Source organism: Paraclostridium bifermentans (assembly GCF_964259345.1).
GTDB lineage: Bacteria > Bacillota > Clostridia > Peptostreptococcales > Peptostreptococcaceae > Paraclostridium > Paraclostridium bifermentans_B.
On sequence record NZ_CAXVJR010000004.1, the window covers coordinates 173,015 to 288,357 of the forward strand.

Genomic DNA, 115,343 nt, shown 5'->3' on the forward strand with positions numbered 1-115,343 from the left:
TACTAGAATACTTGCCATAGTAGTTATAGTAATAGTAGGTTATGTTGCAGTTATAAATAAACCTCCAGTAGGAGATGCAATATATAGAACTTTTGTACCAGAAAATCCAACATCTTTATTTTTCCCAATAATAACTCTTTTAGGAGGTTCTGTTGGAGGATATATAACTTTTGCAGGTGGTCATAGATTAATAGATGCAAACATAGTTGGAGAAGAAAATTTAAAAGATATAACAAAATCATCACTTTTAGGTATATCAGTAGCTACTGCTGTAAGAATACTTTTATTCCTAGCAATACTTGCGGTAGTTTATCAAGGAGTAGAACTAGACCCTTCTAATCCTGCTGCATCAGCTTTTAAATATGGAGCAGGAGAACTTGGATATAAATTCTTTGGACTTGTATTATGGTCTGCTGCAATAACTTCTGTTGTTGGAGCTGCTTACACATCAGTATCTTTCTTAAAAACTCTACATCCGTTTATTCAAAAACATGAAAAAAGTTTCATAATAGGATTCATTGCTACTTCAACTTTGATAATGGCTTTAATAGGAAAACCTGCAACTCTTTTAGTTTTAGCTGGGTCTTTAAATGGACTTATATTACCTATAACATTAGGCGTTATACTAATTGCATCTAAGAAAAAAGAAATAGTTGGAGAATATAAACATCCGAAGTGGTTATTTATATTTGGAATAATTGTAGTGGCTATAACGGCTATAGGTGGAATTATATCTTTACAAGATATAGCTAAACTATTTGGATAAGGGGGAGTATTTATGAATACTAGATATTTACTAGCAGGGGATAAGTCTATTGTTGTTGAGTTTGGAAACTTAATATCTGAAGAGATTAATAAAAAAGTGGTTTCACTTATGGAAGCTATTGAAAATTCAGATATAAATGATTTTATAGATGAGATGACACCAACTTATAGATCACTTATGATAAATTATAATCCTTTAAAAATTGATTTTGATAGTCTTTTGAAAGAAGTTAAGTTATTAGAAAAGAATATTAAATCAAGTGGGACTATTAAGAAAAACATAATAGAAATACCTGTTTTATATGGTGGAGAATATGGACCAGATATAGAAAATGTTGCAAAGCACAACAATTTAAGTATTGAAGAAGTTATAAAAATTCATAGTGAAAAAGAGTACTTAATATATATGTTAGGATTTACTCCTGGATTTCCATATTTGGGAGGAATGGATGAAAGAATAGAAACTCCTAGGCTTAAAGTTCCAAGAACTAAGATACCAGGAGGTTCTGTTGGTATCGCATCGAAACAAACTGGTGTATATCCAATAGATAGTCCTGGGGGATGGCAACTTATAGGAAGAACACCTCTTAAACTTTATAACCCAGATAAAGAAAGTCCTATTTTATTAAAAGTGGGTAATTATATAAAGTTTATTCCTATAACAAAAGGTGAGTTTGATAAGTTATCAGCTGAAAATGGAGGTGATAATTAATGGGTTTTAAGGTTGAGAATAAAGGTCTTTTAACTTTGATACAAGGCGGTAAGAGAGTTGGATATCAACAATATGGAGTTCCTGTGTCTGGTGCTATGGATGAGTTTTCACATAGGTTAGGTAATATTTTAGTTGGAAATAAGGAAGATGAAGCTAGTCTTGAGATACTTATGATTGGTCCTGTTTTAGTATTTGATAAAGATACTAAGATTGCTGTTACTGGAGCGAATTTAAACCCTAAGATTAATAATACAGATATAAGGATGTATAAAAGCTATATTGTTAACAAGGGTGATGTTTTGTCTTTTGGAAGCTGCGAAAGTGGATGTAGGGCTTATGTAGCTTTTGAAGGAGGTATTGATGTTAAGCCTGTTATGGGAAGTAAGTCTACTTATACTAAGGCTAGTATGGGTGGATATGAAGGTAGAGGTTTGAAGGAAAATGATTATGTTAAGTTATTTGATTTAAAAGATAAGAGTATAAGTACTATTGATGATAAATATATTAAGTGTTTTGATAGTGAGGTTGTTTTAAGAGTTATAAAAGGGCCTCAAGATGATATGTTTTTAGAGGGTGAGTTTGATAAGTTTTTAAGTAGTGAGTATGTTGTTAGTAATGAGTGCGATAGAATGGGGTATAGGCTAGAAGGTGAGTGTATAAAACATAATAATGGTGCTGATATTGTTTCTGATGGAATTGCTTTTGGAGCAGTTCAGATTCCTGGGCATGGGAAACCTATTGTTATGATGAGTGATAGACAGACTGTTGGTGGGTATACAAAGCTTTGTAATGTTATTAGTGTTGATTTGTGCAAGCTTTCTCAGTTAAAGCCTGGTGATAAGATTAGGTTTGAGGAAGTTGATATTTATAAGGCTCATGAGATTTTAAGGGAGTTTGAAGATTATATAGTTAAGATTAAAGAAAGTATTAAGGTACAGGAAGTATTGAGAAATAGGAGTATTGTTTTGAGTATTGATGGGGTTATTTTTAATACTTTTGTTGAGGAGGTTAAGTGATTTTGGAATTCTAGTTTTAGAGTTCTTTTTTTGCTTTCCAATAGGGGCTTCGGCGGTAGTTTGGGGATATATATCATATTCCTTCACTGTAAAGCTAAAGAGCAGGATTTAACGTTACGTCATATTGGTATATATCCCCAAAACTACCTCCTTAGACTTTAAAAAATTTAGGTAGTACTAAATTAAAAAGTTACATAATTATATTATTTATTAGCGGAATTTAATTAAATTTTGTAGTAGTTGATTAATATATATGATACTTACATTATTTTTAAATTTTACTAAAATACTAGAACTTTAAAAGTATATAATGTATGAATTGGAAGTGATGATTTGAATAGAGAAAAATTTTCAATCTTATAAATAACTTATTTTTATGAAATTTTATTATCTATATATAAACAGATAAATAATATATTTACTTAATAAGCTTTATTAACTATAATAGTAACTATGGAAATATAACGAAAGGTGTCAAACTAATGAGCAAAAGTAGAGAAAGAAAGTTAAATGAACTTACATTTGAAATAATTCAACAATGTCCTAATAATTGTATATATTGTTCATCTAATGCAAACATGGAGTGTGTTGGGAATAAAGTTGATTATAATACATTTAAAAATGTAATAGATGACGCTAAAGAATTAGGTTTAAAACAATTATGCATATCTGGAGGAGAACCATTTTTACATGAAGATTTAATAGAAATGGTTACATATACTAAAAGTAAAGATATAAATGTATCAGTTTATACAAGTGGGATACAGATTAAAGAGAAACAATATAAAAGCTTAAATAAAGATATGCTGACTAGATTAAAGCAGATAGGTGTAGACAAATTAATATTTAATCTACAATCTTTAGAAGAGAATATATACGATCAAATAATGAGTACAAGAGGCAACTTGAGCATATTAAAAGAAAGTATAAAAAATTGTGTAGATAGTAAAATATACACAGAAATACATTATGTTCCAATGAAAATAAATATTGATCAAATTGATGATATAATACTGTATTGCAATGATATTGGAGTAAATAAAATAAGTTTATTAAAACTTGTTTTGCAAGGAAGAGCATTGGAAAATAAAGAAATTTTACATGTTACAGATGAGTATTTAGATGCCTTTAGAAAAAAAATAATAGAGTATAAAAAAAATGACAAGATAAATGTGGATATTAGATTAGGAACTCCTTTGAGCGGAATAAAGAGAACAAAAAGTTGCAGTGCAGGATGGGAAAAATTAGTGATAAGATATAATGGGGATGTATTGCCTTGTGAGACATTTAAGTATGTGAATTATATATTAGAAAATAATAAGAATATAATTCCAGATAATATATATGAAAAGTCTATACTATTTATATATAATAATTCAGAGCTATTAAATTATTTAAGAAAGAAAATTCATGAAATAAGTGAGGAAGGCAGTTGTGGGTCATGTCCAGTTATAGGGAAATTTATTAATGTAAGGGGAGTATAATTAGTGTCAAATATAACAATAAAATTAACTGATGAGCAAGAAAAAAAGATATTAGAAGATATAAAAAAAGAAGATAATAAACAAATTAGCAAAATAAATTTTAAAGATAGATTTATTTATTTCACAATAGCAATGCTATTTTTAGTACCAGGGGTATCATTTTTTATATTTAAAAAGTGGGAATATACTACTCAGTATGTAGTAATGACCATAGCTATAAGTATAATAATTATAGTTTTTATATTGATAAGAGAGTTACATTCAATATATGAATGCTTATCTGATGGAGATAACAATATAAAATATGATATAACAATAATTAATATGTATGTTAAAGTTATAAAAAACTTAGTAATAATATTAGGTATTATATCGGTATTATTAAGTATTACATTATACATACCAATGATAAAAGATATTTTTAGGAGTTAATATATGGGAATAAAAAGATGTTTCAATGATACAAAAGAGTATTTTAAAGGAATAGAACAAGACGAATTAGAAAAAAAATTTCAAGGGTGGTCATATGATCTTACACTAGGTCCAGATTCATATATAACATCAGATGAATACCCTAAAAGGTTATCTGATACCGACCCATATCTTATAATTAAGCCTGGGGATTTTGCATTACTAATAACCGATGAATCATTGAATTTAGACAATGATACAATGGCATTTATATCAGTTAAGTTTACATATAAAAAACAAGGATTAATAAATATATCTGGATTTCATGTAGATCCTGGATATAAAAATAAAATTATATTTTCTGTTTATAATGCAGGACCATCAGATATTATATTAAAATATAAGGAACCTGTATTTATGATATTCTTTCAAGAATTAGAAAGTGAATGCAAAGCTTGTAATGATAATAGCAGAATATATAATATTGACAAATGTGAAGAATCAGAAAAAATAAAAAAACAGTGTAAAAAAGGGACTAGAAATGGAATAGAAGGATATAAAGATGTACCAGTTAGTCTTATATCGGAGATTAAAGGACAAAGTGTTACATTGGCAGATAATCATAGAAAAATAGAAGATTTAGAAAGACAATTAAAAGTTTACAGTAATGTATTTATAGGGATAATGATTCCAATAATAATTCTATTAATTACGCTTATAGCTGGTGAATAAAAAATAAAAGCAAAGTGCAAGATTAAATTAATTGCAACTTTGCTTTTATTATTTGTTGATAATTCATAGTTTGATTGACCATTAAGCATGATACAACTGTAGAATACTCAGGTGATTTTTTATTCTTATACCATAACAATTCATGATTAAGTATTTTCATACTTATTTTACTTACATCTAACCCTAGTGCTTCCATGCTATATCTTTTTAATTCAGGCCTCTTGCAAGGGAGATTTTTTTTGCAATTACATGGTTTGCACAACCTACAACTACCATTAGAAAGCATTAATCCATTAAATTCATTTTCTAATTCCCTCATAAGATTATCCATTCTTGATTTTAATATAGAATTACTAGCTTTAACTTTCATATACTCTGTTTTAGTATAGTTAAATTGATCTAAATTACAGTACATAAGAACTATTAATACATGATTATAATCTTTAGAATAAGAGCTAAAAGTAGGACTATATGGAGGGCAAGCCCATTTTTTCTTATAATTAGGGCAACCTTCTTTACACATACTATTAAATAAAATTTTATTTTCAAACTTAAGTAGATCAGATACCTCACAAGTTACTGCACGTAAGTTTATTATTATATCACTAGATGGAGTTTTATGAGTAAAGTCAAAATTAATAATAATATTCACCTCTAAACTTATAGTATTAATTATATAATTTTATATTAACATTATAGATATAAATATATCAATACAAAGTTATATAATTATAAATAATAAAATATTATATATAATTAAAAATAAAAATAAGAAGGAGATTATAATGAACAATAGATTTAATTTAAAACAAGGGGACATAGTGATGAACGATGATCTAATGAAAATATTTAAATGTAGTGGGCAAGGTGGTATGAGAAAATCAAATAAAACAAACACATTAATATTAATATCAGATGAAACAAAAGGACTATACGAAGATAAATGGTATGGAAGCGAGTTTCACTACACAGGTATGGGGAAAAGTGGAGATCAAAGTCTAGATTTTATGCAAAATAAAACTCTAGTACAAAGTAATACTAATGGAGTAGAAGTCTATCTATTTGAAGTGTTTGAAAAGAAAAAATATACATATGTAGGCCAAGTAAAACTAAGTGGAGAACCATATCAAGCTATACAAAAAGGTGAAGATGGATTAGATAGAAAAGTATGGATATTTAAACTAAAGTTATTAGATGGATACAATACACCTAAAGTTAATAAAGATATAATAAAACAAAATATAGAACAAAAGGAAAAGAAAGTAAAGAAGCTTTCAAATGATGAGATAAAAAATAAAGCTAAAGAAGTAAAAGGAAAACCAGGAACTAGAAATATAGTATCAGAAACATTTAATAGGAATCCATATATAGTAGAATACACAAGAAGAAGAGCTAATGGAATATGTGAACTTTGTAAAGAAAAGGCTCCTTTTACAAACCCAAAAGGAGAACCATATCTAGAAGTACATCATATACAATGGTTATCTAAAGATGGAGAAGATACTATAGAAAATACCGTAGCATTATGTCCAAACTGTCATAGGAAAATGCATGTACTTAATTTACAAGAAGATGTAGCATACTTAAAAAATATAACAAAATAAATTACAAACAAACAGCTCAGGGAAACATATGCATTTCCCTGAGAAAACAGTATTGGTACTACTCAATTAACACATTTCATGAATTAAATTCTCAACAGCAGGATCCACTTAATATAATATAAATCACACCTTTTACCTGATACATAAGTATACTAAAGGTTTATTACTTAATAAATATGGAATATAATAGTAATGAATATTAAAAGAAAATGATTTATAAAGGGAGAAAAATGAACGGATTAATATATAAATTAAGCGAATTAAAAGATAAAAATAAACAAGACATAATAAGTGAATTAACAGAATATACAGAAACTAAAGGATTTGTAGTAGAAGAAGGGCAAATAGCAGCTTGGAATGCTTGTATTGATTTTCTAAACTATCAATATAGCTTAAATGAAACTTATGACATAACATGTATATTTGAATACTTGTTACCACTAGAAGGTGGAAGAAGGCCAGATGTTATAATGTTATTTGAAGAAAAGGTAATAATACTAGAATTTAAAAACAAAGAAACTTACAAAGAAGATGATATATCTCAAGCGATAGGATATAGAGAAGATATATATAACTACCACAACTACACAAGAGAAAATAACTTAGAAGTGGAAAGTTATTTAGTGTTAACTAAAGGAAATATAAGTAGTAATATAAATAACCTGCAAATCTTAAATAAACAAAATTTCATAGAAACAATAGACTTTGAAAATCTAACAACTTCAACCAAATTAAAAGCAAATAAGTTTTTAAATTCAGGCTATGAACCACTACCAGATATACTAACTGCAACATATGATTTATTTAAAAGTGGGAAGTTACCACATATTCAAAATATATCAGATGGAGATATAGAAAAAGCTTATATAAATCTTAAGAAGATTGTATTTAACAATATGAGAAATAATTATGGTAAAAATATAGTATTTATAAGTGGAGTGCCAGGAGCAGGAAAGACCCTTGTAGCACTTAAGTTTTTATATAACTATAACAATTACATAAAGAAACAAAAATATACTAAAGATGGAGCTATATATTTATCAGGAAATGGACCTCTTATAAATGTTATAGAAGCTCAGATAGATGAGGCTCTTGGCGAAAATGGTTTAGGTAAAGCTTACATAAAAGGAGCAATTAAATTTAAAAGAGAATACATGAATAATAACAAGGTTCCTAATTATAATGTCTTACTATTTGATGAAGCTCAAAGAGCTTGGGACGAGGATAAGATGGACTCAGGTGGAATAAGCGAGCCTCAAGCTTTAATTAATATATGTGATAAAATTTATAGTGATAAAAAGAATGTTACCTTAGTTTGTTTTGTAGGCAATGGACAATCTATACATGAAGGTGAAGAAAAAGGTATAAGACTTTGGGTAGACGCGTTAAAGTCTAGAAAAGATTATACTATATATCTACCTAATAAATTTGAAGATGATTTTAAAGAGGTTGGAAATCTAAATATAGTAAATGACTTACATCTAGATGTATCTATAAGAAATAATTTTATAGACATATCTAAGTTTGTTGAAGCTATTTTAAGTTGCGATACATATGAAGCTATTAAAGAGCTAGAGTATATAAAATCTAAAGGATTTGTTATTAAAGTAAGTCGTGATTTTAATAAGTGTAAAGATTATATAGAAAATATTGAAAATAAAAACTTAAAATATGGATTCCTGATATCTTCAAAGGTCAAAGGCAATGATATTAAAATTGTTAAAAATGCTTTAAGTAAAGAAAATTTTACAAGCTATATAGATTCAAAAGATGCAGGTACTTGGTTTTTAAAAGAGTGTAACTATATGAATAGTGCAGCTTCTGAGTTTGCGTGTCAGGGTTTAGAAATAGATTTTCCTATAGTTATATTTGGTGGAGACTATGTAATAAAAGATAATGAATTTTACTTTGATAAAAATAAGCTTTCATACCAGTTAAAGAAATACAAAGAACCTAAATCAATCATGGAAAATATTTATAGAGTTCTTTTAACTAGAAGTAGAAAAGGTATGATTTTATTTATACCAAAAGACAATAACTTAGATGAAACTTATGAGTTCTTCAAAAACATAGGTATTTGTGCATTGTAAAAAATCATATAACAAAATTATACCTAAAAAATAAAGATGAAATTAGATAAAAACAAATCAAATAGTAGAAGAAGAAGGACTTAATAAAACTATAGCACAATATTTCTTGCATATGTGCATAGATTTTAAAATATTTATTAGTGTGTCTGATGGCGCTATACGCGTATATATATGGTGTAAAATATATATTTTACTATATACTTTTTTAATTTTTTTATTATATAGAAAAATAAGGTAACAAGGACACAAAAATCTTATATAACTTGCAAATGCTAAAGTTGAGGCGTGTCTGATAGTGTGTCTTATGGTGTGTCCTTGAAGGTTAAGGATACACTAAATAGTTGAACAGCATTTTAATATAAAATAGTTAGGTGTATCCTTGTATCCTTAAACAAAGGCATAAGACACGCTATGGGACACACCTAAATTTAAAAAAATTCAGATCTTTTTACACTGATTAGGGAATTTGAAAACATAAAACATACAATATAATTGTAGTTGTAATTAACGCATATATCAACAACAGTTTTTGTATTTTATAACTTTTAAATAAGATCATCTGCATTAAGATGTATAACGTTAGAATAATACTTCAAAGTTATTTCATTTCTATCTATGCAGATATCTTTTTTAAAATAAAACCAACCATCATAAATTGCAAAAGACTTGTTAATAAAAGTAACATTACTAACATAAGCAAATACAACAAAAAAGCAAAGTAAATTGAAAATATTAAATAAAACACTTCCAAAGCTCAATCTAAAATAGACAAAATCATCTACAAATTCAGCATAAGAATAAAAAGCAAAAAATAATATTACAATAGAACATAGCCTTCTGAAGAATCCCTTAGGATAACAAACTAGACTAAATAACCTTATTATAAAATAAGCAACTAAAGGAATAAAAAGTAAAATAACTTTTAAAAGAATTAACTCCATATTAACAACTCCCAACATAAAATAAAATATAATCCCCTTAATAAAATATTAACACAAAAAATTAGAAAACTAACTAAAACTGGACTAAGATAAGCCTATATCGGAGTGAAATCTAATATCTTACTCCAAAAATCGAGCATCTTAGTCCAACTTTATATATTTAAATTATATATTTGTTATAATCTTGTGTATAAATTAACGAATGGGGAGGAAGAAATGAAATGGTTATTAGTTACTTAATTCCAATGTTAATTGGTGGGTGGTTTATAAGTCGAGGGGTAAAGATTATTAAAACTAAAGATATATCAAAATATGGAATGGATGAAGAAGACAAAGTGATAGATAAAAATAAATATATAAAGATAACATCACATCATTACTTTCTTCAGGGAATAAACTTAGTAGTATTAGCCTTATCTTTTACTGTAGATGAGTACTATTTAAACTTATCAATGTTAAACTTAATGCTATTTACTTTAATATTTCCTGCATTTATGATAATAGAAATAATATGGTTTAGCAAAAGAAAAAAAGAGCTAATTAGAACTATATAGTATAAAGAGGAGAACACATGAAAAGTATTGAATCATTAGAAAATTATATGAAAGTCAATCTTCCTAATTTAACAATATCAATGCCTTTATTTTATAATTCAGAAATAGGAATTAGATTTGAAATAGGAGATTCTAACATAGACTATTTTGAAGAAAAAACAAAATATATGAATGGTGTATATATGAAATCAATTGTCTTATTTGAAGAAGTATTCAATCCTAATACCGATATATATATTGTAGTCAATGCTAGTAGGTGGATTGATGATGAAATAGATGAAAATAAAGAAAAAGAAAAATTACATAAATACATAAAAAATAAAGAATTGTATAATACGATTGAAGGTATTAAATTATCATATATCTATAAGGATAATGACGATGAAGATGAGAGTATAACATTTAGATATTGCTTAGATTGTAAGCTAAAAGATATAAAATATAGAGAACTATTAAAATCAATAGGAAATCAAGATATGGGTATAAAACCAAGTTTTTATGATGAAGTTTACTTTATAAACAAAAATGAAAATATTATTTATCACTTATATGATGACAGAGGGCTAGATATTGTATCTAGTAAAGCAGCTAGTATTAAACATATTTACGATAAGTACAATAAATGGATACTTGATTATGATAGAAAAAGAATTAATAAAACTTTCTTAAAATAAAAAAATTTATTATAATAAATATAAAAAAGGAAGTGGATAAAATGATAAATCGATTAGTACGAGTTACCGTATTAAGCTCCGAGCAAAGACTGTAATAAAACACTATTTGTGAGGGGCATGATTTAAATAAATTACAATTTGTGTGCAGTCTTTGCTTAACTATTTGCCTAAAAATATATAGGAGCAAAGTTAATGAAGTATAAAAAAGCACAAAATGTATTACCAAAAGATATTTTAGAAATAGTTCAAGAATATATCGATGGAGAGTACTTATATATACCACGAAAGTCTGATAATAAAAAATCTTGGGGAGAGTCAAGTGGAACTAAACTTGAGATGAAAAAAAGAAATATAGAAATTTTAAATAAATATAAAGAAGGAATATCAATAAAAGAACTATCAAAAAGATACTACTTATCTGAAAGTAGTATAAGAAGGATAATAAGATATAGTAGTACCTAAGCAAGAATAGTACCTAGTTTTACTTAGGTACTATTTTGTTTGTTCAAAAACATTTCTGAAATGAATTTGAAATTGATATTATTATTATATACATGATAATATTTTAGAGAGGAAATTATATATTATTTTTATAAGGAGGGGAATTAATTGAAGCAAAATAAGTATGATAACAAAAACTTTTTTGAAAAATACAGTGAAATGCCTAGGTCAAAGGATGGATTAAAGTCTGCTGGAGAATGGCCGATATTAAAAAAAATGCTACCTTCATTTGAAGGTAAGAGTGTACTAGATATAGGGTGTGGGTTTGGATGGCATTGCAGATATGCAAGTGAACAAGGGGCTAAATTTGTATTAGGAATAGATATATCTAAAAATATGATAAATGAAGCTAAGATGAAGACAAATTATGAAAATATTGAATACAAGTGTGTTGCGATGGAGGATTTAGAGTTAAAGGATAAAAAATTTGATATAGTTATCAGTTCATTAGCATTTCATTATGTAAAAGATTTTAATGAAATATGCAAAAAAGTATATAACAGTATGTCTGATAATGGAAACTTTATATTTTCAGTTGAACATCCTATATTTACAAGTAATGAAAAGCAAGACTGGCAATATGACAAGAATAATAATATAAATCATTGGCCGACAGATAATTACCTAGTAGAGAATAGCAGGAATACAAATTTTCTAGAGGAAGAAGTTATCAAATATCATAGAACAATAGAAACATATATAAATACACTTATAAAAAATGGATTTATAATAAAAGAAATTTCAGAGCTATTAGGATTAAATGAAATGTTAGATGAAAACCCATATTTAAAAAATGAGATAAGACGACCTATGTTTTTAATAATATCAGCTAGTAAGTAAATGTAAGAGCTATCAAATTTTGATAGCTCTTTTTTTTGCACCAAATTTGCCACAAACTTGCTTCTAATTTACGGAGATTTATATTTTGTAAAACTATAAAATTTAACTATAGAAAAATTAAAAAAATAGGAGGCAAAACACTTTTATGAAAATAAAGAATTCTAGAAAATTAGTTCAAATATCAGTTTTAATAACTGTAATAATATCGGCATTAGCCCAAAGTATACACTCATTGGGTAAGGTAATACCTTGGTTACAAGAATCATACTTTCACTACATATGTCCAACTTGTGGAGTAGTTAGTATATATCAGTTTTTCGTATCTCAAACAATATGGGCAGATAAAGTAAAAAGTATACTCGGATTGATAATAGCGGCTGTAATAATAATTACAATAATATTTGGTCCTATAATATGTGGATTTATATGTCCCTTTGGAACAATACAAGATTTAACTGCAAATATAGGTAAAAAGATGTTTAGAAATAAATATAATAAATTCATTCCCAAAAAACTAGATGAAAAGTTTAAATACCTAAGATATGTAACTCTAATAGGTACAGTTATTTTAACTATAACTGCGAATGTAATGATAATAGAAGCCATAAACCCATACCATGCTTTTTTAGGAATATTTAATGCAAAATCAATAAGTTTAATAGGCTTTGGAGTATTAGTTTTTATAATAATTGCTTCACTATTTGTACAAAGACCTTGGTGTAGGTATTTATGTCCTTATGGAGCGTTATTAGGTATTTTTAACAAATTTAAAGTATTTAGAGTAATTAGAAAAGATAAAACTTGTGTAGGTTGCAAAAAATGTGATAATAGATGCCCAATGGGGATAGATGTACATAATAAAGATTTTATAAGAGATTTAAGCTGTATATCATGTTTAGAATGTGTAGATAAATCTGTTTGTCCTAACTCAAAAACTATAGTATACACATCAGATGAAATAGAACCAGACGAAGAAACAAATAAAGAAGAAAAAGAAATGGAAATAAATTAAGAAAGAAATAAATTGGAGGGAAATATAATGAAAAATAGTAAAAATAAAGTTGTCGCAGGTATAGTAGTAGGTATGATAATGGGATCGGTTGGAACTAGCTTACTAACAACATATCAAGTAAATGGTCACAATAATAATTTTGAACATGATAATTATCAAAGCAATTTTGAACAAGGTGAAGGGCAAGAGGATGGCATGCATGAGGGAATGCAAGGACAAGGTAAAGGGCGTAGAGGTGGTGGACGCCATCAGGGAGAAGGCTCTTTAGAAGCTAGTGAAAGTATAGATGTTGAAAGTGGTCAATATAAAGATGGAACTTATAAAGGCCAAGCTAATGGATATGCAGCTAATATGCAAGTAGAAGTAAAAATATCAAGTGGAAAAATAACTAACGTAGAGGTGGTTAGCCACAATGAAACTCCAGGATTTTATGAAAAAGCATTCGAGGAAGTTCCTGCATCAATAGTAGAAAAACAAAGTACAGATGTAGATACTATATCAGGAGCAACTTATAGTAGTGTGGGAATAATAAATGCAGTAAATGATGCTTTATCAGATGCGAAAACTACAACAGATACAACTGCTGATACATCAAACTTAGAAACAGTACAGCAATAAAAGGAGATAAATATGAATGAATTTATAGAAGTTGAAGCATTTATATTTGGAACTAAAGTATATCAAAAAATATGTACTGATAATTTTAATAAAGAACAAGTACATACAATTTTTAATAAGGCAAATGAAATAATGCTAGATTTTGAAAATAGATTAAGTTTTTATAAAAATGATAGTGAAATAGGTAAAATAAATGAAAAAGCTGGAAAGTCATATGTGAAAGTAAGTGAGGATACTTTTGAAATAATAGAAAAAGCTAAGTATTACTCAGAAAAAACACATGGATTGTTTGATATAACAATAGCTCCATTAGTAAAAGAGTGGGGGATAAATACTTATAACCCTAAAATAATACAAGAAGATAAAGTCTTAGAAATTTTAAAGTTAGTAAATTATAAAGATATATTACTAAAAACAGAAACTAGAGAAGTTATGTTATCTAAAGAAAATCAAAAAATAGATTTAGGAGGAATAGCAAAAGGTTATATAGCTGATAAAATAATAGACTTTTATAAATCTAAGAAAGTTAAATCAGCAATAATTAATATTGGTGGAAATATAAAAGTTTTGGGTAGTAAAGATAATAGTGAACCGTGGGGAGTAGGAATATATAAACCTCAAAAGCATAGCCAAGATATAATAGCTAAGATAAAAATACAAGATGAATCAGTAGTAACATCTGGAGACTATGAAAGAGCTTTTAAATACGAAGGCAAATTGTATCACCATATATTAAATCCATTAACAGGATATCCTGCAAATACCGATTTAAAAAGTATAACTATAGTTTCTAAAGACTCAATAAAGGGAGATGCTTTAGCAACACCACTTTTTATAATGGGAAAATATAAAGCTTATGAATTTATGAAAAAATATAATATCAGTGGGATTTTGGTTACTAATGAAGATGAAATAATCATAAGCAAGGACTTAATAAGTAAGTTTAGTTTATTTGAAAACTATAAAGTATTATCATTTTAATAAGGGATTGTCTAAATTAGACATCCCTTTTTAGCTATTATATACAATAAACAACTAGATTTTAGATACAAGAAGAAGTATTATAAAATAAAAAGAACTTAATGAAAAGGAGAACTGTTTTGTCAAAATTAATATATATTGCTGATGATGAAGATAATATAAGAAAATTAGTAAAGACATTTTTATTAAATGAAGGTTATATAGTAAAAGATTTTGAAAATGGAGATTTATTATTAAAAGAGTTTAATAATAAAGAATGCGACTTAGCTATACTAGATATTATGATGCCTGGATCTGATGGATTTGAAATATGTACAAAATTAAGAGAACAAAGCACTGTACCAATTATAATGTTAACAGCAAGAGATAGCGACATAGATTATATAACAGGTTTGACGCTAGGAAGTGATGATTATTTTACAAAACCATTTAGTCCCATGGCGTTGGTTATGAGGGTAAAAGCAATATTTAGAAGAATAGAGTTTGAAAAGAATAATAATCAACAGGAAAAAGAAATAACACTTAAGTTTGGAAATATTATAATAAATACAAAAAACAAAATAGTAAGTTTTAAAGAAAATAATATAGATTTAACTCCTAATGAATACAACCTATTAACTTATTTGTTTGAAAATAAAGATAAAGCTGTATCAAGAGATGAGCTATTAAATAAAATATGGGGATATGATAGTGAAGTAGAAACAAGAGCTGCGGATGACACAGTTAAAAGACTTCGTAAAAAAATATCTAAAACAAATGTGTTGATAGAAACAGTATGGGGGTTTGGATTTAGACTAAAGGTAAAGAATGAGAATGAAAATGATTAAAAAATTAAAAAACAAAATAAGTATAAAAACCAGAATACTAGTAAGTATATTAATTTTAATAATTACTATTTTTAGTGGAATCGTGATATCATTTAATTTATTAGTTCATGAATATATAGAAAAAAGCTCTAGAGAACAATTACAAAAAGCAACTTTTATAGTTGAGAATTTCGATGAAAATTACAAACCTAGAAGAGGGCAACACAATAAATATGGAGAGCCACAAGATATTTTTTCGAATTTCTTACAGGGTATTCAAGATAAAATAAAGATGGCTGAAATGGAATCCGATGCACAAGCTATGGTAATTGATGAAAATTATAATATGATATTCCCAAGCTCAAGAGATGCAATATTTTTAGATTTAGATAAGTATAAATCAATTTTAAAATACATACAAAAACATGAAATAAATTTAGATAGTGATAAAGAAATTAAAATATCAACAGGGTCTAAAGATTATTATATATCAACAGTCAAGTTAAATAGCTTAGAAAGCAATGATAGTTTATATATGGTACTGTTCATAGATGTATCAAGCACAATAGATTTAGCTCAAAAAGTTAACTATGTATTGATTGTAATTATGATTATTGCTGGTATACTAGCTATAATTATATCAATTATTTTAGCAAAAAATATTGCAAATCCAATACAGGAGTTATGTAAATTTGCTAAAAGTATAGGAGATGGAAGTTTTGAAAAATGTAGTTCTGATTTTAAGGATAAAGAACTAGATGAACTTTGTAAGGTAATGAATAAAAGCGTAGAGAAGTTGGATAAATACGATAAAGAACAAAAAACATTTTTTCAAAATGCATCACATGAACTTAGAACACCACTTATGTCTATAAAAGGGTATGCAGAAGCTATAAAATACAATGTAATAGATAAAGATAGAGCAAGTGATGTTATTTTAGAAGAAAGTGATAGACTAACAGATATGGTTGAAGATTTATTATATCTTTCTAAGATGGACAATATAACAAAAGATTATAGTTTAGTTGAATCTGATATGAGAGAAATATTATCTAATTGCACTTTAAAGCAAAAGCCTACAGCAATAAAAAACTCTATAAGTTTTAAATATGAATTTGATGATAATCCAGTAATTCTAAAATGTGATGAAAAGAGTATATATAGAGCTTTTTTAAATATTATAGATAATGCTTTAAGATATGCAAAAAGTGAGATAATACTTGGATGTAAAAAAGAAGACAATAAAATTGTAATATTTATAGAAAATGATGGAGATAAAATACCTGAAAAAGATTTAAATCATATATTTGATAGATTTTACAAAGGAAGTAAAGGAAAACATGGAATAGGACTTTCAATAGTAAAATCTATTATAAATAAACATAAAGGAAAGATATATGTAGAAAATAATGATATAGGAGTTAGATTTACAATAGTTTTTGAATTACAACAATAGAAGATAGAAAAACAGGGTGGCTTATTATATGCACCCTGTTTTAGTTTTTCAAACAAATATTTTCAATAAACTTGATAGCATTTATGTTACCATTTTCAGTATCTAGTTTAGATTTAATTGATATAGCTCTATTTATATTTACAGAGCTATCCATATCAATAAAAGCTTGTGATAAATCATTTATAGAAATATTTGTTTCATACATTGGTTTTAGAGCATAGCCCATTTTGTAGAGTCTATTTGCCCAAAATGGTTGATCTACTGAAAAAGGCATGATTAATTGTGGCTTACCAGATTTTAAAGCTGTTGCCATTGTACCAACACCTCCATGATGCACAATACCCTTAGAAAGAGGGAATAATAGACTATGAGGTGCAGATTTTACTGATAATATATTATCTGCATTATCAAAATTCATACCACTTGTACCAGTTAAAACTATAGCTCTATTATTAGTTTCTTTCAAAGCTTTTATCAAAACTTCCTTAAACTTTAAAGGATTTTTAAGTGGCATACTACTAAAAGAAATTATAATTGGAGCATTTCCATTAGATATAAATTTTTTAATTTCATCACTTAGTTGCTCATTAGCGCTATCAATAAAAAGAAAACCTGATAAGTATACTTTTTTACTCCAACTATTAACATCTTCAAAAATAAACTTGCTTACAGGGTATAGTAGTGGTATAGGTTTACTTTCAACATTATAAGTATAAATGCCACATTTACGTTTTGGAAGTTTTAATATTTTTTGTCTAAAGTCATTTATCTCTTTTATATATGAAGCTTCTGCATACTTTATTGGTAAATAAGTTAGTTTATTTATTATTGACCCGAAATTACCTTTATAAGAAATAGCTAAGTTCGGAAACTCTTCAACCGGATATACAATAGGCACAGGAGGCATATGTATACATGGTATATTAAGAGAAATAGCTATATCAGGAGCACCTAAAGCCTTTGGATGATAAACAATTACATCAGCACTTTTAGCACAATTATAAAATTGCTCTAAAGTTTTTCTATAAGCTGGATTTATATATTCTTTGGAATATTTTATAGCTTTTATAATATGCTTAGAAGCATTATTAAAAATATCTTGCCCATCCTTGCTTTCCAATAATTCCATCAAGTCTAAATCTGCTTTGGAAAACTCTATATTATAACTTTTTATTAAATCTTTAAAACTTTCCCCGGTGCAAATTACTGCACTATGACCACGCTTTATAGCTTCAACTGCTAGTGCTATATATGGTTGAACATCTCCACGAGTACCTAAAGTAAAAATAGCAATTCTCATAATACCTCCATTATTTATAGACAGCTTGCTTTAGTATAAGCGTCCATTTTTTGTATTTATTCATAACTTCATCTATATCAATGTTTTCGTGAGATTTTAGCTTAGATTGCAAATAACCATCTAACATTAAAGAAATCATTTCTAAAATATCACCTATGTCTAGATCATCTTTGAACTTACTTTTATCTACATTTATAAAGTATTCATATACATTGACTTGACTATCTAATGTGTTACTTATCATATCTAAAATTTTTTCATCATTAGAACAATATGCCATAACAACAAAGTTTAATATGTGAGGATTTCTTTTAAGAAGCTTACATTTTTCTTCTGTTATATACTCAAGTATCTCGAAAAGATCAGTACTACTTTTACATAGTTCTATATTAATACTTTTAGATATTAAATCTTTAGCATACTTAGCCTTTCTTCTTCTAATTTATTAAATACCTCGTTCAAAAATAAACCTCCTAAATATTTGACTAACTTGGTTAATAACTAAAATTATAATTTATTGACTATTTTTTTCAAGACCCTTAAAATCAATAAACAATAAAATAAAGCAAGAATTAAACTATATGAAAATATAGAATAATACTTGCTTTTTATTAAACATTATTTTGTTGCTTAGAATTTGTTTCTTTAATTATCATAGCTATTATTAAACAAACAACTATCATAATACCACCACTTACATAAAATGGTGTAGTCATAGATACGCTATCGTAAACAAATCCACCAATTAAAGGACCTATAACAAGACCAAAATCACAAACTATACTATATATACTATACATAACACCCATTTGAGAATCATTAGTTACATCTGTATATATACTTTTTATACATACTCCATATAAAATTCCGCCCATTGTAGATATAACCCATAAAATACATAATAATATAAATGAATTAGCACTAGGTGTAGCAATAGATGTAATAGCTATTATCAATAGACCTAATATCATGGACTTTTTCTTAGAAGATTTATCTGCATAATTTCCAATTTTAGCTGCAAACATACTTTGTGCGATAAGACTTGGTAAATATGCAATAGCTATTAACATCATGTCATTTGAAAATTTGTCTATAAGATATATCATGATTATAGAACTAACAATTGATGACCCTATAGCGACTATAAATATTATAAATAATACTTTTATTGTGTCTTTAGATAGATTTTTTAATTTATTCTTTTTAGATAGTATAGACTTTTGAGCAGAGAAATTTTGAGTCTCGGGAACTTTTTTTATAGAGTTGAATAAAGCATACAAAGAAGCTATAGAAAATATTGCAAATAATATCTTCCAACTTTCCATAAAACTAGCACAAGAAAATACGAAAAAAGTTAACATACATCCATAAAAATATCCACTAGAATGATATCCATCAATTTTTCCAAATGCTTCTGAAGAATTGGTTTTATCTGTTGTATCTGAAATGATTGCATAAGTAGAAATAGTCATAGAAGCAGTTGCTACACCTTGAAGAATCCTTGCAACGTATATTAACGTCATTGTGCTTGCTACTGCGTATATACAGTGGGAAATAGCAAATACAAGACAAGAAAATAAAAAGATAGGTTTTCTACCACAAGTATCTGCTATTTTACCCAATATAGGTCGCATTATTATAAGTATAAATGATAGTACTGAATAGAGACCTGCTATTTCTAACGCACTCATATCTAAGTTTTTACTATAGATAGTTAACAAAAATCCCATTACTCCAAAGGGGAGTGATGTTAAGATAATGGGTTTGCTTAAGTATGTGATATTACTATTCATATTTCACCTCCAAGATAATATAATTATATTTATTCTAAAGGTTATATATAAATTCCTTTATAGTTTACATAAAGATAGATTGTTCAAGCATAAAAAATAAGCACTTTAAATATAGTGCTTACATAGATTATTTATCTAATAGTCTTTTTCATTAGGTTTTATTATATCATATTTTTGAAATCTATGAGGAACAAGGTGATATAAAAGAAGAACTGGACATACAATTAGCATGAATAGAATAAACTCTAAAAACTTATTATTCATATTAAATTCGAATTGAAGATTTATTGCAGTAAAGAACACTAAGAAGTTATATAAAAATACATAAATAGTAAACTTGGGATTATAAGAAGTACTACAGTTTGAACACTTTAAATATTTAACTGTACCCTTAAATCTATCTTTAAATATAAATCTATAATTGCAAACAATACAACTTTTCAAAAATTTCCTCCTTTTTATAGCTAATATTTAGATCGGCATAATCTTTTATTAGACAAATATAAGTCCCACCTTAAATTAATGAAAAAGACCTAAAAATTAGGTCTTCATTAGCTATTTAAATATTTTTTCAAAGCCTTAATACCTAAAACTAATACATAAATAGTTAAAATAGATATAACAAAAGATAAAGCCATATTAAAAATACCTATAAATCCAACAAATCCAAACCCCATATCAACCATAAAGTTAGCCCCCATAATAACACCTTTCTAAAATTTTTTATATAGTTAAATAATACAAATAAACTTTAGTAAAATCAATAAAATATAGAACTTTATACAAATAAACATATTTATATAAAAATAAGACTATATTCAAATATTTGAATGTAGTCTTATTTTTATTAAGAATACACTTAACTAGGTAGCGAAGGGGGGATATATAGGTTGCAGCGACATTTACAAGCATCTTTTCAGCTTGTATGGAGCAAAACCTATATATCCCCCCTGAGCAACCAAAAGACATATTCTAAATAATAATCATAGCAACAAAAGTTGTAACCACCAATCCACACAAAACAGGAATTAAATTTCTCTTAGCAAGCTCAATTGGACTAACACCACATATAGCAGCAGCAGGAACCAAAGCCCAAGGTACTAAACACCCACCACCAGTCCATATAGCACCAATTTGACCTAATGCAGCAAGAGCTCCCACGTTACAATCAACAGCAGCTCCAAACACTGCAGCAGTAGAACCAGCTAAAGCCATACCAGAAAATCCAGAACCATCAAGACCAGTAATACAGCCAACAACAGTCTGTATAGATGCAACAAAATACTTATTTAAAGGAACTGCCTCAGATAAAGCTATACCTAAATCTGACAATAAACCTTGAGAAGAAGGTGATAAAACATCTCCTAAAAGCTCTGTCAAAGGCAAAACCTCACCCATATAGAAAAATGCTCCTATAGGAATAATTACTGCAAAAATTTTCATTCCAAATAAAAATCCATCCGTAACATTTTCACATATATTATCCAAACTACCTTTTCCATGATTAATAACATTTATTATAATCAATAAAAATATAGCTGTTCCTCCTAGTAGTGCAGTAGCATCTCCACCTTTTAAATCAAACATAAACATAGCTAAAATATCTAAAGAAAATAATATTAAAACTAAAAATGTAGCTATCTTAGCCTTAACATTAAACACTTTAACATCAACTTTTTTATTTTCAGTTATTTCATCTTTAAATAACCCCTTCTTTATATCTCTTTTTAACATATAAAAAGCGACACCTATAGTAACAATAGCCATAACCCAAAATAAAATCATACCATCATTAATAACGCTAGAAACATCAATACCAGCAGCACCAGCAGTAATACTTGGGGCACCTTGAATTATAAAATCGGTTGAAAGTGCAAGACCATGACCAAATAAATTAAGGGCAACAGCAACTCCAATAGCAGGAAGACCGGAACGAATAGCTATAGGTAAAAATATTGCACCAACTAAAGCGACTGCTGGACTAGGCCAGAAAAACCAAGAAAGAATAGTCATAGAGATACCAACCGTGAAAAAAGCAGTAGTTTCATTTTTTATAATTTTTGAAAATGGTTTTATCATATATTCAATAGCATAATTATCTTCAAGTGACTTCGATAATGCAACCATTATGGAAATGATCATTATTACAGGGCTAAGTTCTTTTAAAGATATAATAAGCCCATTAAAAACAGCTCCAATAGATGTAGATATATTGCTTGTATAAAATAAAGCTAAGAAAAATACACCTAAAATACAAGGAACTATAGTATCCTTTTTCATAATCATAGTAAATAATATTATCAATATGAATATTGCATAAATATAGTGAGCGCCAGTTAAAGTCATATAATGTCCCCCTTAAAATTAAGATATTATAATATATGAACAAGTTATACTATTAGTTACCACTGCTAAAATAGTATATATCTAAAAAAATTTAGTTTTAAAAAATTATAATATGTTACTACAATATAAAAATTTTCATAATATATAACATCTAATTATTAAAATATAATTGAGTAATAGTAAGGAGGTGATAGAATTGAATGTTAATTTACAAAGAATGGTTCCTACTTATTGCTATCCAGAAGAACTAGGTGAATTAGAATATTTTATTCAGTTTAACGTATATGAAACTATAGATTATAAAAATGATATATTAAAAGATATAAAGGAAACATATGACCTTGTATGTTTTTGTGAGAGAGATTTAGACATTTGTAAAATAGGTCATACATCCCCAAGACTAAATATAATATCTACAAAAATAATAAATACAATAGAAGGAACATCTATAGAAGGTCAACACTTAACAGGTAAAAAAATAGTAATAATAGGAGAATTAGAATTAAGTTTAATTATATATTATTGTACTGACTATGATGGATATAATCAGTTTGTAAAGGATATTAGTATTCCATTTAGCACATTTATCATGATTCCAAAAGATATATGTAACTTAGGCGATATAAATTTAAGATACTTTATAGAAGATGTAAGTTTAGCATATTTATGTACTACAAGAGTTTTAGTAAGTACTACTTTATTAATTCAATATGTAGATGAATATTAATTATACTAAAATAAAAAGGTGAACCTATGAAAGTTGTAAACGAATGCAGGGTAGATTATAAGTATAGGTTATCATTAAAAAGTCCAATAATAAATAAAACTATTTTTAGCAATATAGCATCAACTCAAATTATAAAAGAATCATTAAAACTAAGTAAAAGTGTAAATAAAAAATCCACATATACCTTTGATATACTAATCTATACAATAACTATCAAGAATATAAGTGACTCTATTATAAAAAATATATTCTTTAAAGATGATATTCCTAAAAGTACACGGTTTATTGAAAATTCAGTTAAAATAAATAATATAAAGTTAAGATGCTTAAATCCTAATGAAGGATTTTATATAGAAAAACTAGATGCTAAAGATAGTATAGAATTATCCTTTAAAGTATTAGTAGTTCCTATAAATTATTACAATATAATAGAAAACTTTTCAATTATTGAATATGATTATATATATAATGTAGAAGAAGCACCATATTTAGTAAAAAAGGAAAGTAACATAGTAAAAACTAAGTATGCGAAAAAAATATTTAAACAAATGACATTTGGTGATTATTTTAAAACTTCTTATAGCATAGACAAAATAATAGACTATAAATATAACATAGACATAATGGATACAAAGATTATAAGAAATCCAAAACCTAATTTATATACGCTTTTAATAGTTGGAAAGATAGAGTTTAAAGTGTGGTATAAATATAATTGTTGCAAGAAATGTAATTCAGAGGTATTTGGATTTTCAACATGTATGTCAGTTCCAGTAGGTATAATCTTAGGAAATAAAGATGATATAAAATACGATATGCAATACTTATCTATTGATTTAGTAAATTCCAATACTATATTTTTAAATATGAGTTTATTATTATATTATTGAAAAACATCGACAATACAAAGTATAATCGATGTTTTTTGATTTAGAATGGGTTAGGATCTATATTTAAAACTGTTTTCTCAGGATATGGACTAGATTTAGATTTAGCTGTAACTAAGAAATCATATCTTATTCCTAATGGTTGGTCTACAGGGATAGTAGCTGTAATTTTTATAACTTTAGAAGTATTAGGTGCTAAATTTGACATTTCAGGTAAATCCATTTCATAAAGTGTATTAGCAGGTACATCAGCGATTTTAACATTATCTATATATAAGGTATAATCAACATTAACTTCTTGAATAATCAAATTAAAACTATCATGGCCTCCACCGGTATTTCTAAAATAATCAAGTATAACGGCAGTATTACCAGGGGAAGTAACTATAAAGGAAGTAGTATCATTAATTTTGTATATAGGGTCTGGAGTTAAAGTAAGATTAGGTTGTAAAACACAACTTATTAAGTTACTTTGTTCACCACCATATACTTTAGTAGTTGAAATGTCATTATAGTAAGAAATAGTAGTTGCTTGTGTATCAATAGTAGTACTTGATAATAAGTTTGGAACTAAAAATACTGTAAAGAACATATAACCAGTAGTATCACCATTTAAATTAGGTACATTTATTATAATTTTTCTATCAGAAGAATTATAATTTGCACTACATAATCCTGTGTTACCAATACTTGAGAATATAAAGTTATCATCTATAGGGATTTCAATTATTGCATTTTTTAAACTTATAGGACTATTATTTTTAAATAGCAGCTTAAACTGAAGAATAGAACTATTATTTATATTAGCTATTTGTGTATATACACCATAGGTAGTTTTATCTGTAACACTTAAATCTATAGATATACTAGGGTGATTAACTACAACATTTAATCTGCTAGTACGAGTACGGAAGCTACCTTCAGGAGACACTTGATAGTAGCAATTAGCGGTGTTTCCTTGTATTGATGTTGACACCCCAATTGTATTAGCTGAGTCATCTATTTTAGCCTTTAGAGTATAAACTATTGACCTATTTACATCTATAGCATCTATAATTTCTTCTGTAGGGAATGTTACTTTATTACCTACAATCTCAGGAGTTACTAATACTCCATTTTTGTAAGCAGGTCCAATATATCTTTGATCATTATTTGGTAATATATCTTCTACATATAATCCATAAGCGATAGTGCCTTTAGGAACAGTTATAATAATTGAATAGTTTATAGAACTCCCCACTTTAAAAGTATTAGATAGATTAGTTTTTTGAATAGTTATATTCTTTGAAGATATAGTTACAGAAGCACTTTTATTTAAGTTAGTGTATCTAAAGTTATCTGACTCACTATCATATACTTGTGAGTATGGATTAGTATTTGTTGCTGTAGTAGTTATAGAAACTCCAGGTGCAATTGTAGATATAATACCTACATCATAGGTTAAGGTTATAGATTGACCAGGAGATAATTTATTTATATAAACATCTATATTATTATTAATAGTAGTTTGGTTATAGTCACCTGTTCCAGAAACAATTATACTATCTGGATTAAGTACAAACAAATTTTCTGACAAAGTATCACTAAGAGTAAAATCAAAGGCATCTGTTTCACTACCTAGGTTATTAGTATTATTAATAGTAACTGTATAAGTGTATACTTCATTTGCTTTTATACCGTTCTTATTTGGACCAGATACAGTTTTACTTAAGGTTATATTTGGTTTACCTATATTAACAACTACTTGATCTCTATCACTATAAGCATATCCATAGGTGTTAACACCTTTTAATTTCATTAAATTTATATTTTGAGAGGGACTCCCTAAAGAATCAATGGCTACTTTAAAGTTAATAGTGAAATATGAGCCACCTTCTACATCTCCATAATAAAAATCTACTCCATGTGGACTTATTAACTCAGGTAGGTTAATTGGATTTTTATCAGTATATATATAATTTAAATTATCTATAGGTCCTGCAGATAATGGAAAGAAATCATCTATATATACTTGCTTTTGAATAGCTTCTAAGTTAGATGCATTATAATACAAAGTATATTCAGCTAAATCTAGAGGAGCTAAGGTACTTATTGACTTAGGTGTTCCATCTTTATAGTAGGCTTGTATAAACTCTTTATTAATACTTCCAATATTTATACTAGAGCCAACACTAGAACTATCAGTTACCTGTGTTAGTGGTCCTATAAGAATTCCTGAAATATCAGTAGTAACTAAGAAATTATCAAAAGCTATAGCAGGTAGAGGATTGTTATTTCCATCTAGTTTATATCTATAATAATCATCCATAATAGCATTTATATTTACTGTAAAGATTGAGTTTTGAGTAGATAAAGCAAAATTATAGGTCATATAATAAACTTTTAGAGTTGCATCATCCACTACAGAGGTTGGGTCAACAGAACTAGAAACATAGGTGATTCCATCTGGTAGAAAATAATGGACTGTTATATTTTGTATATTATAATACTGGCCTACTTTATAAATATAAGAATAGATTATACTTTCTCTAATATCTACAATAGATTTACTTATAGAGGTTAATATTATTAAATCCATTGCTAAAAAGCTAAAACTATAATATGAACTTGCCATATATTCAGAATCAGCAGATACCATACTTAAAGACATATTTAATGAAGTACCATGAGCTATAAAAGCACCTTGGTTATTATTATATTGATTCCAAATAGCATAGCTAAAAGTTAATTTAATATAACTACTTTCAATAAGGTATATATTGCTATAATAAAGTTGAGTATAAGCCTTACCATCAATAGTAACAGTATTTATAATAGGATTTAAAAACATAGATGCATATGCACCAGTAACTTGGATGTTACCAATATATCTTATACCATCTTCTAATAATATAGTTATATTTACCAAAGAAGTTGAAATAGAATTATTAGTAAATATACAAGTTGAAGTGTAAACTTGTGTATAATCAGATAATTCTATAGATGTACCAGCACCTTTTAATACTTTTTTAGATGTATTAATAGTCCCATCAAACCTAGAACTTACATAAGTCATTTCTATTAGCTCAGTTAATATTTCATTAAACTCATCATAACTTCCACGAGGCATAGTATCTACACTACAACTGACACTTAATATAGGAAAATTATATCCAAATTCAATTAAATCGCCATTGATAAAGGTGTTATTACATTTCAATGTAACATTAATACTAAAATCAACTTCCATAGGCGCCAGATCTTTTAAGTTTACCCATGAATATACAGTGTTATTATCTATATCAGTGGTACTACTAGTATAAGGTATAGATGAATCTGAAAGAGATAGTCCATCAGGAAGGGTTATGGAAAGACCTAAGTTATATAATCTTTGATTTTCACTTAAATTTTTTATATTCATATTAAAGTTTGAAGTAGTTCCTATTACAATTGATACATTCTGAGTGTTATCAATACTAATACTGAGTATATTATCTGGCATAAGATCACTCCTTAAAATTTACTTTAATATAGTATATTAAAAAGTCAGAAAATGTTGAATTATATACCGAAAGATTAGTGAAATATGGAACGTAAAAGTATTAAATTCATATTATATAAATAAGGTGTTACTGACTAGTAAATCAGAAAAACCTATAAATAATATAATACTTAAAGTATAAAGGAGAGTGTGAAATGGCGTTAGAACAGCGATTTGCAACTATAGATAAAGCTATTTTAGTGGCAACTGGAAATAGTTTAGTAGTATGTGGAAGTACAACTGAGCCATCTGTAAATACATCTGACCTTATTATGATAAATGGTAACACAACCAGAGACTGGAATGAATGTGGTAGTACAGCTACTTTAAATATATTAGATAATAGTACAATACTTTACGCAGAAATTGTATGGTATTCTACAGTATATAGTAATGTAGTTGGTGCACCAGATCTTAGAAGTATACAAGATAGTTCGATAACTTTAACTACATCAAAAGGTGATTATGAAATAACTCCTGAATATACACAAAGCTATAATGCAGAATCAGGAACTATAGATAGATATAGAGCTGCTGAAGTAACAGATTATGTAAAAGATTCATTATCGGGAAGCTATTCTGTATCAGAAGTTCCTATAAGTATACCTAGCACAGGACTTAGTAATTCAAGAGGTGGGTGGACATTAACAGTAATATATAGAAATGATACCTTCAAACCTCAAAAAATTATCTATAACTCGGGCATATCTGTAGCAACTCCAAATACATCACTGCAAACAACTATTTCAGGGTTTACAACATCTTCAGATATTTTAGATTTTAATGGAAGCGTATGTATGTCTTGTGCAAATGGAGGACCATTAAATGGAGAAGAAATTGTACTAGTGGGACCATCTTTTGCAAAGTTAACTAATATAGGAAATACTGTCAATAGTCCAAATCCAAATCCAGGTAATGCACCTAATAACCCAGGAAATAGCTTCTTCTCAGGTATAATAAATACAGCTAATCCGCTAAGTGATAATAATGGACTTTTAAATATAAATGGAACTAACGGAACTAATAATAATGATGGTTTTGTGCCAACTCAACTAGTAGGAGCAAGAAATAAATGGGATATAACAAATGTAGATATAACAAACACATTAGTACCAAATCAAACTTTACTAGCAGGACAAATAACAGAAGGTGAGTTTGGTGATGGAGTTCAATTAGTAGCACTAGGAGTGCAAGTGTCATCAAAGGCACCAAATATAACAGCGAAATTAGATGCATTTGATATAGATGGAGATTCAGAATATAACATTGAAGTAGGTGAAGCATTAATTTACTCATTACAAATAAAAAATGAGGGAGCGTTAGAAGCGAATAATGTTATAGTATCAGCAAACCTAGATTCATCAACTTCATTTATAAAAGGATCATTAAAGATAAATGGAGTAGAATATCAAGGCTTAGATATAACACAAGGTATAAACCTAGGAACTATAGGTGTAAGAGGAATAAAAAATATACTATTTGCAGTTAAGGCAAATTCAGTACCTGAAGCTGGAGTTGTAAATCAAGATGTAAACTATAGTTATCAATTTGCTTCAGGAATAGATAATATAACAAACTCTGCAAAAACTAATAAAATAGCTGTAATAGTTCAAGATGGAAAGTTAGCTATTACAAAAACTGCTTCAAAATCAAATATAAGCTTAAATGAAAATGTAACTTATACAATAGATATAGAAAATATAGGTACAGAAACTGCGAAGAAATTATTCTTACAAGATAAAATAACTGAAAGTTGTTCATTTGTAAATGGAAGTGTATTTATAGATGGTGAGCCTTATAGTGACTATAATCCTAAATTTGGATTTAGCTTACCTGATTTAAATGTAGGAGACAGTATACAAGTAGTATTTGAATGTAGAGTAGACTCTTTACCACAATCAAGAAAAGTAAATAATATATGCTATATAACATTTGAGTATATACTTGACCAATATGGATATTCAAGAGAGAAAACAGCAATTAGTAATTCAACTTCAATTCAAGTTCAATATGTAGATATAGTTGGGGAAAGATGTAATAATAATAACTATCCAAATATTGGAGAGATAGTAACTTACACATTAGAATTAACTAATATAGGAAATGTAGATGCTAAAAATATTCAAGTACAAGAGCCAACTATACCAGGGACTACTGTTGTAGAAGATAGCGTTAGAATTAATGGTGTACTACAAGATGGATTAAATCCATTCACAGGATTTACACTACCACAACCTATAGAATCTATGCAAACTACAAGTGTAGAATATCAAGTTTTAGTAGATAGTATTAATCCTGATAATTTAATTGAAAACACTGCGCAAGTTCCATTTAAATATGAAATAGTTGCAGGTGGAAATGTTACAGAAGATGAAAAAATATCTAATACAGTAGATACTATAGCAAACTTTGTATGTATGAACATTATTAAAACTGTAGATAAATCTCATGCTGAAATAGGAGATACATTATATTACAAAATAGACGTAAGTAACAGTGGTAATATAAATGCTACAAACACTTTATTTACAGATATTATACAACAAGAAGCATCATTTGTAGCAGGTACAGTAGCTATTAATGGTATATCATATCCAAACTACAATCCAAATCTTGGATTTACACTAGATATAATATGCCCAAGTGACACTGTAGAAGTTACTTTCCAAGCTAAAGTACAATCTGTTCCAAATCCTAATATAATAACTAACCAAGGTAGTTTATTATATGGGTATAAGCCAGATCCTAATGGATCTACATTAACAAACACTATATATACTAATGAAGTTGAAACTATTATAAATAAAGCAGAGTATTCAATAGTTAAAAGTGTAGATAAAAACTATGCTCAAATAGGAGACCCACTAGTTTATACTACAACTATTCAAAATATAGGTACTGTAATGCTTGAAAATATAAAATTTGCAGACTTTGTAGGTAAATACCTAGCATATTATCCTCAAACTGTATATATAGATGGAGTTCATAATCTTGAACTTAATCCAAATAATAAATTTTCAATAACAAATATGAATCCAGGAGACACTGTAAATATAGTATTTGCAGTTACAGTAACAGATAATCCTGAGATTGGATATATTACTAATACATCAGAAGTTACACTAAGTTATAAGATAACCCCAAATAGTCCGATTATGACTGAAACCGTATACTCAAATGAAGTTGTAACGTATGTGCCATATGCTCAAATAGATTTAGTAAAGAGTGTAGATAAGGCATATGCAACAATAGGAGATACTTTAACTTATTCATTTATAGCTACTAATATAGGCAACTCAGCAGCAATAGATACTTTATTCTCAGATATAATACAATCAGAAGCAGAGTTTGTTCCAGGATCTGTAAAAGTAAACGGAGTTACAAGAGCAGACTTTAACCCAGAAACAGGATTTACACTAGGAAAAATGGAACAAGGTCAAGGTGTTACTGTAGAATTTAAAGCTAAAGTTAATAGCTTGCCAAATCCTAATACTATATTAAACAATGCAACAACGTCTTATAGTTACCACATTGACCCAGATCAACAAAAGGTAACTAAAACAGTTACAAGTAATACGGTAAGCACTATAATAAATGATTATTCAGCGACAGTAACAAAATCTGTAGATAAATTATATGCCCTTGTAGGAGACACTCTAAATTATACAGTAGTAGTAAATAACACAGGTACTGTAACTTTAAAAGAAGTTAATCTTTTAGATATAATTCAAAGTGAAGCTAGCTTTATAGTAGGGTCTGTATTTATAGACGGAGAAAATTATGAAGATTACGACCCTAATACAGGATTTATAATAAATGATGTATTACCAAGTGGAAATGTAGTTGTAATGTTCAAAGTGAAAATTGATAGCTTACCAAATCCATCACAAATAAACAATAGTGCTGATGTTAATTTAAAATATCAACTAAGTCCAACAGGACCAACATTAGAAGATAGCTTAAAAAGTAACACAGTTACTACAAATGTTAGTGAGACAGTAGTTACAAATACAAAAAGTGTTGATAAAGTTTATGCAACTATAGGAGATGTATTAACTTATACTTCTGTTATATACAATGATGGGAATACTGACTTAGAAAATACAAACTTTATTGATAATACTCCGAATCATACAACATTTGTAGCTGGAACAGTAAAAATAAATGGAACATCTTATGAAAATTATAATCCAAATAATGGATTTGAACTTGGAATAATTTCACCACAAACATCTAGAACTGTTACTTTTGATGTAACTGTAGATAGTCTTCCTAATGATGGTTATGTACAAAATACATCTATACTAAACCACCAATTCAAAATAGAAGAAAATGGAGATTATATATCAGGTAGTGTAACAAGTAATAATGTTGTAACTTATATAAACTTTGGTGATTTGAATATAACTAAAACTGCAAATAGAACAATAGCTAAGTTAAACGATATTATAAATTATAGCTTTGTGATATCTAATATAGGAAATACACAACTACAAAATGTATTATTCACTGATGTAATTCAAGTAGAATCAACTTTTAGTGAAGGTAGTGTATTTATAAATGGAGAAAATAGACCAACATATGATCCAAATACAGGATTTAGTATAGGAACTATACCTATAGGTCAACAAGCTACAGTTAGTTTTGACGTATTGGTAGATGCTATACCTGCTGATAATAATTTACTAAACAAAGCAGACGTAACATATTCATATTATGTTGATCCAGAACAAACTCCTATAACATATAAAAAAGAATCAAATACAACAACTGTAGAAGTTTTCGATACTATAATATCTACTAATAAATCTGTAGATAAAGCTATAGCTCAAATAGGAGATACACTAAGCTTTACAATTGATATAACTAATAATGGAAATGTAGCAGCACAAAATATATCATTTACAGATTTACTAGATGAAAATATAGAATTTATTGCTAATTCTGTATATGTAAATAATATACAACAGCCAGAATTTAATCCAAATATAGGATTTGACTTAGAAGATATAGATGCAGATAGTACAACAACAGTTACTTTTGCAGCAACAATAAACACTAGACCTGCAGATAATATAATATACAATTTTGCAACTATCGATTATAGCTATGTAGTAGATACAGAAACTATAGAAGCAACTATAAACACAAACACTACTCAAACTTATGTTGCAATTGGAGAATTAACAGTTACAAAATCAGTAGATAAAGATTATGCTAGAGTTTCAGAGACTATAGCTTATACAATAGTAGTTAGAAATACTGGTTCTGTAGATGCAATAAATCTAAACGTACAAGATTTAATACAACAAGAAGCATCATTCAATAGTGGTACAGTTGTAGTAAATGGTGAAACAAAACCACTTTATGATCCAAATATAGGGTTTGAATTAGATGATTTAACTCCAAATCAATTCCACACAGTAACTTTTAACGTTAGTGTTGACTCACTACCTGAAAGTGAAGAGATTGTTAATAGTGCTGAAGTACTATTTGAATATAAATTAACTCCATCAGATGAGCCAATACCTGAAACAGCTACATCAAATGAAGTTAATACACTTATTAAAATAGGCGATTTAGAAGCTACAAAAGTAGTCGATAAAGCTTATGCAACTATTGGAGATACTTTAAAATATACTATTACTGTTAATAATTTAGGAAATGCCGATTGTATAGATGTATTCTTTAAAGATACAATACAATCTCATGCTAGCTTTATAACAGGAACTGTAAAGTTAAATGGTCAAAGTAAACCAACGTATAATCCAAATGTAGGATTTAATATAGACAATATAGGTGGATACACAAGTAGTACAGTAACTTTTGATGTAAGAGTTGAGCAACAACCTATAGATTATATTATATACAACTCTGCTATAGTAGATTATAAATACTATATAGACCCAGATAATCAACCTATAGTTGAAAAAAGCTTTACAAACACAGTACAAACAACAATAAATATAGGTTCATTAGCAGTTAATAAATCTGTTAGTAAGGACTATGCTACTATAGACGATGCAATAACTTATACAGTTAATATACTTAACAATGGAAATGTAACTGCTAAGAATGTTAACTTTAGAGATGTTATACCTACAGGAGTAACTTTTAAAACAGGATCAGTAAGAATAAACGGAAAAAGTTATCCATCGTATAATCCTTATTCAAGCTTTACTCTAGGCAATATTCTATCAGGAGATAGTGTAGAAGTAACTTTTGATGTTAAAGTAACGTCTTTACCAAATCCATCATTAATAAACAATACTGCTAATGTTACTTTTGCATATCGTATAGATCCAAACTCTTCAGATATAATAGAACAAATAGATTCAAACACTGTAACTACTCAAATAAATGTAGGCTCAATAGAGCTAAATAAAAATGTAGATAAAGCATACGCTACACTAAATGATACATTAATTTATGCAGTTAAAATAACTAATACAGGTAATGTATCTGCAGGCAATATCATATTTACAGATAGCTTACAAGAAGATATTGCATTTGTAGAGGGTAGCGTTAAGATTGGTGAGGATGAGTACCTAGATTACGATCCAGAAGATGGATTTAATATAGGTGACTTACAACCATTAGATAGCATAGAAGTATCCTTTGAAGTAACTGTACTAGAGTCAAGTTTAAGTCCTTCTGTATTAAACTATGGTGTAGGAACATTTGATTATAAAATAGATCCTGAGGGACAGTACTACAGTAAGTCAAATCAATCAAATACAGTATCAACAATTATAAGAAGAGCAGTGTTAACTACAACAAAAACCGTTAATAAAGCTTATGCAACATTACAAGATAATCTAAATTACAGTGTATTAGTAAAGAATGATGGTAATGCAGCTCTATTTAATTTATCATTTGTTGACTTCTTATCTGATGGAGCTGTATTTAAAGCAGGAACTGTAGTAATTGATGGAGAAGAGTATGGAGATTATAATCCAATAGATGGATTTAATTTACCAAATAACCTATTACCAGGATTAACATCTTTAATACAATTCCAAGCTACAGTAACTACAATACCTTCACCGCCACAAGTAACAAACTATGCTATAGTAGCTGGAACTTATCAAATAGATCCAGAAGGTCCAACTTATGATATATCTTCAACATCAAATACTGTAACAACAAATATTAATATAGGAAGTTTATCAAACACAAAATCAGTAGATAAGGATTATGCAAAAGTTAACGGTACAGTAATATATACTTGTGAAGTAACTAATACAGGTAATGTAAATGCAACTAACTTAGTATTTACAGATATACTACAAACGGAGTTGAATTATGTATCTGGAACTGTAAGTATAAATGATGTGGGATATCCATCACTAGATCCAACAATTGGATTTGCGTTGACAGACTTATCACCAGGTCAAACTGTTACAGTTAGATTTAGTGCTAAGATAAACTCATTACCAACGCCACCATATGTAACAAATACTTCTAATGTACAGTTCACTTATAAGATAAATCCTACAGGAGCTTCAATAAGCAAAGATCAAGTAAGTAATAATGTAACTACTAATGTAGTTCTAGGAAAATTAACTTCAGTTAAAACTGTTGATAAAGCAATTGCAACTATAGGAGATGAGTTAACTTATACTATAAAGTTAACTAATAATGGAAATGTTATTGATAATAATGTATTCTTCCAAGATATACCTTCTAAAGGCGTAGAGTTTAAGTCAGGAAGTGTCATAGTTAATAATGTAAGTCAACCAGGATTTGACCCAACAGAAGGATTTAGTTTAGGAGATATAGGCATAGGTAATGTTGTAACTGTTATATTTACAGTTGTAGTTGTATTTGTTCCAGAAACTAATAAAGTAACTAATCAATCTGTTACAACTTTTGAATTCTTAGTAGATCCAAAACAAGCACCACATGCAGCTACAAGTTATTCAAATATAGTTACAACTAATATTTCATATAGTAGCTTAAATGTAGAAAAAGCAGTAAATAAGCAATATGCTACTATAGGGGAAGAGTTAACTTATACAATAATCATTACTAATACAGGAAATATAGATGCAACTGATGTTGTATTCTTGGATCCAACACCTCAAAACTCAGTGTTTGTATTAGAATCTGTAACTATAAATGGTGTAGCATATCCTGATTACAACCCATCTATTGGATTTAATTTAAATACGATGATACCAGGACAAATCATAACAGTAGTTTATAAAGTTAAAGTTATAGACTTATGCTAAAATTATAAAACAAATGGTGAACTCAAAAGAGTTCACCATTTTATTATATAAAAATTGGTATTTAATTTTTAACTTTAGACATATCATAACCTCTATCAGTTACATATCCATCGACAGACCAAATATTTAACTTTTCATTTTTTGCTTCATCTTGAGTAGCTAACAGTTCATCTAAATGTTTAGTCTGATCATACACATAACCAACTCGAGCTAATCCTTCTTGAACAACTCTCTCATTGTACATCTCTAAATTACCATCTTCAGGGCATGTATACCATAAATAACCTAAATATCTTCCATATTTATCTGTTTTATCGCCTTTATCTAACTCAAAATAAACTGTATCACCAGGTTTTAATACAGACTTAGCAAAATCAGAAGCTTCAGGACCAAATTTTTGAACACCTAGCTTTGGATGTTTAGTTTCAGGTGTATCTATAAGTAATAACCTAGTATCTACTTCTTTGCCACTAGGGAGTATTATCTCAACAGTATCACCATCTACAACTCTATCAACAGTAGCTTTTATAATTTTCCCACTAGATGAGTTTTTATTATTACTAGACATTGATACATTACTATCATCAGATTTACTTATATCTATTTTATTTTGTATATTACTTTCATGAGTAGTATCAGTAGAAGCACATCCTGTTAAAAGTACTGACAATGATAATGCGGTAGCTAATATTATATTTCTTAGTTTTACACTTTTCTTTAAATGCATTATGACCCTCCTATATAGTTGATAAAGTATATTTTAGCATAATTTATTTCTTTATTACTATAATATATATCTAAAAACTAGGGGGTACTAATAAGTTTTAATATGTAGGAATTTTATTATTAGAAAAAAGTTTTGGAAAAAGTGTTGACAAAGTGAAAATATAAATATATTATATTAACAACGGGTTGTTAGCACTCGTTAACAAAGAGTGATAACAGAAATAAAAAGATTTACTATTAATAAATAGATATATATAGATAAAACTGAATATGGAGGGATTTTATTATGAATATAGAGAAAATGACAGTTAGAGTACAAAAAGGCTTAAATGAAGCTTATGATATAGCAGTGAAAAATCACAATCAACAAGTGGACGTAATACATTTATTAAGTGCACTTGTAAATCAAGAAGATGGACTTATTCCAAATATACTAGAAAAGATGAATATATCTGTTGTAGCATTAAATAACAGTATAAATACAGAATTAAATAAATTACCACAAATACATGGTGAAGGTATAAACTCACAAGGAGTAACAGCTACAAGAAAAATAAATGAAGTATTAATAAAAGCTGAAGAAATATCTAAAGAATTTAACGATGCATATATAAGTGTAGAACACGTTATACTTGCAATGATGGAAACTGAATCAAAGACTAATGTAGGGAAAATATTTAAACAATATAACATAAATAAAAATGACTTTTTAAATGTATTATCACAAGTTAGAGGAAGTCAAAGAGTAGAAACTAATGACCCAGAAGGAACTTACGAAGCTTTAGAAAGATATGCTACTAACTTAGTAGAATTAGCTAAAAAGAATAAGTTAGACCCTGTAATAGGAAGAGATGAAGAAATAAGAAGAGTTATAAGAATTTTATCAAGAAGAACTAAAAATAATCCAGTATTAATAGGTGAGCCTGGTGTTGGTAAAACAGCAATAGTTGAAGGTTTAGCAGAAAGAATAGTTAGAGGAGATGTACCTGAAGGATTAAAAGATAAGGTAATTTTCTCATTAGATATGGGTTCTTTAATAGCAGGAGCTAAATACAGAGGAGAATTTGAAGAAAGATTAAAAGCTGTATTAAAAGAAGTTCAAGCTGCAGAAGGTAAAATAATATTATTTATAGATGAGATACACACAATAGTTGGAGCAGGTAAAACTGATGGAGCTATGGATGCTGGTAACTTAATAAAACCAATGCTAGCAAGAGGAGAGTTAAACTGTATAGGTGCTACTACATTTGATGAGTACAGACAATATATAGAAAAAGATAAAGCACTAGAAAGACGTTTCCAACCCGTTATGGCAGAAGAACCAAGTGTAAGTGATACTGTTTCAATACTTCGTGGACTTAAAGAAAGATTTGAAATACATCACGGTATAAGAATACATGATAATGCAATAGTTGCAGCAGCAAAACTTTCAGATAGATATATTCAAGATAGATTTTTACCAGATAAAGCAATAGACTTAATAGATGAAGCTGGAGCTATGATAAGAAGTGAGATAGATTCTCTTCCAACAGAATTAGATACTGTTAGAAGAAAATTATTAACTTTAGAAACTGAAAGAGAAGCATTACTTAAAGAAAATGATGAAAAGAGTAAAGTAAGACTTGAAAACTTAGGAAAAGAGTTAGCGGAATTAAAATCTAAAAATGATGAAATGACTGCTAAGTACGAAAAAGAAAAGAGTCAAATACTAGAAATAAGAAACTTAAAAGCAAGACTTGATGAAGCTAAAGGTGAAGTTGAAAAATACGAAAGAGAATATGACTTTAACAAAGCAGCAGAATTAAAATACGGCACTATACCAACGTTAGAAGAAGAGATAAAAGCACATGAACAAAAAATGCAAGAAAGTTATGAAAATGCTTTATTAAAAGAAGAAGTTACTGAAAATGAAATATCTCAAATTGTTTCTAAATGGACAGGAATACCAGTTACTAAGCTTGTAGAAGGAGAAAGAGAAAAATTATTGAAATTAGAAGATGAACTTCACAAAAGAGTAATTGGGCAAGATGAAGCTGTAACAGCTGTAAGTAATGCTGTTCTTCGTCATAGAGCAGGACTTAAAGATGAGAATAAACCAATAGGTTCATTTATATTCTTAGGACCTACAGGAGTTGGTAAAACAGAACTTGCAAAAACTTTAGCAAATAATTTATTTGATAGTGAAGAAAATATAATAAGAATAGATATGTCTGAATACATGGAAAAACATGCAGTTTCTAGACTTATAGGACCTCCTCCAGGATATGTAGGATATGAAGAGGGAGGACAATTAACAGAAGCTGTTAGAAGAAATCCATACTCTGTAATACTATTTGACGAGATAGAAAAAGCTCATGAAGATGTGTTTAACTTATTCCTTCAAATATTAGATGATGGAAGACTTACAGATAATAAAGGTAAGACGGTAGATTTTAAAAATACTATAATAATTATGACTTCAAATATAGGTAGTTCATATTTATTAGAAGCTGGTGAAAATATAAATGATGAAGCTAAAGAGTTAGTAATGAATGAAATGAAGAGAAGATTTAAGCCAGAGTTTTTAAATAGAGTTGATGATATAATAATGTTTAAGCCATTAGATAAAGAAGGAATTAAGCAAATAATAGATATATTCATGAAGTCTTTAAGAAATAGATTACAAGATAAGGATATAGAGATAGAAGTTACAGACAATGCAAAAGAGATAATGGTTAAGGAAGGTTATGATCCTATTTACGGAGCTAGACCACTTAAGAGATATATAAGTAATGTACTTGAAACTATGATAGCTAAGAAGTTAATAGCTGGTGAGATATACAATGGATGTACTATTGTAGTTGACGGTGATAATGAAAATATAAATATATCTGTGAAGTAAATATAAAAACTTGAATTTTGTAAGATAAGAAAAAGCTATGAAACACAAAGATAAACTTTGTATTTCATAGCTTTTTTATTTTTAAAATTTAATTACTTTTACTTTAGCATGTCTAATAATAGCCGATAAATAGTATAAAGTGTAAAAATATAGAAAATTTTAAAAAATAAAACAATTTAATTGGAGGTGTTATACAAACAAAAAACACAACTATTTTAGAATTAAAAATTATTTACTATTTTAAATAAAGGATGAAGATGAAAATGACATTTAAATTAAAAAATAAAAATAAAGATAAAAGTATAAAAACTAAACTTACATTAATAATTGTATGTTTTGTAGTGACATGCACTTTACTATTAGGGACAATTACGAGTTTTTTAAATTATAAAACTGCTAATACAATTTTAGGAGATAGTATTATAGAAACGACTAAACAAGCATCTGAAATAGTTTCTCAAAAAATTATAAATTTAGAGAATGCAGCAATACAAACGGGTATTATAAAAGAACTTTCAGATCCTAATGTAAGTGTAGAAGAAAAAAAGAGTATTATGACTAGACAAGAAAAGTTATATGGATTAACAGTAGGTCATATTTTAGATTTAAATGGAGTAGATCTTTTTAATAAAAAAGATTACTCAGAAAGAGAATGCTTTAAAATTTCTAAACAAGGACAAGCGTATGTAAGTAGCCCTGTACTTAGTAAAACAACAGGAGATATTACGATGTTGGTTTCAGCTCCTCTTTGGGAAAACGGAGTCCAAGGGAGTAATATAGTAGGCGTTATAACTTTTAATGTAGATAAAGCTTTTTTAAGTGACATTGTAAGCAATATAAAGATAGGGGAAAGTAGCTATCCTTACCTTTTAGACAAAGAAGGAATGACAATAGGAGCTCAAGATATTAGTGTTATTGGAGTTCAAAATACTATAAAAAAATCAGCAAGTGATAAAAGCTTAATACCATTTGCAGAAGCAGACAAAAAAGTTATTTCAGGAGAAACAGGATATTTTGATTTAGAGTATAATGGTCAAAGTAAAATTTTAGGATATGCACCAATACAGCATAGTGATGGTTGGGGGATAGGTATAACTATAAATAGAAGTGATTTCCTTGGACCTATGTATACATCAATTATAACTACTATAATATTAGCTGTAGCATTTACAATTATAGCATTTATTGTAGCAATAAAAGTTTCTAATAAAATAGGTAATCCATTAAAAAAATGTAGTGAAAGATTAAAAACTCTAGCTGAAGGTGATTTAAAATCAGAGACTCAAGTTATAGATGAAAATAATGAGATAGGATTAGTATCAAATGCTACCAATAAAATAGTTAATGATTTTACAAAAATGATAAATGCTTTAACAAATATATTAACTGAAATTAGTAATGGTAATATAGATATTGATGTACATAGTAATGAATTAAATAATTTATTTGTAAATGATTTTGAACCTATATTAGTAGCTATAAATAAAATTGTAGATGGATTAAATGATACTTTAGAACAAATAAATGTTTCGGGGGATCATGTTGCAATTGGATCAGAACAATTAGCAGAAAGTGCACAAGTTCTTTCTCAGGGGGCTACAGAGCAAGCAAGTTCAATAGAGGAACTTTCAGCGACTATAAATGAAGTTTCAGACCAAATAAATAAAACTGTACAAAATGCAGTAAAAGCAAAAGAAATATCTGAAAAATCAAGTATTGCTACAGATAGAGGAAGAGAACAAATGAAGCAGATGATTGATGCGATGGATGAAATAAGCAATACATCAAATGAAATAGGCAATATAATAAAAAGTATAGATGATATAGCATTCCAGACAAATATTTTAGCATTAAATGCAGCGGTAGAAGCAGCACGTGCAGGAGAGGCAGGGAAAGGATTTGCAGTCGTTGCTGATGAAGTTAGAAATCTTGCTGCAAAGTCTGCACAAAGTGCAAAAGATACAGAAAATTTAATTGAAAAATCGCTTAAAGCAATAGGAAATGGAGCTACAATTGTTTCAGACACTGCACAATCTCTTGAAGAAGTTATTGATGGAGCTAAAAGAACATCAGAGGTTATACAAGAAATTGCAAATGCAAGTAATGAACAAGCTCATTATTTAAATCAAGTAAATACTGGAGTAGAACAAATATCTATAGTTGTACAAACAAATTCAGCAACGGCACAAGAAAGTGCAGCTGCAAGTGAAGAGTTATCAAGTCAAGCTCAAATGTTAAAAGAAATGATTTCGAAATTTAACTTGAAATAACACTAAACAAGCTATTGAAAAACTAAATTAGTTTTCAATAGCTTGTTTTTATTTTTATTGAATTTATGATAATATAAAATTGGTTAATTAGGTAAAATAAAAGGCTTATTATAAAGGAAGTTGAAAAGGGGATAGATATGAAATTTGTATCGGTAAGAAAATGTGATGATTATACTTATGAAAATATAAAATCATCATTAGAGAAAAATTTAGACGATATTGGGGGAATAGATAAGTATATTAAACCAAATAGTAAGGTTTTGATAAAGCCGAATCTACTTATGAAGAAAAACCCGCAAGAAGCTGCAACTACTCATCCAGGATTGGTTAAGGTAGTTTGTGAAATATTGCTTGACCTAAATTGTGAGGTAATAATAGGGGATAGTCCAGGTGGACCTTATACTGTATCTGCTCTTAAGGGGATATATAAATCAACTGGTATGATGGATATAGCAGATGAATTAGGTGTGAAATTAAATTATGATATAAGTGAAGTTAAAGTTGTAAATGAAGAGGCAAAGGCTTTAAAGTATATGGATATAATTTCTCCGATAACTAAAGTAGATTATATAATAAATATATGTAAATTAAAAACACATGGGATGGCGACATTTACAGGTGGTGTCAAGAATTTATATGGTGCAATAGCAGGATTAAAAAAAGCAGAGATACATTATAGATTTCCAAATGAAGAAATATTTTGTGAAGATGTTTTATTAGATATATGTTCTTATGTAAATCCTACTTTAACTATTATGGATGGTATTATTGGAATGGAAGGTGAAGGACCTTCCGCAGGAATCCCAAGACATATTGGCGTAACTTTAGCATCATCTAGTCCATATGCAATAGATACTGTAGCCTGCAAAATTATAAATTTAGATATGAATAGAGTTCCAACTATAAGAGGTAGTATAAAAAGAGGGTATATTAAAAAAGATTTAAGGGATGTAAGTATTGTTGGCGATGATATAAATAAACTTATAATAAAAGACTTCAAAATACCAAAAACAAGTAAAGATTTTAGATTATTGGCATCTAGTTTACCCAAATTTATACACGAACCACTTACAAATATTCTAACTCCAAAACCTGTTGTTTCACATAAGGATTGTGTTAAATGTAAAAAGTGTATAGAAGTATGCCCAGCAAAGGTTATAACTTTAAATGACAAGATAGAAATAGATTTAGATAAATGTATAAGATGTTTTTGCTGTCATGAACTATGTCCTAAAAAAGCTGTAAATATAAAAAGAAGTATTATATTTAAACTTATAAAATAAATTATAAAAAAGATTAATAATCGAGATATTTAAAAAGAAACTACCTAATATTTAGGTAGTTTCTTTTTAAATATCTTGATTTAATAAATAAAAAATTAATATATATATGAATTTATAGAAAATTTAAATAAGTTGAAGTCAAGTATTTTCAATGTTTTAACCAGATAAATTTATGGTAAATAATAAATTATAATGATATAATTTAATAGGATAATAATGTAGAATAAGGGGTTAAAATATGGAAAATGTAAATTTTTTAAAAAATATTAAGAAACAAAGAAGGATTGATATAGTAGCTATATGTATAGTATCAGTTTTTATGTTTTTCTTATATATTTGTACACTTATAGGAATTATGGATTCAGATACTATTCTTAACGTATCAAAAGATGAGATTATAAGAATAGGAGGGACGGTATTATCTATATTAGGTGTAGTCAGTTGTTTATTATCATATGATAGTAACAAAAAAAAGGAACTATTTATAATGTCACTTATGTACACAGTTTTTTTTATAGATATGTTTATAGCAGATATTGTGAGTTACCTAAATATAGATATTAATAATTACTTTGCTATACTAACATCTTTTATAAGAGTTTGTATTATATATATAGCATTTAGTGATTTTAATAAATTAAAAAATATTATAGTCAATAATAGAAAGGCATCATTTATTGTGATTACTATTCTTACTATAATAGCTACATATATAGAATATAATTACATATTTCCATATGAAATAGGGGTAGTTGAATTTTACGAAGACTACAATGCTTTTTTATTTATAGCTTATATATTAATAGCTATAAAATTCTTTGTAAAAAGTTTTAGCAATAAAGAATATATATATAGTGTAATTGGAGCAAGTGCACTTATGTTTTCTCTAAAATCTATATATGATTTTTATTATTTAGTAAATCCAAGTATAAATGTTGCTTTAATTGGAACAACTACTGTATATTTGGGATTTATAATTTTTATCTTAGGACTGTTTATTGAACTTAGTCAAAATATACAAATGAATAGAGTCTTGGATGAACAAAGAAATTTATTTATTAAGATAATTGATGAAAATAAACATAGTTGTATATTAATTTGTGATGAAAATTATAAGATAAAATATAAAAATGAAAAGTGCTTATATGTTGAGAGAAAATATAAAGAAAATGAACATTTTAAAATGGAAATTGGTCATAAATTTAATATAGAAAAAATATGCAAAGAAAGATTAAAATTTGATGAAATTGAAGAACAAATACTAAAATCAGGTGGATTTAGTAAAGATACATATATTGAAGAAATTGATAAAATAATAGATATATCAATACAAATATTTAAAATAAATAATAAAAAATACAAGGTAATAACTATAAAAGATGTATCGGAAAAGTATGAACTAGAAAAAGCTTTATTGCAATATGAAAAAATTAAACAAGAAGATGAAATAAAAAGTGAGTTTTTTTCAAATATTAGTCATGAATTAAAAACTCCTTTAAATATAATATACTCTGCGAATCAATTACTCGGATTTAGTGTACAAAAAGATAACTTTAAAGAGATATACATAAAGTATAAAGATTGCTTAGATATAAATTGCAAAAGAATGCTTAGATTAATAGATAATATAGTCGACATTACAAAGTTAGACTCAGGATTTAAATACCCACAATTTGACAACTATAATATAGTTAAGATAGTTGAGGAAATGACCTTATCTGTTGTAAGTTATGCAAAAGTAAAAGGTATTGAAATATTATTTGATACAGACGTAGAAGAACTTGATATAAAGTGTGATCCAGACTTCTTAGAAAGAATTGTTTTAAATTTAATATCTAATGCCATAAAGTTTAGTGAAGAAGGAAGTAATATTTTAGTAGAGATATTTAGTAGTGAAATTTGGGTTGGTATAAAAGTAAAAGATGATGGGATTGGAATTCCTATTGAAATTCAGAATAAAATATTTGATAGATTTGTACAAGGTGATAAATCTATGAGAAGAAAAAAAGAAGGTAGTGGAATTGGTCTTAGTCTTGTAAAATCACTTGTGGAACTAATGGATGGGAAAGTCTATTTAGAAAGTGATGGAAAAAGTGGCACAACATTTACAATATTGCTACCAAATAAATTAGTAAGTGAAGAAACGGGAAAAGGAAAAGTACATAAAGATTATCATGTTGATTTACAAAGAATACAATTGGAACTTTCAGATATATATGAACTTCATGAATCAGAATATGATACATAAACTAATAAAAAATAAGATACTTAATAAGTATCTTATTTTTTGTGCTTAAGGGATTTATGTTTAACTTTGAGCAACTCAAAATTTTTATAACAAATGTATATATAAATACATACAATAAATAATGCAGATATATATTAAGGGGGAATTCTCATGAGAGAAGACTGTAAACTATATGAATTAAGAGGAGTATGGATAACTACAGTATATGAGATCGATTGGCCAAAGACTAAAAACAACCCACAGGCTCAAAAAGAAGAATTTATAAAAATTTTAGAGCAACTAAAAGATTTAAATATAAATTCAGTATTCGTCCAAGTTAGACCTACATCAGATGCATTTTATAATTCAAAAATAAATCCATGGTCAGACTATCTTACAGGGACACAAGGAAAAAATCCAGGGTATGACCCACTTGAGTTTATGATAGAAGAAGCACATAAAAGAAATATGGAAATTCATGCCTGGTTAAACCCGTATAGAATAACTACAAAAGGAACAGATTTAAATCAACTTGCAGATAATAATCCTGCTAAATTACATCCTGAGTGGGTACTGGAACATAATGATACACTTTTTTACAATCCGCAAAACATAGATGTAATAAATTATATAGCTACAACTGTATTTGAAATAGTAGCTAAATACAATATAGATGGAATTCATTTTGATGAATATTTCTATCCATATAATTATCCACCGCCAGATTGCAAATGTAAATATATATGTACATGTGATGGAAATTATGAATGTATAGTAGACACTGCAAGATGTAGAATGGAAGCTATAAACTATATGATAAGAATGGTTTATAATGCTATAAAATCAATAAAACCAAATGTTCAATTTGGAATAAGTCCTTTTGGTATTTGGAAAAATAAATCAAGTGATATAAATGGATCTAATACGAATGGATTGGAAGGGTATTATGATTTATACTCAGATGCGCTAGTATGGATAGACGAGGGAATAATAGATTATATAGCACCTCAAATTTATTGGGAAACTGAAAATAAAGATAATCCTTATGAAACATTGGTTAGATGGTGGTCCAATGTTGTAGATGGAACGAATGTTAAATTGTATGTAGGTCAAAATATAAATAAGGAAGAAACTGCAAAAGAATTAACTAAAGAGATAGATATAAATAGAGAGTACAAAGAAGTTGAAGGAAATATATTGTTTAGTTATAGAGATATAAAAAATAATAATCAAGGAGTAATTGAGCAATTAAAAAAAGCATATTCTCAAAAAGCTTGCATAAAAAGATAATTAATTTTAATAAAATATAATATAAATGTATTAGCCAACATTTGGATAATACATTTTTTTTATGTTAAAATATAACAAGAAACGATAAAATTTTCTAAAAATCAATTCAAACAGACATAAAGATAACTAAAAAATGAGGTGATAGTTACAATGGACACTTTTAATATAGGAATTGATATTGGATCGACTACAGTAAAAGTAGTGGTACTAGATAGTAATAAAAATATAGTCTTTAGTAAATATAAAAGACATTTATCAGACATCAAGAATGCTGTTACAGATGTATTAAAAGATACCTATGAAATTATTGGTAATAAAAGTGTATCTATAGTTATAACTGGATCAGGGGGTATGAATTTAGCAAATAATTTAGGAATTGATTTTGTTCAAGAAGTAATTGCTAGTACAAAGGCTGTTGAAAATCTAAATCCAGAAACAGATGTAGTTATAGAATTAGGTGGAGAAGATGCTAAAATCATTTATTTAACAAATGGAATAGAACAAAGAATGAATGGTATATGTGCAGGTGGAACAGGATCATTTATTGATCAAATGGCAACACTTTTAAAAACAGATGCAAGTGGATTAAATGAACTAGCAAAGGATTATAACAATATATATAGCATAGCTGCAAGATGTGGAGTCTTTGCAAAAACAGATATACAACCACTAATAAATGAAGGTGCTAGAAAAGAAGATATCGCAATGAGTATATTCCATGCTGTGGTAGTTCAGACTATCAGCGTTTTAGCTTGTGGAAGAAAAATACAAGGTAAAGTAGCATTTTTAGGAGGACCTTTATACTTTTTATCAGAGCTAAGAAAAGCTTTTATAGAGGTACTGAAGCTAAAAGATGAAGATATAATTTTTCCACGTAATGCACAACTATATATAGCAATAGGAGCTGCATTATCATGTAAAGATAAAACTATTACATTAAGTGATTTAATACATAATATTGAAAATATTGGAAATAAAGAAGTTATACATAGCAGTAACCTTAGACCTTTATTTAAAAATGAAAATGAATATATAGAATTTAAAGAAAGACATGAGAAAAATATAGTAAAAACTAAGGATCTAATGAATTACGAAGGAAAATGTTTTTTAGGTATTGATGCAGGTTCAACAACTACAAAAGTAGCCTTGGTTGATGAACAAGGAAACTTATTATATTCTAAGTATCAAAGTAATGAAGGAAAACCGCTAGATTCTACAATAAGTATTTTAAATGATATATATAATATTTTGCCAAATACAGCATATATAGCAAACTCAGTTGTTACAGGATATGGAGAAGCTCTACTTCAAAAGGCTTTAAAAGTAGATATAGGAGAAATAGAAACAATAGCACATTACAAAGGTGCAAAGTTTTTCTCGCCTAATGTAGATTTTATACTAGATATAGGTGGGCAAGATATGAAATGTTTAAAAATAAAAAATGGAGTAATAGAAACCATAATATTAAATGAAGCTTGTTCCTCTGGTTGTGGATCTTTCTTAGAGACTTTTGCAAAATCATTACAACTAGATATAAAGGATTTTGCAAAAAAAGCTTTAGAATCTAAAAATCCTGTAGATTTAGGGTCAAGATGTACTGTATTTATGAATTCTAGAGTAAAACAAGCTCAAAAGGAAGGAAATTCAGTGAGTGATATAAGTGCGGGACTTTCTTATTCGGTTATAAAAAATGCACTATATAAAGTTATAAAAGCAAAGTCTAAAGAAGATATAGGAAAATACCCAGTGGTACAAGGCGGAACTTTTTATAATGATGCTGTATTAAGAGTTTTTGAAATATTAACGGATAAGGAAGTTATAAGACCAAATATTGCTGGAATAATGGGTGCATTTGGAGCAAGTATTATAGCCAAAGAAAAATACAAAGAAGGTTATAATACAACACTTTTAAATAAAAAATCAATAAATTCTATAAACTTAAAAGTAACTACAACAAGATGTGGAAAATGTTCTAATAATTGTTTATTAACTATAAATAACTTTGGAAATGGAGATAAATTTATATCAGGAAATAGATGTGAAAGAGCATTATCTTTAAAGAATGAAGAACATGAAAATATAAATTTATTTGACTATAAATATAAAAGAGTATTTGACTATAAAAGCTTAGATAAAGATAAATCATATAGACCTGAAATTGGAATTCCTAGGGTATTAAATATATATGAAGATTATCCGCTATGGCATACTATATTTACAAATTTAGGATTTAGAGTAGTTTTATCTAGTAAATCATCTAAAAATTTATATGAAAAAGGTATGGATTCAATAGCATCAGAGTCTGTTTGTTATCCAGCAAAAATAGTGCATGGACATATAAATAGTTTAATTGAAGATGGAATAAAAAATATATTTTATCCTTGTATAAGACATGAACACAAAGAATTTAACAAAGTAGATAATCATTTTAATTGTCCTGTAGTTATGTCTTATTCAGAAGTAATTAAAAATAATGTAAGTGAAATAAAAGATAAAAATATCAACTTTATAAACCCATTTTTGCCTATGAATAATAAAAAAGCTTTAAAGAAAAAACTTTATGAAGAATTAAATAAAATAAAAGATTATGATGGAAAATTTATTTATATAAGTAAAGAAGAAATAAATAAAAGTGTTGATTTAGGTTTTGAAGAATATGGCAAGTTTAAAGAAGATATACGCAAAATGGGAGAAGAAACTTTAAAATATCTTGAAGAAACTAATAAAAAGGGTATAGTACTAGCTGGAAGACCATATCATATAGATCCAGAGATAAATCATGGAATACCAAAGGTTATAAATTCTTTAGATATGGCTGTACTTACAGAAGATAGTATATGTCATTTAGGAGATACCTATAAGCAGTTAAGAGTTGTAGATCAGTGGGCTTACCATTCAAGATTATATAGGGCAGCAGAATTTGTTAGTAAAAGAAATTATTTATCATTAGTTCAATTAAACTCATTTGGATGTGGTCTGGATTCGGTAACAACAGATCAAGTACAAGAAATTTTAAGTAGAGAAGGCAAGATATACACTTGTATAAAAATTGATGAAGGAAATAATTTAGGAGCAGCAAAAATAAGACTAAGGTCACTAAAAGCAGCTATAAAAGAAAGAGAAGCTAACAAGGTAGAAAATGTAAAAGTTGAAAGTGAATATACTAAAAGAAGTTTAATAGAGTGCGTAAAAGAAAATTATAATATTTTAGTGCCTCAAATGTCACCTATACACTTTGATTTAGTAGAACACAGTGTAAAGTCATGTGGATATAATATGACGTTACTTAAAAACTATGAAGGAGCTATAGAAGAAGGTTTAAAATATGTAAATAATGATGCATGCTATCCTGCTATAATTGTTATTGGGCAAATTATAAAAGCTCTTAAAAGTGGAAAATATGATTTAAATAAAACTGCTGTAGCAATTACTCAAACTGGAGGAGTTTGTAGGGCTACTAACTATATAGGCTTTTTAAGAAAAGGATTAAGTGATGCAGGATTCAAAGATATACCTGTGGTATCACTATCTGTAAATGGAGAAGAAAGCAGTAAGCTATATAAAGTATTTTCTTTAGGCCTTATAAATAAAATTGTAATGGCAGCTATTTATGGAGATTTACTTATGAAAGTTTTATATAGGGTTAGACCTTATGAAATAGAACAAGGCAGTGCTAATAGACTTTATGAAAGATACTTAAATATTTGTAAAAATAGCTTGGAAGATGGAAGTATATCTCAGTTTAAGAAAAATATATATAACATAGTTAAAGATTTTGATGAACTGCCTATAAATGATGAGAAAAAACCAAAAGTAGGTTTAGTAGGAGAAATATTAGTAAAATTTCATCCCTTAGCAAACAATGATATTATACACATATTAGAAGAAGAAGGAGCGGAAGTTGTTGTTCCGGAATTTACAAATTTCTTTTTGAGTTGTGCTTATAATACTTACTTTAGGGCTGATAATTATTTAGATAAAAAATATAAAAAACTTGGTGGAAAAGCAATAATAAACACTATAGCAGTGTATCAAAAACATTATATGAAAGCATTAGAAAATAGTAAAAGATTTAGTAAACCAAAGAGAATTGAAGAACTAGGAAAAACTGCATCAAAAGTCATATCTCTTGGAAATCAAGCTGGAGAAGGATGGCTTTTAACAGCTGAGATGATGGAACTTATTGAAAGTGATGTAAAAAATATTATATGTATGCAGCCTTTTGCATGCTTACCAAATCATATTACAGGAAAAGGTGTTATAAAAGAATTAAAATCAATATATTCAAACACTAACATTGTTCCTATAGATTATGATCCAGGAGCAAGTGAAGTTAATCAATTAAATAGAATTAAACTTATGTTGTCAACTTCATTTAAAAACTTAGGATAAAACTTATAAAGGGATGTCTTAAAGTTATTAGCAAATAGCTAATGGTTTTAATACACCCCTTAATTTTGTTTTTATTAAATTTATCCTATAGATAAAGAGTCATCTTCATCGTAGCTTCTTAAGAATGAATTATTTTCTTTATTAAATAAAATGAAGTATTCTAAAATTAATACTATATTAAATATAGATATAACTACTAAGGCATAAACCATATGATTTAATGTAAGTCCTATTTTTATAGGAGGAGTAAGCATATATCCGTAATTAGCTTTAATCATAGTATCTAAAATAAACATTAATACATGATAAAAATTTGTGAATATTAATATATTCTTAATATCTTTTTTAGATACATTTATTTTCTTAGCAAACAATATATACACAGATCCCCATAATAGTAATATATGACCTATAAAATAGGAAAACTGAGTTACATGCGGAAATGAAAATGGATCAAGACCAGGAAATAATAAAGCTGCAGGAGCCGTAAATATTCCCCAACAAGCCCCCAATTTCATAGGGAATTTCTTATTTAAAATCATACCGATACTTATAGTTATAATTGCAATTCTACAGTGAAATAAAGGTAGTCCTTCTTGAAGGATATTAAAATCAGATAAAGTATACCAACAATACAAAGTTATCTGTTGAACTAATAAAACAATTCCTATAAATAATTCTAACTTTCTACTTCTTGATTTCATTTTATATATATAAGCACTAATAAATAATGCAAATGCTAATAAAGACAAGTGGATTATTCCAAAATTAATAAAGTTATGATTCGATGTATTACTTCTAAAAAAGTAAAAAATATTATGCATATTAAATTCCTTTCTAATTATTATTTGACAGCAAGTATTATAATACGACATATAATAAATGAATACAATAATTACTACAAAATTGTAAGATTTATTATATTAATAAAAATATTAAAATTTATCAAAAAATATAGGTTTTAAATTTAGCATAAAGATTTAAAAAATTTAGAAAATTATTACAAAAACTATGGTACTATAAAGTTATGGATAATAAATTAAATATAGTAGATATACGTATAAAAGAGGGTGAAGATATGGATATATTGAAAGTAGAAAATATCTATAAAGAGTATGACAAAACACAAGTAGTAAAAGGTATAAGTTTAAATATAAAAAAAGGTGAAATATTTGGATTATTAGGACCAAATGGAGCTGGTAAATCAACTACGATAAGCATGATTACAGGGTTAGTAAAAAAAACTAGTGGAAAAATTATATATGAAGAAAACACAAATTCTATAGCAAAATGGAAAGAGAACATAGGCTTAGTTCCCCAAGATTTTGCACTATATTTTGATTTAACAGCATACGAGAATGTAGCATTTTTTTGTTCTTTATATGGATACAAAAGAAAAGAACTAAAAAAAAGGGTAGAAAAAGCTTTAGAATTTGTTGGGCTCTTAGAAGTTAAAAATAAAAAAGCATCAACTTTTTCTGGTGGTATGAAAAGAAGATTAAATATTGCATGTGCAATAGCGCATTCTCCAAAACTTATCATAATGGATGAACCTACAGTAGGTATAGATCCACAGTCTAGAAATCATATACTAGAATCAGTAAAGAAGCTAAGAAAAGAAGGTGCAACAATTATATATACTTCCCATTATATGGAGGAAGTAGAAGAATTGTGCGATACAATAGCGATAATTGACCATGGAAAAGTTATGGCAGTAGGAAATAGTAGTGAATTAAAAGAAGTTGTAAAGGATGAAAATATATACCGTATAGAAGTAGACAAAGAAATTGATGATATAGACGAAAAACTAAAACAAATAAATGGAGTTTATAGAGTGAAAGTAGATAAAAAAGATATAGAATGTTACTATAATGAAAATAAAAAAATTATTGAAGATATAGTAAATGTTATATCTAAGGAAGATACTAATATAAGAAATATGAAAAGTGAAATTCCTAGTTTAGAAACTGTATTTTTAAATTTAACAGGAAAATCTCTTAGAGATTAGAGGTGAATATATGTTTATTTCAATGTTAAAAAAAGAAATCATACAATTTCTAAGAAATAAAGGCAATGTAATAATGATGTTTATATTTCCTATAGCATTAATAACGATATTAGGATTTGCACTAGAGAGTATTATGGGCTCCTCTATTGATATATTTAATGATGCAAAAGTTTACTATAATGTTAAAGAACAATCTAAATATGAAGAAGGATTTGAAGAATTTAACAAAAATATAAGAAAAGAGTTTAAAGATATAGAAATTGAAGAAACAAATGATATTAAAAAAGCTAAAGATGAAGTAAATAACAATAAAGCATATGCTTTGATAACAATAGATAAAGATGGGTTTGAATACTTTAGAAATGAAAATGGAGAAAGTACAGGAGCTCAAATTTTTAGGAGCATATTTGAAGGAGTAGTACAAAACTACTCTATGGTAGATTTAGTAATAAATAACAACCCTCAAATGTTTAATAATATATTTGATGAACAAGTAAATAAATATACTAAAAATATCCAAGTAGGAACACATACTATAACATCAGTTGATTATTACACATTTGCAGAACTAGCACTTATAATACTTTATGTATCTATAATAGTAGGAGAAAGTGTAATAAAAGAGAAAGAGCTAAGAACTATAGATAGGATAGCTATATCAAAAGCAACTAACTTAAAATTAATATTATCTAAAATGTCTTTAGGAATTATAATAGGAACTATTCAAATATTAATTGTATATATATACTCATCAGTAGTACTTAATGCTAATTGGGGAAATAACATACTACCAATGATGATAAATTTATTAGCTTTAACTTTATTTGCATCTGTAGTAGGTGCTGTATGTGGAATAATCGTAAAAGAAGGAAAGTCTTTAAATGGGATTCTAAATACTTTTATAATAATAACATGTTTATTAGGGGGATGTTATACACCAATTGCCATGATAAAAAGTATACCTATAATAGGGAATTTAACGGTAATAAGTCCTATATATTGGGTAAATTCAGCTCTTATAAGTTTAAGTACAGGAGTGGCTGATATTTATACAAAAGTATCATTAACTTTATGTTTTTCAATATCAACTATATTAATCTTAATAGTATTGATAAGTAAAAAGCTTAAAGGTGGTGATATAAGTGCTTAGTCTTATAAAAAACATAACTAAAGTTTTATTTAGAAAAAAGACAATAATATTAACGCTTATAATAATACCAACTATACTTACAGTAGGAGCAAGTTTCTTACTTGGATCAGAGATGAAATATGGAGTTGGATTAGTAAATGAAGATAAAGGAATAGTATCTAAAGAAATAATACAGAATATAGAATCTATGGATTCGGTAAAAGTAATAAATTTAGATAAAGATAAAGTAGATACAGCAGTTGTATCTAAAGAAGTAGAGCTATGTATATTAATAGATAAAGATTTTAGTGAAAATATAATAAAAGGTAAAGAGGATACTATAGATATAAAATCAATAGGAGATAGTGAAATAAAAGCAAGTGTAGTAAATGTTATAGATTCAACTACTGATAATATGATAAAGATAGGAAAATTAGCAAATAAAGATGAAGAAAAATTTAATAGATACTTAAATGAATATAAAAATAGCGATGTTAAGTATGAGGTTAATAAAGAAATTCCAAGAAAAATAAGTGTATCAGCATCTATAGGTATGGTTATTATGATGATGTTTATATCTTCATTTTTTATAACTAGATTTATAATAGATGATGAAAAAGGAGGTACAAAGGATAGGATACTACTGGCTAATGTATCAAAACTTAAATATTACACAAGTGTATTCATAGTATTTTTTATGTGCAGTGCAGTAACATCTATTTTATATTATTTTATATGCAAATTAGCGAATTTTGATTTCCAAACACAAAATACCGTATATTACTTATATGTATTACTAGCAGTAAATTTTGTAGCAATTGGATTTAATTTAGTTATAGTTACTGTAAGCAGTACTCCTTCGGTAGCATCAAATTTATCATCACTTATAGTAACTTGTTGTAGTATGATAAGTGGATTATTTTGGCCTTTTTATGTGATGCCTGAGCCACTTCAAAAAATCGGTAATTTATTACCAACAAGATGGGCTATGATAGCAATTGAAAATATACAAAAAGGATACGATTTAGGAGAAATAATGCCACAAATTATAAGTATTATACTATGTGGATTGCTGTTTTTGGCTATAACAATACTATTTTCTAGAAAGTCAAAATCAGCAAGTTAAAGTTATGATAGATAAGGGGTGTCTCAAAATGATTAATTTCATTAATAGGGGCACTCTTTTTATATAAACATTTATAGAATTATATAGATTCTAGCTAAGAAAAAGGAGCTAATCTCTATTGATACAGCCCCATTTTCATTAATTATATATAAAAATTTAATAATGATTTTCAAACTTACACAAAAACTCGTTTGAGTATAATGTACCTGAATTAGTGTTATTTAATTTAGAAATTTCATTATTTGCATAGAATTGAGTTTCTTCACTAGTAAAATTGTATATAGGTTTTTTAGTAAAATAAAGTTGTATACCAATAAATAATAAGAATAATAACAATAAAGCAACTATTATTTTTTTTCTATACCTAAGTACATGTACTACTAAACTAGTATCAATTGATTTTTTCATATTTTTAACTCTCAAATCGGTTAAAGATTCATTAAAGTCTTTATACATATAGTTCCTCCAATAAAAAAAATTATATATAATATATGAAATTATATTACCCTAAGAATTAATTAAAAAATCAAATATAATTAAAATTTCTATAAAAATTCACATATTTTTCAAATTACAATTTTTATAAAAAACACGTAAATTTAATTTACAATTGATTTTTCAGAAAAATTAGATTATTATTACTTGTAAAGTAGGTCAAAGGGGGATAAATATGCAATTTAAGTTATATTTAAGTGGTATAAATTATAGTTATATACAGTTTGAAAAAGATAAAGTAACACACTCTAAATTGAATATAAATACAAATAAATTTGAATCAATAAGAGAGTTAACAGAAGAAGAGAATAAATACTATAAAGAATTGAGTAAGATAGATTTATTAGAATTGTCATCAAAACTAAAATCTTATCAAAATAGTTTTAAAGAAGAAAAAGATATAATTATTACAGATTATAACGAAATTTATTCAAAATATGAAGATAATTTATATGTACAAAGAGAAAAAGTAATGCCAATAGATATAGTAGTTTATAATAAAGATATAATAGGTTTTGTAACTACAAACTCATCAAATACAGCAGTTTTAGTAAAAGAAGGTTTTGAAGATAAGACACCTCTAAAATTATGGAAAGATTATGATAAAAACATATATAAAGTAAGTCAACCTATAGAAAAAATGATAAAAATGAGAGATAACACAAATCTATCCACGTTAATATACCTACCAAAAGATATAAATCAAAAAGTTGCAACAATATTAGTAAGAACACCTTATGGAAAAGAAGATTTAATAAATAGATACTTAACATATGTGCAAAGAGGATATGCACTAGTTTTACAAGATGTAAGAGGAAGGAATAAATCAGAAGGAGAGTTTGAACCGCACTATTATGAAGCTGAAGATGGAGATGATACTATAAATTTTATAGCAAAGCAACCATGGTCAAATGAAAAAGTAGGTATGATAGGAGGTTCATATCTTGGATTTGTTCAATGGGCAGCAGCGACTACTCAAAATAAATACCTAAAAGCTTTAGTAAGTATAGTAACTTCAGGAAGCCCTTTTGTAGATTTACCAAGAAAAGGAGGAGCATTAGCGTCAGGAGTATTGGCTTGGGCATTTTCTGTATCTAAAAAGGAAATGGATAGAGAAAAAATGAATAGAACGGACTGGGATGAGGTCCTTAATATAAGGCCACTTGAAAATATAGCAAATAGAGCCTTAGGATATGATATAGGATTTTTTAATAGATGGTTAGAACACAAGGATAATGATTATTATTGGAAAAAGCAGAGTTGGTATAATAAAAAAGAAAATATAAAAGTTCCTGCTATGATAGTTTCAGGATGGTTTGATGATAATGGTATGGCAACTACAGAAGCTTTAGAAATAGTAAAAGATTATGATTCTAAGGATAAAAAGATAATACTAGGGCCATGGATGCATAAAGCAAATACAGCTAGAGATATACATAATGTAGCCTTTGGAAATAATGCTATAAGGTTTGATTTAGATTACTATTACTTACAATGGTTTGATAATAAATTAAAAGAAATAGACAATAAAATAAATGAAGGTCCTGCAGTTGAATACTATACAATAGGAGAAAATAAGTGGAAAACTAATAATACATGGCCAATAGATAATATAGAGTACACTGATTTTTACCTAACTAGTGAAAAAAGTGCTAACACTTCTAGTGGAGATGGTAAGTTAGTTTCAAGAAAATCTAAAAATAATAAAGACACATATAATTACGATCCATTAAATCCATCTATTCATATTATAGATATGAGTGAAAATGAAATATCTGTTCCAGAGAACTATATAGAAATAGAAAAAAGAGAAGACATGTTGTGTTTTAGTACAGAACCTTTAGAAAAAGATTTGACTATAACGGGAGAAGTTTTAGTTAAGTTCTATGGAAGTAGTGATAAAAAAGATACTGATTGGGTAGTTAGAGTATTAGATGTAGATGAAAAAGGAAATTCTATAAAATTAGTAGATGGAATACTTAGTGCAAGGTATAGAAATGGATTTGAAGAAGCTAAATTTATGGAAGAAGGAGAAATATATGAATTTGCAATAAGAACATCTAAGGTTTCTAACACTTTTAAAAAAGGTCACAAAATAAGACTTACTATAACTTCTAGTGCAAAAAATTATATATTTCCAAATAGTAATACAATAGATGGTCATAATAGTAATGTATTCGAAATTGCAAGAAACAATGTTCATCATGGAATAGATTATCCCTCTAAAATTATATTACCTATAGAGAAATAGGCATAAAAACAAGGCGAATTGTTAAGTACAATATCGCCTTGTTTTTGTGATATAATCAGAATATAAATGAAATAAGGAGGAATATTTATGAAGATTATTCACACTAGTGATTGGCATATAGGAAAAATTGTAAATGAATTTTCAATGATAGAAGACCAAAAATACATTTTAAATAAATTAATAAATCTTATAGAAGAAGAAAAACCACAAGTACTTATAATAGCAGGGGATGTATATGATAGATCTATCCCACCGGTAGAAGCGGTGGAATTATTAAATGAAACGCTAAGCAAATTGATAATAGATAAAAATATAAAAGTTTTAGCTATATCAGGTAATCACGATGGAGGAGAAAGATTAAGTTTTGGTAGCAAAATACTAGAAAAACAAGGTTTATATATAGCAGGAAGAGATGATGAAATATATAGACATGTAGTTATAAATGAAAATGGTAAAAATATAAACTTTTACTTAGTTCCATACAAAGATCCAGCACTTACAAAAAAACTTTTAGAAAATAAAGATATAAAAAGCCACAATGATGCTATGATAGCAGTTATAGAAAAAATAAAAGAAAATATAAATAAAGATGAAGTGAATGTGCTAGTAGGACATGGATATGTAACTATGAAAAGAGAAGATGCAATTAAATGTATAGAGGATAAATATGAAGTTGCAGATCTTCAAACATCTGAGTCAGAAAGACCGCTATCAATAGGTGGAACAGATTTAATAGATGGAAATATATTTGATGATTTTGACTATGTAGCTTTAGGACACTTACACGGAAGACAAAGAATAGGAAGAGAAGAAATGAGATATTCAGGATCGCTTTTAAAGTATTCTTTCTCTGAAGTAAATCAAAAAAAGGGTGTTTACATATTAGATGTAGATGAAAATAAAAATATTGATATAGATTTTAAACAGCTACAACCAATAAGGGATTTAAGAGTTATAAAAGGAAACATAGAAGATATAGTAAATGAAGGAAGAGAGCTTAAAGAGGGAAAAAATGATTACATACAAGCAATATTAACAGATGATGGAGAACTTATAAATCCTATGGAAAAGCTAAGATCAGTTTATCCAAACACTATGTTAATAACAAGAGAAAGAAAAAGAACTTATAGTGAAGATAAAACTTCAGCTAAAGGTGAATATAAAAGTAAAAGTAAGTTAGATTTATTTAAAGAATTCTACGAAGATTTAGGTAGTGGAGAATACACAAAAGATAAAGAAGAAGTATTAATTCAGACTATAAATCATGTATTAAAAAGTGAGGTGAAATAATGAGACCTATAAAATTAACAATAAGTGCATTTGGCCCATATGCAACTAAACAAGTTATAGATTTTGAAGAATTAAAAGGAAGAAATATATTTGTTATATCTGGAAAAACAGGAGCGGGAAAAACAACTATATTTGATGCTATAAGTTATGCATTATATGGAGAAGCAAGTGGAGAAGCAAGAGAAAATGATTCGCTTAGAAGTCATTTTGCAGATGATGATGTAGAAACTTTTGTAGAGTTAGAATTTGAATTAAAAGGTGAAAAATATATTGTAAATAGAGTTCCTAAACAAAAAAAGAAAAAGTCTAGGGGAGAAGGATATACAGAAAAAAGTGCAGATGCAACACTTACTTTACCTGATGGAAAAGTAATAACAAAAGTTACTAATGTTACTAATAAGTTAACTGAAATACTTGGCATAACTAGAGACCAATTTAAGCAAATAGTGATGCTTCCTCAAGGTGAGTTTAAAAAGTTATTACTTGCAGATTCATTAGAGAGAGAAGGTATTTTTAGAAAAATATTTAATACTTATGACTTTGAAAAAATACAAATAGAGCTTAAAGAAAAAGCTATAGCTTTAAGTAAAAATAGAAATAAAAGCAAAGATGAAATACAAACAAACTTAAAAAATATAAAAGGTGAACATGATATAGTTATTGGAGAGTATGTAGATTTTCCATTTGTTATAGAAAAGTTAAAAGAACTGATACAAAAAGACACTAAAAACTATGAAGATTTAAGTGAAAAAGATAAAAAGATATATACTAATTTAGAAGAGATAACTAAAAAAAGAATAAATATAGAACACAATAACAACTTAGTTAAGGAAAAGAATAATATAATAAAAGAGTTAGAAGAACTTTTAATTAAAGAAGAAGAATTTAAAACTAAAAAAAGTAATATAGAAAGTGCAAAGAAAGCAAAAGAAGTTAAATATATAGAAGATAAACTTATAGAAAATGAAGATACATTAAAAAATAGAGAAGAAAACTACAAAGTAAGTTTAAGTAAAATAGAAAAGCTAAAAGAAGATTATAAGTTGGCTAAAGAAAATTTAACTAAAGAAGAAGCTAAAGAATCTGAAAGAGATAATCTTAAATTAGAAATTGAAAAGTTAAAAAGTATAGAGCCTAAGATATTAGAATTTGATGAACTAAAAAATAAGGTATTAGATTCTAATAAAAGGGCTGAAGAAGTTAAGATCAAAATAGAAGAAAATAAAAAACTTAATGAAAAGTTAAAAGTTGAAAAACTAGAAAATGAAAATACTTTAAAAGAAATAGCTACTTTAGAAACTAAGAAAGTAGAAATAGAAAATAATATAGAAAATAAAAATAATACAATAAAAGAAATAAGAGATTTATTTAAATCTATAGCTAACTATGAAAATACTGGACTTAAGCATTTAAATTTAAGCAAGGAATATGAAGAGTTTGAAAAAACTTATAAAAGCATTAAAAATGATTATGAAAAAATGGATGATTTATATAAAAAAGAACAAGCAGGGATACTTGCAAGTAAGTTAGAAGAAAACATGCCTTGTCCTGTTTGTGGATCAACTAATCACCCAAGCCCTGCAAGTATAAAAAATGATGTAAAAGTACCTACTAAAGAAGAATTAAAGTTAGCTAAAGAAAGGTTAGATGAAGTAGAAAAAGAAAATAACCAAAAGATGAATGACTTAACTAGATTAAACTCAGAAGTTAAAAGCCATTTGGAATTTGTTAACAGCAGTTTAGCTAAATTCTCACAGGTTTTAAATATAGAGAAGACTTATTCTAAAAATACAGCAAGTGAAGTTAAAGCTAAAGGTATAGAATTAAAAGCTGTAATAGAGAAACTATCACAAGATTTATTAAAACTTAAAGAAAAAATAGCTTTAAAAGAAAATATAATTAATAGAAATAAAGCTATAGAAAACAACATTGAAAGTAATGAAAAAGAATTAAAAATCTTAGAAGAAAATGAAAAGAATTATTTAAAAGAAGTTACTCAAATGACTACTAAAATAGAAGAGTATAAAAAGTATATACCTGAAAATATAGTAGATATAAAAATATTAAAAGAATTAATAAATAATAAAACTAAAGCTTTAAATGATAGTATGGCTAAATTAAACAAGTTAAGAGAAGAAAGTGAAAATCTATCTAAAAAGTTAGAAGGAGAGATTTCAACTTCTAAGGAAATAAATAAATCAATGGAAGAATTAAATAAGATAATTAAAGAAACTAAAGAAAAATTTGAACTAAGCATAGAAAGCTCAAAGTTTAAAAATTTAGAAGAGTATAATCTAGCTAAAGAAAATATAGCATTTATACAAGACTTAGAAAAACAATTAGAAGTATACTATTCTAAACTTAATATACTTAAATCTAAAAAAGAAGAACTAATAAATAAAACTCAAAATTTAGAAATCTTTGACTTATCTAATATAGATGAAGAAATCAAAAAGCTTCAAAATGATAAGAAAGAAAAAGAATCTATATTAAGAGAAGTATATTCTATATTAGAAAATAATAAATCTGTACTTAAAAATGTAGAGGCTCTAAATGTTAAATTTAAAGCTATGGAAGAAGAATATAAGGTTGTTGGAGAGTTAGCTGACTTAGCAAATGGTAAAAAATCTCCATATATATCATTTGAAAGATATATACTAGCTTCATACTTTGAAGACATAATAGAAGCTGCAAATATAAGACTTGAAAAAATGACAGGAGATAGATTCTCTTTAATAAGAAAGAAAAGCAAAAGTAAAGGTGCTGGACAAAAAGGTCTAGAACTAGAAATATATGATAATTACACAGACAGCTCAAGAGATGTAAGTTCATTATCGGGGGGAGAAAGCTTTAAAGCTTCTTTATCATTAGCACTAGGACTTTCGGATGTTGTTCAATCAAATGCAGGAGGAGTATCATTAGATACTATGTTTGTAGATGAAGGATTTGGAACTCTAGATCCGCAATCACTAGATAATGCTATTGATAGTTTATTAGAACTTCAAAGAGGTGGTAGACTAGTAGGGATAATATCACATGTTGAAGAACTTAAAGAAAGAATAGACGCAAAACTTGAAGTAGTTGCAACATCAAAAGGAAGTAAAGCAGAATTTAATATATTATAAATTTATATAGAAAAAAGACTACGATTTATAATCTGAAGTAGTCTTTTTTCTTTTGTCTAAAACAATTAAAAGAGGTTTTGTATGAAAAAACAATGAATAATTAATGAAAAAATAATGAATAAATTGAAAATGAAATTTCAAAAATAATAAATTTAAAATATATGATTATATTTTCAAAAATGATAAAAATACATAATAATATTGAAATTTTAATGTTATTATTAATTGATATATATGTGATTAATATGAAGCTTAGATGATAAATGAATAAGAATTGTTTTAAACTTGCAAATAAGGGTAAAAATAAAGTATAATAACAAAGGATTGTTAAGCAATAAGAAAACTAAAGGAGGAAACGAGTACATTTGACTTTACATAAGTTTTTAAATTGAATAACTATTTAAAAAGGTTGTTATATTATTAAAAAAAGGGAAGAATAAAAGTATTTATCTGAATATTTTATAAAAAATAGGAGGAAAGAGTTATGAAAAAATTAATTGCAGAGTTTATTGGAACTTTTGTGTTAGTATTATTTGGAACAGGAACAGCAGTTTTAGGTGGAGGTATGGATGGCATTGGTACTTTAGGAATAGCAATGGCATTTGGTTTATCGATAGTAGCAATGGCATACAGTATAGGAACGATATCAGGCTGTCATGTAAATCCAGCTGTATCAATAGCAATGTATATGAATAAGCGTATAGATTCAAAAGAACTTATAAATTATTTAATAGGACAAGTTTTAGGAGCGATAGTAGGGACACTTACTTTAATGGCATTTTTAAAGAGTTCTAACTTACCATTAGACAATTTAGGACAAAATACATTTGGAAGTTTAACAATGGGTGGAGCATTTTTAGTAGAAGCAGTTTTAACGTTTGTATTTATATTAGTTATAATGATTGTTACAGGTAAAAATGGAAATTCAAACTTAGCTGGATTAGCTATAGGATTTACACTAGTATTAGTTCACTTAATAGGAATACCTCTAACTGGAACATCAGTAAACCCAGCTCGTAGTTTATCACCAGCAATATTTGTAGGAGGAGAAGCTTTATCGCAATTATGGTTATTTATAGTAGCTCCTATAGTGGGGGGAATTATAGCAGCTATAGTATCTAAAAATTTATTAGATAGCGAAGAAGTTTAATAAGGGTAAAACTATAAAAAGTTTAAAAAAAATTAGGGAATTTTATATACGAAAGCACTTATTATTTTTAATAAGTGCTTTTTAAAATTATAGATAAAGTAGGATAATTGTGGTAGAATATACTGTGGCAATAAATTGCAAATTGAAAGGGATAATATGGATTAAGATTTTAAATATAATTATATTATAAATTGAATTTTAAATATGGAGGTGCAGGACATATTGAAAAAAAAACGGTTTAAAATATTTATATATGTAATTATATTTAGCATGTGTTTGATAAGCTTAATTTCCATATATAATAATAAATTATTATATCAAAGTGTAAAATTAACAAAGCAAGAACGACAATGGATAGAAGAAAATAAATCAAGAGAAATAGTAGCTGACGTTGCATCTAATAATAGTATATATTATTATCAAAGCAAAGATGGTGATTTTGGGGTTTTTAAAGATTTAGAAAGCTATATAAATCAATTGTACGGAATAAATATAGTAACTAAATATAACTCAATGGATGAAGCTGATTTAATATGGGCAGCTGAAACCAATTCATTTAAAAAAGAAGGATTTATAAAAACTGCTCCTTATGATTTTTCAGAATTAAATATTTACACAAAAGAAAAGATAGAATCATTAGTAGAATTAAAAGGTAAGAAAATAGCAGTATATAAAAATTTTAAAAGTTTAATCAAAGATTATGGTAAATATGCAGATTTTATAATAGTTGACAATTTAAAAGATGTTAAGGAATTATATGAAAGTGAACAAGTATATGGATTTGTGTCAGATACAACGACATTAAAATCTCTTAAAATATCGCCAGAAAAACAGGTATACTCAAATAATATATCTAACAAATACAATCTTCAATTAAGTATAGCCGTTAAAGAAGACAAAATCTTAAGAGATTTAATGGACAAGGCATTAAGAAGCATATCTAAAAAGCAAATGAATAAGATTAAGATTGAAAATGAATTAATGTATATAAAATATAACCTAGGACTTACTAAAGAAGAAAAGAAATGGCTAAAAGAAAATAACCAAATATCAATGAAAATTGATTATAAATTACATCCTTATTATTATGAATACTCATATAATAGGGGGATACTAAATGAATATATAAATAAATTAGAATATCTTTTAAACGTGTCATTTGTAGATTTTGATGAAAATAAAGATATAAGTAAAGAGCCACAAATATATTTTGGGGTATATAAAGATGATGAAGAAAGTAGACATCTAGAATTAATGAAGCCTTATAATAGTTATAATTTATATATATATTCAAGTTCGGAAAAAGTTATAGATGACATGAGCGAACTAGAGGGTCACACTATAGGTGTTGTAAAAGATGGAGATAGGAATTTTTTAAAAGAAAACTTAATTGATTTTCAGTATATACAATACAAAAATTATGAGGATATGATAGAAGACTTACATGATGGAACTATAGATTATTTCTTAGGAGATAATTACATAATGGGCCATTTTACAGAAGAACATAATATGTATAAAAACATATTTCATGTAGGTGTAGTTGAAAAAGTATTTTATGAATCTATAGGAGTTAATAAAGATTATGAAATGCTAGCTAGTATAATGAAAAAAGTAGATAGCAACATAAACACAGATGTTGCCCCTAAGTTTAATGAAGTTAGTATAGAAGATGCAGATAATGTTGATTATAAATCAATAGCTAAAATAGTAGTTATATTTATAGGAATTATGACTGTAAGTTCTATATATATATTTAAATTAAGGAAAGAAGTTAAACTTAAAAATGAATTTCATAATAACTTAGAAACTGCTTTATCTAAAAATGAAAAATTAGTATTATCATTAGTCGAGACACTTGAAGACGTTAATGCATTAAATGATTCTGATACTGGATTACATATAAAGAGGGTGTCAGGATATTGTAAAGTAATAGCAAGTTATATGGGATGTGATGAACAATTTATAAATGAAATTGTATATTTTTCATCACTACATGATATAGGGAAAGTAGGAATTCCTGACAATATATTAAAAAAGCCAGGTAAATTAACTAAAGAAGAAATGGAAATAATGAAAAAACACGTAGCTATAGGTTATGATATAGTTAAAAAGAATAACCTTGGAGCAGTTGCTAATAATATAATACTATACCACCATGAACGATATGATGGAGAAGGATATATAAACGGATTAAAAGGAAAAGATATACCTCTAGAGGCTAGAATTTTAGCGATAGCGGATGTATATGATGCACTAAGAATGGAAAGATGTTATAAAAAAGGATTTTCTCATGAAACTGCAATGGATATTATAATATCTGAAAAAGGAAAGCATCTAGATCCGGAAATAGTAGAGATATTAATCGATGCTAATGAAGAAATAAATGAAATATTTAACTCAAATAAATAATAAAGAAGCACTTATCTAAGAATATAGATAGGTGCTTTTTATTATTATAAAACTATATTGAACTTAGAATTGTTTAAATGTTCATATACAGTTCATAATTTAAAAATATACTATTTTTATCGATAAAAAATGAAAGGATTGATTATATGAAAAAACCTACTAAAATCATAGTAGCAGTTGTAGTTGTTGTAGGGACAATAGGAACTATGGGAGGACTTTTTGTAAAATCTAAAATAGATGATGCAAAAGCAATTGTAAATGAGGCTAAAAATCAAAGTGCAAAAGTAAAAAGAGGAGATATAAAAGTAACTGTAGCAGGAAGTGGGGTTGTTGCCTTAAAGGATAAAACTAACCCAGATTATGATGAACTAGAATTAGAAGTTGAAATTGATGAATTAGACATAGATAAGGTAGCAGTCAATCAAAGTGTAGAAATAAAATTAGATGCATTTCCAGATGAAGTATTTTATGGAATTGTAACAGATGTATCTCCACAGGGAACAGTGGTAAATGGAGTATCTAATTTTATGATTAAAGTTTCATTACCTACAGATGTAAAAGAGATAGCTAAAGTAAATAAAGATACACAAATAAGACAAGGAAAATCAAATGATTACATAAGTGTAGCAAACTTAGAAAAAGATGATGAAGTAGAGCTTATAAAAGAAGATGGAGATTATTATAAAGTAGCTACAAAAGATAGTGTACAAGGTTATATAGAAAAAGATGATCTAACAGATATTAAAATAAAGCCAAATCAAAGCGGTATAATAAATAAAGATGTAGTTAATTTAAAAGAAGATTCATCAAGTAATTCAGATACAGTAATCAAATTAATAGATGGAGATAGTGTAGAAATTCTTGATAAAGAAGATGACTGGTACAAGGTAAAAACATCTAATAACCAAGAAGGATATATAGAAACTAGCGATTTAAACACAGTTAAAATAAAACCAGGTATGAATGCAAGTGCAAGTATATTAGTAGAACAAAAAGATGATGTATTATATGTTCCAATAGAAGCAGTTAATAAAGAAAATATAGATGATTATTATGTTGTAGTACCTAAAAATTCTAAAGAACAAGATGTAAATGTTGGAATACATAATGAAGACTATATAGAAGTTACAAAAGGCTTAAATGAAGGCGAGGAGGTTAAGCTACCTGAAAAAGAAATAAGTTTACCTCAGTCTCCATTTGATATGATGCCTCATAATAATTCTAAATAACTTGGAGGTAGGTATGAACAATTATGTAATAAATGTAGAAAATGTATACAAGAGTTATCAATTAGGAGAAGAAAAATTAACTATATTAAATGATATATCTCTCAAAATTAAAACAGGTGAATTTGTAGCCATAGTTGGACCTTCAGGTTCAGGAAAATCAACTTTTATGAATGTATTAGGATGTCTTGATTTAGCTGATGAAGGAAAATACTTATTAGACAATGAAGATATAGAAAATTTAAGCGATGATGATTTAAGTGAAATAAGAAATAAAAAGATTGGATTTATATTTCAACAATTTAATTTACTTAATAAATTAAGTGCATTAGAAAATGTTGAATTACCATTAATGTATCAAGGTATATCACCGAGTAAAAGAAAAAAACTAGCAACAGATGCACTTAAAAAAGTAGGGCTTGAAAGTAGAAAAGGACATATGCCAAATCAGTTATCAGGAGGACAACAGCAAAGGGTTGCAATAGCAAGAGCCATAGCAACTAATCCTCAAATATTATTAGCAGACGAACCAACAGGAGCATTAGATAGTAAAACTAGTGAAGAAATATTAAACATAATAAAAGATTTAAATAAAGAAGGTAGAACGATAATAATGATAACTCATGATAATGAAATAGCAAATCAAGCGCATAGAAAAATTCGTATAAAAGACGGTAGACTTTACGAATAAAGGAGGTAAGACATGGGTTTTTATGAAAATTTCAAAATGGCATTTAGACAGTTAGTATCTAATAAAATGAGAACACTTCTTACAATGCTTGGTATAATAATAGGTGTGGCTAGTATAACTTTATTAGTATCAGTTGCTAAAGGAATGCAATCAAGTGTGAATGAACAAATGAGCGGATTAGGTTCAAATCTTGTAACTGTAAATATTTTACCAAACCAACAAAATAAAATATTAAGTTATAAAGATAGTAAGAAATTTGAAGATATAGATAACATAGACTATATAGCACAAGCAACTAGTGGTAAGGTAACTGTAAGTGCTAACAACCAAAGTAAAGATATAAGTGCTGTTGCAACTACAGATACTTACAAGGAGGCTAAGGATTTAAATCTTAAAGAAGGTAGATTTTTACTTCCAATAGATTTAGATTACAATAGTAAGGTAGTAGTTCTTGGAAATGATGTAGCAAAAGATTTATTTAATGACAGAAGTCCAATAGGAGAGTATGTAAATATAAATTCTATACCTTATAAAGTAGTAGGAGTTATGGACAAAGATGAAAATGCTATGATGAATACTAGTGATAATAGAGTTTTTGTTCCTATAACAAGTGGACAAAGACTTCTTAAAAATACAGGTGTTGAAGAAATGTATATAAGTGCTAAAAGTGCTGAGGATACACCATATATAGAAGATGAAACAAAGGATATGCTATATGATGAATTTTCAGATGAAGATTTATATGTAGTGTTTAATCAACAAGCTATACTAGATACTATGGAATCTATACAAGGAACTATGACTATAGTTTTAGGAAGTATAGCAGGGATATCATTAGTAGTTGCAGGAATTGGTATTATGAATATAATGTTAGTATCTGTAACTGAAAGAACTAAAGAAATCGGAATAAGAAAAGCGCTAGGAGCTAAAAGAAAAACTATACTAATTCAATTTTTAATAGAATCTACAATAGTTAGTTTACTAGGTGGTATAGTAGGTGCGATAATAGGTATAGTAGGAGCTAAAATAATATATTATATTATGGGGATTAGTGGAGCTATATCTTGGAGTGTAGTAGGAGTAGCTTTAGGATTTTCTATATTTGTAGGTGTTGTATTTGGGATAATGCCAGCTAATAAAGCTTCTAAATTACAACCAATACAAGCATTAAAGAGTGAGTAATAGAATATGAAAGGATGAAGTTATGGTTAACATACTTGTGGTAGATGATGATAAAAATATAAGGCAGTTAATATCAGTTATACTTAAAAAAGAAAACTTTAACGTATATGAAGCAAGTGATGGGCAGGAAGCTTTAGATATTATAGAAAATAAAAAAATAGATTTAAGTATTATAGATATAATGATGCCTATAAAAGATGGGTATTCATTAACAGAAGATATAAGAAAAAGCTATGATATGCCAATTCTTATGGTTACTGCAAAATGTGAATCACAAGATAAGTTAAAAGGATTTGAATTGGGGATTGATGATTATATCGTCAAGCCCTTTGATTTATTGGAGCTAGTAGCTAGAGTAAAAGCAATGTTAAGAAGGTACAAGATTTTTTCAAAAAATATAATAAAAATAGGAAATATTGAATTAGATTACAATAAGTGTTCACTTAAAATAAATGATGAAGAAGTACCTATAGCACTAAAGGAATTTCAGGTATTGTTTAAATTGAGTAGTTTTGAAGGTAAAATATTCACTAGAAATGAACTTATAAAAGATATCTGGGGTATAGATTATGAAGGTGATGATAGAACTGTAGATGTACATATAAAAAGGCTAAGAGAAAAATTGGAAAAGTCTAGAGTAAATATAAATACAGTTAGAGGATTAGGATATAAGTTAGAGGTAATAAAGTGAGAAAGAGCATATATTTTAAACTTGTAATAGCTTTTATTTTTACTATAATTATAGGGATTTTCTTGAGTTTTGAGTTGAATTATAATCTATATTTTGACAAAATATATGATAATTTAAGCAATAAACTTTTAACTACGGCTAAAGATGTAGAAGTACTTTACAAAGATCAAAGTGAAGAAAATTTTGATGATATACTAAATACTAGTGTTTTTTCACCATATAATATTAATATATATAAGAATGGAAAACTAATAAAAGTTTATGGAGAAAATTTAAAAGTTACAAAAGAATCTATAAAAACCTTAGACGAAGGTAAGATATATATAAACCAAATTAAGCCAAGTAAATTTCCTATAAAAAATATGCCTACAGTAGGATATCCATTTGAATTTAAAAATGATAGTTATTATGTATATATAACTATAAATTTAGTAGAACATTTTTTTGATGTGAGTATACCTATAAAGATAAACTTTATAATCATAATATTTACAGGAGTTGTTATGTTTAGCGTATTAGCTAAGACTATTGTAAGTAGAATTAAAATCTTGACTATTGCTTCTAAAGAAGTTGAAAGTGGAAACTTTGAAATGAAAATAGAAGCTAAGGGAAAGGATGAAATATCAAAACTTACTAAAAATTTTAACTCAATGGTAAAAAAAATAAGAAAAACAGAACAAATGAGGCAAGAATTTGTAGCTAATGTATCTCATGAAATTCAATCACCTATAACTTCTATAATGGGATTTTCAACACTTTTACAAAGCGATTACTTAGATGATGAAGATAAAAAAAGTTATGCTAAGATAATAGAAGAGGAAAGTAGAAGATTATCAAAGTTAAGTGAGAATTTGTTAAAGTTAACAACTTTGGATAATGAGCAAAATATAATAAAAAAATCAAATTTTTATCTAGATGAACAGATAAGAAAAGTAATTCTTATGATGGAAAATCAGTGGGCTAAGAAAAATATTAACTTTAATATAAACTTACCTAAAACAAAGATATATGCAGATAAAGACCTGTTAGAGCAAGTATGGATAAACTTAATTAACAATGCTATAAAATTTAGCTATGAAAATAAGTCTATTGATATAAACATAGAAAATGTAGAAAATAAAATCAATGTAAGTATTAGAGATTATGGCAGTGGTATTAGTTATGACAAAATAGAAAAGATATTTGATAGATTTTATCAAGCTGATGAGTCTAGAAAAATAGAAGGTAGTGGACTTGGTTTATCAATTGTTAAGAAAATTGTAGATATACATAATGGAAGTATTTTAGTAAATAGCAGAATAGATGAAGGTACTCAATTTATTGTAGTAATATAAAAAACTGTCTTAAAAATAATTAAGACAGTTTTTTATATTTAAGAAAACATTTTAAACAAGCATTTTTCTTGTTACCTAAAGAGTTCATGAACCCATCTATACTTATATAACCTAAGCTATTAACACCTACAGATTTACATATTTCATTTAAATTCATACTGGAACCTAGAAGCTCTGTGTTTGAAGTGTTAATTCCTAAACAGCAAGAAGATTTTACTACAGGAGAAGCTAATCTATAATGTATTTCTTTAGCACCAGCATCTTTTAAAAGAGATACTATTTTCTTACAGGTAGTTCCCCTTAACATAGAATCATCAACAACAACAACTCTTTTACCTTCTATATTTTCTTTAATAATATTTAATTTTAATGAAACTGTTTCATTTCTTTTTACTTGAGATGGCTTTATAAAACTTCTACCTACAAAACTATTTCTTACAAATCCTGTAGTATAAGGTATAGAAGATGCTTTAGAATATCCTAGTGCTGCAGTTATTCCTGAATCGGGAACACCTATAACAATATCTGCATCTACAGGATGTTCATTATATAAAGTTTCACCAGCTTTAAATCTAGAATTATAAACACTAACTCCGTCTATAATGCTATCAATTCTAGAAAAATATATATACTCAAAAGCACAAGTATTACATTTAGCATATTTAGATAGCTTAAAGCTTTTTACACCATTAGAATCAATTTTTAAAATTTCACCAGGTAATATATCTCTTATGAATTCTCCTCCTAAAATATCTAAAACACAGCTTTCAGAACATACTACAAAAGCATTATTAACTTTTCCTATACAAAGTGGGCGTATACCCTGTAAATCTCTAAAAGCATATAACTCATTATTTGTAAGAAGTACACATGAAAATCCACCTTCTAATTTATTTACAATAGAAGCTAATGTTTTTTCCATAGATGTATCATAATATTTTTGTATAAGTTTTAAAATAACCTCCGAATCTGAAGTCGTATTAAATTTAAAATTTTTTAGCTCTTTCTTTAAGATAGAGGCATTAGTGATATTTCCATTATGAGCTATAGCAATACTACCTAAAGAAAACTTATCTAAAATAGGTTGAGCATTTACTACATTACTTTCTCCAAAGGTAGAATATCGAACATGGCCTATGCCTAAGTAACCTTCTAATTTGTTGAATTTATTATTAGAAAAAACTTCATTAACAAGTCCCATATTTTTATAACAAGTGATATTATCTGTATTAGAGTAAGCTATTCCACAACTTTCTTGTCCTCTATGTTGCATAGTTATGAGTGAATTATAAAGAGTAGGGAAGAGGTCTACTTTATCAGTAGAAAATAGACCTACAACACCGCACTCTTCTATATATTTATCCATATTATCAATGTACATATCTAATTATCCGCTCTTAATATATTTAAATCTTTTCCTTGCATTATTTTATTCATATTTCTCATAGAACACATTTTTCCGCACATAGTACAACTATCACTATGTTCTGGAGTAGACTCTTTTCTGTATCTTCTAGCTTTTTCGGGGTCTATAGAAAGATCAAACATTGTTTCCCAGTCAAGGGCTTGTCTAGCTTTACTCATTTTATTGTCCCAGTCTCTAGATCCAGGTATTTTTTTAGCTATATCTGCAGCATGAGCAGCTATTTTAGTAGCAACAATACCTTCCTGTACATCATCTAAGTTAGGAAGTCTTAAATGTTCGGCAGGTGTTACATAACATAAAAAGTCAGCACCACAACTAGCAGCTAAAGCACCACCAATAGCACTTGTTATATGATCGTATCCTGGAGCTATATCTGTAACTATAGGGCCTAGAACATAGAATGGAGCATTGTGACAAAGTTTCTTTTCAAGTAACATATTTGCTTGAATTTCATCTAAAGACATATGACCAGGGCCTTCTATAATAACTTGAACATTTCTATCCCAAGCTCTTAGCGTAAGTTCTCCTAAAATCATTAATTCTTTTATCTGACATGCATCAGAAGAATCATTTATAGAACCGGGTCTTAACGCATCTCCAAGGCTTAAAGTTAAATCATATTCTTCACATATATCTAGAAGTTCATCGAAATACTCAAAGAAAGGGTTTTCTTTGTTGTTTAACTCCATCCAAGCATACATTAAAGAACCACCTCTTGAAACTATATTCGTAAGTCTAGTATTTCTTTTAAATACATTAGCAGTTTCTCTATTTATACCAGCGTGTATAGTTACAAAGTCAACTCCATCTTTGGCATGTTTTTTAACTACATCTAAAAACTCTTGAGCTGTAATATCTTTTAGCTCTTTATCATAAAATCCAACTGCATCATAAATAGGTACTGTACCTATCATAGCACTAGAATCAGATATTAATCTTTGTCTAAATTCTTCAGTTTTTCCAAAAGAACTTAAATCCATTATAGCTTCAGCTTTCATATCTAAAGCTAGTTTTACTTTTTTCATTTCCTCATCTATATCGTAACAATCTTTTGATATACCTAGATTTACATTAATTTTTGTTCTTAAATTTTGACCAACACCTTCAGGATTTAAGGATGTATGATTTTTATTAGAAGGTATAGCAATTTGACCACTTGCAACTAAACTTTTTAAAATTTCTACATCAATATTTTCTTTTCTAGCTACAATTTCCATTTCTTTAGTAGTAATTCCTTTTCTAGCAGCATCCATTTGAGTTGTGTAATTCATTTTAAAATCCCCTTTTTTATGTATTTTTAAAAATATTATTTAAGCATAATATTCTTAAACGTAAAGAAAGCTTTGCCGTAGGGCAAAGCTTTTTAGCTATGTATTATAGAAATGTACTATAAAAAATATAGTCATTATCATAATCTCAAGAAAATAACTTTCCTACGGTAGTTCTAACTACTTCAGGTTCGGAGGGTTAATGAATAAAATTCATCTCTCAGCCAAGATGGCACCCCTAGTTAATCTATTTATTTTTAGTTGAATTACTTAAGTAACTTCAAAATCATTATAGTCTTAAAAAAATATTATGTAAAGGTTTTTTTGATAAGTAATTTATTGATAATTAATATCATAATTAAAAATATACAAAAAATTTATAATGAAAAAGTAAGCGTTATTGTAATTCAAATACTAAAATTAAAATATATAAAGGAGTATGAAAATGAAACTGAATTTAATAGGGATTGATGAAAAAACAATAAATGATTTATTGCAATTAAAAAGAGTTATAGATTTTGAAATAGATGTAAAAGGTGAAAAAGTAAATATACATAAGTTAGATGAAGATGAAAAAATAGACATTGAAATAAGTAAAGGGATAATAAAATATAAATGTAAAAATCATTTGTTTAGAGCACTAAGTATATACATTCAAAATAGTACAAATACAGAATTTAATATAAAAGAAATTCAACAAATTAAATATATAGGGCCTATGATAGATGTATCTAGGAATGCAGTTTATAAAATAGATAAGTTAAAAGATATTATGGTTAATATGGCAATACTTGGATTTAATGAAATGATGCTATATACAGAAGATACGTATGAAATATCAGAATATCCATACTTTGGATATTTAAGGGGTAAATATTCAAAAGAGGAGTTAAAAGAAATAACTAATTACGGAGAAATTTTAGGAATAGAGGTTATACCATGTATACAAACACTAGCACATTTAAAACAAACTCTTAAATGGGATTATGCAAAAGACATAAAAGACACCGATGATGTATTAATTGTAGGGGAAGATAAAACTTATGAATTTATAGAATGTATGATTAGAAATTTAAGAGATTGTTTTAAAAGTAATAAGATACATATAGGAATGGATGAAGCTTTTGGTTTAGGTAGAGGAAAATATCTAGATAAAAATGGGTATAAAAACCATTACAGTATTATGACAAAACATTTGGACAAAGTGTGTGAAATATGTAAAAAGTATAATTTCAAACCTATGATGTGGGATGATATGTTTTTTAGAATTGGTTCACCAAATGGGACTTATTATAATTTAGATACAGTTATAGAAAAAGAAATTATAAATTCAATACCTAAGGACTTATCATTGGTATATTGGGACTACTATCATAATGATAAAGAAAGTTATGAAAAATTAATAGATATAAGAAGTGAACTGAATAATGAGATAATATTTGCGGGAGGCATATGGAAATGGACAGGATTAGTTCCATGTTATGATAAAACTTTTAAAACTACAAATGAAGCTATTTCAGTTTGTAAAGAAAAAAATATAAAAAGAGTAATAGCTACTATTTGGGGCGATGACTCAGATGAAACACCTATAGATACTATAATTCCAGGATTAATACTATTTTCAGAACATGCATACTCAAATAATGTAAATATGAAAGATATAAGTGACAAATGCAAATTCTTAACAAAATTAAATTTAGAAGATTTTTTTATTATACAGGACTTAGACAAAATAGAAGAAGGGGATAGCGAAAATCTTAGAACTGTAAATCCATCAAAATATTTACTATATCAAGATATATTATTAGGAGCTTTTGATGCTCATATAGAAGATTTAATAGAGTTAAAAGGAATTGAGTTTATAGAAAATTACTATATGGATTTATCCGAAAAGTTAATTAACAAAGCTAGAGATAATGATAAATTTTACAAATTGTATAAATTATATGCAAATTTAGCTAGAGTACTTTCTATAAAATCAATAATAGGAGTAAAAATAAGAAAGGCATATTTAGAAAGAAATATATTAAAATTAAAAGAAATATGTGATGTAGATTTAAAAGAATTGATAAATAGAATAGATAACTTACAAGAATCTTATAGAAAGATATTGTATAAAGAACGAAAAGGTCAGGGGTTTGAAGTTATAGATATAAGATTAGGAGGAGTAAGATCAAGAGTTATTTCTACTATATATAGGTTAGAAAGTTATATAAATAATGATATACAAGTAATAGAAGAATTAGAAGAGGACAGATTGATATACAATAAATTATTTAATGAAAATTCAAAGCAAGTAAGTTTTAATAGATATAAAGACATAGTGACACAAAATATACTTAGTTGGTAATATAAATTAAAAACAAAATGTCCTAAGAAAATATATTTTATAATCTATAGGGCATTTTGTTTTGAGTTGGGATAATAGGTACACAAATTCCTAGTAGGAATATCATATTTAATATTTTAAAAATAAACTATTAAAAAGATAACAATATTGAAAAAATAAAAGCATACATATAAAATCTTAGTAAAGATTAAAAAATAAATTAATTATAATTAATAAATGAAAAGTATATATGAATAGAATAACTAAAAAAACAATTATATGAATAGAGTGTTAATAGTACTAAAAGTTAAATATTTTAAATAAAAGGAGAGTTAATATGAATATTGTAGATTTAACACATTATATAAATGAAGATATGACAGTTTACCCAGGTACAGAAAAACCTAAAATAAAGAAAGCTAACACGTTAGAAAAAGATGGATTTAGAGAATCAAAATTGACTATGTACTCTCACGTAGGTACTCATATTGATGCTCCGGCACACATGCTAGAAAAGTCGTCTTATCTCGATGAATTACATATAAGTAACTTTATAGGAAGAGCAACTATATTAGATTTTACAAGTAAATCAAAAATAGAATTAAAAGATATCAAATTATATGAAGAAGAAATTAAAAATAGTGAATTTATAATAATTAAAACAGGATGGGAAAAATATTGGGGAGAAGATAAATACTTTAAGGGCTTTACAACTATGGATGAAGAATGCGTAAACTGGATTTCTAAATTCAATTTAAAAGGAATAGGTATTGATGCTATATCTATTGATAGTGTAGATAGCGAAGAGTTTATAGTACATAAGACTATATTGTCTAAAAACATAATAAGTATAGAAAATCTATGCAATTTAGATAGTGTGAAAAGTAAGTATTTCACATTAAGTGTATTACCTTTAAAGTTAAGTGAAGCAGATGGATCACCAGTAAGAGCTATAGCTATAGAATAATTAAAAAATTATAAAACAAAAGACAGGTTAAAAAATAATAACCTGTCTTTTATTATGCAAATATTTTAAATTGAAATAAATTACAATAATTGTTAATTTATTGATGAAAAAGTGTTATAATATTGTATACGTTGATGCTTAGATTTCTAACAAAAATCTCAAATAAAATATGGAGGTAATTATGAAAAAGGGAATTCTGGTTTTCAAAAGAGATATGAAAAATCTAGCTAAAAACCCTGTAGCACTAATTATAATCATAGGTGTATGCTTATTACCATCTCTTTATGCATGGGTAAACATAAAAGCATGTTGGAATCCTTATGAAAATACTAGTACAGTACCAATTGCAATAGTAAACAATGATAAGGGAGCAACTTTAGATGGTAAAAAACTAAATGTAGGAAATGATGTTATAAGTGAACTTAGAAAAAATAAGAAAATAGGATGGAAGTTTGTAAGTTCCGAAAAAGGTAATATGGGAGTCATGGATGGAACTTATTATGCAATGATAGAGATACCTAGCAATTTTACAAAAGACTTAACAAGTGTAACAACTGGAAAACCTAAAAAACCTACTATAATATACAAAGTAAATACAAAATCTAATCCAGTTGCAGGTAAAATAACTGAAGTAGCAGAGGAAACTCTTGTGAATCAAATAAATGCTAATTTTATAGCTACAGTAAATAAAACTGTTTTTTCAGAGTTAAATACTTATGGAAAAGATGTTGAAGATAGCAAAGATAAAATAATTGAGCTTAAAAAGGCTATAATAGCGCTTGATGAACATATGGATGTTGTAAACTTTGCACTTGAAAGTGTAAATAGTAATTCTAAGAATTTAACAGAATATTTAAAAAGCATACAATCTACATTACCACAAGTAACAAGTGGAATAAATGCAGTGGCAGACTCAAATATGAGTACAAGTGAAAATATAGCTAATATAAAAGATAATTTAAATAATTCATTTGATGGTATTAAATCAACTTTAAATCAAATTAACAATGAAAATAATCAAATAAAAGATATAGTTAGTAGCTTAAATAATAGTGACTCAATATCTAAAAACACTATAGAAAATGCTATATCTCAAATTGATAAACAAATAAATAATAGTAAATCACAAATAGACTCTATTATTAAATATTTAGATCAATTTAATAATATTAAACCTAATGAAAAAATTACTAAGTTAATAAATGATTTAAACAAGATAAAAGATCAACTAAGCAATGAACAAGATCAATTAGCTACACTAAAAAGTAAATTAGATGGATCATTAGAATCTATGAAATCTACATTAGATTCTATAAATTCTACAACAAGTAATTTATCAAGTAATGTTAATAATGCAATAAACTCATATGACTCAGAAGTTAGACCAGCATTAAACAATACAGCTGATAGTTTAGTTACAGCAACTAAAGATGCAGCAACATTAGTTGGAAGTTCTAAAGGTTTAGTTCAAGCTGTTAATGATATGTTAGGATACGCATCAAAAGGAAGTAATTTAACAGCAGAAATGACTAAAGATTTAGACTCTAAATTAAATCAATTTAAAGATGTAATACATATATTAAGTACAGAACTAAAAAAGGTTAATGATGATGATTTAGATAGTATAATAGCTATACTTCAAAGTAAACCGCAGCTTATGGGAAATTATATATCTAATCCATTTAATTTAAAGTCAGAGCCAATTTATCCTATAGCAAATTATGGTTCTGGTATGGCACCTATATACACAACTCTTGCATTATGGGTTGGAGGAATAGTACTCGTATCATTATTAAAAACAGAAGCAAAAGGATGTAATGATTTAACTATAAAAGAAAGATATATTGGTAAAATGATAACTTTTGTATTTTTAGCTATGATACAAGGTTTCATAGTAGCATTAGGTGATAAGTTTGTATTAGGAGTACAAACTGAAAACTTATTCTTATTTATATTTACAGCAGTATTATCTTCTGCAGTATTTACAATTATTTTATACACATTAGTATCACTATTTGGAAATATAGGTAAAGCTATAGGTATAGTAATGATGGTTATGCAAATTGCAGGTTCTGGGGGAACATATCCTATACAGGTAGACCCTTTAATATTTAGAATACTTCAACCATTTTTCCCATTTACCTATACGTTAAGCAACTTAAGAGAAGCTATAGCAGGACCTCTTTTAAGCACAGTTATGTTTAATGTTGTTATACTAATAGGGTTTGCTGTTTTAAGTATATTAATAGGATACTTCTTAAAAGAAAAACTTAATAATACTGTTACTAAGTTTGAAAAAGAATTTAAAGAATCTGGATTAGCAGAGTAATTATAGAGGTGAGAATATGAAAAAGATTTTTAAAATTTATTTAAGAGATTTAAAAAATATAGTAACTATTCCAGCTGCCTTTATAATTGTATGTGTGCTTTGCTTAATACCATCGTTATATGCATGGGTAAACATAAAGGCATGTTGGAATCCATATGTAAATACAGGAAATTTACCAGTTGCAGTAGTAAATCAAGATGAAGGAGCTTCAGTTAATGGTAAATTTGTAAATGTAGGAAATGAAATAGTAGCTGAACTAAAAAAAGATCATAATATAGGTTGGCAATTTGTAGATGAATGGCAAGGTAACTATCAATTAAATGAAGGAAAGTTTTACGCATTAATTGAGATACCTAGCGATTTCTCTAAAGATTTAGCAACGCTTACTACATCAGATCCTCAAAAGCCAAATATAATATATAAGGCTAATGAAAAGGCAAATGCAATAGCAACTAAAATAACGGATGTTGCTAAGGATAAATTAGTAGAAGAGATAAAAGCTAATTTTGTTGATACAGTAAATGAAGAAGCTTTTGCATTTTTATCGTCATTAGGAACTAAGCTAGAGGACAATAAACCTCAAATAATAGAATTGAAAGATGCATTAAATAGTACTTACAATAACTTAGAAAAGATTGATAGTTATGTAAAGGAAGCTAATTCTCATGCTGATACATTAAAAAAATATTTAAATGATACAAAAGGAAATCTTCCTCAAATAACCAAAGAGGTAAATGACCTACAAAATGTAGTAAGTAACAGCAAAGATTTAGTTACAGCAACACAAAGTAATGTAAATAATGCTTCTCAAAATTTAAATAATAACATGGCAGCTATAAATGATATACATACAAAGCTACAAAGTGAAATTAATAATTTAAAAAGCATTAATGATAGTACATCAACTGAAAATATACAAAGTTCTATAGATTCTACAATGAAATTGATTTCGTCTATGCAAAGTGCAATAGACAAGCTTATAAGTGGGCTTGAGAACTTAAATACTACACATGGTAGTAATAAGATTCAAAATACAATAAATTCACTTAATGAATTGAAAGACATACTTTCTTCAGAAAGTGAGAAATTAAATAATATAAAATCACTGCTTGAAAGTGGTGAAAATAAGGAGAAAATAAACGAACAACTTAATTCTTTATATGATTTATCAAATTCATTTAATAATAAGTTGAATTTGATAAGTTCTACTTTTACAACAGATATATCTGGTACACTAGATAGTGTAGGAGATGCTATGATTTCTAGCTCGGATAATATAAATAATGTATTACAAAGTATAAATGTTATAGTACCTCAGTTAAATGCACTTTCAAGTTATGGTATATCAAGTAGCGATGTTGCAGTGAAGCAAGCAGAAAATATTTCTAAAGAGCTAGACAAATTTGAAAAAGATTTAGATAAATTAATAGATAAAACAAAAGTATTAACAGATAAAAATTTAGATAAATTAATTTCAACATTAAATAAAAATTCAAAAGATATAGCATCCTTTATATCATCTCCTGTTAATGTTAAAACAGAAGAGTTATATAAGGCAGGAATATTTGGAGTTGCACTAATGCCATTTTATTCAGTTCTTGCTATATGGGTTGGAGCTTTATTATCAACATCATTACTTACTACAGAGTGTGAGGAACTAGAGGGAGAACATACAAATTTAGTTCAAAAACACTTTGGTAAAATGCTTACATTTATGACAGTATCTTTAATACAGTCATTAATAATTGCAACAGGAAATATATTTATATTCCAAGCACCTGTAAGTATTCCATTATTATACTTATTTACAATTGTATCATCGGTGCTATTTACAACGATAATATTTACACTAGTTTCTTTATTTGGAAATGTTGGTAAAGCTCTTGCTGTATTTATTATGGTATTTCAAATTGCTGGGTCTGGAGGTATATATCCAATACAAACAAATCCTAAGATATTTGAAGTATTACAACCGTTCTGGCCATTTACTTATGCAATAGATGGATTTAGAGAGGCTATAGCAGGTCCTAGTATGCCAGCTGTATATCATGATTTAAAGATGTTAGCAATATTTTTTATAATATTCCTATCGTTAGTTATATTTAAAAAGGTATTCCATAATATAACAGAATTTATGAATGAAAAATTTGAAGAAACTGGATTATAAAATTATAAACTGGTATGAGATAAACTATCTTATACCAGTTTTTTGTTGTGTATAGAATTAGTATTATTTAAGCAAATTAAGGAAATAATTTGTATATAACTATAAATTAAAATGAGAGGTAAAAACATGAAAAATATGAACTTAATTTTATTAACAATATTAATTTCTAGTATAAGTATAGGATGTAGCCCTACAAAAGATAATAGTAAAGCAAATCCTTCTTTAGAAGAAGCTATATTAAAAGAAACTAAAGCAACTCAAAGTGATGAAAACAGATATGTGTATTTTTATGAAGATTTAGATAATGATAAAGACTATGAAACAATTGCATACCTTTGGGGAAAAGATTTTAGTGGTAGTGGAGGCGCAACTATGTTAGTGTTTGATGAAAAAGACGATAAGTACGAATTTATATCCAAAACAACACTAGTTAATATGCCAATGGTAATAAGTGAAAACTCTACAAATGGATATAATGATATTATAGTAACTGTTAGTGGTGGAGGAATAAAAGAAGATTACAACACAGTGCTTAAATACGAAAAAGATGGATATCCTTTAAATGCAAGTATACAACCTAAAATAGATATAAATGATATAAAAGAAAAAAGTAAAATAGATATTAAAATAACTTCAGAAAGTGGATTTGGACTAAAGAAAGTAAACTAGCAAATAGCCTATAAAGATTAAAAATGAATCTTTATAGGCTATTTATTATTTTATATGAAAAGTTATTAATATATAATTGATAATATAGTTACTAAAAAGTAACCTATTATCAATTAGTATGAAAATTGGTACAATTAATAAAAATCTAAAAAAATCAAAGGAGGATGATTATGGAAAATTTGAACTTGATTGTAGTATTTATAGAAGGTATACTATCGTTTTTTTCACCGTGTATACTGCCAATACTTCCAATTTATTTAAGTATGTTATCAAATAGTAGTATAGATAATTTAAAGAGTGAAAAAAGTAATTTTATATATAGTTCATTATTTAAAAATACCATATTTTTTACGCTTGGAATATCTGTAACATTTTTTATTCTAGGTTCATCAGTAAATGTATTAAAATCATTTTTTGATACTAATAAGGATTTAATAATGCTTATTGGTGGATTAATAATAATTTTTATGGGATTATTTTATATGGGAGTTATAAAATCTACTTTATTAAATAGAGAGAAAAGATTTAAAATGGAATCTAAAGAGATGAATCCTATAACAGCACTTTTACTTGGATTTACATTTAGCTTTGGATGGACTCCTTGTATAGGACCTATACTTGCATCAGTTCTTATAATGTCATCAAGTTCTGAGAGTATAGCAGCTTCAAATTTACTTATATTAGTATATACAATAGGATTTATATTACCGTTTATAGTAGTTTCAATATTTTATAACAAACTATTTAAAACTATGGATAAAATTAAGAATCATATGGAATTGATTAAAAAAATAGGCGGTATAATACTTATATTATCAGGTTTGATTATGTCTATGAAGGGGGGAATTAACCTTTATAATCATGTAAATAAACAAGAAATGCAGATACAAGAAAATCAAAATTTAGAAAGTAAAGAAGACGAGTCAAAAGTAATGTCTGTAGATTTTACATTATATGATCAATATGGAAAAGAGCATAAACTAAGCGATTATAAGGGTAAAACTGTATTTTTAAACTTTTGGGCAACATGGTGCCCTCCTTGTAAAGAAGAAATGCCATATATAGAAGAACTTTATAATGAATATGATAAAAATAGTGAGGATGTAGTTATATTAGGAGTAGCATCGCCTAATATGGGGCGTGAAGGGTCAAAAGAACATATAACTGAATTTTTAAAGCAACAAGGATACACATTCCCTGTAGTTATGGATGAAGATGGAAGCTTACTTTATCAATATGGAATAAGTGCATTTCCATCAACATTTATAATAGACAAAGAGGGATATGTAACTCAATACATACCAGGAGCTATGGATAAGAATACTATGAAATATCTTATAGAAAGCAGTAAATAGTATAAAAGACTATCAACGTACTTTAAAATGATGTACATTGATAGTCTTTTATTATATTATAAAATAAACAATTAACTATATAATCTGGGGAGAATTATACATGAAAACAATTACGGTAATAAGTTTAGGAGATGAAACAGGTAATTCACTTAAGATTCAACTTGAAAGTATATTAAAAGAAAATATTAAAATAGAATATTATTCTATCCATGACAAGACAATAAACATTAAAAAATCAGATTTAATTGTATTTTCAAGTGAAGATGTAGCCAATTTATTTTTAAATAAGGTAAATTATATAAAAAGTTATGTCATAGTTAGGAGAGTAATTCAGTATGAGCTATTAGATAAATTATTCACTTTAAAAAAGGGAACAAATGTATTATTAGTAAATGATACTAAGGAAACTTGTGAAATAGCTATAAGACAACTTATAGGACATGGTGCAGAACATTTAATATATCATCCATATTATCCAGGAATAGAAAGCTATAAATTACAAAATATAGCAATAACTCCTGGGGAGGAAAAATTTGTACCTAAAGGAGTAAAAAAAGTAATAAATATAGGTACAAGAGAGATAGATATAGTAAGTATAATGGAAATTATTATAAATTTAGGGGATTTAGATATTTATCAAGATTTGATATCATCATATTTTTATAGAAAGATAGTAAACCAATATAAAAAGTATGTAAATATATCGAATAAAAGTACCAAGTTAACTAGAATCTTAAAAGATATATTGGATAATTCAACTGAGGGAATTATATATACTAACGCAAAAGATGAAGTATTAGTATGTAACAAAGTAGCTATGAACATATTAGGATATAAAGCCGATATAATAGGTAAAAATATTTACAAAGTGTTTCCTAATTTAAATAAAGACATAACAACTATAAATGAAAATGAAATATTTATCTCAACAAAAACTATATATTCTAAAAATGAATTAATGGGTTATATGATAATACTGGAGACTTCTTCAGTAATAGAAAAGTTAGATGAAGAGCGTAGAAGAAAGAAAAAATATAATAAAAATTATGTTAAATATACTTTTAAAGATATGATAGGCAATAATGATAAACATAATAAAATGATAAAATTATCTAAAAAAATATCAAAAACGAATTCTACTATATTAATACAAGGAGAAAGTGGGACGGGAAAAGAAATTTTAGCTCAATCGATACATAATGAATCAGATAGAAAAGATAACCCATTTGTAGCTATAAACTTCTCTGCTTTATCAGAAAATTTGCTAGAAAGCGAATTGTTTGGGTACGAAGAAGGGGCTTTTACTGGTGCTCAAAAAGGTGGGAAAGTAGGCTTATTTAAAAAGGCTCATAAAGGAACAATATTTTTAGATGAGATAGGTGATGCGCCATATCATTTTCAAACTAGACTTTTAAGAGTATTGCAAGAGAGAGAGATAACACCAGTTGGAAGTTGTGAAGTTATTCCAATAGATGTAAGGGTGATAGCTGCAACTAATAAGGATTTAGTAACAGAAGTTAAAAATAATAGGTTTAGAGAGGACTTATTTTATAGAATCAATGTTATGCCTTTATATACTATTAGTCTTAGAGATAGAAAATGTGATATAAAATTGCTTATGAAGTATTATTTAAAAAAGCATAAGATATTTATACCTTTAAAAAATTTTGTGGAAGAAGATGTCATGAACTTTTTAAATAATTATAATTGGCCAGGGAATATAAGAGAACTAGTAAACATTGTAGAGTTTTTAGTTAACATAAAAGAGAATAATATAAAAATAAAACTAGAAGATTTACCTCAGTATATGTTTAGAAATTTAAGTGAAGGTAAATTTCTAAACAATGATACTATAGATAATGCTAAACATGATGATAAAGATTCTAAGGAAATTGTAAGAAATTTAGAATTAAATGAAAATGAACAATGGGTATTGTATCAAATATATAAACAAACTGGAATAGGTAGAAGAGGAATCTGTAAGATTGCTAAGGATAATAGCTTGAATTTAGGAGAAGGTAGAATTAGAGGGATATTAAATAAGTTGAAAGAAAATGAATATATAGAAATAAATAGAGGAATAAAAGGGACAAAAATTCTAAATAAAGGGATAAAATTAATAGAAAATGGGATATAAAAAGGGTTAATACTAATTAGTATTAACCCTTTTTATATTTGCAAACAACATATAATTATCGGAAAATAATTAAAATTTAGAAAATAATAATAATATTTTAGATAAAACAATGAAAAAACTTGGAAATTTATAGCTGTATAAAAAAATGGCATATATATTGCTAATATAAACAAATAAATATTAAGTAAATATGAACAATGGGGGTATGATAAATGATTAAAGTTGAAAATGGAAGAAGGAAGCCATCTATATTACAAGCGATAACACCGATAATATTCATGATAGTGGCGTTAGCTGTAGGATATGGATATTTTAAAATGAAGATAGAACCTATTATGGTAATATCGGCATTCTTTGCAGCTGTTATAGCTCTAAAGTTAGGGTATACATGGGATGAAATGCAAAAGGCTATTATTGACAAAATAGCAAGTGCACTTCCAGCAACTCTAATTTTATGGAGTGTTGGTTTTTTAATAGGATCACTTATGTTTGCAGGTACAGTACCTATGATAATTTACTATGGAGTTCAACTTATAAATCCTAAGTTTATCTTGGTAACAGCATTTATATCTTCAGCTATATTATCTTTAGTTACAGGAACTTCATGGGGAGCTGCAGGAACTATTGGAGTTGCAATGATGGGTATTGCAGGAGGTCTTGGAGTATCATTACCAGCAACAGCAGGGGCTGTAGTAGCTGGAGCATTTTTTGGAGATAAATTATCTCCTTTATCAGATACTACAAATTTAGCGCCAATGGCTGCAGGAAGTGAACTATACGATCATATAAAGCATATGTTATACACAACAGTACCAGCAGCTATAGTTTCAATAATTGTATATCTATTTGTTGGTCTTAAAACAAATGTAAGTGAAATAGCGACACCAGAATTGGTTACAAATATGACCGCTCAATTAGACTCAATGTTTAATTTTAACATAATATTATTACTTCCTATAGCACTTGTAATATTAGGATCAGTAAAAAAATGGCCTACAATACCAACTATGTTAGGAACAAGTATACTTACTATAATATTAGGAGTATTAGTACAAGGATTTAGTTTAGTAGATGGATTTTCTGCTTTAGTAGGTGGATTTGATGTAACAATGACGGGATACACAGGAGAAATATCAGAAGAAGTTTTAAAACTTATAAATAGGGGTGGAGTAGCGTCAGTAACAAGTACAACGGTATTAATATTCTGTGCTATGGGATTTGCAGGAATAGTAAGTGTGGCAGGTATGTTAGATGTAGTATTAGAACTTTTAATGTCAAAAGTAAAATCTACTTTTGGAATAATATTATCTACAATAATATCTTGCTTTACAGTTGCATTTGTTACAGGAAGCTCTTACTTATCAATACTTATACCAGGAGAGTTATTCAAGGATGTCTATCCGAAAAAAGGGTTACATCCTAAAAACTTATCTAGAACATTAGAAGATTCTGGAACAGTAATTGTACCATTAGTACCTTGGTCAGCAGCAGGTGCTTACATGGCATCAACGCTTGGAGTTTCAACAATGGAGTATTTACCTTGGGCTGTACTTAACTATACAGGGATAATATTCGCTATAATACTTGCAGTAACAGGATTTGGTATAGCTAAAATAGATAAAGAAGATAAAAAAATAGTAAACAAGTAAAAAGGGGGATTAAATTATGATATTAATTAAAAATGTAGATATATATTCACCAAAACATTTAGGAAAAAAAGATGTATTAATATGTGGAGAAAAAATAATTTTGATAGAAAAAAATATAGAATTTAAAAATGACAAGATAAATATTATAGATGGAAGTAATAAAATATTAGTACCAGGGTTTATAGATCAACATGTTCATATAACAGGTGGAGGTGGAGAAGGTAGCTTTAAGACTCGAGTACCAGAAATAATGCTTAGCAAATTAACTTCATCAGGTATAACAACAGTAGTTGGACTTTTAGGTACTGATGCAACTACAAGAAGTGTTGAAAACTTAGTATCAAAAGCTAAAGGATTAAAAGAAGAGGGAATAAGTGTATATACACATACAGGATCATATGAATATCCAACAGTTACACTAACTGAATCTATAAGAAAAGATATAGTATTTATAGATGAGATAATAGGTTGTAAAATAGCTATATCAGATCATAGATCGTCAACTTTAACAAATGAAGAATTGCAAAGAGTCGCATCTGATGTTAGAGTCGCAGGTATGATAAGTGGAAAAGCTGGAATATTAGTATGCCATATGGGAGATGGAAAAAGAGGGTTAAATCCTATAAATGAAGCTTTAGAAAATAGTGATATACCAATTAAAACTTTTAGACCAACTCATGTCAATAGAAATAAAGAACTACTTGAACAAAGCTTTGAATTTGCTAGACAAGGTGGAATAATAGACTTGACTTGTGGTATATATAAAGATTTAAGTCCTAGAAAGGTTATAAAATCAGCAACAGAAAAAGAAATACCTAAAGAAAATATTACTATAAGTTCAGATGGATACGGAAGCTGGTCTAACTATGATGAATATGGGAATTTATTTAAAATAGGAGTATCTAGTGTTAAAGCATTACACAATGAATTTAGACTTATGGTTTTAGAAGAAAATATTGAGATAGAAGAGGCACTTACTTATATAACTTCAAATGTTGCAAAAGCATTAGAAATATATCCTAAGAAAGGAATTATAAAAGAGGGTTCAGACTCAGATATACTTTTACTAGATAATAACTTAGATATAGATACTGTTATAGCAAGAGGAAAAATTATGGTTGAAAATAAAGAAATAAAAGTATTTGGGACTTACGAGTAAGTTTTATATTGAGGTGGATATATGAAAACTGTTGGAATAATAGGTGGTATGGGAACTGTAGCTACTATTGATTTATTTAATAAAATAGTGCTTGAAACTAATGCAAAAAGTGATAAAGAACATCTTCATATATTGATAGATAATAATGCACAAATTCCAGATAGAACTAGTTTTATATTGGGAGATGGAGAAGACCCTACTTATGAACTTGTGAAATCTGCCAAAAACCTAGAGAAAATAGGAGCAGATTTTCTGGCTATACCATGTAACACAGCACATTACTTTTATGATGTTATAAAAGAAAATGTAAATATAGAAATAATAAACATGATAGAAGAAACTTCTAAATTTATAAAAAGCAAAAATATAAATAAAGTGGGACTACTAGCAACATCGGGAACTATAAAAGCTAAAGTATATGATAATGTATTTGAAAATTATGACATAGAAATTGTAAAACCTAACTGCTATGAACAAAGTATCATAATGGATTTTATATATGGTATAAAACAAAGCGAGAAAAGTTTTAATAAAGAAGGAGTAATAGAGGTTATTAATAATTTAAAAGAAAAAAATGCAACTAATGTAATATTAGGTTGCACAGAACTTCCAGTAGGAATGAGTATGTTAGGTATTGAAGGAAACTTTATAGATCCAACAAATATATTAGCAAAAGCATGCGTAAAAAAAGCTAAGCAAGAATCATAATGAATATAGAGAACATAAAATAAGTGCTTTAAATAGATAAGAAATGGTTAAGGCTAAATATCTATTTAAGGCACATTTTACTTTATAAATAAACACCTATACTCTAGAGGAGTCATATTTAAATTTTTCTTAAATATTTTTGAAAAATATGACTGTGATGAAAAACCACATAAATTACTAATATCATTTACCGAATAACTGCTTTTTCTAAGTAAATCACAGGATTTTTTTAACTTATACTCAATAATATATTGCTGAGGTGTTATCATCATATGAAGTTTAAATATTTTATAAAAATAACTTCTATCTATATTAAGGTAAGAAGATATATCAGATACTGAAATATTATCACCATAATTTTTTTCTATAAAACTTATTGATTTTGAAATATAACTCTCAGATTGTGATGTAGTTTTATTAAAAGAAGTAGAGTGATCATTTATAAGTATAGATAAAATTTGATACAAATATCCAAGTCCTTCTAATAAATTATTATTTGAACAACTTAAATACACATTTTCAAATAAATTATTAAGCTTGTCATCTTTAGAATAATTAAATATAAAATTTTCATCTAAAAAACCACAAGAAGACAAAAGTTCTTTGGCTTTAGAACCATTTATACCTATCCATCTATAGCTCCATGGATTCTCACTAGATGGATAATAGTTATTATCGGTTCTAGGAGGTATAATAAATCCATCACCAGCTTTTAAATTATAAACCTCATCTTTTATAAAAAAGCTACCTTCACCTTCAATTATGTAATGTATTAAATAATAATCTATTTGTTCATACTGATAAGGATCTCTAGGAGTACAATGTTCAAATCCACATTCAAATATATATAATTCATTACTAGGCTTTAAATCTGTTGAAAATATTCCTATTTTATTCATAATAAATCCCCTTTAAAATTTAATATAATAATAATTTAATTTAAAAATATTCACATGTCAAATTAATATGCAACAATAGTACAAATTAATGAAACATTAATATATTGATGATTACTTATAAAAACGTGTACTATTAAGTCAAAAGATAAATATTTAATTTGTTAATACAACAAAAGTACAATTTTATTATAAATATATGTAGGGGGACTTTTTTATTATGAAGCTTTGGGAAAATATAAATATTGATGGTATAAATAGATTAGATGCAAGGGCTCATTTTTTAAGCTTTCCATCTAAGAAATTAGCTTTAACAAGTGAAAAAAAATATACACATAATTATAAAAATTTAAATGGAAATTGGAAGTTTTTATTTTTAAATGCTCCAGAATACTCTCCAGAAGGATTTTTCAAGGAAGATTTTAATATAGATAGCTGGGATGAAATAACAGTACCAGGCAACTGGCAATTACAAGGTTATGGGAAAATGCACTACTCAGACTTGTGGTACAACTTTCCTATAAATCCTCCATATGTTCCAACGGAAAATCCAACAGGAATATATAAGAGAAACTTTAATATAGATGAATCTTGGTTAAAAGAAAAAGTAATAATTAAGTTTAATGGGGTAGATTCATCGTATAATTTATGGATAAATGGAAAAGAAGTTGGATATAGCAAAGGAGCTAGGATACAAGCTGAATTTGATATAACAGAGTATGTAAGAGTAGGCAAAAATGAAATAACAGTAAGAGTTTACCAATGGAGTGACGGAACATATTTAGAAGACCAAGATATGTGGTGGTTAAGTGGAATATTTAGAGATGTAGAATTATACACTGAGCCATTAAATGGAGTAAATGACATAACACTAATTACAGACGTAGATGAAAATTATATAAATGCAACTTTAAAAGTAAATTTAAAATTAAGAGAATTTAATAATCAAAAAATTAATTTAGAATTACTAGATATTAATAAAAATGTAGTATTTGAAGAAATGGTAGAAGCTGATAATAAAGAAGTAAATTTATCAAAAGAAATTAACAATCCACTTAAATGGACAGCAGAAGAACCAAACTTATATACGTTAATTATAAGTGTTTATAAAGATGAAGATTTAGTTCAAGTAATACCACAAAGAGTTGGATTTAGAAAAATAGAAATACAAGGAGAAGTATTTACAGTAAATGGTGTTGCAATAAAATTTAAAGGGGTAAATAGACATGATTACAATCCTAAAAATGGGAGAGTTGTTGCAAAAGAAGAAATAGAAAAAGATATTATACTAATGAAGCAACACAATATAAATGCAGTAAGAACAGCTCACTATCCAAATTCACACTATTTATATGAATTATGCGATGAATATGGATTATATGTAATAGATGAAACGGACTTAGAGTGTCATGGATTTGAATTAACAGGAAACTACTCTTGGATAAGTGATGACCCAGCCTGGGAACTAGCACATGTAAGTAGGATAGAAAGAATGATACAAAGAGATAAAAATCATCCATCTATACTTATGTGGTCTTTGGGTAATGAATCTTCTTTTGGTTGTAACTTCAAAGCTATGGCAAAAAGATGCAAAGAACTAGATGATACAAGAATAGTTCACTATGAAGGAGATTTTAGGGTTTCAGAAGAAGATGGCCCAGTTTCAGAAGTTTACAGTACTATGTACACTTGGCTAGAGAAAAAAGATGCTAAGTTTACTATGGATACAATAATTAATGATGTAAAGAAACCTCATATATTATGTGAATATTGTCATGCTATGGGAAATGGACCAGGAAACTTAAAAGAATACCAAGAACTATTTTATAAGTACGATAAATTACAAGGTGGATTTATATGGGAATGGTTTGACCATGGGATACACACTATAGATGAAAATGGTCAAGAGTATTATAGATATGGAGGAGACTTTGGAGATGACCCAAGTAATATAAACTTCTGTATAGATGGTCTTAAAATGCCAGATAGAAGTATTTCACCAGGATTATTAGAATATAAGAAGGTTATAGAGCCAGTTCAAACAAGGTCTATTGATTTAGAAAAAGGTTTATTAAGTGTTATAAATAGATATGATTTTAAAAATTTAAATACATTAGAGTTAACTTATAACATAAAAGAGGACGATAAAATTATTTTAAGTGGAAGATTAGAAATGCCATCAATTAAAGGAAGAGAAACTTGCGAAATAAAATTACCGTATAATTTAGATTTTGAAAAAACAGATGGAGCAACATATTATTTAAATATATCATATGTATTGAAAGAAGATACAGAATGGGCGAAAGCAGGGTATGAATTAGCAAATGCACAATTTGAATTGCCTATAAAAACTGAAAAAATAAAAGTTATACCAAAGGGAAGTTTAAATGTAGTTAAGAACCATTGTATATTGAGAGTAGAAGGGGAAAATTTTGAAGTTAACTTTGACTTAGTAAAAGGTAATATAACAAAAGTTACAAAAGATGGATATACATTAATTGAAGACGGTCCAAAATTAAACTTCTGGAGAGCACCAATAGATAATGATATGTATATTGTTGAAGATTACAAGACAAAACACTTTATGCATTTAATGCATGAAGTAGTAAGAAATATAGAATATTCTTTAGATAATAATATACTTACATTTAAAGTTGAAACTATAAATGGAAGTACAAATTCTGCATGGCACTACAAATCAAGCTATGAATATAAAGTACTTCCAAGTGGAGATATATTGATAAATGTAAATGGAGTTCCTTCAGGGATGATAGAAAATGCTCCAGAGATGTTACCTAGAATAGGGCTAAAAATGAAAGTTAATAAGGAATTAGAAACTGTTAAGTATAAAGGCAGAGGGCCAGGAGAGTCATATTCTGATACAAAAGAAGCTAATTTATTTGGAGTATATGAAAATACTGTAGATGGTTTATTTACTAATTATGTAAAACCTCAAGAAAATGGAAATAGAAGTGAGTGTTCATGGGTTAGCTTAAGAAATGACAGAGGAATGAGTATAATGGCAATAGCTGATAAAAAACTGGATTTTAGCGCTTCATATTATGAAGATACTGACTTAGAATATGCAAAACATACAATAGATTTAAATAAGAGAGATTATATAGTGTTTAATATAGATTACAAGCAAAATGGAGTAGGAACAAATTCTTGTGGACAATGGCAATTAGATAAACATAGATGTAAATTTGAAGAATTTAATTTAGGATTTAGATTAGCAATATTTAATAATAAAGAAGTAAGTGAAGTTAATCTAGGAAGAGAAGAAATAGTGATTGATTAATAAAAGGTAAATAGCTTTTAATGTAGAAAATATAGTTAATATGTATTATTAACTATATTTTCTTATATTATCTATGAAAGTATATATATTAACGATATAAATTATTAAATATAAAAAGGGGAAAATTTATGATAGATTTATTTAAAAAAATATACAATAAAGAAAACGATGTGAGAACTTTTTTCTCACCAGGGAGAGTAAATTTAATAGGCGAGCATACTGATTATAATGGTGGAAATGTGTTTCCATGTGCTCTTAGTTTTGGAACATATGGAGCAATAGCTTTAAGAGATGATAAAACTGTAAATATGTACTCTAAAAACTTTGATGAATTTGGAGTTATAAGTTTTAATTTAGAGAAACTAGAAAATGAAGAAATACATAATTGGGCTAATTATCCTAAAGGAGTTATAAGTGTACTTATAAACAAAGGATATAAAATAGATAAAGGTTTTGATATGGTTGTTTATGGAGATATACCAAATGGAGCAGGATTATCTTCATCAGCTTCAATAGAGCTTTTAATGGGGGTTATGTTAGACAATATATTTAATTTAAATATAAATAGAATAGATTTGGTGAAATACTGCCAAGAAGCTGAAAATGAATTCATAGGAGTAAACTGTGGTATAATGGATCAGTTTGCTATAGGAATGGGAAAAGAAAAAAATGCAATACTACTTGATTGTAATACTTTAAATTATTCTTATGCAAATATAGATTTAAAAGATGAAGTTATAATAATAGCAAATACAAATAAAAGAAGAGGGCTAGCTGATTCTAAATATAATGAAAGAAGAAGTGAGTGTGAAACTGCACTAAAAGAACTTCAAACTAAATTAAATATAAATTCATTGGGAGAACTAAGTGAAAAAGAATTTGAAAATAATAAATACTTGATAACTAATCCTATAAATATAAAAAGAGCAAGGCATGCGGTATATGAAAATCAAAGAACTTTAAAAGCTGTAGAAGCTTTGAAAGAAAATAATATAGAAAAATTTGGAGAGCTTATGATAGCTTCACATAACTCACTGAAAGATGACTATGAAGTTACAGGTAAAGAACTAGATACACTAGTAGAATTAGCACTAAATCACAAAGCTACAATAGGATCGAGAATGACAGGTGCTGGATTTGGAGGATGTACTGTGTCTATAGTAAAAAAAGATATGAAAGATGACTTTATAAAAGAAGTAGGAGAAAAATACAAAGATATTATAGGATATAAAGCAGACTTTTATATAGCTAACATAGGAAATGGAACTTGTGAGTTAGGCTAGGAAAAGGAGATTACTATGAGTATATACACTGAATTTGAAAGACTTATAAACTATGGATTAGAAAAAGAACTATTCTTTTATGAGGATATTGATTATATAAGAAACTCACTTATAGAGTTATTTAACTTAGATGAATATATAATAGAAGAAGGTGGATGTGAATCAACTGATTTACAAGATATTATAAATAAATTATTAAATTATGCATACGAATTAAATATACTAAAAGAGAATACAATTTTATATAGAGATTTACTAGATACAAAAATAATGAGTTTGCTTATTCCTAGACCATCGGAAGTTATAAGAGAGTTTAATAAAAGATATAAAGAAGATAAAATCAGTGCGACTGACTATTTATATAATTTGAGTAAAAATTGTGATTATGTAAGAAGTAGTAGAATAGCTCAAAATATAACTTGGAAGACAAATACTGAATATGGAGATTTAGATATAACTATAAATTTATCAAAACCTGAAAAAGATCCAAAAGAAATTGCAAAAGCAAAAGAAGCTAAAACAACATCATATCCCCAATGTTTATTATGTAAAGAAAATGTAGGATATAGAGGGAGATTAAATCATCCAGCAAGACAAAATCTAAGAACAGTGCCAATAATACTTAAAAATAGTAAATATCACTTACAATACTCTCCATATTCTTATTACAATGAACATAGTATAGTACTTTCGGATGAACATAAACCAATGGTTATAAATAAAGATACTTTTGATAGAAACCTAGAATTTGTAGAGAAGTTTCCACACTATTTTATAGGGTCTAATGCAGACCTGCCAATTGTAGGAGGCTCTATATTAAGTCATGACCACTATCAAGCTGGAAGATATAATTTTGCTATGGACAATGCTAAAGATATACTGGAAATTAAACTAAATGAATATGAAGATGTAAAAATAAGTATGATAAAGTGGCCTTTATCTGTAGTTAGGTTAAACTCTAATGATAAAGATAAATTAAGCAAACTAGCTAATTTAATATTAAACCATTGGAAAACTTATTGTGATGAAAAAGTAGATATTTACTCTTATACAAATGATATTCCTCATAATACTATAACACCTATAACTAGAAAAAGAGAAAACAACTATGAGATGGACTTAGTATTGAGAAATAATAAAACTAATGATATTTACCCTGATGGAATATTCCATCCACATAAAAACTTACATAACATAAAAAAGGAAAATATAGGGCTTATAGAAGTATTAGGATTAGCTATACTTCCAGCAAGACTAAAAAAAGAAATAGAAATTATAAAACTATGTTTATTAAGAGCAAATGATGAAAACTATATAAAGGAAAATTTAAGCATACACGTAGATTGGTTTGAATACTTAAAGTCAAAATATGATAACTTTGATACTGAAAATATAGATGAAATACTAAAATATGAAATTGGAATAGTGTTTAAAAAAGTACTAGAAGATTGTGGAGTATTTAAATTCGATAAAGATGGAAATAAAGCTAGATGTAGATATATTGAAAGTTTAAAAAAATATGTAGGTGAGTATGATGAAATACAATAAAAAAATTGTAGGTGAATTAAAAGACAAACATATAATTGCTCATAATGTATCTTTTGAAAATGGTTTTGAAGTAGAGATATTAAACCTAGGTGGTATAATAACAAAAATAATAACTCCAGATAAGGAAAATAACTTAGAAAACATAGTTGTAGGATATAAAGATATTAATAGTTACATTGAAAATCCATCGTATATGGGCGCAATAATAGGAAGAACAGCGGGTAGAATACACAATGCTAAAGTTGTTATAGAAAATAAAGAATATAATTTGTATAAAAATTATGGAAATAATCAAGGTCATGGTGGAAATATAGGTTTTAATAAAAAAATATATGATGTTAATGTTATAGAAGATAAAGATAGTATAACTTTAGTATTTACAGGTACTAGCTATGATATGGAAGAAAACTATCCTGGAAATGTAGATATAAGTGTTAGTTTTGAAATAAGCCAAGATTTTAAAATAACACAAACATACAAAGCAAATACTGATAAAACTACACTAGTTAATATGACTAACCATAGTTACTTTAATTTAAGTGGGAATATTAAAGAACCAATAACTAACCAATACTTAAAAATAACTAGTGACTATATATTAGAATTAGATGAAACTTGTGTACCAACAGGCAAGTTTATAAGTGTAAATGATACGCCATTTGATTTTAGAGATATTAAATGCATTGGAGATGATATATATCAAAGTCACGGTCAGTTAAAAATAGGTTGTGGGTATGATCATGTATTTATGCTAAACAATAAGAAATTAATTCATTTAGAAGATAGAAAATCAAAAAGAGCTATGAAAATAAAGACTAATAGAGCAAGTGTAGTTGTATATAGTATGAATTTTACTGATGATTTAATTTTATATAATGATAAAACAAATCAAAGAAGACATGGAATATGTTTTGAAACACAAGCACCACCAATAGGTCATAATATGTGCTTTATAGATAAATCAACACTTAATAAAAATGAAGAATATAAACAAATTACAGAGTATAAATTCTATATATTAAATCAATAAAAGGAGAGAATTATAATAATTTAATTCAAAATTTATAGAATTAATTAAAAAAGATATGATATTATGAATATAAGATGATTTTTATATAATCATTTAAAACGACATAAATAAAAAATACAGAGAGCCTATCAAAGTAAATCAGAATGATATATATTGATAGGCTTTTTTTTGTATAAATTCGAGGAGGAGAGTATATGGAAAGAAAAATATTAACTGTTTGTCCGTATTGTGGAGCTGGATGTCAGTTAAACTTAGTAGTAAAAGATAATAAAATTTTAAGGGCAGAGCCGGCTAATGGGAGGACAAATGAAGGAAAACTATGCCTAAAGGGCCATTATGGTTGGGATTTCTTAAATGATCCTCAAATATTAACAGCTAGATTAAGAAAGCCAATGATTAGGAAAAATGGGGAACTAGAAGAAGTAGAATGGAATGAAGCAATAAGCTATACAGCATCAAGGTTAAGTGAAATAAAAGAAAAGTATGGCCCAGATGCTATTATGGGAACAGGTTGTGCTAGGGGAGCTGGGAATGAAGCTAATTACATAATGCAAAAATTTATGAGAGCTACAATAGGAACAAATAATATAGACCATTGTGCACGTGTTTGACATGCACCATCAGTAGCCGGTCTGGCTTATTCATTAGGAAACGGAGCAATGTCAAATTCCATACCAGAAATAGAAGATGCAAACTTATTATTTATATTTGGATATAATGGTGCAGATTCACATCCAATAGTTGCAAAAAGAATTGTTAAAGCAAAAGAAAAAGGTGCAAAAATAATAGTAACAGATCCAAGAATAACTGAAACTGCTAGAATTGCTGATATACACTTACCTTTAAAAGGTGGAACTAACATGATTTTAGTTAATGCGTTTGGAAATGTTTTAATAGAAGAAAAACTATATGATAAAGAGTTTGTTGAAAAACATACTCAAAATTTTGAAGAGTATAAAAATATAGTTAAATCATATACACCTGAATACGCACAAAAATTTACAGGTGTTGATGCTAACATAATAAGAAAAGCAATGAGAGAATATGCAAAATCAAAAAATTCGATGATACTTTATGGTATGGGTGTTTGCCAATTTGGTCAAGCGGTTGATGTAGTTAAAGGATTAGCTTCATTAGCTCTTTTAACAGGAAATCTTGGAAGAAAAAATGTAGGGATTGGTCCTGTTCGTGGTCAAAATAACGTTCAAGGGGCTTGTGATATGGGGGCACTACCTAATGTATATCCAGGGTATCAAAGTGTAGAAGATTTAAGTATTAAAGAAAAGTTTGAAAAAGCATGGAATACTAAACTATCTAGCGAAAAAGGATATAGTCTAACAGAAGTACCGCACTTAGTATTAAAAGAAAAAAAACTTAAAGCATATTATATATTCGGAGAAGATCCTGTTCAAAGTGATCCTGATGCTTGTGAAGTAAGGGAAACTTTAGATGAATTAGAGTTTGTAGTTGTCCAAGATATATTTATGAACAAAACAGCACTTCATGCGGATGTTGTTCTTCCATCTACTTCATGGGGAGAACATGAAGGAGTTTATACTTGCGCAGACCGAGGCTTTCAAAGAATGAGAAAAGCTATAGAGCCAAGTGGGGATGTCAAAACTGATTGGCAAATAATAAGTGAAATTTCTACTGCTATGGGATATCCAATGAATTATAAAAATACAAAAGAAATTTGGGATGAATTAAGAATGCTATGTCCTAATTTTAAAGGGGCCACATATGAAAAAATAGAAAAGTATGGAAATGTTCAATGGCCGTGTAAGAATGAAGATGATTCAGATAGAGGAACTATGTATTTATATGAAGGTGGAATGTTTTCAACACCAAATAAAAAAGGGAATCTATTTGCAGCCAAGTGGAGACCTCCAATAGAATTAGAAGACGAAGAATATCCGTTTAGCTTATGTACTGTAAGAGAAGTTGGACATTACTCAGTTAGAACAATGACTGGTAACTGTAGAGCTCTAAAAGAGTTAGAAGATGAACCAGGATATATTCAAATAAATATTAATGATGCTAAAAAATTAGATATAAAAGATGGGGAACTAGTAAGAGTAAGTTCAAGAAGAGGAAGTGTAATAACTAGGGCGTTAATAACTGATAGAGTTAAGCCAAAAGCTACATATATGACATATCAATGGTGGATAGGAGCTTGTAATGAGCTTACTATAGCAAATTTAGATCCAATATCTAAAACTCCTGAATATAAATATTGCGCGGTTAAAGTAGAAAAAATAGAAGATCAAGATTTAGCTGAGCAGCTTTTGGAAAAAGAGTACAAGGAAATAAGAAGAAAAATGCTTATTAAAAATCCTTAAGGTGGAGGATAAATTAAATGGAAAACATATATACAAAAGAAGAAAACTATTTAATAAAATATGTTCAGGATAGCTTTATTAAAACACCTATAATAAAAATAGAAGATTCAAATTTAAATAAGATTGATGAAAATGTAATTGGAGAATATCCTCTTTGCCTTATTTTAAATAATAAACACATAAATACATTTTTATGTACACCGTATAATATGGAAGAACTTATAGCTGGTTTTTTGGCTAGTAAGGGATATATAAATAATAAAAATGATATTTTAGATTTTAAAGTAGAAAAAGAAGATGGAATTGCAAGAGTAAATATAATTAAGAAACAAGACTCTATAGACTATGAATATATATACTTGAACTGTTTTGATTATATAAAATGTAAAGCTATAGAAAATGATATTGTTATAGATACAAATACTGTATATAGGATTATGGAAAAAAATTTAACTTATTCAAAATTATTTAAGGATACTGGTGGAGTTCACAGTGTATCTATATTTGACAAAGATAAAGAAATAATTATATGTGAAGATGTAGCAAGGCATAATGCTATGGATAAAGCAATTGGACATTGTATATTAAATGAAATATCTCTAAAGGATAAGGTAATAGTAGTAAGTGGAAGGATATCTTTAGAGATGATATCCAAAGCAGCTAAAATGCAAATACCTATAGTAATATCAAAATCAGCACCTACTAATTTAGCAATAGAACTATCAAAAAAATTAAATATAACTCTCATAGGGTTTGTAAGGGGAGAAAGAATGAATATTTATACAAATTCACAAAGAGTTATTTTAAAAGGAATTAAATTATAGAAATTAAGTTGGATTTATATTAATTATTGAAAGGTGAGGGGAATATGAAAAGTAGATTAGGTTCATTTGTAATAGCAGATCCTAATAAATGCACTGGATGTAGAGCTTGTGAATTAGCATGTTTTGCAGTTCACAATAAAAATAATAATATTGGATATACAGTAGGCACAGTTGAAGTACCAGTAATACCTAGACTTTTCTTAGTAAAAGACGATAAAGTGTGTATGCCTATACAATGTAGACATTGTGAAGATGCTCCGTGCTTGAATGTATGCCCAGCAAAAGCAATAAAAAAAGAAAATAATACCATGATAGTAAATGAAGAAGTTTGTATAGGTTGTAAGACTTGTTTATTAGCATGTCCTTTTGGAGCAATAAGTTTACTCCCACAGTATAATGATGGAAAAGAAGTGGAGCAAAGAATCATTGATGAAAGTAATAAGATTGCTTATAAATGTGATTTATGCAAAGATAATGAAAAAAAAGCATGTATAGAAGCTTGTCCACAAAAAGCATTAGAGTTAATTTCTCCTATGGAAAATAAAAAAGAAAAAAATAAGCAAGCAGCATTAAGTTTACTTATGACTAACAAATAAAATAAACAAAGGGGGGAATAAAATGATAGTAAGTATAGACAAAGATTTATGTACAGGATGTAGAGAATGTGTTAAAGTTTGTCCAGTAGATGCTATAGAAGGTCAAGATGGTAAGCCTCAGAAAATAAATGAAAAAAAATGTATTTTATGTGGTCAATGTGTACAAGTTTGCAAATCTTATGCATCAGTAGAAGATAGGGGATATGAATTTGTAGAATCTAAAAGGAAAGAAAGACATTTACCAGAATGTATAAAAGAACCTGTATTTGCAGCTAATAACATATGTGATATAGAAAAAGTAAAGCAAGCATTAAATGATCCAGATAAAATCACTATGGTTCAATGTGCACCAGCCGTTAGAGTTGCACTTTCAGAAGATTTTGGTTATGAATTAGGATACCTAACACCAGGAAAGATGGTAGCTGCACTTAAAAAATTAAATTTTGATAAAGTATATGACACTAATTTTGCAGCTGATTTAACTATAATGGAAGAAGGTAGTGAACTTATAAAAAGAATAGAATCAGGTGAAAATTTACCTATGTTTACATCATGCTGTCCTGCATGGGTAAAATTTATGGAAGATAATTATCCGAATTTAACAAATCATTTATCTTCATGTAAATCACCTCAACAAATGGCGGGAACTATGTTTAAAACATATGGAGCACAAATAAATAATATCGATGCAAGTAAAATATTTAGTGTTTCTATAATGCCATGTACTTGTAAAAAGTTTGAATGCAATAGACAAGAAATGAATAGCAGTGGATATAAAGATGTAGATGCTGTTTTAACAACTAGAGAGTTAGCATATTTAATAAAAGATATGGGAATTGATTTTAAAAATTTGAAAGAAGAAAAGTTTGATGATTCATTGGGGAACTATACAGGAGCAGCCACTATATTTGGAGTAACAGGTGGAGTTATGGAAGCTGCCATAAGAACAGGTTATGAACTTATAACTAATGAAAGTATACCAAACTTAGAGATATATGAAGTAAGAGAAAATATTGGATTTAAAAAATCAATTATAAAAGTTGGAGATTTAAATTTAAAAGTTGGAATTGTTAGTGGGTTAAAAAATGTAATTCCAATTCTTGAAGATTTACAAAACAATAAGCTAGATTTAGACTTTATAGAAGTTATGACCTGTCCAGTAGGTTGTGTAAGTGGAGGAGGTCAACCTAAGGTTTTACTAGAGGAGTATAGACAATTAGCATATCAAAATAGAACTAAATCAACGTATAATCATGACGCAAACCTAGAAGTAAGAAAATCACATAATAACCCAGACATTAAGAAAATATATAAAGAATTTTTGGAGAAACCATTAAGCGAGAAATCTCACAGTTTACTTCACACAAAATATTGTGTTAAAAAGGAAGGAGCAAAATAATGAATTACTTCGTAATAGCAGATCCTAATAAATGTATCGGTTGTAGAACTTGTATGATAGCTTGTGTGGTAGCTCATAGTGAAGAAGATATTTTCTACAAAGAATTTAATAATATAAATTTCAACCCTAAACTTGATATTATAAAAACTGACAAAGTAAGTGCTCCAATACAATGTAGACATTGTGAAGATGCACCTTGTGCGAAAGCTTGTATATATAATGCTATAGAAAAAGTTGACCACACAATAAAAATAGACTATAAAAAGTGTGTAGGATGTAAAACTTGTATGATTGTCTGTCCTATAGGTGCAATAGATATGGCTTCTCTAAATGAAATAAGTGAAGATAAACTTTATTTTAGAGAGAAAATGGTAGCTAATAAATGTGATTTATGTATTGAATCAGATGAAGGACCTGCTTGTGTAAGAGTGTGTCCTACAAATGCTTTTAAAATAGTTAAAGAAGATGATATAGATATTGAAGTTAAAAACAAAAGAAAATTAGCGATAAAAAATTTATAAAAATTTATTAAATATAAGTCCCTCAATATGCATTTAATCATTAAGAGGGACTTGTATTATTTTTATACAGAATATTTACATATTTTTAGAAATATTAAAAAGAAATTAGTTATAAAATATCAAAAAAAGAAGGTTTTTTAAAAGTTATATATAAAATAATATATAGGCTTTCAAATCAAAGATTAAAATTTATTATGTTACAAAAATTTGAACTATATTAAAATAAATCAGTTTACTTTGTAGTAAATAAGATAGTTGATAGAGGTATTAGTTATGATAAAATTTGAAGATGCATTGGACTTACTTTTAAAAAATACAAATGAAAAAGAAAAAGAGTTGGAGTTTATAAATAATTTAAAAGATAGAGTATTAGCACAAGATATATTTTCACCAATTGATAACCCTCCTTTTGATAAATCTCCATTAGATGGATATGCGATAAAAGCAAGTGATATAAAAAATGGAAGCAAAAATAATCCTATAAGATTAGAAGTAATTGATAAGATATATGCAGGAGATGTATCTAAAGCGACTATTACAGATGGAACATGTGTAAGGTTAATGACAGGATCACATATTCCAATTGGGGCTGATTGTGTAGTTAAACAAGAAAATTGTAAAGCTTATGAAAACTATATTGAAGTATATACAAGTCATAATCCATATGATAATTACTGTCATAAAGGTGAGGATTTTAAAAAAAATACTATGGTTTTAGAAAAAAATATAATTGTAAAATCATCGCATATTATGGCTCTAGCATCTCTTGGAATAGATAAAGCATTAGTTTATCAAAAACCTGTAGTAGGTATAATTACAACTGGTAGCGAAATACAAAATCCAGGAACAACTTTAAACTTAGGTAAAATATATAATAGTAATGGATACTTTTTAAACTCAAGATTATTAGAGTTAGGAACAAAACCTATTATGTTTGATGTAGCAAAGGATGATGAACAACATATAATAGATGTGTTAAAAAAAGCAAGTGAAGATTGCGATATAATTGTAACTACGGGCGGAGTTTCTGTTGGAGAAAAAGATATTCTAAAGCAATGTGCTATAAAATGTGGGTATAATATATTATTTCACAAAGTAGATATAAAGCCAGGGTCTCCTATGCTTGGTGCAAAAAATGATGAAAATAAATTATTAATTGCTTTATCAGGAACGCCAGTAGCTGCAGCAACTACTTTTGAACTATTTGTAAGACCTATAATAAGTAAGATGTTAAATTGTAAAGACATAAATTACAAGAAAATAAAAGGTATTATGCAAGATGAATTTTTAAGATGTAGCAATAAGAGAAGGTTTTTAAGAGTGAATATACAACAAATGGATATAAATAAAGTTTACATAGATTACGTATATCAAAGCCCTGGACAAATTCATACAATGATAAATAGTAATGGCTTAATTGAGGTTAAAAAAAATACAACTCTTAATAAAGAACAAGAAGTAGATGTGATTTTATTATAGATGTAGAAACTGGTGATTAAAATATGAAAATAAAAAAGAGTGTTATAATTTTATCTGGTGGAAAAAACTCTAGAATGAATTATAAAACAAAAGCATTTTTAACTTTTAATAATAAAAGATTTATAGATATAATAATAGATCAATTAAGTGATTACGATGAAATAATTATATCCTGTAATAATGATAATGAGTATGAATATTTAAAAGATAAATCAAAATTAGTAAAAGATTGTATAACAAACATTGGACCTATTGGGGGGATATATTCTTGCTTAAAAGTTTGTAAAAATGAACATGCACTTGTAGTAGCTGCAGATATGCCATTTTTAAGTAAAGAAACTTTAAATTTTTTAGGGAGTCAAGATTTCAAAGAGGATGCTCTTATATGTAAGGTAGGAAATACATATGAAGTTTTAAGTAGTGTATATAGCAAAAGTTGCTTAGATAAAATGAAAGATATGATAGACAAAGGAAACTATAAAATTTTAGATTTAATAAAAAACTTGAACGTAAAAATTGTAGAAATAGAATGCAATAAAGAATTTTCTAATATAAATACATTGAAAGAGTACAGTGAAATTAAAAGTCAAGAAATATAGGAAAGGGTTGATAAGATGCCCGTTGTGGTAAATGTTATTTCTAGTTGTTCAGGTGTTGGGAAAACTACATTAATAGAAGGTGTAATCAAAGAGTTAATAAATAGTGGATATAGGGTTAGCACTATAAAACATGATTCACATGGATTTGACATAGATAAAGAAGGCAAAGATACATACAGACATAGAGAAGCTGGAGCTAGTCAAATTTTTATATCATCTAAAAATAGATTAGCAATGATTAAAGAACTAACACAAGAAACAGAATTAGAAGATATAATAAATATGGCAAGCGATACTGATTTTATAATTATAGAAGGATATAAAAATAGTATTTATAAAAAAATAGAAGTTTTCAGAAGTAATATCAGTGAAAAAATAATAACTCCAAAAGATAAATTAATTGCAATAGCTAGTGATATAGATCATAAAGAGGCTTTAGTACCAGTAGTTGATATAAATAATTATAAAGAAATCGCAAATATAATAAAAAGATTAAAATGAATTAAACATCTCTCTAATTATTAGTTTAATACTTAGAGGGATGTTTTTTATTGTTATTATAAAAACAATAAAAGTAAAAATTTGGTAAAATAAAATAGTTAAAAATAAAACCTTTTGTAAAGTAACTTCGTTATATAAGTGGAAGGGGGGATAAAATTGCCACAGTCGGATGAAAAATTAATAAGAGAAATACTAAGAGGAAATGAAAGTGCCATGGAAATTCTCGTAAAAAGATATTATGACTTAGTACATAGTTTTATATATAGAAATACGAGTGATTACAATGTAGCCTATGACATAACCCAAGATGTATTCATAAAAGTAATGAAAAATATAGATAAATACAAAATAGAAAGTGGAAATTTTAAAAGTTGGTTATTAAAAATATCTGTTAATACAACTAAAGATTATTTTAAAAGCAAAACTTATAAACAAAGAAGTACAAGTTATGATATTTCAAACCATGAAATAGAAGATAAAACCAATGTGGTAGATATTTTATCTAAGAAGGAAGAAGCTTTTAAGATAAAAGAAGCTATACAAAAACTACCTAAGCTTCAAAGAGAAGCTGTGATACTTAAATACTACAATGATTTAAAAATCAAAGAAATAAGTAAGATCACAGGCGATAATGAAAACACTATAAAATCAAGGTTATTCAATGGAGTAAAAAGCTTAAAAAAATTACTTGGAGGTGATAATTATGAGCAAAATACCATCAAAGATAAACGACATGAGATATGATGATATAGATGACTATGAATTTGAAAATATGTTAGAAGAAGATTTGTTGGATATAGAAAATTTTTTAGATAGTTATGTTGTAAAAAAGGTAGATGAAGATAAAATTGATTTAACCATAGAAGTATTAAGAGAATATATGCCGGAAGTTAAAAATGAAAATATAGTAGAGAAAAACAGTACATATTTATTAAATAAAATAAAAAGTAATGTAGAACTATTTAAAATACAATTTAAGCTATTTAACAAACTCTACATAATAGCATCACTACTACTTACATTAGGAGGCGTAATAGGAGGCGTAAGGTATAATTTAAATCCTTATGTAGCTATTTACACAATTTCTCCTATTCCAGTGATATTAGGACTTGTAGAAGTATTAAGAGGAAAAGAAGATGGAGTATGGGAACTAGAACTTAGTTTTAAGTATTCTTTTAGAGAAATAGTATTTGCAAAATTAATAATAATAGGAATTACATCTATAGTTATAAGTTTAGCGATGAGCTTTATATTATCTAATACTTATTCACAAGTTAATTTATTAAAATTAATAAACACAAGCTTAATACCAATTTGTTTTATATCTATTGTTTCGTTAGTAACAGCATCTATATGTAGAGGTATAAATAGTATAGCTTTATCTACAGGAATATGGGTGATATGTTCAAATATGGTTGATAGCAATACTTTTAAGAATATTGCAAATGTAAGTAATTTAAAACTATTTTCAGTAGTTATAATACTAGGAATATTAACGGCTATTGCACTAAAAGTATTTTACAAAAAAAGTATAAATTTTATAGACTATAGAAAATTTGATTTTTAGGGGAGATAAATTATGGAATTAACATTAAAAAATATAACAAAGTCTTTTAAGGATAAGGTTGCAGTAAATGATTTTAGTGTAACTTTAAATAGTGGAATATATGGGCTATTAGGACCTAATGGTGCAGGAAAAACATCTCTTATGAGAATAATTGCAGATGTATCCAATGCTACAAATGGAGAAGTTTATTTAAATGGTAAAAATAAAACAAGCCTAGGAGCCAACTACAGAGAGGTATTAGGATACTTACCACAAGATGTGGGATTTTACAAAAGCTTTACAGCACAAAAGTTTTTAGAGTACGTGGCAACGTTAAAAGGAATAGACAAAGATAAAGCTAAAGTGAAGATAGATGAACTTTTAAAATTTGTAAACTTAGAAAAAGATAGAAAAAGAAAAATAGGCAAATTTTCAGGGGGAATGAAACAAAGATTAGGTATAGCTCAAGCTCTTTTAAATGACCCCAAAATACTAATATTAGATGAACCAACAGCAGGGCTAGATCCTAATGAAAGAATAAGATTTAAAAATTTAATTGCAGAGATTTCAAAAGACAAGATTGTAATATTATCAACACATATAGTATCTGATGTTGAGTTTATAGCAAATGAAATATTAATTATGAGAAATGGAGAATTAGTTGAAAAAGCTACTCCAGGTGAAATATTAGATAGTATTAAAGGTAAAGTACATAGTTTAAAGATAAAAGAAGATTTATTACATAAAATTCAACACAAGTTTAAAATTTCAAATATTATAAGAGACCATGAAAAGATTATAGTTAGAGTTGTTGGAGATGAAAGTCCATTAATTGATGGAGTAGAAGTTATAGAAGAAAATCCTAACCTAGAAGATTTGTTCCTATACTACTTTGATAGCAATACTGATTTATAGGAGGAATTAAAGATGAAAGAATTAGTTAAATTTGAGCTATATAAGATTTTTTCTAAAAAAGTAGTATGGATATTATTAATAGGATGTATAATAGCATCTTTATCAGATACAGTTACAAGTTATTTGGATATAAAATCAAAAGGGTTAACTTATTCAAGTATCCAACAGATAGGTAAAGAATATGAAGGAGATATTATCACAGAAAAAAAAGTAGATAAATTTGAAAAAGAAATTAGTGAGTTATACAGAGATTATAATAAAGGAAAAACATTAACTGATAAAGAAAAAGTAAAATCATTTGGGATGGACGATTATATGTTATGGGTTAATCCTGATTATTTTATAAATGGAAAATTTTATAATTTTGATGGGATGAAAAAAGAACTTAATAAGTTAGAAAAAGAAGGTGCAAGCAATACTTATGAGTATAAGGAACTTAAATACATACACGATTTAGTAGCTAAAAAGTCAACTCCAAAATATTATTTTAAATTTGGGTGGAGAGAAGCAACTGATTTTAATATAAATTGTCTATTTATGGCTATATTAATACTTGTTTCAATATGTACAATATTTAGCAATGAATATCAAAGTAATACTGTATCAATAGTATTAAGTTCTAAAAATGGAAAGAAGAATCTAACAAAAGCAAAAGTTATAGCTGGAATTATATTTTCAACCTTTGTATTTTTAGTTATGAATGGAATACAAATAATAATACTTGCTATACATGGATTTAAAGGGTGGAATTTGCCAATGAGCTTTTTACAGAGTTATGTTAGAACTCCATATGATATTAATATAGGGACTTTATATATTTGTGGATTAATAGTAAGTTTTATAGGTATTTTACTATTTACTTTACTTATCATGTTAGCGTCATTAATAAGTAAAAATAATCTTGTATCTCTTGCATTAGGTATAGCTATATTACTAGGTCCGGATTTTATAGGAAGATTTATGCCTACGTATAACTTAACCAAAGTTTTTGCAGAATTAAATATAGCAAAATTAATAGGACCATCAAGTATATTTTCAAATATAAGCACTTATAACATATTTGAAAATCCAGTTTTATATTTAAATGTAATAATTACAATTGCTATTGTAAGCATACCGATAGTTTTATACTTTATAAATAGATTAGGAAAAAAACAGGTAGTACAATAGGGGGAGATTAAAATGAAAGAATTAGTTAAATTTGAGCTCTACAAGATTTTTTCTAAGAAAATAGTAATGGCCTTAATAATAATTGGGTTGTTAGTGCCTTTAATAAGTACAGCAGTATTTTATATAGATATAAATAAAAAAGGCTTTAGTGGTTACGATGATATAAAAAGATTATGTAAAAATTATGAAAATCAAGTTATTACACCTAAAGAATCTGAAAAATTAGAAAATAATTATCAAACAGTTATGAGAAAATACAATAAAGGGGAAGTTGTATCTGATTATAACAAAGCATGTACATTTATAAGAAATGATTATTTTACACCAGCAACATTTTATATTTTAAATAATAAAATGTATGATTTAAAATCTATGGAATCTAGTCTTGATAAGTTAGAAAAAGATAAATCTACTAATAGCTATGAATATAAAGAACTTAAATATGCCTATGATTTGGTATCAAAACAAAAAACTCCAAGATATGAATTTAAGTTTTGGTGGGCAATGGCAGTTGATTTTTATATAATTCAAATGTGTATGGCTATAATGATTATTGTTGGGATATGCACAATATTTAGTAATGAATATCAAAGTAATACAGCTGCAATAGTTTTAAGTACTAAATATGGACAGAAAAAATTAACTATTTCAAAGATTATAGCGGGACTTACATTTTCAATAACTATATTTTTAATTATGACTGCGTTACAGACTTTGCTTCCAGCAATGAATGGATTTGAGAATTGGGATGTGACAATAAATCTTATGGCATTTTATAGATTAACTCCATATGTAACTATGAACATAGGAACTTTATATATAAGTGGTATAGTTATAAACTTTATAGGAGTTATACTATTTACTCTATTAGTAATGTTAGTATCATTAATCAGTAAAAATAATATGTTATCTTTTGCTATAAGTGTAGCTTTACTACTAGGACCCAAATTTATAGGTGGGGTTATGCCAATAGAAATTTTACAAAAAGTATTTACAGAGTTAAATATACAAAATTTAATAGCTCCAACGAATTTGTTTTCAAAAATAAGTATATATAATATATTTGGAAATCCAGTTTTATACTTAAATGTATTAGTTACAATAGGCATTGTGAGCATACCGACAGTTTTATACTTTATAAATAAATTAGGTAAAAAACAGGTATTACAATAAGGGAGAGATTAAAATGATAGACTTAATAAAATTTGAGATATATAAAATATTTTCAAGAAAGATTGTATTAGTATTAATATTAGCTTCTGTAATTATATCAATAATGCCTACAATAAATGAATATACAGAAGTAAAGGAAAAAGATTTAAGTTATAGTAGAATAAAAGAGATAGGCAAAGATTATGAAGGCCAGGTTATAACTAGAAAGCAAATGGATGAATTTGAAAAAAATGGTAGAGATATAAGGACAAGATATAACAAAGGGGAAAAAATAAGTGATGCAGAAAAGATACCAACTTTTTTTATGATTGACTATCATATTAATTTAAATCCAGATTATGTTATAAATGGGAGTAAATATAAATATAAAGGTATAGAAAAAGAAATAGATAGAATGGAAAAAGATGGAGAAACAAACACTTATGAATATAAAAATATTAAGTATGTAAAAGATTTGATAGACAAAAGAGAAGCTCCAAAATATTATTTTAAATTTGGATGGGAACAAGCTACTGAATTTGTTAAAACCCCTATATTTATAGCCATTTTAATTATAGTATCTGTGTCAACAATATTTAGCAATGATTATCAAAGTAATACAATCCCTATAGTGTTGAGTTCTAAAAATGGGAAAAAGAAATTGACATGGGCAAAAGTAATAGCAGGACTTACATTTTCCACTACAACTTTTTTAATTATAAATGGAATACAAGTATTAATATTAGCTTTACATAAATTTGATGGATGGGATGTACCATTAAACTTTTTCTTCATGTATGAAAGAACACCTTATAATATAAACATATCAACTTTCTATATATTAGGATTATTAGTAAGTTTTATAGGGGTCATACTGTTTACATTAATAGTTATGCTAATATCATTGATAAGCAAAAATAATTTAACAGCATTTGCAATAAGTATAGCAGCGTTATTAGGACCTGAGTTTATATCTAAAGTTATGCCTACATATACCTCATCTAGAATTTTTAGAGAAATGAATATTTACAATCTAATGAGACCTATAGCTACATTTGGGGATATAAGTACATACAATATATTTTCGAATCCAACTTTATACTTAAATATACTACTTACAATAGGAGTTATTAGTATACCTATAGTTTTATATCTTATAAATAGGATAGGAAAAAAACAAGTTATTTAATTTAAAGTAACTATATAGTATACTTATTTATAAGTTAAGGGGGGGTATATAGATGATTATAAGGGAAATAGAGGAAAGAGATAATAAACAAGTAGAAAGCTTAATTAGAACTTGTTTAATAGAGTTTGGTGCAGATAAACCAGGTTGTGCATGGAGTGATCCGGACTTAGGAAGGTTTTATCAAATTTATCAAAATGATAAATCTAAGTACTGGGTAGTAGAGTATAACAATAAAATAATTGCAGGATGTGGTATTGGGGCACTAAATGGGTTAGATAAAGTATGTGAACTTCAAAAAATGTATTGCTTTAAAGAATTTAGAGGAATGGGACTTGCAAGCAAACTACTTGATTTGAGTTTAGAATTTGCAAAATCATATTACGATAAATGCTATATTGAAACTTTTGAAAATATGATTGGAGCAAATAAGTTTTATTTAAAAAATGGATTTAAACAATTAGATAAACCACTTATAGAAACGGAACATTATGCATGTGATATGTGGTATTTAAAAGATTTATAAGTTTAAGAAAGCTTCTTTTGATTTTAAAATTAAAAGAAGCTTTCTTGTATATAGATAAACTATATATAAGCAACACTTAGAGCTATAAGAAGTTGTGCACTGAAGTATACTAAAAGATTAAATACACCAACTATCTTATGGCAACCTTCATAAAAATAATTAAAAGCTAATATTAAATCTGATAATACAAATAAAAGTGCGCCAACTGTAACCCATAATATATAAAAGCTATTAATACTACTATTAAAATATAAGTTTAAAGATTGTGTAAACATAAAACTTATAACTACAGAATAAAAAGCTACGTATCCAAATGCACCTTTAAAATCAATCTTCTTTATAGATTTTAGAATTATTAAAGCAACAAAAGCCATTAAAACTGTATATATTATAGTTGAAAAATTAAAACTACTAATAGAAATAAATCCTATTGAAAAGAATACATGAGCTAAACTAAAACTTAAAAGACCATAAACAAAAGCTTTACTCATAGAAGTTGAATTTCCATTTTCAAATATAAGAAAAACATCTCCAAATAAAGAAAAAACAAGTCCAATTAAAATCAATACAAAATAATTGAAGTTTCCACTATACTCTATATATCCAGATATAGATATAGATACAAACAATAAACTTGTTATAGTTTTAAAAATTCCAGCATAGTTTTTACATGGATTGTATGTAAAATATAATAAGATAGCTAAAGATACTAACATCAAAGTTACTAGTAAATAAGTCATAAAAACCTCTCCCTTAAATTATTTATACATAAATATAATAACATAATATGTATTTAGTGTATAAAAATTACAAATTGAAGTTATTAAACAAACATAGTTCTTGAAAATAAAACAACTTTGATGTAATGTATAGTATGTGAAAAACTAATGAAGAATTAAGGAGATATCAAAGTGACTTATATAAACGCAAAAAGCAAGTATTTAATAAACGTAAAAAATGTAAAAATAAAACATAAATATGATACATTAATAAGTAAATCAGTAAATATAACTGAAGATCAAGTAAAAGAGTGTAAAGCATATGCAAAAAAGTGTGTTGAAAAATATAATGACTATAAAAAATTAGTACCATCAACTATAAAAGATGAAAAATTACAAAAACAAATAGGGGAGCAAATTATATTTGCCAATAAAATTGGTGAGTGTGGAGTATTAAATTATCTTAAATATAGAGGAATTAAACCAGAAACTTTAAAAGACAATAAAATTGAAATAAAAACTTGTATAGATAAAAATATACATAATAGACTTATAGTAGATAAGAGAGAGTTTGAATCAAAAGAAAGAGCTAATTACTATGTAGGAGTACACTTAAACCTAGATGTTGAAAATAAAAAACATCCTGTTAAGAAATACTTAGTAAAAGATATATATGATATAAAAAGAGTTCAAGTATATGGATTTTTAGAAGCTAAATACATGGATAATCTAAGATATGAAACTATAGAGAAAGATGGAAAGAAAGAATTTAAATTCTATACAAAGAAATCTCCTAACTACAATAAAAAAGATAAGTATGCTAAAATAGGAACTGAATGTAAATGGTACTACTTAGATAGAGTTATGGATATAGAAGGATTAGTAATGAAAATAAAAAAATAATAAATAAGTTAAAATAAAAAAGGACTGTGTTATAAAACACAGTCCTTTTTACGTTGAAATTAATTATGATTAACAATTATGTATGAACAATTTATAACGCTTGAAAGTAATAAAAGATTATAGTTTAACAAAGATAAGGGCGTTTTAAATGCATAAATTCAAATAAGGACTAGTATATATTTATAAATAGTATTGTTTATAAATTAGGGAGGTAATATATGGGGTTTGAAATTGTAGATGGAATAAAAACTATAAATTTAGATATGGTAGCTACAGTAGCATTAGCTAGTTTACTTTTGTTATTTGGTAACTTTCTAAAAAAGAAAGTAAAAGTATTAGAAAAATTTTGTATACCAGGGCCAGTAGTTGGAGGGTTGTTATTTGCAATTATAGTATTTATATTAAAAAGTTCTAATATAGTAACTGTATCTATGGATACAACTCTACAATCTCCATTTATGATAGCTTTTTTCACAACTGTTGGACTTGGTGCTAGTTTTGCTCTTTTAAAAAAGGGTGGGAAATTACTTATAGTTTACTGGTTATTATGTGGATTACTTTCAATTGCTCAGAATTTGATAGGAGTAATTGGCGCTAAACTAACAGGTATAAATCCTTTAATAGGTGTAATGTGTGGTGCAGTTTCTATGGAAGGTGGACATGGAGCAGCTGCATCTTTTGGAGCAACTGTGGAATCATTAGGAGTTAACGGAGCGGTTACTATAGGTATGGCAGCTGCCACATTTGGTGTAATGTGTGGAGGACTAATAGGTGGACCTATATCTAGATACTTAATAGATAAATATAAATTAAAACCTATTGAAAATGAAGATAATATAAATGTATCTGTTGAAGAAGTTGCAGGTATAAAAATTAGTGACTCTTTTTCATCTAACACTATGATTGTACAAATAGCAGTTATAGCTTCTTGTATGACAATAGGCAGTTTAGTTGGGACTTGGTTTTCAAATGTAACGGGAGTAGTTCTTCCTGGTTATGTTGGGGCAATGTTTATTGCTGTAATTTTTAGGAATATAAATGATAAGTTTAAAATGGTAAATTTAGATTTATATTCAATAGATATAATAAGTAATATTTGTTTAGGGATATTTTTAACGATGGCTTTAATGACTATAAAATTATGGGAGCTAGCGGGACTAGCAGGACCAATGATAATAATAGTTACAGCACAAGTTATATTTATAGCTTTATATGGATTGTTTATAGCATTTAGATTATTAGGAAAAGACTTTGACGCTGCAATAATGGTTTCAGGAATGTTAGGGCATGGATTAGGAGCTACACCAAATGCATTAGCAAATATAAATTCAGTTACATCGAGATATGGAAATTCAACTAAAGCGCTTTTAATTGTACCATTAGTAGGAGCATTCTTAATAGATTTAGTGGCAATACCTACAATAGTGACTTTTATAAATTTATTTAGTTAACGGAAAAAGCACCTATCAAAAGATAGGTGCTTTTTATGGGCTAGCGTATACTTATGTCTGTGCATAAGTTCCCACTGAATATTAGTATACTATGAAAAATGAAAATTGTAAAC

86 protein-coding genes and 1 riboswitch (1 of these 87 cut by a window edge) are annotated in these 115,343 nt (G+C 27.2%); of the genes, 70 read left to right on the top strand and 16 right to left on the bottom strand.

The genetic code is table 11. From position 1 onward, the window contains the following. The 6 genes from ACEXNK_RS09410 to ACEXNK_RS09435 form a co-directional block, all read left to right on the top strand. Positions 1 to 766, top strand: partial view of an NRAMP family divalent metal transporter gene (locus ACEXNK_RS09410; RefSeq protein ID WP_373600715.1) — the 3' portion only. Its footprint begins 455 nt before the window's first position; the window shows 766 of its 1,221 coding nt (coding positions 456-1,221); its start codon lies beyond the left edge, outside the window; it ends in the stop codon at positions 764 to 766. Between the two features lie 12 nt (positions 767 to 778). Next, a complete protein-coding gene (pxpB, locus tag ACEXNK_RS09415) occupies positions 779 to 1,477 on the top strand; it encodes a 5-oxoprolinase subunit PxpB (RefSeq protein ID WP_373600714.1) in 699 nt (232 codons plus the stop codon). After that, positions 1,477 to 2,493, top strand: coding sequence for a 5-oxoprolinase subunit C family protein (locus ACEXNK_RS09420; RefSeq protein WP_373600713.1), 1,017 nt, complete (start codon positions 1,477 to 1,479; stop codon positions 2,491 to 2,493). The genes pxpB and ACEXNK_RS09420 overlap by 1 nt, the downstream gene beginning before the upstream one ends. A 482-nt stretch (positions 2,494 to 2,975) precedes the next feature. Then, positions 2,976 to 3,977 (top strand): radical SAM protein, encoded by a 1,002-nt coding sequence (locus ACEXNK_RS09425; protein WP_373600712.1) that lies wholly within the window; start codon positions 2,976 to 2,978, stop codon positions 3,975 to 3,977. A 3-nt stretch (positions 3,978 to 3,980) separates the two neighbouring features. Continuing rightward, the gene (locus ACEXNK_RS09430) at positions 3,981 to 4,409 is read left to right on the top strand and encodes a hypothetical protein (RefSeq protein WP_373600711.1); all 429 of its coding nucleotides are present in this window, start codon (positions 3,981 to 3,983) and stop codon (positions 4,407 to 4,409) included. Between the two features lie 3 nt (positions 4,410 to 4,412). After that, positions 4,413 to 5,120 (top strand): dCTP deaminase domain-containing protein, encoded by a 708-nt coding sequence (locus tag ACEXNK_RS09435; protein WP_373600710.1) that lies wholly within the window; start codon positions 4,413 to 4,415, stop codon positions 5,118 to 5,120. Positions 5,121 to 5,142: 22 nt separating this feature from the next. On the opposite strand, the gene ACEXNK_RS09440 is transcribed toward ACEXNK_RS09435, so the two are convergent. Continuing rightward, positions 5,143 to 5,772 (bottom strand): DUF2284 domain-containing protein, encoded by a 630-nt coding sequence (locus ACEXNK_RS09440; RefSeq protein WP_373600709.1) that lies wholly within the window; start codon positions 5,770 to 5,772, stop codon positions 5,143 to 5,145. A gap of 133 nt (positions 5,773 to 5,905) precedes the next feature. Between ACEXNK_RS09440 and ACEXNK_RS09445 the strand changes: the two genes are divergently transcribed. Both ACEXNK_RS09445 and ACEXNK_RS09450 read left to right on the top strand, forming a co-directional pair. Then, complete coding sequence (locus tag ACEXNK_RS09445) at positions 5,906 to 6,724, top strand: HNH endonuclease (protein ID WP_373600708.1); 819 nt, start codon at positions 5,906 to 5,908, stop codon at positions 6,722 to 6,724. Between the two features lie 230 nt (positions 6,725 to 6,954). Beyond that, entirely contained in the window at positions 6,955 to 8,814 is a 1,860-nt protein-coding gene (locus ACEXNK_RS09450) for a DNA/RNA helicase domain-containing protein (RefSeq protein WP_373600707.1), read from the top strand. A 545-nt stretch (positions 8,815 to 9,359) separates the two neighbouring features. On the opposite strand, the gene ACEXNK_RS09455 is transcribed toward ACEXNK_RS09450, so the two are convergent. Further along, the gene (locus ACEXNK_RS09455) at positions 9,360 to 9,755 is read right to left on the bottom strand and encodes a hypothetical protein (protein ID WP_373600706.1); all 396 of its coding nucleotides are present in this window, start codon (positions 9,753 to 9,755) and stop codon (positions 9,360 to 9,362) included. 221 nt (positions 9,756 to 9,976) lie between these two features. On the opposite strand from ACEXNK_RS09455, the gene ACEXNK_RS09460 reads away from it, so the two are divergent. From ACEXNK_RS09460 to ACEXNK_RS09500, 9 genes are all read left to right on the top strand, one after another. Beyond that, positions 9,977 to 10,309, top strand: a complete 333-nt coding sequence (locus ACEXNK_RS09460) for a hypothetical protein (protein WP_373600705.1) — start codon at positions 9,977 to 9,979, stop codon at positions 10,307 to 10,309. Positions 10,310 to 10,326: 17 nt separating this feature from the next. Continuing rightward, the gene (locus tag ACEXNK_RS09465; protein ID WP_373600704.1) at positions 10,327 to 10,983 is read left to right on the top strand and encodes a DUF3885 domain-containing protein; all 657 of its coding nucleotides are present in this window, start codon (positions 10,327 to 10,329) and stop codon (positions 10,981 to 10,983) included. Between the two features lie 192 nt (positions 10,984 to 11,175). Further along, positions 11,176 to 11,445 carry a CD3324 family protein gene (locus ACEXNK_RS09470; protein WP_373600703.1) on the top strand — a complete coding sequence of 90 codons (270 nt, stop codon included), beginning with the start codon at positions 11,176 to 11,178 and terminating at the stop codon, positions 11,443 to 11,445. Between the two features lie 147 nt (positions 11,446 to 11,592). Further along, positions 11,593 to 12,324 (top strand): class I SAM-dependent methyltransferase, encoded by a 732-nt coding sequence (locus ACEXNK_RS09475; RefSeq protein ID WP_373600702.1) that lies wholly within the window; start codon positions 11,593 to 11,595, stop codon positions 12,322 to 12,324. A gap of 145 nt (positions 12,325 to 12,469) precedes the next feature. Continuing rightward, the gene (locus ACEXNK_RS09480; RefSeq protein WP_373600701.1) at positions 12,470 to 13,336 is read left to right on the top strand and encodes a 4Fe-4S binding protein; all 867 of its coding nucleotides are present in this window, start codon (positions 12,470 to 12,472) and stop codon (positions 13,334 to 13,336) included. Between the two features lie 27 nt (positions 13,337 to 13,363). Continuing rightward, positions 13,364 to 13,954: an FMN-binding protein gene (locus ACEXNK_RS09485; protein WP_373600700.1), complete on the top strand. Its 591-nt coding sequence runs from the start codon at positions 13,364 to 13,366 to the stop codon at positions 13,952 to 13,954. A gap of 12 nt (positions 13,955 to 13,966) precedes the next feature. Then, positions 13,967 to 14,935 (top strand): FAD:protein FMN transferase, encoded by a 969-nt coding sequence (locus ACEXNK_RS09490; protein WP_373600699.1) that lies wholly within the window; start codon positions 13,967 to 13,969, stop codon positions 14,933 to 14,935. A 119-nt stretch (positions 14,936 to 15,054) separates the two neighbouring features. Further along, positions 15,055 to 15,762 (top strand): response regulator transcription factor, encoded by a 708-nt coding sequence (locus tag ACEXNK_RS09495; protein ID WP_373600698.1) that lies wholly within the window; start codon positions 15,055 to 15,057, stop codon positions 15,760 to 15,762. Continuing rightward, positions 15,755 to 17,197 (top strand): sensor histidine kinase, encoded by a 1,443-nt coding sequence (locus ACEXNK_RS09500; RefSeq protein ID WP_373600697.1) that lies wholly within the window; start codon positions 15,755 to 15,757, stop codon positions 17,195 to 17,197. Before ACEXNK_RS09495 ends, ACEXNK_RS09500 begins: the two co-directional genes overlap by 8 nt. 40 nt (positions 17,198 to 17,237) lie before the next feature. On the opposite strand, the gene ACEXNK_RS09505 is transcribed toward ACEXNK_RS09500, so the two are convergent. The 6 genes from ACEXNK_RS09505 to ACEXNK_RS09530 form a co-directional block, all read right to left on the bottom strand. Beyond that, positions 17,238 to 18,497, bottom strand: a complete 1,260-nt coding sequence (locus tag ACEXNK_RS09505; RefSeq protein WP_373600696.1) for a glycosyltransferase — start codon at positions 18,495 to 18,497, stop codon at positions 17,238 to 17,240. Positions 18,498 to 18,507: 10 nt separating this feature from the next. Next, positions 18,508 to 18,777 carry a hypothetical protein gene (locus ACEXNK_RS09510; RefSeq protein WP_373600695.1) on the bottom strand — a complete coding sequence of 90 codons (270 nt, stop codon included), beginning with the start codon at positions 18,775 to 18,777 and terminating at the stop codon, positions 18,508 to 18,510. Positions 18,778 to 19,108: 331 nt separating this feature from the next. Continuing rightward, positions 19,109 to 20,290, bottom strand: coding sequence for an MFS transporter (locus ACEXNK_RS09515; protein ID WP_373600694.1), 1,182 nt, complete (start codon positions 20,288 to 20,290; stop codon positions 19,109 to 19,111). A 135-nt stretch (positions 20,291 to 20,425) separates the two neighbouring features. Beyond that, complete coding sequence (locus ACEXNK_RS09520; protein ID WP_373600693.1) at positions 20,426 to 20,734, bottom strand: hypothetical protein; 309 nt, start codon at positions 20,732 to 20,734, stop codon at positions 20,426 to 20,428. Positions 20,735 to 20,841: 107 nt separating this feature from the next. Beyond that, on the bottom strand, positions 20,842 to 20,976 hold the full coding sequence (locus ACEXNK_RS09525) for a hypothetical protein (RefSeq protein ID WP_373600692.1): 135 nt from the start codon (positions 20,974 to 20,976) through the stop codon (positions 20,842 to 20,844). Between the two features lie 286 nt (positions 20,977 to 21,262). Then, positions 21,263 to 22,636 carry a hypothetical protein gene (locus ACEXNK_RS09530; RefSeq protein WP_373600691.1) on the bottom strand — a complete coding sequence of 458 codons (1,374 nt, stop codon included), beginning with the start codon at positions 22,634 to 22,636 and terminating at the stop codon, positions 21,263 to 21,265. Positions 22,637 to 22,832: 196 nt separating this feature from the next. Between ACEXNK_RS09530 and ACEXNK_RS09535 the strand changes: the two genes are divergently transcribed. Both ACEXNK_RS09535 and ACEXNK_RS09540 read left to right on the top strand, forming a co-directional pair. Then, positions 22,833 to 23,363 (top strand): hypothetical protein, encoded by a 531-nt coding sequence (locus ACEXNK_RS09535; RefSeq protein WP_373600690.1) that lies wholly within the window; start codon positions 22,833 to 22,835, stop codon positions 23,361 to 23,363. Positions 23,364 to 23,389: 26 nt separating this feature from the next. Further along, on the top strand, positions 23,390 to 24,253 hold the full coding sequence (locus ACEXNK_RS09540; RefSeq protein ID WP_373600689.1) for a DUF11 domain-containing protein: 864 nt from the start codon (positions 23,390 to 23,392) through the stop codon (positions 24,251 to 24,253). Positions 24,254 to 24,293: 40 nt separating this feature from the next. On the opposite strand, the gene ACEXNK_RS09545 is transcribed toward ACEXNK_RS09540, so the two are convergent. Then, positions 24,294 to 27,731 carry an isopeptide-forming domain-containing fimbrial protein gene (locus ACEXNK_RS09545; protein WP_373600688.1) on the bottom strand — a complete coding sequence of 1,146 codons (3,438 nt, stop codon included), beginning with the start codon at positions 27,729 to 27,731 and terminating at the stop codon, positions 24,294 to 24,296. Between the two features lie 194 nt (positions 27,732 to 27,925). Between ACEXNK_RS09545 and ACEXNK_RS09550 the strand changes: the two genes are divergently transcribed. Then, a complete protein-coding gene (locus ACEXNK_RS09550) occupies positions 27,926 to 36,004 on the top strand; it encodes a hypothetical protein (RefSeq protein ID WP_373600687.1) in 8,079 nt (2,692 codons plus the stop codon). 61 nt (positions 36,005 to 36,065) lie between these two features. On the opposite strand, the gene ACEXNK_RS09555 is transcribed toward ACEXNK_RS09550, so the two are convergent. After that, positions 36,066 to 36,731 (bottom strand): thermonuclease family protein, encoded by a 666-nt coding sequence (locus tag ACEXNK_RS09555; protein WP_373600686.1) that lies wholly within the window; start codon positions 36,729 to 36,731, stop codon positions 36,066 to 36,068. A 285-nt stretch (positions 36,732 to 37,016) separates the two neighbouring features. Between ACEXNK_RS09555 and clpB the strand changes: the two genes are divergently transcribed. From clpB to ACEXNK_RS09585, 6 genes are all read left to right on the top strand, one after another. Continuing rightward, positions 37,017 to 39,611: an ATP-dependent chaperone ClpB gene (clpB, locus tag ACEXNK_RS09560; protein WP_373600685.1), complete on the top strand. Its 2,595-nt coding sequence runs from the start codon at positions 37,017 to 37,019 to the stop codon at positions 39,609 to 39,611. Positions 39,612 to 39,874: 263 nt separating this feature from the next. Continuing rightward, complete coding sequence (locus ACEXNK_RS09565; protein ID WP_373600684.1) at positions 39,875 to 41,881, top strand: methyl-accepting chemotaxis protein; 2,007 nt, start codon at positions 39,875 to 39,877, stop codon at positions 41,879 to 41,881. Positions 41,882 to 42,018: 137 nt separating this feature from the next. After that, positions 42,019 to 43,164, top strand: a complete 1,146-nt coding sequence (locus tag ACEXNK_RS09570) for a DUF362 domain-containing protein (RefSeq protein WP_373600683.1) — start codon at positions 42,019 to 42,021, stop codon at positions 43,162 to 43,164. 238 nt (positions 43,165 to 43,402) lie between these two features. After that, complete coding sequence (locus ACEXNK_RS09575) at positions 43,403 to 45,412, top strand: sensor histidine kinase (RefSeq protein ID WP_373601589.1); 2,010 nt, start codon at positions 43,403 to 43,405, stop codon at positions 45,410 to 45,412. A gap of 150 nt (positions 45,413 to 45,562) precedes the next feature. After that, positions 45,563 to 46,681, top strand: coding sequence for a glycoside hydrolase family 10 protein (locus ACEXNK_RS09580; RefSeq protein ID WP_373600359.1), 1,119 nt, complete (start codon positions 45,563 to 45,565; stop codon positions 46,679 to 46,681). Between the two features lie 150 nt (positions 46,682 to 46,831). Continuing rightward, positions 46,832 to 51,073: an acyl-CoA dehydratase activase-related protein gene (locus tag ACEXNK_RS09585; protein WP_373600358.1), complete on the top strand. Its 4,242-nt coding sequence runs from the start codon at positions 46,832 to 46,834 to the stop codon at positions 51,071 to 51,073. A gap of 80 nt (positions 51,074 to 51,153) precedes the next feature. On the opposite strand, the gene ACEXNK_RS09590 is transcribed toward ACEXNK_RS09585, so the two are convergent. Further along, on the bottom strand, positions 51,154 to 51,897 hold the full coding sequence (locus ACEXNK_RS09590) for a TMEM164-related integral membrane acyltransferase (RefSeq protein ID WP_373600357.1): 744 nt from the start codon (positions 51,895 to 51,897) through the stop codon (positions 51,154 to 51,156). A 254-nt stretch (positions 51,898 to 52,151) separates the two neighbouring features. On the opposite strand from ACEXNK_RS09590, the gene ACEXNK_RS09595 reads away from it, so the two are divergent. The 3 genes from ACEXNK_RS09595 to ACEXNK_RS09605 are packed head-to-tail and all read left to right on the top strand — an operon-like array spanning position 52,152 to position 55,336. Then, entirely contained in the window at positions 52,152 to 53,081 is a 930-nt protein-coding gene (locus ACEXNK_RS09595) for an ABC transporter ATP-binding protein (protein ID WP_373601590.1), read from the top strand. A gap of 10 nt (positions 53,082 to 53,091) precedes the next feature. Further along, the gene (locus ACEXNK_RS09600) at positions 53,092 to 54,231 is read left to right on the top strand and encodes an ABC transporter permease (RefSeq protein ID WP_373600355.1); all 1,140 of its coding nucleotides are present in this window, start codon (positions 53,092 to 53,094) and stop codon (positions 54,229 to 54,231) included. Further along, complete coding sequence (locus ACEXNK_RS09605; protein WP_373600354.1) at positions 54,224 to 55,336, top strand: ABC transporter permease; 1,113 nt, start codon at positions 54,224 to 54,226, stop codon at positions 55,334 to 55,336. Before ACEXNK_RS09600 ends, ACEXNK_RS09605 begins: the two co-directional genes overlap by 8 nt. Before the next feature lie 156 nt (positions 55,337 to 55,492). Here the strand turns inward: ACEXNK_RS09605 and ACEXNK_RS09610 are convergent, their stop codons facing one another. Next, complete coding sequence (locus tag ACEXNK_RS09610) at positions 55,493 to 55,792, bottom strand: hypothetical protein (protein WP_373600353.1); 300 nt, start codon at positions 55,790 to 55,792, stop codon at positions 55,493 to 55,495. Between the two features lie 214 nt (positions 55,793 to 56,006). Between ACEXNK_RS09610 and ACEXNK_RS09615 the strand changes: the two genes are divergently transcribed. The 10 genes from ACEXNK_RS09615 (at position 56,007) to ACEXNK_RS09660 (ending at position 71,183) form a co-directional block, all read left to right on the top strand. Next, entirely contained in the window at positions 56,007 to 58,082 is a 2,076-nt protein-coding gene (locus ACEXNK_RS09615) for a CocE/NonD family hydrolase (RefSeq protein WP_373600352.1), read from the top strand. Positions 58,083 to 58,169: 87 nt separating this feature from the next. Next, complete coding sequence (locus ACEXNK_RS09620) at positions 58,170 to 59,372, top strand: exonuclease SbcCD subunit D (RefSeq protein ID WP_373600351.1); 1,203 nt, start codon at positions 58,170 to 58,172, stop codon at positions 59,370 to 59,372. Continuing rightward, entirely contained in the window at positions 59,372 to 62,497 is a 3,126-nt protein-coding gene (locus ACEXNK_RS09625; protein WP_373600350.1) for an AAA family ATPase, read from the top strand. Before ACEXNK_RS09620 ends, ACEXNK_RS09625 begins: the two co-directional genes overlap by 1 nt. A gap of 484 nt (positions 62,498 to 62,981) precedes the next feature. Continuing rightward, positions 62,982 to 63,647 (top strand): aquaporin, encoded by a 666-nt coding sequence (locus ACEXNK_RS09630; RefSeq protein WP_373600349.1) that lies wholly within the window; start codon positions 62,982 to 62,984, stop codon positions 63,645 to 63,647. Positions 63,648 to 63,869: 222 nt separating this feature from the next. Continuing rightward, the gene (locus tag ACEXNK_RS09635; RefSeq protein WP_373600348.1) at positions 63,870 to 66,059 is read left to right on the top strand and encodes an HD domain-containing phosphohydrolase; all 2,190 of its coding nucleotides are present in this window, start codon (positions 63,870 to 63,872) and stop codon (positions 66,057 to 66,059) included. A 146-nt stretch (positions 66,060 to 66,205) separates the two neighbouring features. Beyond that, the gene (locus tag ACEXNK_RS09640; RefSeq protein ID WP_373600347.1) at positions 66,206 to 67,288 is read left to right on the top strand and encodes an SH3 domain-containing protein; all 1,083 of its coding nucleotides are present in this window, start codon (positions 66,206 to 66,208) and stop codon (positions 67,286 to 67,288) included. Positions 67,289 to 67,301: 13 nt separating this feature from the next. Next, the gene (locus ACEXNK_RS09645) at positions 67,302 to 67,976 is read left to right on the top strand and encodes an ABC transporter ATP-binding protein (RefSeq protein ID WP_373600346.1); all 675 of its coding nucleotides are present in this window, start codon (positions 67,302 to 67,304) and stop codon (positions 67,974 to 67,976) included. A gap of 12 nt (positions 67,977 to 67,988) precedes the next feature. Beyond that, positions 67,989 to 69,158 (top strand): ABC transporter permease, encoded by a 1,170-nt coding sequence (locus ACEXNK_RS09650; RefSeq protein ID WP_373600345.1) that lies wholly within the window; start codon positions 67,989 to 67,991, stop codon positions 69,156 to 69,158. Positions 69,159 to 69,180: 22 nt separating this feature from the next. Further along, on the top strand, positions 69,181 to 69,849 hold the full coding sequence (locus ACEXNK_RS09655; protein ID WP_373600344.1) for a response regulator transcription factor: 669 nt from the start codon (positions 69,181 to 69,183) through the stop codon (positions 69,847 to 69,849). Then, on the top strand, positions 69,846 to 71,183 hold the full coding sequence (locus tag ACEXNK_RS09660; RefSeq protein WP_373600343.1) for a HAMP domain-containing sensor histidine kinase: 1,338 nt from the start codon (positions 69,846 to 69,848) through the stop codon (positions 71,181 to 71,183). The genes ACEXNK_RS09655 and ACEXNK_RS09660 overlap by 4 nt, the downstream gene beginning before the upstream one ends. A 19-nt stretch (positions 71,184 to 71,202) precedes the next feature. Here the strand turns inward: ACEXNK_RS09660 and purF are convergent, their stop codons facing one another. Together purF and thiC are read right to left on the bottom strand one after the other, a co-directional pair. Further along, positions 71,203 to 72,564: an amidophosphoribosyltransferase gene (gene purF, locus ACEXNK_RS09665; protein ID WP_373601591.1), complete on the bottom strand. Its 1,362-nt coding sequence runs from the start codon at positions 72,562 to 72,564 to the stop codon at positions 71,203 to 71,205. Between the two features lie 2 nt (positions 72,565 to 72,566). Then, complete coding sequence (gene thiC, locus ACEXNK_RS09670; RefSeq protein ID WP_373600341.1) at positions 72,567 to 73,880, bottom strand: phosphomethylpyrimidine synthase ThiC; 1,314 nt, start codon at positions 73,878 to 73,880, stop codon at positions 72,567 to 72,569. Between the two features lie 142 nt (positions 73,881 to 74,022). After that, positions 74,023 to 74,127: riboswitch (TPP riboswitch) on the bottom strand. 195 nt (positions 74,128 to 74,322) lie between these two features. Here thiC and ACEXNK_RS09675 point away from each other — a divergent pair. From ACEXNK_RS09675 to ACEXNK_RS09720, 10 genes are all read left to right on the top strand, one after another. Next, positions 74,323 to 76,227 (top strand): beta-N-acetylhexosaminidase, encoded by a 1,905-nt coding sequence (locus ACEXNK_RS09675; RefSeq protein WP_373600340.1) that lies wholly within the window; start codon positions 74,323 to 74,325, stop codon positions 76,225 to 76,227. A 316-nt stretch (positions 76,228 to 76,543) separates the two neighbouring features. Next, positions 76,544 to 77,173 (top strand): cyclase family protein, encoded by a 630-nt coding sequence (locus ACEXNK_RS09680; protein ID WP_373600339.1) that lies wholly within the window; start codon positions 76,544 to 76,546, stop codon positions 77,171 to 77,173. Between the two features lie 181 nt (positions 77,174 to 77,354). After that, entirely contained in the window at positions 77,355 to 79,502 is a 2,148-nt protein-coding gene (locus ACEXNK_RS09685) for a YhgE/Pip family protein (protein ID WP_373600338.1), read from the top strand. Between the two features lie 16 nt (positions 79,503 to 79,518). Continuing rightward, positions 79,519 to 81,669 carry a YhgE/Pip family protein gene (locus tag ACEXNK_RS09690; RefSeq protein WP_373600337.1) on the top strand — a complete coding sequence of 717 codons (2,151 nt, stop codon included), beginning with the start codon at positions 79,519 to 79,521 and terminating at the stop codon, positions 81,667 to 81,669. A 126-nt stretch (positions 81,670 to 81,795) separates the two neighbouring features. Then, positions 81,796 to 82,338 (top strand): hypothetical protein, encoded by a 543-nt coding sequence (locus tag ACEXNK_RS09695; RefSeq protein WP_373600336.1) that lies wholly within the window; start codon positions 81,796 to 81,798, stop codon positions 82,336 to 82,338. 170 nt (positions 82,339 to 82,508) lie between these two features. Beyond that, positions 82,509 to 83,693, top strand: coding sequence for a redoxin family protein (locus ACEXNK_RS09700; RefSeq protein ID WP_373600335.1), 1,185 nt, complete (start codon positions 82,509 to 82,511; stop codon positions 83,691 to 83,693). A gap of 100 nt (positions 83,694 to 83,793) precedes the next feature. Further along, positions 83,794 to 85,830, top strand: coding sequence for a sigma-54 interaction domain-containing protein (locus tag ACEXNK_RS09705; RefSeq protein WP_373600334.1), 2,037 nt, complete (start codon positions 83,794 to 83,796; stop codon positions 85,828 to 85,830). Positions 85,831 to 86,042: 212 nt separating this feature from the next. After that, a complete protein-coding gene (gene nhaC / locus ACEXNK_RS09710) occupies positions 86,043 to 87,479 on the top strand; it encodes a Na+/H+ antiporter NhaC (RefSeq protein WP_373600333.1) in 1,437 nt (478 codons plus the stop codon). Positions 87,480 to 87,495: 16 nt separating this feature from the next. Further along, positions 87,496 to 88,638 carry a beta-aspartyl-peptidase gene (gene iadA / locus ACEXNK_RS09715; protein ID WP_373600332.1) on the top strand — a complete coding sequence of 381 codons (1,143 nt, stop codon included), beginning with the start codon at positions 87,496 to 87,498 and terminating at the stop codon, positions 88,636 to 88,638. Between the two features lie 21 nt (positions 88,639 to 88,659). Then, positions 88,660 to 89,346, top strand: a complete 687-nt coding sequence (locus tag ACEXNK_RS09720; RefSeq protein WP_373600331.1) for an aspartate/glutamate racemase family protein — start codon at positions 88,660 to 88,662, stop codon at positions 89,344 to 89,346. A gap of 77 nt (positions 89,347 to 89,423) precedes the next feature. Here ACEXNK_RS09720 and ACEXNK_RS09725 read toward each other — a convergent pair whose 3' ends face one another. After that, positions 89,424 to 90,245 carry an AraC family transcriptional regulator gene (locus ACEXNK_RS09725; protein ID WP_373600330.1) on the bottom strand — a complete coding sequence of 274 codons (822 nt, stop codon included), beginning with the start codon at positions 90,243 to 90,245 and terminating at the stop codon, positions 89,424 to 89,426. A 217-nt stretch (positions 90,246 to 90,462) separates the two neighbouring features. On the opposite strand from ACEXNK_RS09725, the gene ebgA reads away from it, so the two are divergent. The 19 genes from ebgA to ACEXNK_RS09820 all read left to right on the top strand — a co-directional run bounded on the left by ebgA (position 90,463) and on the right by ACEXNK_RS09820 (position 112,157). Then, on the top strand, positions 90,463 to 93,543 hold the full coding sequence (gene ebgA, locus ACEXNK_RS09730) for a beta-galactosidase subunit alpha (RefSeq protein WP_373600329.1): 3,081 nt from the start codon (positions 90,463 to 90,465) through the stop codon (positions 93,541 to 93,543). A 128-nt stretch (positions 93,544 to 93,671) separates the two neighbouring features. After that, a complete protein-coding gene (locus tag ACEXNK_RS09735) occupies positions 93,672 to 94,826 on the top strand; it encodes a galactokinase (RefSeq protein WP_373600328.1) in 1,155 nt (384 codons plus the stop codon). 15 nt (positions 94,827 to 94,841) lie between these two features. Then, positions 94,842 to 96,374, top strand: coding sequence for a UDP-glucose--hexose-1-phosphate uridylyltransferase (locus tag ACEXNK_RS09740; RefSeq protein WP_373600327.1), 1,533 nt, complete (start codon positions 94,842 to 94,844; stop codon positions 96,372 to 96,374). After that, positions 96,361 to 97,404, top strand: coding sequence for an aldose epimerase family protein (locus ACEXNK_RS09745; protein WP_373600326.1), 1,044 nt, complete (start codon positions 96,361 to 96,363; stop codon positions 97,402 to 97,404). The genes ACEXNK_RS09740 and ACEXNK_RS09745 overlap by 14 nt, the downstream gene beginning before the upstream one ends. A gap of 194 nt (positions 97,405 to 97,598) precedes the next feature. Continuing rightward, positions 97,599 to 99,743 (top strand): formate dehydrogenase subunit alpha, encoded by a 2,145-nt coding sequence (gene fdhF, locus ACEXNK_RS09750; protein WP_373600325.1) that lies wholly within the window; start codon positions 97,599 to 97,601, stop codon positions 99,741 to 99,743. A gap of 17 nt (positions 99,744 to 99,760) precedes the next feature. Then, on the top strand, positions 99,761 to 100,567 hold the full coding sequence (gene fdhD, locus ACEXNK_RS09755) for a formate dehydrogenase accessory sulfurtransferase FdhD (protein WP_373600324.1): 807 nt from the start codon (positions 99,761 to 99,763) through the stop codon (positions 100,565 to 100,567). Between the two features lie 44 nt (positions 100,568 to 100,611). Continuing rightward, positions 100,612 to 101,163 (top strand): 4Fe-4S dicluster domain-containing protein, encoded by a 552-nt coding sequence (locus tag ACEXNK_RS09760; RefSeq protein WP_373600323.1) that lies wholly within the window; start codon positions 100,612 to 100,614, stop codon positions 101,161 to 101,163. Positions 101,164 to 101,185: 22 nt separating this feature from the next. Further along, on the top strand, positions 101,186 to 102,562 hold the full coding sequence (locus tag ACEXNK_RS09765) for a [FeFe] hydrogenase, group A (protein ID WP_373600322.1): 1,377 nt from the start codon (positions 101,186 to 101,188) through the stop codon (positions 102,560 to 102,562). Then, positions 102,562 to 103,083: a 4Fe-4S dicluster domain-containing protein gene (locus ACEXNK_RS09770; RefSeq protein ID WP_373600321.1), complete on the top strand. Its 522-nt coding sequence runs from the start codon at positions 102,562 to 102,564 to the stop codon at positions 103,081 to 103,083. Before ACEXNK_RS09765 ends, ACEXNK_RS09770 begins: the two co-directional genes overlap by 1 nt. A 273-nt stretch (positions 103,084 to 103,356) precedes the next feature. Further along, entirely contained in the window at positions 103,357 to 104,562 is a 1,206-nt protein-coding gene (locus tag ACEXNK_RS09775) for a molybdopterin molybdotransferase MoeA (protein WP_373600320.1), read from the top strand. 23 nt (positions 104,563 to 104,585) lie between these two features. Next, positions 104,586 to 105,161: a molybdenum cofactor guanylyltransferase gene (locus ACEXNK_RS09780; protein WP_373600319.1), complete on the top strand. Its 576-nt coding sequence runs from the start codon at positions 104,586 to 104,588 to the stop codon at positions 105,159 to 105,161. 15 nt (positions 105,162 to 105,176) lie between these two features. Further along, positions 105,177 to 105,662, top strand: a complete 486-nt coding sequence (gene mobB, locus ACEXNK_RS09785; RefSeq protein ID WP_373601592.1) for a molybdopterin-guanine dinucleotide biosynthesis protein B — start codon at positions 105,177 to 105,179, stop codon at positions 105,660 to 105,662. Between the two features lie 156 nt (positions 105,663 to 105,818). Further along, on the top strand, positions 105,819 to 106,406 hold the full coding sequence (locus ACEXNK_RS09790; RefSeq protein WP_373600317.1) for an RNA polymerase sigma factor: 588 nt from the start codon (positions 105,819 to 105,821) through the stop codon (positions 106,404 to 106,406). After that, complete coding sequence (locus ACEXNK_RS09795) at positions 106,366 to 107,229, top strand: hypothetical protein (protein ID WP_373600316.1); 864 nt, start codon at positions 106,366 to 106,368, stop codon at positions 107,227 to 107,229. The genes ACEXNK_RS09790 and ACEXNK_RS09795 overlap by 41 nt, the downstream gene beginning before the upstream one ends. Positions 107,230 to 107,241: 12 nt before the next feature. Further along, a complete protein-coding gene (locus ACEXNK_RS09800) occupies positions 107,242 to 108,123 on the top strand; it encodes an ABC transporter ATP-binding protein (RefSeq protein ID WP_373600315.1) in 882 nt (293 codons plus the stop codon). 12 nt (positions 108,124 to 108,135) lie between these two features. Next, entirely contained in the window at positions 108,136 to 109,293 is a 1,158-nt protein-coding gene (locus tag ACEXNK_RS09805; protein ID WP_373600314.1) for a hypothetical protein, read from the top strand. A 12-nt stretch (positions 109,294 to 109,305) separates the two neighbouring features. Then, entirely contained in the window at positions 109,306 to 110,466 is a 1,161-nt protein-coding gene (locus tag ACEXNK_RS09810; protein WP_373600313.1) for an ABC transporter permease subunit, read from the top strand. 13 nt (positions 110,467 to 110,479) lie between these two features. Further along, positions 110,480 to 111,634, top strand: a complete 1,155-nt coding sequence (locus ACEXNK_RS09815) for an ABC transporter permease (protein WP_373600312.1) — start codon at positions 110,480 to 110,482, stop codon at positions 111,632 to 111,634. A gap of 52 nt (positions 111,635 to 111,686) precedes the next feature. After that, positions 111,687 to 112,157: a GNAT family N-acetyltransferase gene (locus tag ACEXNK_RS09820; RefSeq protein ID WP_373600311.1), complete on the top strand. Its 471-nt coding sequence runs from the start codon at positions 111,687 to 111,689 to the stop codon at positions 112,155 to 112,157. Positions 112,158 to 112,216: 59 nt separating this feature from the next. Here ACEXNK_RS09820 and ACEXNK_RS09825 read toward each other — a convergent pair whose 3' ends face one another. After that, positions 112,217 to 112,897: a lysoplasmalogenase family protein gene (locus ACEXNK_RS09825; RefSeq protein ID WP_373600310.1), complete on the bottom strand. Its 681-nt coding sequence runs from the start codon at positions 112,895 to 112,897 to the stop codon at positions 112,217 to 112,219. A 171-nt stretch (positions 112,898 to 113,068) separates the two neighbouring features. Between ACEXNK_RS09825 and ACEXNK_RS09830 the strand changes: the two genes are divergently transcribed. Together ACEXNK_RS09830 and gltS are read left to right on the top strand one after the other, a co-directional pair. Next, the gene (locus tag ACEXNK_RS09830) at positions 113,069 to 113,779 is read left to right on the top strand and encodes a hypothetical protein (RefSeq protein ID WP_373600309.1); all 711 of its coding nucleotides are present in this window, start codon (positions 113,069 to 113,071) and stop codon (positions 113,777 to 113,779) included. Positions 113,780 to 113,997: 218 nt separating this feature from the next. After that, positions 113,998 to 115,230 (top strand): sodium/glutamate symporter, encoded by a 1,233-nt coding sequence (gltS, locus tag ACEXNK_RS09835; RefSeq protein WP_373600308.1) that lies wholly within the window; start codon positions 113,998 to 114,000, stop codon positions 115,228 to 115,230. Positions 115,231 to 115,343 lie beyond the last annotated feature (113 nt).

Excerpts from the sequence above, each read along its gene's own strand:
- pxpB (WP_373600714.1), top strand. The coding sequence starts at position 779 with ATGAATACTAGATATTTACTAGCAGGGGATAAGTCTATTGTTGTTGAG.
- ACEXNK_RS09420 (WP_373600713.1), top strand. The coding sequence starts at position 1,477 with ATGGGTTTTAAGGTTGAGAATAAAGGTCTTTTAACTTTGATACAAGGC.
- ACEXNK_RS09425 (WP_373600712.1), top strand. The coding sequence starts at position 2,976 with ATGAGCAAAAGTAGAGAAAGAAAGTTAAATGAACTTACATTTGAAATA.
- ACEXNK_RS09435 (WP_373600710.1), top strand. The coding sequence starts at position 4,413 with ATGGGAATAAAAAGATGTTTCAATGATACAAAAGAGTATTTTAAAGGA.
- ACEXNK_RS09445 (WP_373600708.1), top strand. The coding sequence starts at position 5,906 with ATGAACAATAGATTTAATTTAAAACAAGGGGACATAGTGATGAACGAT.
- ACEXNK_RS09450 (WP_373600707.1), top strand. The coding sequence starts at position 6,955 with ATGAACGGATTAATATATAAATTAAGCGAATTAAAAGATAAAAATAAA.
- ACEXNK_RS09455 (WP_373600706.1), bottom strand. The coding sequence starts at position 9,755 with ATGGAGTTAATTCTTTTAAAAGTTATTTTACTTTTTATTCCTTTAGTT.
- ACEXNK_RS09460 (WP_373600705.1), top strand. The coding sequence starts at position 9,977 with ATGGTTATTAGTTACTTAATTCCAATGTTAATTGGTGGGTGGTTTATA.
- ACEXNK_RS09465 (WP_373600704.1), top strand. The coding sequence starts at position 10,327 with ATGAAAAGTATTGAATCATTAGAAAATTATATGAAAGTCAATCTTCCT.
- ACEXNK_RS09470 (WP_373600703.1), top strand. The coding sequence starts at position 11,176 with ATGAAGTATAAAAAAGCACAAAATGTATTACCAAAAGATATTTTAGAA.
- ACEXNK_RS09480 (WP_373600701.1), top strand. The coding sequence starts at position 12,470 with ATGAAAATAAAGAATTCTAGAAAATTAGTTCAAATATCAGTTTTAATA.
- ACEXNK_RS09485 (WP_373600700.1), top strand. The coding sequence starts at position 13,364 with ATGAAAAATAGTAAAAATAAAGTTGTCGCAGGTATAGTAGTAGGTATG.
- ACEXNK_RS09490 (WP_373600699.1), top strand. The coding sequence starts at position 13,967 with ATGAATGAATTTATAGAAGTTGAAGCATTTATATTTGGAACTAAAGTA.
- ACEXNK_RS09500 (WP_373600697.1), top strand. The coding sequence starts at position 15,755 with ATGATTAAAAAATTAAAAAACAAAATAAGTATAAAAACCAGAATACTA.
- ACEXNK_RS09505 (WP_373600696.1), bottom strand. The coding sequence starts at position 18,497 with ATGAGAATTGCTATTTTTACTTTAGGTACTCGTGGAGATGTTCAACCA.
- ACEXNK_RS09510 (WP_373600695.1), bottom strand. The coding sequence starts at position 18,777 with ATGGCATATTGTTCTAATGATGAAAAAATTTTAGATATGATAAGTAAC.
- ACEXNK_RS09515 (WP_373600694.1), bottom strand. The coding sequence starts at position 20,290 with ATGAATAGTAATATCACATACTTAAGCAAACCCATTATCTTAACATCA.
- ACEXNK_RS09525 (WP_373600692.1), bottom strand. The coding sequence starts at position 20,976 with ATGGTTGATATGGGGTTTGGATTTGTTGGATTTATAGGTATTTTTAAT.
- ACEXNK_RS09530 (WP_373600691.1), bottom strand. The coding sequence starts at position 22,636 with ATGACTTTAACTGGCGCTCACTATATTTATGCAATATTCATATTGATA.
- ACEXNK_RS09540 (WP_373600689.1), top strand. The coding sequence starts at position 23,390 with ATGAAAGTTGTAAACGAATGCAGGGTAGATTATAAGTATAGGTTATCA.
- ACEXNK_RS09545 (WP_373600688.1), bottom strand. The coding sequence starts at position 27,731 with ATGCCAGATAATATACTCAGTATTAGTATTGATAACACTCAGAATGTA.
- ACEXNK_RS09550 (WP_373600687.1), top strand. The coding sequence starts at position 27,926 with ATGGCGTTAGAACAGCGATTTGCAACTATAGATAAAGCTATTTTAGTG.
- ACEXNK_RS09555 (WP_373600686.1), bottom strand. The coding sequence starts at position 36,731 with ATGCATTTAAAGAAAAGTGTAAAACTAAGAAATATAATATTAGCTACC.
- clpB (WP_373600685.1), top strand. The coding sequence starts at position 37,017 with ATGAATATAGAGAAAATGACAGTTAGAGTACAAAAAGGCTTAAATGAA.
- ACEXNK_RS09565 (WP_373600684.1), top strand. The coding sequence starts at position 39,875 with ATGACATTTAAATTAAAAAATAAAAATAAAGATAAAAGTATAAAAACT.
- ACEXNK_RS09570 (WP_373600683.1), top strand. The coding sequence starts at position 42,019 with ATGAAATTTGTATCGGTAAGAAAATGTGATGATTATACTTATGAAAAT.
- ACEXNK_RS09575 (WP_373601589.1), top strand. The coding sequence starts at position 43,403 with ATGGAAAATGTAAATTTTTTAAAAAATATTAAGAAACAAAGAAGGATT.
- ACEXNK_RS09580 (WP_373600359.1), top strand. The coding sequence starts at position 45,563 with ATGAGAGAAGACTGTAAACTATATGAATTAAGAGGAGTATGGATAACT.
- ACEXNK_RS09585 (WP_373600358.1), top strand. The coding sequence starts at position 46,832 with ATGGACACTTTTAATATAGGAATTGATATTGGATCGACTACAGTAAAA.
- ACEXNK_RS09590 (WP_373600357.1), bottom strand. The coding sequence starts at position 51,897 with ATGCATAATATTTTTTACTTTTTTAGAAGTAATACATCGAATCATAAC.
- ACEXNK_RS09595 (WP_373601590.1), top strand. The coding sequence starts at position 52,152 with ATGGATATATTGAAAGTAGAAAATATCTATAAAGAGTATGACAAAACA.
- ACEXNK_RS09600 (WP_373600355.1), top strand. The coding sequence starts at position 53,092 with ATGTTTATTTCAATGTTAAAAAAAGAAATCATACAATTTCTAAGAAAT.
- ACEXNK_RS09610 (WP_373600353.1), bottom strand. The coding sequence starts at position 55,792 with ATGTATAAAGACTTTAATGAATCTTTAACCGATTTGAGAGTTAAAAAT.
- ACEXNK_RS09615 (WP_373600352.1), top strand. The coding sequence starts at position 56,007 with ATGCAATTTAAGTTATATTTAAGTGGTATAAATTATAGTTATATACAG.
- ACEXNK_RS09620 (WP_373600351.1), top strand. The coding sequence starts at position 58,170 with ATGAAGATTATTCACACTAGTGATTGGCATATAGGAAAAATTGTAAAT.
- ACEXNK_RS09625 (WP_373600350.1), top strand. The coding sequence starts at position 59,372 with ATGAGACCTATAAAATTAACAATAAGTGCATTTGGCCCATATGCAACT.
- ACEXNK_RS09630 (WP_373600349.1), top strand. The coding sequence starts at position 62,982 with ATGAAAAAATTAATTGCAGAGTTTATTGGAACTTTTGTGTTAGTATTA.
- ACEXNK_RS09640 (WP_373600347.1), top strand. The coding sequence starts at position 66,206 with ATGAAAAAACCTACTAAAATCATAGTAGCAGTTGTAGTTGTTGTAGGG.
- ACEXNK_RS09645 (WP_373600346.1), top strand. The coding sequence starts at position 67,302 with ATGAACAATTATGTAATAAATGTAGAAAATGTATACAAGAGTTATCAA.
- ACEXNK_RS09650 (WP_373600345.1), top strand. The coding sequence starts at position 67,989 with ATGGGTTTTTATGAAAATTTCAAAATGGCATTTAGACAGTTAGTATCT.
- ACEXNK_RS09655 (WP_373600344.1), top strand. The coding sequence starts at position 69,181 with ATGGTTAACATACTTGTGGTAGATGATGATAAAAATATAAGGCAGTTA.
- purF (WP_373601591.1), bottom strand. The coding sequence starts at position 72,564 with ATGTACATTGATAATATGGATAAATATATAGAAGAGTGCGGTGTTGTA.
- thiC (WP_373600341.1), bottom strand. The coding sequence starts at position 73,880 with ATGAATTACACAACTCAAATGGATGCTGCTAGAAAAGGAATTACTACT.
- ACEXNK_RS09675 (WP_373600340.1), top strand. The coding sequence starts at position 74,323 with ATGAAACTGAATTTAATAGGGATTGATGAAAAAACAATAAATGATTTA.
- ACEXNK_RS09680 (WP_373600339.1), top strand. The coding sequence starts at position 76,544 with ATGAATATTGTAGATTTAACACATTATATAAATGAAGATATGACAGTT.
- ACEXNK_RS09685 (WP_373600338.1), top strand. The coding sequence starts at position 77,355 with ATGAAAAAGGGAATTCTGGTTTTCAAAAGAGATATGAAAAATCTAGCT.
- ACEXNK_RS09690 (WP_373600337.1), top strand. The coding sequence starts at position 79,519 with ATGAAAAAGATTTTTAAAATTTATTTAAGAGATTTAAAAAATATAGTA.
- ACEXNK_RS09695 (WP_373600336.1), top strand. The coding sequence starts at position 81,796 with ATGAAAAATATGAACTTAATTTTATTAACAATATTAATTTCTAGTATA.
- ACEXNK_RS09700 (WP_373600335.1), top strand. The coding sequence starts at position 82,509 with ATGGAAAATTTGAACTTGATTGTAGTATTTATAGAAGGTATACTATCG.
- ACEXNK_RS09705 (WP_373600334.1), top strand. The coding sequence starts at position 83,794 with ATGAAAACAATTACGGTAATAAGTTTAGGAGATGAAACAGGTAATTCA.
- nhaC (WP_373600333.1), top strand. The coding sequence starts at position 86,043 with ATGATTAAAGTTGAAAATGGAAGAAGGAAGCCATCTATATTACAAGCG.
- iadA (WP_373600332.1), top strand. The coding sequence starts at position 87,496 with ATGATATTAATTAAAAATGTAGATATATATTCACCAAAACATTTAGGA.
- ACEXNK_RS09720 (WP_373600331.1), top strand. The coding sequence starts at position 88,660 with ATGAAAACTGTTGGAATAATAGGTGGTATGGGAACTGTAGCTACTATT.
- ACEXNK_RS09725 (WP_373600330.1), bottom strand. The coding sequence starts at position 90,245 with ATGAATAAAATAGGAATATTTTCAACAGATTTAAAGCCTAGTAATGAA.
- ebgA (WP_373600329.1), top strand. The coding sequence starts at position 90,463 with ATGAAGCTTTGGGAAAATATAAATATTGATGGTATAAATAGATTAGAT.
- ACEXNK_RS09735 (WP_373600328.1), top strand. The coding sequence starts at position 93,672 with ATGATAGATTTATTTAAAAAAATATACAATAAAGAAAACGATGTGAGA.
- ACEXNK_RS09740 (WP_373600327.1), top strand. The coding sequence starts at position 94,842 with ATGAGTATATACACTGAATTTGAAAGACTTATAAACTATGGATTAGAA.
- ACEXNK_RS09745 (WP_373600326.1), top strand. The coding sequence starts at position 96,361 with ATGAAATACAATAAAAAAATTGTAGGTGAATTAAAAGACAAACATATA.
- fdhD (WP_373600324.1), top strand. The coding sequence starts at position 99,761 with ATGGAAAACATATATACAAAAGAAGAAAACTATTTAATAAAATATGTT.
- ACEXNK_RS09760 (WP_373600323.1), top strand. The coding sequence starts at position 100,612 with ATGAAAAGTAGATTAGGTTCATTTGTAATAGCAGATCCTAATAAATGC.
- ACEXNK_RS09765 (WP_373600322.1), top strand. The coding sequence starts at position 101,186 with ATGATAGTAAGTATAGACAAAGATTTATGTACAGGATGTAGAGAATGT.
- ACEXNK_RS09770 (WP_373600321.1), top strand. The coding sequence starts at position 102,562 with ATGAATTACTTCGTAATAGCAGATCCTAATAAATGTATCGGTTGTAGA.
- ACEXNK_RS09775 (WP_373600320.1), top strand. The coding sequence starts at position 103,357 with ATGATAAAATTTGAAGATGCATTGGACTTACTTTTAAAAAATACAAAT.
- ACEXNK_RS09780 (WP_373600319.1), top strand. The coding sequence starts at position 104,586 with ATGAAAATAAAAAAGAGTGTTATAATTTTATCTGGTGGAAAAAACTCT.
- mobB (WP_373601592.1), top strand. The coding sequence starts at position 105,177 with ATGCCCGTTGTGGTAAATGTTATTTCTAGTTGTTCAGGTGTTGGGAAA.
- ACEXNK_RS09795 (WP_373600316.1), top strand. The coding sequence starts at position 106,366 with ATGAGCAAAATACCATCAAAGATAAACGACATGAGATATGATGATATA.
- ACEXNK_RS09800 (WP_373600315.1), top strand. The coding sequence starts at position 107,242 with ATGGAATTAACATTAAAAAATATAACAAAGTCTTTTAAGGATAAGGTT.
- ACEXNK_RS09805 (WP_373600314.1), top strand. The coding sequence starts at position 108,136 with ATGAAAGAATTAGTTAAATTTGAGCTATATAAGATTTTTTCTAAAAAA.
- ACEXNK_RS09810 (WP_373600313.1), top strand. The coding sequence starts at position 109,306 with ATGAAAGAATTAGTTAAATTTGAGCTCTACAAGATTTTTTCTAAGAAA.
- ACEXNK_RS09815 (WP_373600312.1), top strand. The coding sequence starts at position 110,480 with ATGATAGACTTAATAAAATTTGAGATATATAAAATATTTTCAAGAAAG.
- ACEXNK_RS09820 (WP_373600311.1), top strand. The coding sequence starts at position 111,687 with ATGATTATAAGGGAAATAGAGGAAAGAGATAATAAACAAGTAGAAAGC.
- ACEXNK_RS09825 (WP_373600310.1), bottom strand. The coding sequence starts at position 112,897 with ATGACTTATTTACTAGTAACTTTGATGTTAGTATCTTTAGCTATCTTA.
- gltS (WP_373600308.1), top strand. The coding sequence starts at position 113,998 with ATGGGGTTTGAAATTGTAGATGGAATAAAAACTATAAATTTAGATATG.